General features: G+C 66.4%; 113 protein-coding genes and 1 pseudogene (2 of these 114 only partly in view). 59 read left to right on the forward strand and 55 right to left on the reverse strand.

The window, feature by feature from the left end; genetic code table 11:
- The 7 genes in view from A5650_RS06605 to fadD3 are tightly spaced (at most 52 nt apart) and all read right to left on the reverse strand, a layout consistent with a single transcriptional unit that may run on beyond the window.
- On the reverse strand, positions 1-851 hold the 5' portion of the coding sequence (locus tag A5650_RS06605) for an HNH endonuclease (protein WP_067288450.1). 430 nt of this gene lie to the left of the window's left edge; only the first 851 of its 1,281 coding nucleotides appear in the window; the start codon lies at positions 849-851; its stop codon lies off the left edge, out of view.
- Between the two features lie 46 nt (positions 852-897).
- Positions 898-2,064, reverse strand: coding sequence for an MFS transporter (locus tag A5650_RS06610; RefSeq protein ID WP_067287828.1), 1,167 nt, complete (start codon positions 2,062-2,064; stop codon positions 898-900).
- A 15-nt stretch (positions 2,065-2,079) separates the two neighbouring features.
- Entirely contained in the window at positions 2,080-3,192 is a 1,113-nt protein-coding gene (locus A5650_RS06615; protein ID WP_197501811.1) for a pyridoxal phosphate-dependent aminotransferase, read from the reverse strand.
- A gap of 52 nt (positions 3,193-3,244) precedes the next feature.
- Entirely contained in the window at positions 3,245-4,186 is a 942-nt protein-coding gene (gene ipdE2 / locus A5650_RS06620; protein WP_067287832.1) for an acyl-CoA dehydrogenase IpdE2, read from the reverse strand.
- Positions 4,183-5,139 (reverse strand): acyl-CoA dehydrogenase family protein, encoded by a 957-nt coding sequence (locus A5650_RS06625; protein ID WP_067287835.1) that lies wholly within the window; start codon positions 5,137-5,139, stop codon positions 4,183-4,185. Before A5650_RS06625 ends, ipdE2 begins: the two co-directional genes overlap by 4 nt.
- Positions 5,140-5,143: 4 nt before the next feature.
- Entirely contained in the window at positions 5,144-6,268 is a 1,125-nt protein-coding gene (locus A5650_RS06630; RefSeq protein ID WP_067287838.1) for an acyl-CoA dehydrogenase family protein, read from the reverse strand.
- Positions 6,268-7,848, reverse strand: a complete 1,581-nt coding sequence (gene fadD3 / locus A5650_RS06635; protein ID WP_067287840.1) for a 3-((3aS,4S,7aS)-7a-methyl-1,5-dioxo-octahydro-1H-inden-4-yl)propanoate--CoA ligase FadD3 — start codon at positions 7,846-7,848, stop codon at positions 6,268-6,270. The genes A5650_RS06630 and fadD3 overlap by 1 nt, the downstream gene beginning before the upstream one ends.
- Positions 7,849-7,896: 48 nt before the next feature.
- Here fadD3 and ipdE1 point away from each other — a divergent pair, with 48 nt between their 5' ends.
- Together ipdE1 and ipdF are read left to right on the forward strand one after the other, a co-directional pair.
- On the forward strand, positions 7,897-9,075 hold the full coding sequence (gene ipdE1 / locus A5650_RS06640; RefSeq protein ID WP_067287843.1) for an acyl-CoA dehydrogenase IpdE1: 1,179 nt from the start codon (positions 7,897-7,899) through the stop codon (positions 9,073-9,075).
- Complete coding sequence (gene ipdF / locus A5650_RS06645; protein WP_067287845.1) at positions 9,072-9,866, forward strand: (5R,7aS)-5-hydroxy-7a-methyl-1-oxo-2,3,5,6,7,7a-hexahydro-1H-indene-carboxyl-CoA reductase; 795 nt, start codon at positions 9,072-9,074, stop codon at positions 9,864-9,866. The genes ipdE1 and ipdF overlap by 4 nt, the downstream gene beginning before the upstream one ends.
- Here ipdF and A5650_RS06650 read toward each other — a convergent pair.
- Positions 9,863-10,081, reverse strand: a complete 219-nt coding sequence (locus A5650_RS06650; protein ID WP_067287848.1) for a hypothetical protein — start codon at positions 10,079-10,081, stop codon at positions 9,863-9,865. The two genes, ipdF and A5650_RS06650, sit on opposite strands and share 4 nt — an antisense overlap.
- Positions 10,082-10,189: 108 nt before the next feature.
- Between A5650_RS06650 and kstR2 the strand changes: the two genes are divergently transcribed.
- Together kstR2 and fadA6 are read left to right on the forward strand one after the other, a co-directional pair.
- A complete protein-coding gene (gene kstR2 / locus A5650_RS06655) occupies positions 10,190-10,780 on the forward strand; it encodes a TetR family transcriptional regulator KstR2 (protein ID WP_082950646.1) in 591 nt (196 codons plus the stop codon).
- 2 nt (positions 10,781-10,782) lie between these two features.
- The gene (gene fadA6 / locus A5650_RS06660; protein ID WP_067084427.1) at positions 10,783-11,940 is read left to right on the forward strand and encodes a steroid 3-ketoacyl-CoA thiolase FadA6; all 1,158 of its coding nucleotides are present in this window, start codon (positions 10,783-10,785) and stop codon (positions 11,938-11,940) included.
- On the opposite strand, the gene A5650_RS06665 is transcribed toward fadA6, so the two are convergent.
- The 8 genes from A5650_RS06665 to echA20 are packed head-to-tail and all read right to left on the reverse strand — an operon-like array spanning position 11,924 to position 18,897.
- The gene (locus A5650_RS06665) at positions 11,924-12,835 is read right to left on the reverse strand and encodes a hypothetical protein (protein ID WP_067287850.1); all 912 of its coding nucleotides are present in this window, start codon (positions 12,833-12,835) and stop codon (positions 11,924-11,926) included. The genes fadA6 and A5650_RS06665 overlap by 17 nt on opposite strands.
- Positions 12,832-13,950 carry an NDMA-dependent alcohol dehydrogenase gene (locus A5650_RS06670; protein ID WP_067287854.1) on the reverse strand — a complete coding sequence of 373 codons (1,119 nt, stop codon included), beginning with the start codon at positions 13,948-13,950 and terminating at the stop codon, positions 12,832-12,834. Before A5650_RS06670 ends, A5650_RS06665 begins: the two co-directional genes overlap by 4 nt.
- Positions 13,951-14,007: 57 nt before the next feature.
- Positions 14,008-14,733, reverse strand: coding sequence for a hypothetical protein (locus A5650_RS06675; RefSeq protein ID WP_067287856.1), 726 nt, complete (start codon positions 14,731-14,733; stop codon positions 14,008-14,010).
- On the reverse strand, positions 14,730-15,383 hold the full coding sequence (locus A5650_RS06680) for a SatD family protein (protein WP_067287859.1): 654 nt from the start codon (positions 15,381-15,383) through the stop codon (positions 14,730-14,732). Before A5650_RS06680 ends, A5650_RS06675 begins: the two co-directional genes overlap by 4 nt.
- 43 nt (positions 15,384-15,426) lie before the next feature.
- Positions 15,427-16,503 carry a (3aS,4S,5R,7aS)-5-hydroxy-7a-methyl-1-oxo-octahydro-1H-indene-4-carboxyl-CoA dehydrogenase gene (gene ipdC / locus A5650_RS06685; RefSeq protein WP_067287860.1) on the reverse strand — a complete coding sequence of 359 codons (1,077 nt, stop codon included), beginning with the start codon at positions 16,501-16,503 and terminating at the stop codon, positions 15,427-15,429.
- Complete coding sequence (gene ipdB / locus A5650_RS06690; RefSeq protein ID WP_197501803.1) at positions 16,500-17,243, reverse strand: cholesterol ring-cleaving hydrolase subunit IpdB; 744 nt, start codon at positions 17,241-17,243, stop codon at positions 16,500-16,502. Before ipdB ends, ipdC begins: the two co-directional genes overlap by 4 nt.
- Positions 17,243-18,145, reverse strand: coding sequence for a cholesterol ring-cleaving hydrolase subunit IpdA (ipdA, locus tag A5650_RS06695; protein ID WP_067287862.1), 903 nt, complete (start codon positions 18,143-18,145; stop codon positions 17,243-17,245). The genes ipdB and ipdA overlap by 1 nt, the downstream gene beginning before the upstream one ends.
- Positions 18,142-18,897, reverse strand: coding sequence for a (7aS)-7a-methyl-1,5-dioxo-2,3,5,6,7,7a-hexahydro-1H-indene-carboxyl-CoA hydrolase (echA20, locus tag A5650_RS06700; RefSeq protein WP_067287864.1), 756 nt, complete (start codon positions 18,895-18,897; stop codon positions 18,142-18,144). Before echA20 ends, ipdA begins: the two co-directional genes overlap by 4 nt.
- 64 nt (positions 18,898-18,961) lie before the next feature.
- Between echA20 and A5650_RS06705 the strand changes: the two genes are divergently transcribed.
- The 3 genes from A5650_RS06705 (at position 18,962) to A5650_RS06715 (ending at position 22,295) form a co-directional block, all read left to right on the forward strand.
- Positions 18,962-19,735, forward strand: a complete 774-nt coding sequence (locus A5650_RS06705) for an SDR family oxidoreductase (protein ID WP_082950636.1) — start codon at positions 18,962-18,964, stop codon at positions 19,733-19,735.
- 28 nt (positions 19,736-19,763) lie between these two features.
- On the forward strand, positions 19,764-20,669 hold the full coding sequence (locus tag A5650_RS06710; protein WP_067287869.1) for an SDR family oxidoreductase: 906 nt from the start codon (positions 19,764-19,766) through the stop codon (positions 20,667-20,669).
- Positions 20,670-21,002: 333 nt separating this feature from the next.
- On the forward strand, positions 21,003-22,295 hold the full coding sequence (locus tag A5650_RS06715; RefSeq protein ID WP_231992556.1) for a PE-PPE domain-containing protein: 1,293 nt from the start codon (positions 21,003-21,005) through the stop codon (positions 22,293-22,295).
- A 57-nt stretch (positions 22,296-22,352) separates the two neighbouring features.
- On the opposite strand, the gene A5650_RS06720 is transcribed toward A5650_RS06715, so the two are convergent.
- Positions 22,353-22,808 carry a nitroreductase family deazaflavin-dependent oxidoreductase gene (locus A5650_RS06720; protein WP_067288462.1) on the reverse strand — a complete coding sequence of 152 codons (456 nt, stop codon included), beginning with the start codon at positions 22,806-22,808 and terminating at the stop codon, positions 22,353-22,355.
- Between the two features lie 23 nt (positions 22,809-22,831).
- Here A5650_RS06720 and A5650_RS06725 point away from each other — a divergent pair, with 23 nt between their 5' ends.
- Complete coding sequence (locus A5650_RS06725) at positions 22,832-23,212, forward strand: DUF8021 domain-containing protein (protein ID WP_067287873.1); 381 nt, start codon at positions 22,832-22,834, stop codon at positions 23,210-23,212.
- Between the two features lie 48 nt (positions 23,213-23,260).
- Here the strand turns inward: A5650_RS06725 and A5650_RS06730 are convergent, their stop codons facing one another.
- Positions 23,261-24,424, reverse strand: a complete 1,164-nt coding sequence (locus tag A5650_RS06730) for a steroid 3-ketoacyl-CoA thiolase (RefSeq protein WP_067287875.1) — start codon at positions 24,422-24,424, stop codon at positions 23,261-23,263.
- A 129-nt stretch (positions 24,425-24,553) separates the two neighbouring features.
- On the opposite strand from A5650_RS06730, the gene A5650_RS06735 reads away from it, so the two are divergent.
- From A5650_RS06735 to A5650_RS06765, 7 genes are all read left to right on the forward strand, one after another.
- Positions 24,554-25,807, forward strand: a complete 1,254-nt coding sequence (locus tag A5650_RS06735; protein WP_067287876.1) for a cytochrome P450 — start codon at positions 24,554-24,556, stop codon at positions 25,805-25,807.
- Positions 25,808-25,858: 51 nt separating this feature from the next.
- Entirely contained in the window at positions 25,859-26,872 is a 1,014-nt protein-coding gene (locus A5650_RS06740; RefSeq protein WP_067287877.1) for an acyl-CoA dehydrogenase family protein, read from the forward strand.
- Positions 26,857-28,020: an acyl-CoA dehydrogenase FadE29 gene (gene fadE29 / locus A5650_RS06745; RefSeq protein WP_067287879.1), complete on the forward strand. Its 1,164-nt coding sequence runs from the start codon at positions 26,857-26,859 to the stop codon at positions 28,018-28,020. Before A5650_RS06740 ends, fadE29 begins: the two co-directional genes overlap by 16 nt.
- Positions 28,017-28,997 (forward strand): bifunctional MaoC family dehydratase N-terminal/OB-fold nucleic acid binding domain-containing protein, encoded by a 981-nt coding sequence (locus A5650_RS06750; protein ID WP_067287882.1) that lies wholly within the window; start codon positions 28,017-28,019, stop codon positions 28,995-28,997. The genes fadE29 and A5650_RS06750 overlap by 4 nt, the downstream gene beginning before the upstream one ends.
- Entirely contained in the window at positions 28,994-29,398 is a 405-nt protein-coding gene (locus tag A5650_RS06755) for a MaoC family dehydratase (protein ID WP_067287884.1), read from the forward strand. Before A5650_RS06750 ends, A5650_RS06755 begins: the two co-directional genes overlap by 4 nt.
- Positions 29,399-29,494: 96 nt before the next feature.
- On the forward strand, positions 29,495-30,664 hold the full coding sequence (gene ltp2 / locus A5650_RS06760; protein WP_067287886.1) for a 17-hydroxy-3-oxo-4-pregnene-20-carboxyl-CoA lyase: 1,170 nt from the start codon (positions 29,495-29,497) through the stop codon (positions 30,662-30,664).
- 42 nt (positions 30,665-30,706) lie between these two features.
- A complete protein-coding gene (locus A5650_RS06765) occupies positions 30,707-31,414 on the forward strand; it encodes a hypothetical protein (RefSeq protein WP_156744030.1) in 708 nt (235 codons plus the stop codon).
- 34 nt (positions 31,415-31,448) lie between these two features.
- On the opposite strand, the gene A5650_RS06770 is transcribed toward A5650_RS06765, so the two are convergent.
- From A5650_RS06770 to kstD, 3 genes are all read right to left on the reverse strand, one after another.
- A complete protein-coding gene (locus tag A5650_RS06770) occupies positions 31,449-32,345 on the reverse strand; it encodes an MPT63 family protein (RefSeq protein ID WP_067287891.1) in 897 nt (298 codons plus the stop codon).
- A 295-nt stretch (positions 32,346-32,640) separates the two neighbouring features.
- Positions 32,641-33,504, reverse strand: a complete 864-nt coding sequence (chsH3, locus tag A5650_RS06775) for an enoyl-CoA hydratase ChsH3 (protein ID WP_067287895.1) — start codon at positions 33,502-33,504, stop codon at positions 32,641-32,643.
- 3 nt (positions 33,505-33,507) lie between these two features.
- Positions 33,508-35,190, reverse strand: coding sequence for a 3-oxosteroid 1-dehydrogenase (gene kstD, locus A5650_RS06780; RefSeq protein WP_067288464.1), 1,683 nt, complete (start codon positions 35,188-35,190; stop codon positions 33,508-33,510).
- A 73-nt stretch (positions 35,191-35,263) separates the two neighbouring features.
- Between kstD and A5650_RS06785 the strand changes: the two genes are divergently transcribed.
- The 5 genes from A5650_RS06785 to A5650_RS06805 all read left to right on the forward strand — a co-directional run bounded on the left by A5650_RS06785 (position 35,264) and on the right by A5650_RS06805 (position 40,704).
- The gene (locus A5650_RS06785; RefSeq protein ID WP_067287898.1) at positions 35,264-36,049 is read left to right on the forward strand and encodes a 2-keto-4-pentenoate hydratase; all 786 of its coding nucleotides are present in this window, start codon (positions 35,264-35,266) and stop codon (positions 36,047-36,049) included.
- 7 nt (positions 36,050-36,056) lie between these two features.
- The gene (locus A5650_RS06790; protein WP_067287899.1) at positions 36,057-36,983 is read left to right on the forward strand and encodes an acetaldehyde dehydrogenase (acetylating); all 927 of its coding nucleotides are present in this window, start codon (positions 36,057-36,059) and stop codon (positions 36,981-36,983) included.
- A 77-nt stretch (positions 36,984-37,060) separates the two neighbouring features.
- Positions 37,061-38,071: a 4-hydroxy-2-oxovalerate aldolase gene (dmpG, locus tag A5650_RS06795; RefSeq protein ID WP_197501812.1), complete on the forward strand. Its 1,011-nt coding sequence runs from the start codon at positions 37,061-37,063 to the stop codon at positions 38,069-38,071.
- 21 nt (positions 38,072-38,092) lie between these two features.
- Positions 38,093-40,174, forward strand: coding sequence for a RecQ family ATP-dependent DNA helicase (locus A5650_RS06800; protein ID WP_067287903.1), 2,082 nt, complete (start codon positions 38,093-38,095; stop codon positions 40,172-40,174).
- 119 nt (positions 40,175-40,293) lie between these two features.
- Positions 40,294-40,704, forward strand: a complete 411-nt coding sequence (locus A5650_RS06805; RefSeq protein ID WP_067287906.1) for a hemophore-related protein — start codon at positions 40,294-40,296, stop codon at positions 40,702-40,704.
- 56 nt (positions 40,705-40,760) lie between these two features.
- Here the strand turns inward: A5650_RS06805 and A5650_RS06810 are convergent, their stop codons facing one another.
- The 4 genes from A5650_RS06810 to A5650_RS06825 form a co-directional block, all read right to left on the reverse strand.
- Positions 40,761-41,177: a hypothetical protein gene (locus A5650_RS06810; RefSeq protein WP_067287913.1), complete on the reverse strand. Its 417-nt coding sequence runs from the start codon at positions 41,175-41,177 to the stop codon at positions 40,761-40,763.
- A 127-nt stretch (positions 41,178-41,304) separates the two neighbouring features.
- Positions 41,305-44,379, reverse strand: a complete 3,075-nt coding sequence (locus tag A5650_RS06815) for an AfsR/SARP family transcriptional regulator (RefSeq protein ID WP_067287915.1) — start codon at positions 44,377-44,379, stop codon at positions 41,305-41,307.
- A gap of 135 nt (positions 44,380-44,514) precedes the next feature.
- Entirely contained in the window at positions 44,515-44,937 is a 423-nt protein-coding gene (locus A5650_RS06820) for a hypothetical protein (protein WP_067287917.1), read from the reverse strand.
- A gap of 175 nt (positions 44,938-45,112) precedes the next feature.
- Entirely contained in the window at positions 45,113-46,036 is a 924-nt protein-coding gene (locus A5650_RS06825) for an IclR family transcriptional regulator (RefSeq protein WP_067287920.1), read from the reverse strand.
- Between the two features lie 84 nt (positions 46,037-46,120).
- Between A5650_RS06825 and A5650_RS06830 the strand changes: the two genes are divergently transcribed.
- Genes A5650_RS06830 through A5650_RS06840 form a run of 3 tightly spaced genes read left to right on the forward strand, consistent with a single transcriptional unit; the run spans position 46,121 to position 49,172 of the window.
- On the forward strand, positions 46,121-47,248 hold the full coding sequence (locus tag A5650_RS06830) for a hypothetical protein (RefSeq protein ID WP_067287923.1): 1,128 nt from the start codon (positions 46,121-46,123) through the stop codon (positions 47,246-47,248).
- Positions 47,248-48,030, forward strand: a complete 783-nt coding sequence (locus A5650_RS06835; protein WP_067287925.1) for an SDR family oxidoreductase — start codon at positions 47,248-47,250, stop codon at positions 48,028-48,030. Before A5650_RS06830 ends, A5650_RS06835 begins: the two co-directional genes overlap by 1 nt.
- Positions 48,027-49,172 carry a sulfotransferase family protein gene (locus A5650_RS06840; protein ID WP_067287929.1) on the forward strand — a complete coding sequence of 382 codons (1,146 nt, stop codon included), beginning with the start codon at positions 48,027-48,029 and terminating at the stop codon, positions 49,170-49,172. The genes A5650_RS06835 and A5650_RS06840 overlap by 4 nt, the downstream gene beginning before the upstream one ends.
- Positions 49,173-49,181: 9 nt before the next feature.
- On the opposite strand, the gene A5650_RS06845 is transcribed toward A5650_RS06840, so the two are convergent.
- The 3 genes from A5650_RS06845 to A5650_RS06855 form a co-directional block, all read right to left on the reverse strand.
- Positions 49,182-49,826 (reverse strand): sensor domain-containing protein, encoded by a 645-nt coding sequence (locus A5650_RS06845; protein WP_067287938.1) that lies wholly within the window; start codon positions 49,824-49,826, stop codon positions 49,182-49,184.
- Between the two features lie 71 nt (positions 49,827-49,897).
- Positions 49,898-50,380 (reverse strand): hypothetical protein, encoded by a 483-nt coding sequence (locus A5650_RS06850; RefSeq protein ID WP_067287939.1) that lies wholly within the window; start codon positions 50,378-50,380, stop codon positions 49,898-49,900.
- Positions 50,377-51,534 carry a 3-ketosteroid-9-alpha-monooxygenase, oxygenase component gene (locus tag A5650_RS06855; RefSeq protein WP_067287941.1) on the reverse strand — a complete coding sequence of 386 codons (1,158 nt, stop codon included), beginning with the start codon at positions 51,532-51,534 and terminating at the stop codon, positions 50,377-50,379. The genes A5650_RS06850 and A5650_RS06855 overlap by 4 nt, the downstream gene beginning before the upstream one ends.
- Positions 51,535-51,665: 131 nt before the next feature.
- Here A5650_RS06855 and A5650_RS06860 point away from each other — a divergent pair, with 131 nt between their 5' ends.
- The gene (locus A5650_RS06860; RefSeq protein WP_067287944.1) at positions 51,666-52,196 is read left to right on the forward strand and encodes a gamma carbonic anhydrase family protein; all 531 of its coding nucleotides are present in this window, start codon (positions 51,666-51,668) and stop codon (positions 52,194-52,196) included.
- Positions 52,197-52,199: 3 nt separating this feature from the next.
- Here the strand turns inward: A5650_RS06860 and A5650_RS06865 are convergent, their stop codons facing one another.
- Entirely contained in the window at positions 52,200-52,859 is a 660-nt protein-coding gene (locus A5650_RS06865) for a hypothetical protein (protein WP_067084324.1), read from the reverse strand.
- A 111-nt stretch (positions 52,860-52,970) separates the two neighbouring features.
- On the opposite strand from A5650_RS06865, the gene A5650_RS06870 reads away from it, so the two are divergent.
- On the forward strand, positions 52,971-53,957 hold the full coding sequence (locus tag A5650_RS06870) for an MOSC domain-containing protein (RefSeq protein ID WP_197501804.1): 987 nt from the start codon (positions 52,971-52,973) through the stop codon (positions 53,955-53,957).
- Here A5650_RS06870 and A5650_RS06875 read toward each other — a convergent pair.
- Genes A5650_RS06875 through A5650_RS06895 form a run of 5 tightly spaced genes read right to left on the reverse strand, consistent with a single transcriptional unit; the run spans position 53,954 to position 58,534 of the window.
- Complete coding sequence (locus A5650_RS06875) at positions 53,954-54,370, reverse strand: nuclear transport factor 2 family protein (protein ID WP_067287947.1); 417 nt, start codon at positions 54,368-54,370, stop codon at positions 53,954-53,956. The genes A5650_RS06870 and A5650_RS06875 overlap by 4 nt on opposite strands.
- Positions 54,371-54,375: 5 nt before the next feature.
- Positions 54,376-55,254 carry a TIGR03619 family F420-dependent LLM class oxidoreductase gene (locus tag A5650_RS06880; protein WP_067288470.1) on the reverse strand — a complete coding sequence of 293 codons (879 nt, stop codon included), beginning with the start codon at positions 55,252-55,254 and terminating at the stop codon, positions 54,376-54,378.
- Positions 55,255-55,265: 11 nt separating this feature from the next.
- On the reverse strand, positions 55,266-56,447 hold the full coding sequence (locus tag A5650_RS06885) for a thiolase family protein (protein WP_067287954.1): 1,182 nt from the start codon (positions 56,445-56,447) through the stop codon (positions 55,266-55,268).
- Complete coding sequence (locus tag A5650_RS06890; protein ID WP_067287956.1) at positions 56,447-57,514, reverse strand: thiolase family protein; 1,068 nt, start codon at positions 57,512-57,514, stop codon at positions 56,447-56,449. Before A5650_RS06890 ends, A5650_RS06885 begins: the two co-directional genes overlap by 1 nt.
- Positions 57,515-57,529: 15 nt before the next feature.
- Positions 57,530-58,534, reverse strand: coding sequence for a Zn-ribbon domain-containing OB-fold protein (locus tag A5650_RS06895; protein WP_067287957.1), 1,005 nt, complete (start codon positions 58,532-58,534; stop codon positions 57,530-57,532).
- Positions 58,535-58,592: 58 nt separating this feature from the next.
- Here A5650_RS06895 and A5650_RS06900 point away from each other — a divergent pair, with 58 nt between their 5' ends.
- Genes A5650_RS06900 through A5650_RS06910 form a run of 3 tightly spaced genes read left to right on the forward strand, consistent with a single transcriptional unit; the run spans position 58,593 to position 61,610 of the window.
- On the forward strand, positions 58,593-59,633 hold the full coding sequence (locus A5650_RS06900) for an LLM class F420-dependent oxidoreductase (protein WP_067287960.1): 1,041 nt from the start codon (positions 58,593-58,595) through the stop codon (positions 59,631-59,633).
- A 52-nt stretch (positions 59,634-59,685) separates the two neighbouring features.
- On the forward strand, positions 59,686-60,405 hold the full coding sequence (locus tag A5650_RS06905; protein WP_067287963.1) for an acetoacetate decarboxylase family protein: 720 nt from the start codon (positions 59,686-59,688) through the stop codon (positions 60,403-60,405).
- Complete coding sequence (locus A5650_RS06910) at positions 60,402-61,610, forward strand: cytochrome P450 (protein WP_067287966.1); 1,209 nt, start codon at positions 60,402-60,404, stop codon at positions 61,608-61,610. Before A5650_RS06905 ends, A5650_RS06910 begins: the two co-directional genes overlap by 4 nt.
- Before the next feature lie 119 nt (positions 61,611-61,729).
- On the opposite strand, the gene A5650_RS06915 is transcribed toward A5650_RS06910, so the two are convergent.
- Positions 61,730-62,530: a crotonase/enoyl-CoA hydratase family protein gene (locus A5650_RS06915; RefSeq protein WP_067287970.1), complete on the reverse strand. Its 801-nt coding sequence runs from the start codon at positions 62,528-62,530 to the stop codon at positions 61,730-61,732.
- Between the two features lie 33 nt (positions 62,531-62,563).
- Between A5650_RS06915 and A5650_RS06920 the strand changes: the two genes are divergently transcribed.
- The gene (locus A5650_RS06920) at positions 62,564-64,252 is read left to right on the forward strand and encodes an acyl-CoA synthetase (protein ID WP_197500576.1); all 1,689 of its coding nucleotides are present in this window, start codon (positions 62,564-62,566) and stop codon (positions 64,250-64,252) included.
- Positions 64,253-64,257: 5 nt separating this feature from the next.
- Positions 64,258-65,379, forward strand: coding sequence for an NAD(P)H-dependent flavin oxidoreductase (locus A5650_RS06925; RefSeq protein WP_067288473.1), 1,122 nt, complete (start codon positions 64,258-64,260; stop codon positions 65,377-65,379).
- A 35-nt stretch (positions 65,380-65,414) separates the two neighbouring features.
- Here A5650_RS06925 and A5650_RS06930 read toward each other — a convergent pair whose 3' ends face one another.
- From A5650_RS06930 to A5650_RS06950, 5 genes are all read right to left on the reverse strand, one after another.
- A complete protein-coding gene (locus A5650_RS06930; RefSeq protein WP_067287975.1) occupies positions 65,415-66,557 on the reverse strand; it encodes a glycosyltransferase in 1,143 nt (380 codons plus the stop codon).
- Positions 66,532-67,131: a TetR/AcrR family transcriptional regulator gene (locus A5650_RS06935; RefSeq protein ID WP_197501805.1), complete on the reverse strand. Its 600-nt coding sequence runs from the start codon at positions 67,129-67,131 to the stop codon at positions 66,532-66,534. The genes A5650_RS06930 and A5650_RS06935 overlap by 26 nt, the downstream gene beginning before the upstream one ends.
- Positions 67,132-67,240: 109 nt before the next feature.
- A complete protein-coding gene (fadD17, locus tag A5650_RS06940; RefSeq protein WP_082950638.1) occupies positions 67,241-68,746 on the reverse strand; it encodes a long-chain-fatty-acid--CoA ligase FadD17 in 1,506 nt (501 codons plus the stop codon).
- A 1-nt stretch (position 68,747) separates the two neighbouring features.
- Positions 68,748-69,845 carry an acyl-CoA dehydrogenase family protein gene (locus tag A5650_RS06945; RefSeq protein WP_067288091.1) on the reverse strand — a complete coding sequence of 366 codons (1,098 nt, stop codon included), beginning with the start codon at positions 69,843-69,845 and terminating at the stop codon, positions 68,748-68,750.
- Positions 69,846-69,856: 11 nt separating this feature from the next.
- Complete coding sequence (locus A5650_RS06950; protein WP_067288094.1) at positions 69,857-71,038, reverse strand: acyl-CoA dehydrogenase family protein; 1,182 nt, start codon at positions 71,036-71,038, stop codon at positions 69,857-69,859.
- A 145-nt stretch (positions 71,039-71,183) separates the two neighbouring features.
- Between A5650_RS06950 and A5650_RS06955 the strand changes: the two genes are divergently transcribed.
- The 12 genes from A5650_RS06955 to A5650_RS07010 all read left to right on the forward strand — a co-directional run bounded on the left by A5650_RS06955 (position 71,184) and on the right by A5650_RS07010 (position 83,022).
- Positions 71,184-71,375, forward strand: coding sequence for a ferredoxin (locus A5650_RS06955; RefSeq protein ID WP_067288097.1), 192 nt, complete (start codon positions 71,184-71,186; stop codon positions 71,373-71,375).
- 45 nt (positions 71,376-71,420) lie between these two features.
- Positions 71,421-72,335, forward strand: coding sequence for a 3-oxoacyl-ACP reductase (locus tag A5650_RS06960; protein WP_067288100.1), 915 nt, complete (start codon positions 71,421-71,423; stop codon positions 72,333-72,335).
- Between the two features lie 263 nt (positions 72,336-72,598).
- Complete coding sequence (locus A5650_RS06965; protein WP_064399178.1) at positions 72,599-73,360, forward strand: MlaE family ABC transporter permease; 762 nt, start codon at positions 72,599-72,601, stop codon at positions 73,358-73,360.
- Positions 73,360-74,202 (forward strand): MlaE family ABC transporter permease, encoded by an 843-nt coding sequence (locus tag A5650_RS06970; RefSeq protein WP_064399177.1) that lies wholly within the window; start codon positions 73,360-73,362, stop codon positions 74,200-74,202. The genes A5650_RS06965 and A5650_RS06970 overlap by 1 nt, the downstream gene beginning before the upstream one ends.
- A 14-nt stretch (positions 74,203-74,216) precedes the next feature.
- A complete protein-coding gene (locus A5650_RS06975; RefSeq protein ID WP_067084288.1) occupies positions 74,217-75,407 on the forward strand; it encodes an MCE family protein in 1,191 nt (396 codons plus the stop codon).
- Positions 75,407-76,441, forward strand: coding sequence for an MCE family protein (locus A5650_RS06980; protein ID WP_067084286.1), 1,035 nt, complete (start codon positions 75,407-75,409; stop codon positions 76,439-76,441). The genes A5650_RS06975 and A5650_RS06980 overlap by 1 nt, the downstream gene beginning before the upstream one ends.
- Positions 76,434-77,480: an MCE family protein gene (locus A5650_RS06985; RefSeq protein WP_067084284.1), complete on the forward strand. Its 1,047-nt coding sequence runs from the start codon at positions 76,434-76,436 to the stop codon at positions 77,478-77,480. Before A5650_RS06980 ends, A5650_RS06985 begins: the two co-directional genes overlap by 8 nt.
- A gap of 8 nt (positions 77,481-77,488) precedes the next feature.
- Positions 77,489-78,904 (forward strand): virulence factor Mce family protein, encoded by a 1,416-nt coding sequence (locus tag A5650_RS06990; RefSeq protein ID WP_067084282.1) that lies wholly within the window; start codon positions 77,489-77,491, stop codon positions 78,902-78,904.
- Positions 78,901-80,097 carry an MCE family protein gene (locus tag A5650_RS06995; protein ID WP_067084280.1) on the forward strand — a complete coding sequence of 399 codons (1,197 nt, stop codon included), beginning with the start codon at positions 78,901-78,903 and terminating at the stop codon, positions 80,095-80,097. Before A5650_RS06990 ends, A5650_RS06995 begins: the two co-directional genes overlap by 4 nt.
- Positions 80,097-81,842: an MCE family protein gene (locus A5650_RS07000; RefSeq protein ID WP_064399171.1), complete on the forward strand. Its 1,746-nt coding sequence runs from the start codon at positions 80,097-80,099 to the stop codon at positions 81,840-81,842. The genes A5650_RS06995 and A5650_RS07000 overlap by 1 nt, the downstream gene beginning before the upstream one ends.
- A complete protein-coding gene (locus A5650_RS07005; RefSeq protein ID WP_082950639.1) occupies positions 81,842-82,534 on the forward strand; it encodes an Rv1363c family protein in 693 nt (230 codons plus the stop codon). The genes A5650_RS07000 and A5650_RS07005 overlap by 1 nt, the downstream gene beginning before the upstream one ends.
- The gene (locus tag A5650_RS07010) at positions 82,534-83,022 is read left to right on the forward strand and encodes a hypothetical protein (RefSeq protein ID WP_064399170.1); all 489 of its coding nucleotides are present in this window, start codon (positions 82,534-82,536) and stop codon (positions 83,020-83,022) included. Before A5650_RS07005 ends, A5650_RS07010 begins: the two co-directional genes overlap by 1 nt.
- Here the strand turns inward: A5650_RS07010 and A5650_RS07015 are convergent.
- The 5 genes from A5650_RS07015 to A5650_RS07030 form a co-directional block, all read right to left on the reverse strand.
- Entirely contained in the window at positions 83,009-84,490 is a 1,482-nt protein-coding gene (locus A5650_RS07015; protein WP_067288103.1) for an alpha,alpha-trehalose-phosphate synthase (UDP-forming), read from the reverse strand. The genes A5650_RS07010 and A5650_RS07015 overlap by 14 nt on opposite strands.
- The gene (locus tag A5650_RS26690) at positions 84,491-84,655 is read right to left on the reverse strand and encodes a hypothetical protein (RefSeq protein ID WP_090279904.1); all 165 of its coding nucleotides are present in this window, start codon (positions 84,653-84,655) and stop codon (positions 84,491-84,493) included.
- 50 nt (positions 84,656-84,705) lie between these two features.
- Positions 84,706-85,062: a hypothetical protein gene (locus A5650_RS07020; RefSeq protein WP_067084275.1), complete on the reverse strand. Its 357-nt coding sequence runs from the start codon at positions 85,060-85,062 to the stop codon at positions 84,706-84,708.
- A 100-nt stretch (positions 85,063-85,162) separates the two neighbouring features.
- Positions 85,163-85,516, reverse strand: coding sequence for a hypothetical protein (locus A5650_RS07025; RefSeq protein WP_067084273.1), 354 nt, complete (start codon positions 85,514-85,516; stop codon positions 85,163-85,165).
- Between the two features lie 59 nt (positions 85,517-85,575).
- Positions 85,576-85,917, reverse strand: a complete 342-nt coding sequence (locus A5650_RS07030) for a hypothetical protein (protein WP_067084271.1) — start codon at positions 85,915-85,917, stop codon at positions 85,576-85,578.
- A gap of 223 nt (positions 85,918-86,140) precedes the next feature.
- On the opposite strand from A5650_RS07030, the gene A5650_RS07035 reads away from it, so the two are divergent.
- From A5650_RS07035 to A5650_RS07075, 8 genes are all read left to right on the forward strand, one after another.
- Positions 86,141-87,073: an enoyl-CoA hydratase gene (locus A5650_RS07035; protein WP_067084269.1), complete on the forward strand. Its 933-nt coding sequence runs from the start codon at positions 86,141-86,143 to the stop codon at positions 87,071-87,073.
- 43 nt (positions 87,074-87,116) lie between these two features.
- Positions 87,117-87,953: an SDR family oxidoreductase gene (locus tag A5650_RS07040; RefSeq protein ID WP_067084267.1), complete on the forward strand. Its 837-nt coding sequence runs from the start codon at positions 87,117-87,119 to the stop codon at positions 87,951-87,953.
- A 38-nt stretch (positions 87,954-87,991) separates the two neighbouring features.
- A complete protein-coding gene (locus tag A5650_RS07045; RefSeq protein ID WP_067288106.1) occupies positions 87,992-89,515 on the forward strand; it encodes a PucR family transcriptional regulator in 1,524 nt (507 codons plus the stop codon).
- Positions 89,516-89,670: 155 nt separating this feature from the next.
- Positions 89,671-90,936, forward strand: a complete 1,266-nt coding sequence (locus A5650_RS07050) for an NAD(P)/FAD-dependent oxidoreductase (RefSeq protein ID WP_067288109.1) — start codon at positions 89,671-89,673, stop codon at positions 90,934-90,936.
- Positions 90,937-91,054: 118 nt separating this feature from the next.
- A complete protein-coding gene (locus tag A5650_RS07055) occupies positions 91,055-91,336 on the forward strand; it encodes a GreA/GreB family elongation factor (RefSeq protein WP_067288112.1) in 282 nt (93 codons plus the stop codon).
- Positions 91,333-91,818, forward strand: coding sequence for a GreA/GreB family elongation factor (locus A5650_RS07060; RefSeq protein WP_067288115.1), 486 nt, complete (start codon positions 91,333-91,335; stop codon positions 91,816-91,818). Before A5650_RS07055 ends, A5650_RS07060 begins: the two co-directional genes overlap by 4 nt.
- Positions 91,819-91,978: 160 nt before the next feature.
- The gene (gene ctaD / locus A5650_RS07065; RefSeq protein WP_156744038.1) at positions 91,979-93,667 is read left to right on the forward strand and encodes an aa3-type cytochrome oxidase subunit I; all 1,689 of its coding nucleotides are present in this window, start codon (positions 91,979-91,981) and stop codon (positions 93,665-93,667) included.
- Between the two features lie 443 nt (positions 93,668-94,110).
- On the forward strand, positions 94,111-94,896 hold the full coding sequence (locus tag A5650_RS07075; RefSeq protein WP_067288125.1) for a hypothetical protein: 786 nt from the start codon (positions 94,111-94,113) through the stop codon (positions 94,894-94,896).
- Positions 94,897-94,900: 4 nt separating this feature from the next.
- On the opposite strand, the gene A5650_RS27650 is transcribed toward A5650_RS07075, so the two are convergent.
- The 9 genes from A5650_RS27650 to A5650_RS07115 form a co-directional block, all read right to left on the reverse strand.
- Entirely contained in the window at positions 94,901-95,035 is a 135-nt protein-coding gene (locus A5650_RS27650; RefSeq protein WP_502687050.1) for a hypothetical protein, read from the reverse strand.
- A 67-nt stretch (positions 95,036-95,102) separates the two neighbouring features.
- Positions 95,103-95,270, reverse strand: coding sequence for a TRIC cation channel family protein (locus tag A5650_RS27655; protein ID WP_502687051.1), 168 nt, complete (start codon positions 95,268-95,270; stop codon positions 95,103-95,105).
- 28 nt (positions 95,271-95,298) lie between these two features.
- The gene (locus A5650_RS07085) at positions 95,299-96,285 is read right to left on the reverse strand and encodes an NAD-dependent epimerase/dehydratase family protein (RefSeq protein ID WP_067288128.1); all 987 of its coding nucleotides are present in this window, start codon (positions 96,283-96,285) and stop codon (positions 95,299-95,301) included.
- Positions 96,286-96,325: 40 nt separating this feature from the next.
- Positions 96,326-97,213 carry an NAD(P)-dependent oxidoreductase gene (locus A5650_RS07090; RefSeq protein ID WP_067288476.1) on the reverse strand — a complete coding sequence of 296 codons (888 nt, stop codon included), beginning with the start codon at positions 97,211-97,213 and terminating at the stop codon, positions 96,326-96,328.
- A 39-nt stretch (positions 97,214-97,252) separates the two neighbouring features.
- Positions 97,253-97,723: a (2Fe-2S)-binding protein gene (locus A5650_RS07095; RefSeq protein ID WP_067288131.1), complete on the reverse strand. Its 471-nt coding sequence runs from the start codon at positions 97,721-97,723 to the stop codon at positions 97,253-97,255.
- Entirely contained in the window at positions 97,716-98,591 is an 876-nt protein-coding gene (locus A5650_RS07100; protein ID WP_067288135.1) for an FAD binding domain-containing protein, read from the reverse strand. Before A5650_RS07100 ends, A5650_RS07095 begins: the two co-directional genes overlap by 8 nt.
- A complete protein-coding gene (locus tag A5650_RS07105) occupies positions 98,588-99,319 on the reverse strand; it encodes an SRPBCC family protein (RefSeq protein WP_067288137.1) in 732 nt (243 codons plus the stop codon). Before A5650_RS07105 ends, A5650_RS07100 begins: the two co-directional genes overlap by 4 nt.
- 7 nt (positions 99,320-99,326) lie before the next feature.
- On the reverse strand, positions 99,327-101,669 hold the full coding sequence (locus A5650_RS07110) for a xanthine dehydrogenase family protein molybdopterin-binding subunit (protein ID WP_067288139.1): 2,343 nt from the start codon (positions 101,667-101,669) through the stop codon (positions 99,327-99,329).
- A 73-nt stretch (positions 101,670-101,742) separates the two neighbouring features.
- The gene (locus A5650_RS07115) at positions 101,743-102,864 is read right to left on the reverse strand and encodes an XdhC family protein (protein WP_067288142.1); all 1,122 of its coding nucleotides are present in this window, start codon (positions 102,862-102,864) and stop codon (positions 101,743-101,745) included.
- Between the two features lie 72 nt (positions 102,865-102,936).
- Here A5650_RS07115 and A5650_RS07120 point away from each other — a divergent pair, with 72 nt between their 5' ends.
- Positions 102,937-103,869, forward strand: a complete 933-nt coding sequence (locus A5650_RS07120; RefSeq protein WP_231992557.1) for an alpha/beta fold hydrolase — start codon at positions 102,937-102,939, stop codon at positions 103,867-103,869.
- A gap of 4 nt (positions 103,870-103,873) precedes the next feature.
- The gene (locus tag A5650_RS07125; RefSeq protein ID WP_067288146.1) at positions 103,874-105,337 is read left to right on the forward strand and encodes a WS/DGAT/MGAT family O-acyltransferase; all 1,464 of its coding nucleotides are present in this window, start codon (positions 103,874-103,876) and stop codon (positions 105,335-105,337) included.
- Here A5650_RS07125 and A5650_RS07130 read toward each other — a convergent pair.
- Positions 105,294-106,553 (reverse strand): cytochrome P450, encoded by a 1,260-nt coding sequence (locus A5650_RS07130; protein WP_067288149.1) that lies wholly within the window; start codon positions 106,551-106,553, stop codon positions 105,294-105,296. The genes A5650_RS07125 and A5650_RS07130 overlap by 44 nt on opposite strands.
- A 94-nt stretch (positions 106,554-106,647) precedes the next feature.
- Here A5650_RS07130 and A5650_RS07135 point away from each other — a divergent pair, with 94 nt between their 5' ends.
- From A5650_RS07135 to A5650_RS07165, 7 genes and pseudogenes are all read left to right on the forward strand, one after another.
- Positions 106,648-107,316 (forward strand): M15 family metallopeptidase, encoded by a 669-nt coding sequence (locus tag A5650_RS07135; protein WP_067288152.1) that lies wholly within the window; start codon positions 106,648-106,650, stop codon positions 107,314-107,316.
- Positions 107,317-107,509: 193 nt separating this feature from the next.
- Positions 107,510-108,811 (forward strand): spinster family MFS transporter, encoded by a 1,302-nt coding sequence (locus tag A5650_RS07140; RefSeq protein ID WP_067288155.1) that lies wholly within the window; start codon positions 107,510-107,512, stop codon positions 108,809-108,811.
- Positions 108,812-108,820: 9 nt separating this feature from the next.
- The gene (locus tag A5650_RS07145; RefSeq protein WP_082950640.1) at positions 108,821-109,843 is read left to right on the forward strand and encodes an NADP-dependent oxidoreductase; all 1,023 of its coding nucleotides are present in this window, start codon (positions 108,821-108,823) and stop codon (positions 109,841-109,843) included.
- Between the two features lie 86 nt (positions 109,844-109,929).
- Positions 109,930-110,667: pseudogene (locus tag A5650_RS07150) on the forward strand (cutinase family protein); the annotation flags it as partial.
- 176 nt (positions 110,668-110,843) lie between these two features.
- Positions 110,844-111,224 (forward strand): carboxymuconolactone decarboxylase family protein, encoded by a 381-nt coding sequence (locus A5650_RS07155; protein ID WP_067288486.1) that lies wholly within the window; start codon positions 110,844-110,846, stop codon positions 111,222-111,224.
- Positions 111,225-111,230: 6 nt separating this feature from the next.
- Positions 111,231-112,106, forward strand: coding sequence for an NAD(P)-dependent oxidoreductase (locus A5650_RS07160; protein WP_067288158.1), 876 nt, complete (start codon positions 111,231-111,233; stop codon positions 112,104-112,106).
- 30 nt (positions 112,107-112,136) lie between these two features.
- Positions 112,137-112,293, forward strand: the start of a protein-coding gene (locus tag A5650_RS07165; RefSeq protein ID WP_067288161.1) for a hypothetical protein. The gene runs 392 nt beyond the window's last position; only the first 157 of its 549 coding nucleotides appear in the window; it begins with the start codon at positions 112,137-112,139; the stop codon falls past the right edge of the window.

Here is a 112,293-nt window from a genome sequence, read left to right on the forward strand (position 1 = left end):
GCTCCGTCGGCGACGGCATTAACGGTCAGCGATCTCGCGATCGAACTCGGTACGGGGCCATAGCCGTCCAGCCAGGCCGGTGAATGGTCGTCACCCGTCAGCGTCGTATCGGCCATCACCAGGTTCAGCGTCACGGACGCGGGCTGTTCGGCCGGCTGTCCGGTCACACGCTCCACCATGGTGTCCGCCATGATCTGACCGCGCGACCGTTCGTCGAATGTGGTGTCGGCAGCGCGTTTCAACGCGGCATAGACGCTCACCCCTTGTGCGACGGGTAGCAGGGCGGTGACCCAGGTCATCGTGTCGGGTGCCGGGCGGATGGTGACGCACCGGTCCGCGGCAGCCTTCGTGCTGCGGTCCACGACCGCTTCGACGTCGAGTGCACACGCGATCTTCTTGGCTTCCGCCGCGATCCGCTTGTCCCCCCACCCTTCGAGACGCGCGGTGTCTCGGCACATCTCGGCGTCCAGTCGGCGTCGATGCTCGACGCTCAAACACGCCGACTCGCGCACGATCAGGGTGGCGCGCCACTCCGAAAGCGCTCCGGACGCCAAGGCCGCCAGGGTGTAAGGCATCTCATCGACGAGTGCCGTGGCAAAACCGAGATGACGGCCGCCCTGCACCGGCGCGTCACGTCGTGCCAACGCGACCTCGGCGGCCAGACCACGGCCCCGACGGTTCGCCGACACCCCCGCCGCCTCCTCGGCAGCTTGGCGCTTCGCCTTCCACAACGCGGTCGCGCGGGCCTGTGCCGCGGCGGCGGACGACTTCAACCGTTCGAACCGCTCGACCGCGCTCCGCAGGTCCGCCTCCGAGGCGGCCGGGTCGATATCGAACAGACTTTCGAACATGTTCAAGACGCTACACGCGGGCACCGACAAGTCGACCGATCCCTGGTCAAGCGCGAATTCGGCGCCAGCGGCCCCGCTCTGAGCCCCCCGCCGCCAGTCCGGCCACACTGACGACGACGGCCAGGGCAACGAACCCGAGTGGCACGGTCCAGGCCGCCGCGATCGACGCGACGATGAGCGGGCCCGCGGCGTCACCGCTTTCACGCCCGATCTCCGCGGCGCCCATCGTCTGGCCGAGGTGCTCGGCGGGCGTCGTCTGAGCCAGCATCGTGAAGGCTAGGGGCGTGATGAGCCCACAACCCCCGCCGATCGCGATCGCGGCGCACAGTAGCCCCGTGAGCCCGGGTAGTGCCGCGGCGACCAACCCCGCGGCGGTGAGCACGAAGCCGGCGGCGATGCCAGCCCTGAGGGTGATTTTCCCTGCGTCGAACTTGCGACCGACGACGGGTTGCACGACGGCCGTGGTCAGGGCGAGGACGGAAACGACGGCGCCCGTTGCGACAGGCTTCAGGCCCATTTGCGTAGCGAGGACCGGTAGAAAGCCGACGCCTACCGCGAGGGCCGCAGTAGTTGCTGCTAGCGCGAGTGTGGGTGTGACGAAAGAGGATTCGGAGAACCTCCGTAGCACGTCGAGCAGGGTCTGACGTTGCCGCGGCTGCGGTGCCACCTTGGGTACCGCGACCGCGGCCCACAGCGCCACACCAGCGCCGAGTGCGGCAAGCACGGCGAAGAGCGCTCGCAGACCGCCGACGGTCACGATCAGCCCGCCCAGCAGCGGGCCCAGTGTGTAGCCGATGGACTTGTAGGAGCCGTATGTGCCGAATGCCCGGCCGTGAGCGCCCGCAGGGGTCAACAGGGCGACCAGTGCGGATGCGGCGGGGGAGAAGGCGGCCGCGCCGACGCCTTGGCCGAATCGGGCTGCCCAGAGCCATCCAGGGTCGTCAGCCACAACGTATGCCGTCGACGCCGCGGCGAAGATCACCAACCCGGCGATCAAGACGATGCGGGCACCGATACGGTCGGCCAGCGTCCCGAAAAGCGGCTTCAGCACCACCTCTGCACCGTCGTAGATGGCGAGCAGCGCGCCTAGCGTCAGAAGTGAGGCGGCGGTGTCGGTGGTGGTCGTCCCGAGCATCCCGGCCACAGCGTGCGCCCCGAAGGCAGTGGTGAACCCAGCGGCCAGCAAGGGCGCGCGCTGTGCGGCGCTTTTCATTCCTCGCGCACGATGTCAGCCCAGCCAGGCGCCGATACGATGCAACGCCTCCTCGATGTCCGACGACGGCCCCGCGAATGACAGCCTGACGAAAGAACCGCCACGTGCTGGGTCGAAGTCGATGCCGGGCGCGATCGCAACTCCGGTGTCGGCGAGCATTTTCGAACAGAAAGACAGCGATTCCGAGGTCAGGTGCGAGACGTCGGCATACACGTAGAAGGCACCATCGGTGGGAGCCAGTCGGTCGATTCCCAGGCCGCGCAAGCCGGCAAGCAGCATCGCGCGGTTGGCGGCGTAGTGGTGTAGCAGTGCGTCGGATTCGGCGATCGACTCCGGGCTGAACGCGGCGACCGCGGCGTACTGCGGCAACGTGGGTGGGCAGATCGTGAAGTTTCCGGTCAAACGGTCGACCGCGCGCCGGAGTTCGTCGGGAACCAGCAGCCAGCCGAGCCGCCACCCCGTCATCGCAAAGTACTTCGAAAAGCTGTTCACCACAATCGAATCCCGCGATGTCGCCCAGGCGCAGCTCGCGGTCGGCGCACCCTCGTAGACCAGCCCGTGATACACCTCATCACTGATCAGCCGCACATCCCGCGACGCGCACCAGGAAGCGATTGCGGACAACTCCTCGGGCGGAATCACCGTGCCGGTGGGGTTGGCGGGGCTGGCGACGATGACGCCGTTCACAGGTGGGTCGAGACTCTCGAGCATCTGCACCGTCGGTTGGAAGCGCGTCTCGGGACCGCACGGCATCTCGACGACCTCACAGCCCAGCGCGGAGAGGATGTTGCGATAGCAGGGGTAGCCCGGGCTCGCGATCGCGACCCGGTCACCGACGTCGAAACAGGCGAGAAACGCCAACAGGAATCCACCCGACGAACCGGTGGTGATCACCACATCGTCGGGATTCACCTGCAGCCCATGCCGATCCAAGTACGAACTTGCGATCGCCGCACGCAGCTCCGGGATTCCGAGCGCGACGGTGTAGCCCAGGACGTCGGTCTCCAGGGCCTCCTTGGCTGCGGCGCGAACGGCTTTTGGGGCGCCCGCGCTGGGCTGGCCCGCGGACAGGTTCACCAGATCGCCGTGGCTACGCTGCCGCTCGGCGGCGGCCAGCCACACGTCCATGACGTAGAACGGCGGTATTCCGGCACGCAGCGATGCGCTCACGGGTTCAACGCTAGAACACTTCGGATTCGAGCCGACGCAGATACTCGCGGGGAGGCCCGAGAAGCTGTGCGCTGCCGTGGGCGCGCTTGAAGTACAGCTGGATGTCGTGCTCCCAGGTGATCGCGATGCCGCCGTGCATCTGGACCGCTTCCGCGGCGACGTTGGTGAAGGCCTCGCTGGCCGTGAACCGGGCCAGTGCTGCCGACGTCGGTGACGGCGCAGCGATCGCCTCGTCGACGACGGCGCGTGCGCTCTGGACCGCGACGTAGAGGTCGGCCATTCGGTGCTTGAGCGCCTGGAAGCTGCCGATCGGCCTGCCGAACTGCACCCGGTCCTTCGTGTATTGCACGGTGAGATCGAGGCAGCGCGACGCGGCGCCGATCTGCTCGGCGGCCAGCAACAGCGCCGCGGTGTCGGCGAGGCCCGGGTCCGCGCCGATGTCCACGGTCTCGTCCGCTTCGACGCGAGCCAGCCGGCGCGTGGGGTCCATCGCGTCGAGGCGATGCGCTGTGAACCGTGTCCACCTGGACAGCCGGTCGCCGTCGGCGGCGATCACCACATCGGCGATGTCTCCGTTGACCACGTAGCCGGCGTCGAACACGACAGCACCCAACCGGGTGCCTTCTGCGAGTCCTTCGAGCGCCTCGCTGTCGGGTTCGTCCCCCGCGAGCAGGGCCAGCTCGGCGAGGGTGGTGCCCAGCAGCGGCGTCGGCACCAGGGCCTTGCCCAGCTCCTCGAGTACGACGGCGGCGTCGGCGAGCTCACCACCTGCGCCGCCGAGCTCTTCGGGCACTACCAGGGCCGCGGCGCCCACCTGTTCGCACAGGAGCGCCCACAGCGATTCGTCGTATCCGCGTTCGGATTCCATCGCCTGGCGCACCGCAGAGGGCGAGGCGTGCTTGTCCACCAGCGCGGCGACCGTCTCGCGCAGCAGTTGGCGTTCTTCGCTCACGAGAGGGCCTCCAAGACTCGGCGACGGTGCAAGGCGGGATCTCCCCATGCCGAGCGCAGCGCCTGAACGCGCAGCAGCCACAGCGACAAGTCGTGCTCCTGGGTGAAGCCGATTGCGCCGTGTGTCTGAAGCGCCGAGCGCGCAGCGAGCAGAGCAGCGTCACTGGCCGCGGCCTTGGCGGCGCTGACGTCGCGTGCGGTGTCGGCGGATCCCTCGGCGAGCGACAACGCCGCCCCGTACACCAGCGGGCGGGCCAGCTCGACTGCGATGTGCACATCGGCGAGTTTGTGCTTGATCGCCTGGTAGGTGCCGATCACCTTGCCGAATTGACTGCGCTGCTTGGCGTATTCCACGGACATGTCCAACATCGCCTGTCCGGCGCCCACCAGCTGGGCCGCCGTCGCCAGGACGCCGAACTCGTAGGCCCGCGCCACGTCGGCGGACTTGGCATCACCGGAGGCATTGACGTCGAACAGCTTTCGGCTCGGATCGACCGATTCATGCCGCGTGCCTGCGGCACCGTCGCGGACCTCGCTGTCGGTGGCGAGCAGGATCAGCCCCGCGGTGTCCGCGTCGACGGCCCTGGGGACTTGTGGGGGCAGGGCGACCGTCGCGATCAGCTCACCGGACGCGAGGGCGGCGCTGCGTTCGTCGTCGGCCAGCAGAATCGGTGCCACCGCGATGGATTCGGCAACCGGCCCGGGTACACACCAGCGGCCGAGCCGTTCGGCGGCGACCACCAGGTCGACCGGATGGGCTTCGATGCCGTCGTACTTCTCGGGTACCAGGAGCGCCGTGACGCCGAGTTCGGCCAGCTGCGTCCACACCTTGCGGCCCGGTGCGGTGTCTCCCGCGGCCCACGCCCGCACGGCGCCGGGTAGATCGGCGGCACCGAGTGCGGCGTCGATGCTGGCGGCGAAATCGCGCTGCTGTTCGTCCAATTCAAAGTTCATGTGGTTACTTTCGCGGCAGGCCCAGCAGGCGCTCGGCGATGATGTTGCGCTGAATCTCGTTGGTACCCGCGTAGATCGGTCCGCCGAGGGAGAAGAGCAACCCTTCGGTCCAGTTGTCGACCAGTTCGGCGTCGGGACCGCGCATGTCCAGGGCGGTCTGGTGAATGGCTACGTCGAGGTCGGACCAGAACACCTTGGTCACACTCGACTCGGCGCCCAGTTCGCCACCCGCAGCCACGCGGGTCACCGTGCCGAACGTGTGCAGCCGGTAGGCCTGTGCCTTGATCCAGGCGTCGGCGACCCGGTCGGCGATCGCGGGGTCGGGCTTTTGTTTCCACTGCGACACAAGACGTTCTGCAGGCGCGAGGAAACGGGCCGGGCTTCGCAGCGACATTCCGCGCTCGTTGCTCGACGTGCTCATCGCCGCGCGCCAGCCCTCGTGCACCTCGCCGATGACGTCGTTGTCGGGCACGAAGACGTCGTCGAGGAAGATCTCACCGAAGCCGGTGTCGCCTCCCAGCTGTGCGATCGGGCGGACCGTGACGCCGTCGGCCTTGAGGTCGAACATGAAGTAGGTCAGCCCGCGATGGCGTTCGGCTTCCGGGTCGGACCGGAACAACCCGAACGCACGCTCGCCGAACGGCGCGCGTGAGCTCCAGATCTTCTGCCCGTTGAGCAGCCAACCGCCGTCGGTCTTGGTCGCCGTCGACCGCAGCGAAGCCAGATCGCTGCCCGACTCGGGCTCCGACCAGGCCTGAGCCCAGATCTCCTCGCCGCTGGCCATTTTCGACAGGATTCGGTCGAGTTGTTCCTCGGTGCCGTGCGCGAACAGCGTGGGAGCCAGCATCGACGTGCCGTTGGCGCTGGCGCGGCCGGGGGCGCCGGCGCGGAAGTACTCCTCCTCGTAGACCACCCACTGCAGCAGGCTGGCGTCGCGGCCGCCGTACTTCTCCGGCCAGGTGATCACCGACAATCCGGCATCGTAGAGCACCTTGTCCCAGCGGCGGTGCTGCTCGAAACCTTCGGCGGTGTCGTAGGACTTCGTGGGGAACGAGTCTCGGTTCCGGGCGAGGAACTCGCGCACCTCGGCCTGGAACTCGAGTGTGGCGTCGTCGAAATTCAGGTCCATCAGGAAGATCCGGCCCTCTCGCGCAGCTGTGGTTTGAGTACCTTGCCCCCGGCGTTCCGTGGCAACGCATCCAGGAACTCCACCGATCGGGGAGCCTTGAAGTTCGCCAAATGTTGCCGGGTGTAGGCGATTACGGCTTCTTGGTCGAGTGCGGTGCCGGGTTTCAGAACGACGTAAGCCTTGCCGACCTCGCCGAGCCGATCGTCCGGCACGCCGATCACGGCAGCTTCGGCGACGCCGTCCAGCCGTGCCAGCACCTGCTCGATCTCGGCCGGATAGACGTTGAACCCGCCGCATATGTACATGTCCTTGAGACGGTCGGTGATGCGCAGGTTGCCGTTATCGTCGACGGTGCCGACATCGCCCGTGTGCAGCCAGCCCTCGGGGTCGATGGCCGCAGCGGTGGATTCGGGGTCGTCGAGGTAACCCAGCATCACGTTCGGACCGCGCAGCAGCACCTCGCCCGTGCTCGAATCTTCACCGTTCAGCCCGCCTCCGTCGATGCGCAGTTCGAAATCGGCAATGGGGCGTCCGGACGTGGTGGCCACGGTGACCGCGTCGTCGTCGGGACGGCACATCGTGCCGAAACCGCTCGCCTCGGTGAGGCCGTAGGCGGTCAGCACGATGTCGATGTCGAGTTCGGTCTGCATACGCTCGATCAACACGACCGGGATCGTGGCGGCACCGGTGACCGCGAACCGCAGCGAGCTCAGGTCGTAGTCGGCGCGCTTGGGATGGTCGAGCAGCGTCTGGTAGATCGTCGGCGGTCCCGGCAGCACGGTGATGCGGTGCTCCTGCACGGCGGCCATCGTCTTCTCGGGATCGAACGTCAGCTGGGGGATGAGCGTGGCGCCGGTCTGCAGGCAGGCGAGGATGCCCGCCTTGTATCCGAAGTTGTGGAAGAACGGGTTGATGCACAGATAGCGGTCGTCGCTGGTGAGCCGGCCGCACTCGGCCCAGGCCGCGGGGGCGTCGAGCGACTGCCGGTGCGCGCACAGCGCGCCCTTGCTGCGGCCGGTGGTGCCCGAGGTGAACAGGATGTCGGACACGTCGTCGGGTTGTACCGCGGCGGCGCGGGTGTCCACCGCATCCAGGTCGGTGCCGGCGGCGATGAAGTCGTCCCAGGTGCCGTCGTCCTTCTCGATCGGCACCCGGACCACGTGGCGTAGCTGCGGGAGGGCGGCGCGGTCGATGGAGGCGGCCTTATCGGCGCCGAGGAACTCACCCGATGCGAACAGCAACGGCGCCCCGGTGCGGGACAAGATGTCGGTGGCCTCGCTCGCGGTGTAGCGCGTATTGAGCGGGACGACGACCCCGCCCGCGTAGTGGGTGCCCAAACAGGCGACGACCCAGTGCCACGTATTCGGCGACCAGATGGCGACGCGATCACCGGCCGTGATACCGAGGGCGATCATGGCTGCGGCCGCCCTGCGGACCTCGTCGCGCAGCTGCGCGAAGGTGAAGGTGCGACCATCTGTGACCAGCGCATCGTGGTCGGAGAACCGGTCGGCGATCCGGTCGAGGACCCCGGGGATGGTCCGCCGATCGTCCCCTGGCCTTCGGCCGTGGCCCCACGTCATCGAATGCTCCTCTAACAAAGCAAGTGCTTGGTAGGTTAGCCTACAAGGGTGATTGAGGTCGAGGAGTTCCGGGCCGAGGTCCGTGACTGGCTTGCTGCCAACCTCGTCGGCGAGTACGCCGCGCTCAAGGGGCTCGGCGGGCCGGGGCGAGAGCACGAGGCATTCGAGGAGCGCCGAGCGTGGAACCAGCATCTGGCGGCGGCGGGGTTGACATGCCTGGGTTGGCCGGAAGAGCACGGCGGGCGCGGGCTGTCGGTTGCACACCGGGTCGCGTTCTACGAGGAATATGCGATCGCGAACGCCCCGGCGAAAGTCAACCACTTCGGTGAGGAGTTGCTCGGGCCGACGCTCATCGCGTACGGCACCCCCGAGCAGCAGCAGCGATTCCTGCCGAAGATCCTCGACGTCACCGAGTTGTGGTGTCAGGGCTACTCCGAACCGGGCGCCGGTAGCGACCTCGCCAATGTGTCGACCACCGCCGAACTCGACGGCGACCAGTGGGTGATCAACGGCCAGAAGGTGTGGACGTCGCTGGCGCACTGGGCGCAGTGGTGCTTCGTCGTGGCCCGCACCGAGAAGGGCTCCAGGCGGCACGCGGGCCTGTCGTACCTGCTGGTCCCGCTGGATCAGCCGGGCGTGGAGATCCGCCCGATCGTGCAGCTGACCGGCGATTCGGAGTTCAACGAGGTCTTCTTCGATGACGCCCGCACGGACGCGTCGTTGGTGGTGGGCGAGCCGGGCGACGGCTGGCGGGTGGCCATGGGCACGCTGACGTTCGAGCGCGGTGTGTCGACGCTGGGGCAACAGATCGAGTACGCACGCGAGCTGTCCGGGGTTGCCGAGTTGGCCAAACGCACGGGCGCCGCGGATGATCCGTTGATCCGCGAGCGGCTGGCCCGGTCGTGGGCGGGCCTGCGGACGATGCGGTCGTATGCGCTGGCGACGATGGACCTCGGGCAGCACCGGAGCCGTCCCGGCGGCGACATGGGCGGGGGCCAAGACAACGTGTCGAAGCTGTTGTGGGCCAACTGGCATCGTGAGCTCGGCGAGATCGCGATGGATGTGCTCAGCCGCGAAGGCTTGACGCTGACCGACGGGGACTTCAGCGAGTGGCAGCGGCTGTACCTGTTCTCGCGGGCGGACACCATCTACGGCGGATCAAACGAGGTGCAGCGCAACATCATCGCCGAGCGGGTGCTCGGCCTACCGAGGGAACCAAAAGGGTGACGAAGGATCTTTCTGCAGCTCCGAAAGAGATTGACGGACACGGCCTGCTGACCGGCAAGGTCGTCGTCGTGACGGCGGCGGCCGGCACAGGCATCGGCTCGGCGGTGGCACGTCGGGCGCTGGCCGAGGGGGCCGATGTGGTCGTGTCCGATCACCACGAACGGCGGCTGGGTGAGACCCGCGACCAGTTGCAGGAACTCGGCTTGGGCCGCGTCGAGAGTGTCGTGTGCGATGTCACCTCGACCGCGCAGGTGGACGCGCTGATCGCGTCGACGACGGCGCGGCTGGGCCGGCTCGACGTCTTGGTCAACAATGCGGGCCTGGGCGGACAGACACCGGTCATCGACATGACCGACGAGGAGTGGGACCGCGTCCTCAATGTCACGCTGACCTCGGTGATGCGTGCGACGCGGGCGGCGTTGCGATACTTCCGCGAAGCCGACCACGGCGGCGTGATCGTCAACAACGCCAGCGTATTGGGTTGGCGCGCACAGCATTCGCAGTCACATTACGCGGCGGCCAAGGCGGGCGTGATGGCGCTGACGAGATGCAGTGCGATCGAAGGCGTCGAGTACGGGGTGCGCGTCAACGCGGTGTCCCCGAGCATCGCGCGGCACAAGTTCCTGGAGAAAACCAGCAGCTCGGATCTGTTGGACCGGCTCTCCGAGGGCGAGGCGTTCGGTCGCGCGGCCGAGCCGTGGGAGGTCGCCGCGACGATCGCGTTCTTGGCCAGTGATTACTCCAGTTATCTGACTGGAGAGGTGATTTCGGTGTCGAGTCAGCGGGCTTAGCTGGTGACCCGTCTATCGGCGGTCCGCCGCGTGCCCGCTTTGTAGGCGATCAGATAAAGGATTGGGAAGGCACCGAGGGTCAGCACCGTCAAGAGCCCGAGTTGAATTTTCTGTTCAGCGGCGATGGGCCGGCGGGCATCGCGATACCCGAGAGAGATGGCGATGAACACGGCGATGGCACCCCAGCCAACCGGGATCCAGGCCGCGTCGGTCACCGCTCATGTGTACCGAACCTCGGATCGAGAACGCACACGGCAGTAGCCGAGCAAGCGCTTGGTTGATACCCTGTGTCAGTGGGTCAGGTGCCACAGAAGCAACCGTCGGTGAGCCAGCCGCCGACGCGTAGGGATGAGCTGCTCGAGCTCGCGGCGAAGATGTTCGCCGAACGCGGCCTGCGCGCGACGACGGTGCGCGACATCGCCGACTCCGCGGGCATCCTCTCCGGCAGCCTGTATCACCACTTCTCCTCGAAGGAGGAAATGGTGGACGAGGTCCTGCGGGGCTTCCTCGACTGGCTGTTCGCGCGGTACCAGGAGATCGTCGACACCGAGCCCAACCCGCTGGAACGCCTCAAGGGCCTGTTCATGACCTCGTTCGAGGCGATCGAACGCCGGCACGCGCAGGTGGTCATCTATCAGGACGAGGCGAAGCGGCTGTCCGGGCAGGAGCGGTTCTCCTACGTCGAGCAGCGCAACAAAGAGCAGCGCAAGATGTGGCTCGACCTGCTCAACCAGGGCGTCGAGGAGGGTTACTTTCGGCCCGACATCGACGTCGACCTGGTGTACCGGTTCATCCGTGACACGACATGGGTTTCGGTCCGCTGGTATCAGCCGGGCGGACCCCTCACGGCCGAGGAAGTCGGCCGTCAGTACCTCGCTATCGTTCTTGGTGGCATCACAAGAGAGAAGGACTGATCATGGCTGCAGCTTCACAGGCCTATGTCATCGACGCTGTTCGCACCGCAGTCGGTAAGCGCAACGGATCGCTGGCCGGGGTCCACCCGGTGGATCTGGGCGCGGCGGGATGGCGCGGGTTGTTCGACCGCGTCGACGTGGATCCCGGCGCCGTCGACGACGTGATCGGGGGCTGCGTGGACGCGATCGGACCGCAGGCCGGCAACATTGCCCGGCTCTCATGGCTAGCGGCCGGCTTCCCCGAGGAGGTCCCGGGCGTCACCGTCGATCGCCAGTGCGGGTCCAGCCAGCAGGCCATTTCCTTTGGCGCACAAGCGATCATGTCCGGAACGGCCGACCTGATCGTGGCCGGCGGAATGCAGAACATGAGCCAGATTCCGATCTCATCGGCGATGACCGTCGCCGAGCAATTCGGATTCACTTCTCCCACAAACGAATCGAAGAGCTGGCTGCACCGGTACGGGGACCAGGAGATCTCACAGTTCCGCGGCGCCGAGCTGATTGCAGAGAAGTGGAACATCTCCCGCGAGGAGATGGAGCAGTACTCGTTGACGAGCCACCAGCGTGCGCAGGAGGCGATTCGCTCCGGCTACTTCGAGAACGAGATCATTCCGGTCGACGGTTTCGTCACCGACGAAGGTCCCCGCGACACCTCACTGGAGAAGATGGCCGGTCTCAAGACCCTGGTGGACGGCGGCCGGCTGACCGCGGCGATGGCCAGCCAGATCTCCGACGGCGCCAGCGCGGTGCTGTTGGCCTCTGAGCAGGCCGTCAAGGAGCACGGGCTGAAGCCGCGTGCCCGCATTCACCACATCAGCGCCCGCGGCGCGGACCCGGTGTTCATGTTGACCGGGCCGATCCCCGCAACGGAGTACGCGTTGAAGAAGACCGGCCTGTCGATCGACGACATCGACACCGTCGAGATCAACGAAGCCTTTGCGCCCGTCGTGATGGCCTGGCTGAAAGAGACCGGCGCCGACCCCGCCAAGGTGAACCCCAGCGGCGGGGCGATCGCACTCGGCCATCCACTGGGCGCGACGGGCGCCAAGCTCTTCGCCACAATGCTGAACACGTTGGAGCGCACCGGCGGTCGCTACGGCCTGCAGACGATGTGTGAAGGCGGCGGAACCGCAAACGTGACGATCATCGAACGCCTCTGAGGTCATCGCGCTCACTTCGTATCAGCTCGCGTATCTCAACGAACCCGTTGTCTCGGCGCGCCTCCAAGATCCATATCAGGGCGATCACGGGCAGCGGAGCGACGGCCGCCCACCAGTTGGCGCTCGCGGGCAGGAGATCGGCGATGACGTCGGCCCTCGAGGTCCCGTTCACCGTGGCCGGGAGCCACTCGTTGAGCAGCACCTCCAACGTGCGGGTCGTTTCGAAGGGGCCGATGGTGGTCGCGACAACCCAACTGACACATGAGATCCCGAGCGACCATGGCCACGCCAACAGCAGCGACTGCCGATCCACCAGCTCGGCGGCGCACCGCACCGTTTCGGCGAGATAGGCGACGCCCAGCGCCGCCAACAGCACCCCGATCTGCGCGGTGAGAAGGTCGTCGATGACCGGATGCGCCAACTCGTCGTCGCGATGAGTAGGCAACCCGATGGCCAGCGCGACGAGCCCGGCAACCAGGGCGAGCGTGGCCAGCCGCGCCGCGGTGTCGCTGACGCGGTCGAACGAGTCGACGACCGTGCGGATCACCAGGCGCGACGACGTCGTAGGTGCGGTTCGGTAGAAGACCATCAGCACAAGACCGGAGACGACGATGGCGATGAGCCAAGTCATCACGGCCGTGCCCACCGCGGTCAGCGCCAGCGAACCGACCAGCGGAACCAACACGTCGTCGGTGCTGACACTGCTACGGATGACGACCAGCGGCACGGCGCCGAAGGCCAATACACCGGCAAGGCCCAACATCAACGGGAACGTGAATCTCGTGAGATCGGCGGGATTCAGGTCGAGCTTGCGATTACGGACGGCGTGGATCTCGGTACCCAGCACCGACCGCACATGCGACACCCAGCGCACCTGTGGTCCGCCGACCGTCACGAGTGGTCGTGGATGATCACACCGCGGATGTTGCGCCCCGCAAGCATGTCGTCGTAACCCTCGTTGATGTCGTTGAGTTTGTACTCCGCAGTGACGGTTTCGTCGAGCAAGAGCTTGCCGTCGCGATAGAGGTTGAGTAGCCGCGGTATATCGGCGCGCGGATTGGCCTCGCCGTAGAGGCTGCCCAACAGCCGCTTCTGGAACAGCGTCATCATCGCCATCGACAATGTCGGCGTGACGTCGGCCATCGAGGCGATCGCGGTCATGACGACCGCGCCGCCCTTGCGGATGATATTGAGCGTCTCGTCGATCATCCGGCCTTCGAGCACGCCCATGGTCAGCAGCGCGGAATCGGCCATCACGCCGCGGGTGAGCTCACCGACCAGTTCCATGGCCTCGGGCATGGACGTCACGAAGTGAGTGGCGCCGAACTCGAATGCCTTCTCCCGCTTGTCCTCCACGAGCTCGACCACGACGATGTGTTCCGCGCCGGCCAGTCGTGCGCCCTGGATTGCGCCGCTTCCGATGCCGCCGCACCCGATGATCACGACCGTGTCGCCGGGGCTGACGTCGGCGGTGTTCACGGCCGAACCCCAGCCCGTCATCACCCCGCAGCCCAGCAGGCAGGCCCGGGCCAGCGGAAAGTCGTCGTCGATCTTGACCACCGACGCCTCTGACAGCGTCCCGTACTGGGAGAAACTGCCCACGCCGGACAGGATTCCGACGTCCTTGCCCTGAACCTTGCGACGGTATGTGCCGTCGGCCTGCAGACCGACCAGAATCAGCGCGCCGAGGTCGCACAGGTTCTGATGCCCGCTGGCGCACCAGCGGCAGCGCCCGCACGCGGGCAGGAACGAGCTGACCACGTGGTCGCCGACCTTGAGGTCGCGCACGCCCGGCCCCAGTTCGACGACGACACCGGCCCCTTCGTGGCCGCCGATGATCGGCAGCGGCACACCGGCGAAATCACCCGTGACGACGTGGTGGTCCGAATGGCACAGCCCCGTCGCCTCGAACGAGACGAGCACCTCACCTTCCTTCGGGCCGTCGAGGTCGATCTCCTCGATGCTCCACGGCTCGTTGAGTCCCCACAGAACGGCGGCGTTCGTCTTCATGGGCGCGAGTGTAGGAAACCCGCGCCCGGATTACGGGCGAATCGAAAGGCTTACCGTTCAGTGTGCGAGGGCCAGCCCGCCCAGCGCGACGATCCAGCTCGCGAAGCTGCCGACGAGGAAGTATTCGGTGACCTCGTCGATCCCGATGCCCCCGTTCTCGCGTGCCTTCTGGGCGTTGATCTCGGGGAAGCGAATGATGCTCTTGGCGGCGACGACGGCCGTCGCGGCGGTGAGTTGGCCCGCCAGGCCCAGGCCGAGGATCAGCACCCGCTCCATCGGACCGAGCAGTCTGCCGCCCTTCAGCCGGTCCGAGGCCTGCGGCTCGCCCGCCGGCTTGACCGAACCGACGGAGCCAAGAACCAAGCGCACCAACTGATTTCCGGTCACGAGTTGCATCAGCATCACGCCGACGACCATCAACAGCCGGTCAGGGGACACCGCGATGCCGACCCAGGACGGCCACCTCGCCGCTACGCCGGCCACCTCCGAGCTCCAGCCCGCGAGCGATACCAGCAGTCCGAGGGCACCCCCGAACACGACCAGCGGCGCCAGTTGGCCGCGGCCGCTGCGCTCGGCCCGCTCGCACAGCAGCACCCAGCCGACGCCCGCGGCCGCGGCCACGATGAGCAGCACGATGTCACCCCACCGCCACAACCCGGCCAACGCTGCGCAACCGACCACGACAAGGGGCGCCGCTGCGACCGACAACCAGACGCGATCGACAAGCCGCCGAACGACATCGGCGACGCCTATCGCGATCAACAGAACGGCGACCGCACTCACGGCACGTCCCGCAGGTACTGCGCCGCGAGCAGGAGCAAGTCCAAGCCGTCGCGGCCCGCGCGTTGGGACACTGCCGACGCGCTGATGCCCTCAGCGGTCGCCATGTCCTTCTTCGTCTTGCCCGTCAACAATCCCTTCACAATCCTCAATGAGCGGTCATCGAGCGATCCAATCAGGTGGTCCCGACAAATCAGCGCCGCGTTGACCGCGTCCACATCGTGGCGGCTTCCGCCCTCGGCCCGAAACGACGTACGTACCAGTGCCAGCCCTGGTTGTCGCTGCGCGGAGGCGGTCCACTCGATCGCCTCGCGGGCCGTCCACCAGCCCGGCCCATCCTGAATGCCCGACTCCGAGTCCAGCACCGTGACGGCGCCCCAGCCGATGCCGAACCTCACATCGATCTCGGGGGCGACGGCCATGCGGACGATCAACGCCGCTTCGATCGCCGCGCCCACCGTCGGATAGCTGCCCTGGAACTCGTCACCGACCGTGAATGCGGCCGCGTCGATGGCTCCGCCGGCGGCCTCTGCCAGCGCATTGCTGAGCGCGCGGTGCGTGGCCGCGCGATCGGCGGCGCGGCGTGAACCGACCACATCCCCGATCAACGTGGCCCGAGGACCTGATGAAGCAGTGCCCTTAAGTCCAGCCATATGAAGATTATAGCTTCACTTGGCCAAATTTAAGTAATATGCTTCACTCGATGTAGGCGTTGGCGCTTTGCAGGTGCTCGATGGCGTCGGCCACGATCATGTCGATCAGCTCGCCGCACGACGGCAGATCGTCGAGGATGCCTGCGACCTGACCGGAGGCGAGCACGCCCGCGTCGGTATTGCCTTCGACCAGGCCGGCTTTGAGCAACATCGGCGTGTTGGCCGCCATCACCACCTGCGACCAGGTCAGCTCCTTGCCGTGCCGCATCTCCAGGCCGTCGCGGATCATCGATCGCCACGTCATTCCCGACATCTTTTTGAACTTCTGCGCGTTGCGGATGGCGGCGGAGAACCCGCGCAGCCGTGACCCGCTTTCCAGCTTCTCGACGAGCCCGGTGCGCAGCACCCGGTGCGGCATGCCGTCGACGCGGGTCGACACGACAGTGCCGTCCAGGCCCGATTCGAGGTACCGCCGCTTGACCGCATCGGGGACCGTGGAGTCCGACGTCAGCAGGAAGCGAGTGCCCATCGCGACGCCCGCTGCGCCGTAGGACAGCGCCGCCGCGAGCCCACGGCCGTCGAAGAAACCGCCCGCCGCCACGACTGGGATGTCCACCGCGTCGAGCACCGATGGCAACAGCAGCGTCGTCGCGATCGGCCCGGTGTGGCCGCCGCCCTCTCCGCCCTGCACGATGACCGCGTCGGCGCCCCAGCCCGCCACCTTCTTGGCATGCTTGGCGAGCCCGACCGACGGAATCACCACGACGCCGGCGTCTTTGAGCTTGGCGATCAGATCGGGTTTGGGCGCGAGCGCGAACGAGGCGACCTTAACGCCCTCGCGGATCAGCAGGTCGATGCGTTCTCCGGCATCGCCCGCATCGGCGCGGATGTTGATGCCGAACGGTTTGTCGGTTGCGCTCTTGACCTTGGTGACCGCGGTCTGCAGTTCCTCGAGGGTCATGGTCGCCGACGCCAGGATTCCGAGACCGCCGGCGTTGGAGGTCGCCGACACCAGCCGCGCACCGGCCACCCAGCCCATACCGGTCTGGACAACCGGATGTTGGATGCCGACGAGTTCGGTCAGCGGCGTGCGCAGCTTGGCCTTGCTCGGGTCGCTCACCGTATTTCCTTGTCCCGCAGTCCCTTGGGGTCGATGACCTCACGGATCAGCTTCTGCTCGTCCTCGGTGGGCAGCCGGGTCTGCTCGGCGGAGTCCAGGCCGTGCACCTCGAACGACGTGTTCTCCGCGACCTGTTCGGGCTCGATGCCGGGGTGCAGTGATACCGCCCGCATCTGATGGTCGGGGCCGTTGAAGTCGAATACGCCGAGGTTTGTCACCACGCGGTACACATTGACGAACCGATAAGCCGGATTATCGGGATCGACCTTGTCCCAACCGATCCCGGAGACGATGTCAACGGAGTCGCCAAAGACTCGCTTCGAGTGGTTGCCCACCCAGTAGCTCGTCGCGTGGTTGATGGTGTTACCCGGTGCGCCGCGGACACCGAACATCTGGCGGGTCGGATGCTGCAGCGATCCGAACGCCGACAGATTCTGGTTGCCGTATCGGTCGATCTGATTGGCGCCCATGACGACGTGACGCCGTCCCCAGGCCAGCGTCTCGAAGACCCGGCCGAACGGCATCCATCCCTCGATCGCGCCTGCGGCGCCGATCGCCGGGGTGTCGGCGAGCAGGCGGGCCTCGCCATCGGTCAGCAGGATGTCGGGGGAGAACGTCAGGCGGGCCAGTCGAGCGCCGATCGAGACCATCGTGGTCATCGGGCTGACCATGATCTCGCCTGCGTCACGGAACAATTCGGCGCATGCGACAGCGCACACCTCGGCGCGGGAAACCGACATCACTGAGCTCCTGCCTCTCCGCTCCTCGCGTCCACGGCCTGAAACTTTCGTACCGCCGCCTGGTAGTCGGCCTCCGTGCCGGACAGATATGTCCGGACGAACTCCTGCCAGTCATCGTCGGACTTGGCCGCCTCGGCATAGTGGCGCTGGAACTTCTCGTCTCGCCGGTAGTCGGGTTCTGCCGTCGTGAAGTGTGCGCCGTTGGGCGCCTCGACGACGGTGTCGACCATCATCCGGTTGATCAGAAGCGCCTGCGGGGGCACCGCCTTGACCAGTTCATCGGTCTGCACCACCCTCTCGACGGACAGGAAGCGACGTTCGGCGGCCATCAGGTAGAGGTCGTCGAAGTACGGGTCGATGCCCGTGTACGCCGCATTCCCTTGAGCGTCGCCGAGATTCATGTGCACGAAGGCGGCGTCCAGGGTCAGCGCGGGCATCGCGATGAGTTCCTCGTAACCCTCGCCGGTGGGGTAAGGGGAGCGCACGGTCTTCAGTTCGTCACCCCAGAACGCGCGGACGTCGCTGCCGAGCCCAGCCCGGATGGGGAGGAACGGCAGCCGTTGCGCGGCCGCCTGCAGCCCGCATCGGAGCATGCCCTCGTCCATCTCGCGGGCCTCGATCGCACCGGTGGTGCGCGCTTTGGCGAACCACGGGTCGTAGAACGGCGGCGAGTCGAGCGAGACGAATCCGTAGTAGACCCGTTTCACCTTGCCCGCCGAGCACAGCAGGCCGAGATCGGGTCCGCCGTAGGTGACGACGGTGAGGTCATCGACGTCGGTGCGCAGCAGTGCCCGCACGAATGCCATCGGCTTGCGGCGAGAGCCCCATCCGCCGATGCCGATGGTCATGCCGCTGCGGATCTGCGAGACGGCCTCGTCGAGCGTGGTTCTCTTGTCTGTCACTTCTCCCCCTTGGACGTGCCCGCGAAGGCATCGCGGTGCTCGTCGGAGACGCCTGCCAGGTTCAGCTCGAACGTAAAGCCCTGTTCCATGCGGTAACTCGAGTTGACTCGCTGCACGTCGATGAGGTTCAGCGCCTCCTTGGCCGCCCGGATCACCCGGGTGTCCTTGGCGGCGATGTCACGCGCGACGCGCAGCGCGGACTCGTCGAGTTCCTCGCGCGGAACAACCTCGTGCACCGACCCGAAGTGGTGCAGCGTCGCCGCATCGACAGTCGCGGCGGTGAAGAACAGCCTGCGCATCATGTGCTGTGGCACCAGTCGCGACAGGTGCGTCGCCGCGCCGAGCGCGCCGCGTTCGACCTCCGGCAGCCCGAATGTCGCGTCGTCTGAGGCGACGATGACGTCCGCGTTGCCGACCAGCCCGATGCCGCCGCCGACGCAGAAGCCGTTGACTGCGGCGACCACCGGGACCGCGCACTCGTAGACCGCCTTGAACGCCGCGAAGCAGCCGCGGTTGGCATCGATCAGCGCCGTGAAGCCTTCGGTGCGCTGCATCTCCTTGATGTCGACTCCGGCGTTGAAGCCCCGCCCGGTTGCGCGCAGGATCACCACGTGCGTCTCCGGGTCGGCCCCGGCCTTGGTGATCTCGTCGGCGAGGTCGAACCAGCCGCGCGACGGAATCGCGTTGACCGGCGGATAGTCGACGGTGACCGAGACGATGCCCGGTTCGGTGGCGGTACGAGTGATTGTCATCTGAGCTCCCGAGCACTTCCTGGGTCCGGTAGGAAAGCAAGCACTTGCTTGGTACGCTAGCACAGTGACCGACCTGCGAGACATAAACCTCGGCCTCGGAGGCAGGGTGGTGCTGGTGACCGGCGGCGTGCGCGGAGTCGGTGCCGGTATCAGCGCCGTCTTCGCCGATCAGGGCGCCACGGTCGTAACGTGCGCCCGACGGCCCGTCGAGGGGCTGCCGTATGAGTTTCTTCCGTGCGATGTCCGTGATGACGACGCCGTCGCGTCGATGGTCGAGACCATCGCCGAGCGCCACGGTCGCCTCGACATCGTGGTGAACAACGCGGGCGGGTCCCCCTACGTTCTGGCCGCCGAGTCGTCGGCGAAGTTCAGCCGCAAGATCGTGGAGCTCAATCTTTTTGGACCGCTTTCGGTTTCCACTCACGCCAACGCGTTCATGCAGAAGCAGGAGCAAGGCGGGTCGATAGTCAACATCGCGAGTGTGAGCGGACGCCGTCCCACGCCGGGCACCGCACCCTACGGTGCGGCCAAAGCCGGCGTGGAGAGCCTGACCTCTACCTTGGCGGTCGAGTGGGCGCCGAAGGTCAGGGTCAACTCGGTGGTGGTCGGGATGGTCGAGACCGAACAGTCCGAACTCTTCTACGGCGACGCGGATTCCATCGCGGCGATCTCTCGCAACGTGCCCCTCGGCCGGCTCGCCAAACCGGCCGACGTGGGGTGGGCCGCGGCGTTCCTCGCTTCCGACGCCGCGTGCTACATCAGCGGCGCATCGCTGGAGGTGCACGGAGGCGGCGAGCCGCCGCACTACCTGGCGACCACCACTGCAGACATCAAATAGCGCTCAAAAAGGCAAGGAGACAACAAATATGGGATTGCTCGACGGTCGCGTGGTGATCGTGACGGGGTCCGGCGGCGGCATCGGTCGCGCACACGCACTCGCGTTCGCCGCCGAGGGTGCCCGCGTGGTGGTCAACGACATCGGCGTGGGCCTCGACGGATCACCGGCGAGCGGCGGTAGTGCCGCGCAGAGCGTGGTCGACGAAATCACCGCTGCCGGTGGGGAAGCCGTCGCCAATGGCGCCAACGTCGCCGACTGGGCGCAAGCCGAGGGCCTGGTCCAGGCCGCGGTCGACACGTTCGGCGGACTCGACGTTCTGGTGAACAACGCAGGCATCGTCCGCGACCGGATGTTCGCCAACACCAGCGAAGACGAGTTCGACGCCGTCATCGCCGTGCACCTCAAGGGTCACTTCGCCACCATGCGGCACGCGGCGGCGTACTGGCGCGCTCAGTCCAAGGCAGGCAACCCGGTTGACGCCAGGATCATCAACACGAGCTCGGGCGCCGGCCTGCAAGGCAGTGTGGGACAGGCGAATTACAGCGCCGCCAAAGCGGGCATTGCGGCCCTGACCCTGGTGGCGTCCGCGGAGATGGGCCGCTACGGCGTCACGGTCAACGCGATCGCGCCCTCGGCTCGGACCCGCATGACCGAGACGGTGTTCGCCGACATGATGGCCACCCAGGATCAGGACTTCGACGCGATGGCGCCGGATAACATCTCGCCGCTTGTGGTCTGGTTGGGCAGCGCCGAGTCCAAGGACGTCACCGGGCGCATGTTCGAGGTCGAGGGAGGCATCGTCCGGGTGGCCGAAGGGTGGGCGCACGGACCTCAGGCCGACAAGGGTGCGCGGTGGGATCCCGCCGAACTGGGTCCGGTCGTCGCCGATCTGCTCGCCAAGGCGCGCCCGCCGGTGGCGGTCTACGGCGCCTGAGCGCTGCCGGTTCACACCGCTGGAGTAGAGCTGCAGTAGCGGCACGTTGCTGAGATGACAAGCGGCTGTCGATCCGCCCGGGGCGGATTTGACTCCAAACGGCCCAGTCGACCAGCGTGGTCGCGGTAGCCCCGCGAAGACGGGTGGTCTCGATCTTGAAGTGGTGTTAGATTTGCCCGTCTGGGGAATTTGGACATGCGCCCACCCGTGTGGGTCTGAGTGGGGGAGGTTCGCGTGGCCGCGAAACATCGCAGATCTTCACGCGCGTCGGCGGTCGTCGCGCGGGTGCTGGGACCCGGAGGTCTGGCGGCCGCCGCGGTAGGAGTGACCTCAGTGTCGACGGCGTTGATGACCGGTACTACGACGGCCGTCGCGCCCGCAGTCGAGCTGGTCGCGTTGGTCACGCCGGCCAACTCGACATCGCAGATCTTCGCCGGCACGACGTACTACGGCACTGACTGGACGACGAAGTACGGCGAGCAGCATGTCGTGCCCTTCTTCTTGGGCCCGCAGGGGATCAAGAACGCCATCATCGAACACAGAACCGACCCGACGAAAACGGGCGTTGTGTCGTCCGGATGGGGTGCGGGGCAGACTGGCACCGCGCTCAGCCAGATGACGAAGCCGGAGAAGTCAAACGTCGCCTTCGTCATCCTCGACAACAACGCCAACCGGGCCGGCGGCGGCTTCTGGACGACCTACGCTCCATTCGCTCCACTGTTGGCGACATCGGCGGAACCCACGCCAAAAGATCTCGAGGTTCCTGCGCTTGATGTCGCATACGAGTACAACATCAACTCAAGTGCTCCGGTCGACCCGCTGAATCCGTTCGCTGTCGGGAACAGCCTCGCCGCGTATCTGTATGGCTATGGCGCGCAATCGAACACCGTGATTCCGGACGAGGTGATGAAGGACGCACAGGAGAGCGATTCCAACCCCGGGGAGCACTACGCTTACGTCGTTGATTCACAAGGCAATATCCTCAACAAGACAAAGCTGCCGGGTAGTAGAACCACGTACGTCACCGTCGAGTCGGAGGACCTGCCGCTGACCCGTCCGCTGCGGCTGCTCCCAGGTGGGGACATCGTGGCCGACGCAATCGATCCGACGGTGACCCAACTGGTCAACGCCGGCTACAACGACGGCAAAGGCTTGCCCGACCATCCCGCCATACCGAAAGATCCGACGGTGACGCGGCCGATGCAGCCAGGCTCGTCGCTCACCGCGTTGAGTGGAGTGCAGGTATCCACCCTGGACGGGCGGGACGAGGGCACGCCCACAACGGTCGAAAGCGGCAGGAAGACAGGCAACTTGGCGACCAATACCCTAGATGAAGCCGACCAACTTCTGGTTGTCGCGTCGCAATCTCGGTCGACGCCAACCAGCCCGTCCGTGTCAGGAAGCACGGTTCAGCGCAGTGGCCCGAACAAGTTCTCGCCGAAGTTGCCGGGGGCGGATCGCGCGTCGTCGAACGGTTCGTCGGCAATCGGTCGCAACGGCCTGAACGACTTTGCCGACAGGGTCAACGACACGGTCAACAGAGTGACGAGCCGCTTGACCGGCGCGAAGCCGAGTGCGTCGAACGACGCGAAGTCGAACGACACGCATTCCGACAGCGCGAAGTAAACGGCCTATCGGAGACGAGCCTGTCGTCAACGGTCGGTCACACAGCCTGCCGTCTGGTCAGGGTTCGCAGACCACCAATGGGATTCGGCGGTCGGTCCAGGACTGGTAATCCTCGTAGGTCGGGTACATCTCGACCAGTCGCGGCCAGTACTTCGCGCGCTCCTCCTCGGTGGCATCGCGGGCGACCAAGTCGAGCACCTCGCTCTTGATCTGCACCTCGACCCGCGGATCGGCCTTGATGTTGAGGTACCACATCGGGTGCTTGTCGCTGCCTCCCTTCGACGCGGCGACGATCACCTTGTCGCCGTCGCGGTGGAAGTAGAGCGGGCTCACTCGCGGTTGGCCGGACTTGCGTCCGGTGGTCGTCAGCAGGGCCACCGGGATGCCCTGGAATTCGCCGCCGAAACCTTCACCGTTGTTGCGGCGGTACAAAAAGGTGTTGATCTTCGACATCCACTTGATGAAGTGGTCCGAAGCCTTGGTGTCCATGAACAGGGGTCGCGACTTTGGCATGGCGATCATCCTATGCTCGGTCAATGGGCACAGTCTCTGACACCGATCGCATCGCGGCTGCGGAATCCTATATCGACGCGCTGGTCAGCCATCGGGCCGACGACGTCCCCTTCGCACCGGACTGCGTCAGGATCGAAAACGGCCTCAAGACGGGCTTTTCCGGTGCGCATCTGCGGCGCAGCCTGAATCGCGGACCACAGTTCCGGATCATCTCGGCGATCGTCGATCGTGAATTCACCGTCGACGGCGACGAGGTGCACGCCACGTTCACAGTCGTCACCAAGCCGAGAATCGCCGGGCGCCGCGTCGGCGCCCGCACCGAGGAGACGTTCCTCATTCCGTCGCACGACGGAAAGATCCACCACATTCACGCGCGGGTGCGGCCGGCACTGTTGCGCGACTGATTGCGCACAACGTGCCTCTGCGCCCGACGATTTCGGGCAGACGCGCGACTAGATGCGTTCGATGATCGTGCCGGTGGACAGCGCACCGCCGGCGCACATCGTGATCAGCGCGGTGCTCTTGTCCGTGCGCTCCAGCTCGTGCAGGGCGGTCGTGATGAGGCGGCTGCCGGTGCTACCGACCGGGTGTCCGAGCGCGATCGCGCCGCCGTTGACGTTGACGCGGTCCATGTCGGGTTCGTGCACCCGCGCCCACGACAGCACGACCGACGCGAAGGCCTCGTTGATCTCGACGATGTCGATGTCGCCCATCTTCATGCCGGCCTTTTCCAGCACCTTCGCCGTCGACTGAACCGGCCCGTCGAGGTGGTAGTAGGGCTCGGCGCCGACCAGTGCCTGGCTCACGATGCGGGCCCGCGGCCGCAATCCGTGGGCCTTGGCCACATCGCTGTCCATCCACAGCACCGCGGCCGCGCCGTCCGAGATCTGCGACGAAGTGCCCGCGGTGTGGATGCCGTCCTCGAGCACCGGCTTGAGCGCCGCCAAACCCTCGAGGGTGGTGTCGCGCAGGCCCTGATCGCGCGTCACGACGTGGCGCTCACTGGTCGGCTGCTTCTGCTCATCGAGCACGGGCGCCTCGATGCCGCTGATCTCGCGGTCGAACCGGCCCTCGGCCCACGCCTGCTTGGCCTTGAGCTGTGACTCGAAGCCGAACCGGTCGATCTCCTCGCGGGTGATCCCGCGCCGCTTGGCTATCCGTTCCGCGGCGGTGAACTGGTCGGGCAGGTCGATGTCCCACGACGACGGCCGCAGGATGCCGCGATCGGGGCCGGCGTTCGCGCCCAGGCCGACGCGGCTCATGGCCTCGATACCGCAGGCGATGCCGATGTCGATGGCACCCGCCGCGATCAGGCCGGCGACCAGCCCATTGGCCTGCTGGCCGCTGCCGCACTGGCAGTCGACGGTCACCGCTCCGACATGCTCGGGCAGCCCGGCCACCAGCCAGCTCACCCGGGTGATGTTGTTCGACTGCTCGCCGTACTGTGTGACGCAGCCTCCGATGACCTGTTCGACGTCTCCCGCGTCGATCCCGGCCTTCTCGACGAGAGCCTTCTGGGTGGCGCCGAGCAGCTCGGTGGCATGCAGGCCGGACAGCCAGCCGTTGCGCTTTCCGATGGGGCTACGGGTGGCTTCAACGATGACAGGGTTACCCATTCCGTCAGGCTAGAACACGTTTCATTACTCTGACAAGCGGCGTTGATGACCTGCCTTTTATCTGCGCAGAAGGCATGTTTTACTGAGACTAGAACATGTTGCAATAACTGTTGCGGAGGAGCTTCCCCCATGCCTTGCCCGAATATCCCGGCCGACTTCGACTTCCTCGACGCGAGCCTGAACCTCGAGCGCCTGCCCGTCGAGGAACTCGCCGAGTTGCGCAAGTCCGAGCCGATCCACTGGGTCGACGTGCCAGGCGGCACGGGCGGCTTCGGCGACAAGGGTTACTGGTTGGTGACCAAGCACGCGGACGTCAAGGAGGTCTCGAAGCGCAACGAGGTCTTCGGCAGCTCACCCGACGGCGCAATCCCGGTTTGGCCCCAGGACATGACGCGTGACGCCATCGACGTGCAGAAGGCCGTGCTGCTGAACATGGACGCGCCGCAGCACACCCGACTGCGCAAGATCATCTCGCGTGGTTTCACCCCCCGCGCCGTCGGCCGACTCGAGGACGAACTGCGCTCCCGTGCCCAGAAGATCGCCGAAACCGCCGCGGCCGAAGGATCCGGCGACTTCGTCGAGCAGGTGTCATGCGAACTGCCGCTGCAGGCCATCGCGGAACTGCTCGGCGTCCCGCAGGACGACCGGGACAAGATCTTCCGCTGGTCGAACGAGATGACCGCCGGGGAGGATCCCGAGTACGCGCACATCGACCCCGCGCAATCCTCGGTCGAACTGATCACTTACGCGATGGCGATGGCGGCCGACCGCGCCAAGAACCCGACCGAGGACATCGTCACCAAGCTGATCGAAGCCGACATCGACGGGGAGAAGCTCTCCGATGACGAGTTCGGCTTCTTCGTGGTGATGCTCGCGGTGGCCGGCAATGAGACCACGCGTAACTCGATCACGCACGGCATGATCGCGTTCTCGCAGAACCCCGACCAGTGGGAGCTGTACAAGAAGGAGCGTCCCGAGACCGCCGCCGATGAGATCGTCCGCTGGGCCACGCCGGTGTCGGCGTTTCAGCGCACCGCTCTGGAGGACGTCGAACTGGGCGGCGTGAAGATCAAGAAGGGCCAGCGAGTGGTGATGTCCTACCGCTCAGCCAACTTCGACGAAGAGGTCTTCGAGAATCCGCACCAGTTCGACATCACGCGCAACCCGAATCCCCACGTCGGGTTCGGTGGTACCGGCGCCCACTACTGCATCGGTGCGAACCTCGCGAAGATGACGATCAACCTGATCTTCAACGCCGTCGCCGACCACATGCCCGAGCTCAAACCGATCGGCGAGCCCGAGCGGCTCAAGTCGGGCTGGCTCAACGGCATCAAGCACTGGCAGGTGGATTACACCGGAAAGTGCCCGGTGGCTCACAGCTGACGACGTAAGTTGTAGCGACTGCGAAAATTCCCGGTATCAAGGAGGATTCGGGTGGACTTCAGTCCAGACGAAGGGCAGCAGGCTGTCGCCGATGTGGTGACCTCGGTGCTGACCCGCGACAACAGCTGGGACGCACTGGTTTCCGGTGGTGTGACGGCGCTGGCCGTTCCAGAACGTCTCGGCGGTGACGGCGTCGGGCTCCCAGAGGTGGCGACGGCCCTCACCGAGATCGGCAGGCACGGGACGGTCAGCCCCGCGTTGGCCACCCTCGGTTTGGGGCTGCTGCCGCTGCTCGAGGCGGCTACTGACGAGCAGCAGGACCGTTATCTGGCTGGGGTCGCGAAGGGCACGGTCCTCTCGGCCGCGCTCAATGAGCCAGGGGCGCCACTGCCCGATCGGCCCGCGGTGACGTTCACCGACGGTCGGCTCAACGGAACAAAGGTCGCTGTTCCTTATGCGGAACAAGCGGATTGGCTCGTCGTCACGGCCGACAGCGCTGTCGCTGTGGTCTCACCGAAAGCGAGCGGCGTGGTGGTCACCAAGTCGCCGACCTCCAACCACGGTGACGAGTACTCGGTGACGTTCACCGACGTCGCCGTCGACGGCACGCTCGACGGTGTGCAGGCCCGCCGCGTCAACCAGCTGGCCCTTGCCGCCATCGGCGCCTTCGCGGCCGGCCTGGTCGCGGGAGCACTGCGGCTCACCGCCGACTACGTGGCCAACCGGGAGCAGTTCGGCAAGCCGCTTTCGACGTTCCAGACCGTCGCCGCACAGCTGGCCGAGGTCTACATCGCCTCGCGCACGCTGACATTGGCGTCGAACTCGGTGACCTGGCGACTCGCGGAGGGCCGGGACGCCGACGACGACATCGACATCCTCGGCTACTGGCTCGCCTCGCAGGCGCCCCCGGTGATGCAGCTCTGCCATCACATGCACGGCGGCATGGGTATGGACATCACCTATCCGATGGACCGCTACTACTCCTCGATCAAGGACCTCGCCCGCCTGGTCGGCGGTCCGTCACACCGGCTCGACTTGGTGGGAGCACAATGTTCATCGATCTGACGCCCGAACAGAAGCAGCTGCAGGCCGAACTGCGCGAGTACTTCTCCAATCTCATCTCGCCCGAAGAGGCCAAGGAGATGGAAAAAGACCGCCACGGCAAGGCGTATCGCGCGGTCATCAAGCGGATGGGCTCGGACGGGAAGCTTGGCGTCGGCTGGCCGAAGGAGTTCGGGGGCCTCGGTTTCGGGCCGATCGAGCAGTCGATCTTCGTCAACGAGGCACAGCGGGCGGATGTGCCGCTGCCCGCCGTCACGCTGCAGACGGTCGGTCCGACGCTGCAGCAGTACGGCACCGAGGAGCAGAAGAAGAAGTTCCTTCCTGCGATACTCGCCGGTGAGGTCCACTTCGCGATCGGCTATACCGAGCCAGAGGCAGGCACCGACCTGGCGTCGCTGCGCACCACCGCGGTTCGCCAGGGCGACGAGTACATCATCAACGGGCAGAAGGTGTTCACCACCGGCGGGCACGATGCGGATTACATCTGGCTGGCGTGCCGCACGGACCCGGAAGCGGTGAAGCACAAGGGCATTTCGATCCTCATCGTCGACACCAAGGATCCCGGATACTCGTGGACGCCGATGATCCTGTCCGATGGAGCCCACCACACCAACGCGACGTACTACAACGACGTCCGGGTTCCCGCGGACATGCTCGTCGGCGAAGAAAACGGTGGGTGGAAGCTGATCACCACTCAGTTGAACAACGAGCGCGTGATGTTGGGGCCCGCCGGCCGGTTCGCCAGCCTGTACGACCACGTGCACGCGTGGGCGTCGAAACCCGGTGGCAACGGCGATATTCCGCTTGACCACGACGACGTCAAGCGATCGCTCGGCGAATTGAAGGCGATGTGGCGGATCAACGAACTGCTCAACTGGCAGGTCGCCGCGGCGGGCGAGACCATCGACGTCGCCGACGCCGCCGCCACCAAGGTGTTCGGCACCGAGCGGATCCAGTATGCCGGGCGCCTCGCCGAGGAGATCGTGGGCAAGTACGGTGACCCGGCCGAACCCGAGACCGCCGAGTTGCTGGAATGGCTTGATTCGCAGACCAAACGAAATCTGGTGATCACGTTCGGTGGAGGTGTCAACGAGGTGATGCGGGAGATGATCGCGGCCGCGGGTCTGAAGGTTCCGAGAGTTCCGCGGTGAGCGCAGCCGAGGACATCAAGGCCGCCGCCGAACGGGTCAAAGCGGAGGGTAAGAGCAAGCCGCGGGTCGGCCGGCACCCTGTCAACCAGCCGATGATCGACCACTGGCTCGACGCGATGGGCGACAATAATCCCATCTACGTCGACGACGACGCCGCGCGCGCCGCAGGACATCCCGGCGCCGTCGCGCCACCGGCGATGATTCAGGTGTGGACGATGATGGGCCTCGGCGGGGTGCGCCCCGACGACGACCCGCTCGGCAAGATCATCGACCTGTTCGACGAGGCCGGCTACATCGGTGTGGTGGCGACCAACTGCGAGCAGACCTACCACCGGTATCTCCGTGCGGGCGAAGAAGTCAGCGTCACCGCGGAGCTGACCGACGTCGTGGGTCCGAAGAACACCGCGCTCGGCGAGGGTTTCTTCATCACGCAGAAGATCACGTGGACAGTCGGTGACGACGTAGAAGAGCCGGTCGCCGAGATGATGTGGCGCATCATGAAGTTCAAGCCTGCGGAGCAGGACGCCGGCGCTGCGGTTCCCGATGATCTGGACGCGAACATGATGATGCGGCCGGCATCCTCGCGCGACACCAAGTTCTTCTGGGACGGCGTCAACGCCCACGAGTTGCGCATTCAGAAGCGTGGCGACGGCACGCTGGTGCATCCTCCGGTACCGGCGCTCTGGCAGGACAAGGACCAGCCCACGGATTACGTCGTCGCCAGCGGTAAGGGCACCGTCTTCAGCTTTGTGGTGCACCACGCGCCGAAGGTGCCCGGCCGGACTCTGCCGTTCGTCATCGCGCTCGTCGAGCTCGAAGAAGGCGTACGTATGCTCGGACAGCTCCGCAACGTCGACCCGGCCGCGGTGAAGATCGGGATGCCGGTCCGCGCAACGTATATCGACTTTCCCGAGGGAGACTCCGGCCCGGCGTGGACGCTCTACGCGTGGGAACCCGCAGAGGAGGCCGCGGCATGAGCGCACCCGTCGTCCAGGTAGGAACTAAACTGCCCGAACTCGCCCTCTACGGCGACCCGACCTTCATCGTGTCGACGGCCATCGCCACCCGCGACTATCAGGACGTCCATCACGACAGGGACAAGGCGCAGGCCAAGGGCTCGAAGGACATCTTCGTCAACATCCTCACCGACACCGGCCTGGTGCAGCGCTATATCACCGACTGGGCCGGACCGACCGCGATCATCAAGTCGATCTCGCTGCGCTTGGGCGTGCCCTGGTACGCCTACGACACGGTGACGTTCTCCGGTGAGGTCACCGCCGTGGATGACGGGCTGATCACGCTGAAGATCGTGGGCAGCAACAGCCTCGGCGACCACGTGATCGCCTCTGCCACACTCGTTATCGGAGGGAATGCCTGATGCCGCGAAGGCGACCGGGAGTGAGGATCGCAGTGAGGAACGTGGGGCCACGCCCGAAGGGCAGGGGACGAGGACCGGAACGACGGGCAGCCGAGCATGAGTAGGGGTGCACTGTCCGGAAAGGCGGCGATCGTCGGCATCGGCGCCACCGACTTCTCGAAGAACTCCGGCCGCAGCGAACTTCGGCTCGCGTCCGAAGCGGTGCTGGATGCGCTCGACGATGCGGGTCTGACGCCCGCAGATGTCGACGGCATGGTCACCTTCACGATGGACTCCAACACCGAGGTCGCAATTGCGCGGGCTACGGGCATCGGAGAGTTGAAGTTCTTCTCGAAAATCCACCATGGAGGCGGCGCGGCCTGCGCGACCATTCAGCAGGCGGCGATCGCCGTAGCGACCGGTGTCGCGGATTGCGTTGTGGCATACCGGGCGTTCAACGAGAGATCTGGTGTGCGGTTCGGCCAGGTGCAGATGCGGCTGGTCGAGAACGCCGACTCGACCGGCGTCGACAACTCCTTCTCCTATCCGCACGGTTTGTCCACTCCCGCCGCTCAGGTTGCGATGATCGCCCGGCGGTATATGCACCAATCCGGCGCGACCAGCCGAGATTTCGGCATGATCTCAGTCGCGGACCGCAAACACGCCGCGAAGAACCCCAAGGCCTACTTCTACGAGAAGCCCATCACCATCGAGGATCACCAGAATTCGCGGTGGATCGCCGAGCCGTTGCGGCTACTGGACTGCTGCCAGGAGACCGATGGCGGCGTGGCGTTGGTCGTCACTTCCGCCGAGCGAGCCAAGGACCTCAAGCACCGCCCGGCGATCATCGAGGCGGCCTCGCAGGGCTCCAGCCCGGACCAGTACTCGATGACGAGCTACTACCGACCGGAGCTGGGACTGCCCGAGATGGGTCTCGTCGGGCGGCAGTTGTGGGAACAGTCAGGATTGAAGCCCGAAGACATCCAGACCGCGATCCTCTACGACCACTTCACGCCGTTCACGCTGATCCAATTGGAAGAACTCGGATTCTGCGACAAGGGTGACGCCAAGGACTTCATCAAGGACGGCGCCATCGAGGTCGGCGGCCGGTTGCCTGTCAACACCCACGGTGGGCAGCTGGGCGAGGCGTACATCCACGGCATGAACGGAATCGCCGAGGGTGTACGCCAACTGCGCGGGACGTCGGTCAATCCGGTGCCGGACGTCGAGCACGTTCTGGTCACCGCGGGCACGGGTGTTCCCACGTCCGGGCTGATCCTCGGCTGACGACCCCCGTCCGGGTCAATTCCGCCTACTACGCTTCAGTGGATGAGTTCATCGACCCCACCTGAGTCGGAGGACCCTTACCCCGCCGAGGCCGAATGGCAACGTCGGTTCGATGCACCGCTGACGGTGACTCCGCGCCAGGTACAGCCGAGATCACCGGTGAAGACGGTGGCCATCGTCGCCGCGGTCATCGGCATCGTCGCCGTCCTCGCGGGTCTGATCCTCTGGTTGGCGCGGCCGTCCCGGGACGATGCCCAACGGGCGACTTCCACGGAACCAACGACGGCCAGCGCACCTGTGGCCACAGCGACGACGACAACCAGTGCCGAAGACGACGAGCGGCTGCTGCGACAGCTGCCGAAGGGCTACCCCAACGGTGTGTGCGAAACGACGCCGGCGCCTGAAGGCGTTCTGTCACAGGTGAATTGCGGCAAGAACGTCGATCCCGACGGCCCGGGATCGGCGACGTTTCGTCTCGTCGCCGACCGGGCGTCACTGGAGAAGGCATTCAACGACACGATCGGGGCTTCGGTGCGTGTCGACTGCCCGGGCAAGATCCAGTCACCGGGGCCATGGCGGCGCAACGCTACTCCGGACAGGGTCAGCGGACAGCTCTACTGCGGATTTCTGAACGGTCAACCGACCGTGGTCTGGACCGATGAGGAAAAGAAGACGGTCAGCGCCGTCCGAGCTGGGCCGACAGGCCCGACCTTTCCACAGCTTTACGCGTGGTGGTCATCGCACTCGTGACGACGCTGACCGTGTGACTTCTTAGAAAATCCGGTTACGGGGTCGGCACCGGGGTGTAGGTGGTCGGGGTCTGCACCTGATCACCGGCGGGCAACGGGGTGCCCTGGCTGCCGGCAGGTTGTGGCGCACCCTCGCTGGTGCCGGCCGGGGCAGGCGCGCCCTGCGCGGGCTGCTGCGCCGGGGTGCCCTGCGCGGGCTGCTGCGCCGGGGTGCCTTCAGCCGGCTCGACCGGGGTGCCCTGGCTTCCCTCCGGAAGTGGTGTGCCCTGGCTGCCCTCGGCGAGCGGCGTGGCCTGGGTGCCCTCCGGCGCCTCGGTGCTCGTTGCGGCGGGAGCGGCGGTCGTGCCCTCAGGGGCCTCGGTGACCGCGGCTTCGGCAGCGGCCGGCGTGTTGTCCGTGCCGTATGAGGTCGACGGCGAGGACGTGCTGGAGTTGGATGCCGACTGGGTCCACACCAGCAGGTCCTGTCCGCCGGCGTTGTAGACCACGCTGTCGGGGGAGGCGCCGGTCACGTCGAAGTACACCTTGCCCGACGTCTCCTGGCCCTGGGCCAAGGTCGAGGGGTTCACGCCCTGCGCAGTGGCCACCTCGAACAACGCGCGGTACGCCTGACCGTCGGCGGTCCGGGCGTTCAGGTTCGACACGATCGGCGTCGCCGACCCCTGGAGGGCTTGATCCGTTGCGGTGGCTTCCCACAGCGTGCCGCGCACGGGGTAGGGGATGACGTCACTGCTGGGCTTGAGGTTGGTGATAGTCCAACCCTGGACCACGGCGCCGTCCACCAGCTTGCCCTGGCTGCCGAGCGCCTGGGTCTGCACAGTCGGCCCTGTGGGCGTCGCCTCGGGCTCGGGCTGGGCGGAAACAATTGGTGCTGCAATGAATCCCGCCGTCGCGGTTGCTGCTAACATGCTGCTGATCTTGGTGATCTTCATGATGTGCTCCTGACTCGTCCGACAATTGGGATGGTCACCGCAGAAAACTATCAGGCTGTGAATTGTTTGTGTAATCCGCTTCGGTTGGAGCAGTTGGTAATACGACTCAAACTAATCGACGGCAGCAATACTGCTTTCGTCCACGAAAGGGCAATAGCACCGTATTTAGCCCCGTTTCCACCATGCCGGCAAACGTCTTAATTACGCATCGGCACCACGGCAACCTAATCGGAAAAATTGTCTCCACCCTGGTGCAAAAGGTGCTGCACCTGGGGCACACGCGTGAATGCGGCGGCTAGGCGGGTATCAACTCCACGCCGGCGAGCGCCACCGCGTCATCACGCTCGGGTGCGGTCACGGTGGCGACGAAGCCGTCGCCTTCCTTCCATACGCTGGCCTTGAGCGTCTCTCCGGGGAACACCACGCCGGCGAAGCGGGCACCGTAGCTGCCCACCCGCGCGGTATCGCCGTCGAGCAGGGTGTCGACCATCGCCTTGCACGTCATGCCGTATGTGCACAACCCGTGCAGGATCGGACGCGGAAATCCCGCCGCCGCAGCGAAGTCGGGGTCGGAGTGCAGCGGATTTCGGTCGCCGCACATCCGGTACAGCAGCGCCTGCTGGGGCGACGTGGGAATCGCGATCTCGAAGTCCGGCGCGCGCCGTGTGTGGTCCGAGGCGGAGGAAGACGGCCCCCGCTCACCACCGAAACCGCCTTCACCGCGCGCGAATATCGAGCGCTTCTGGGTCCACAACGGCGTGCCGTCGGGCGACGTCACCGTGGTCTCCGACCAGATGACCGCGGCCTTGCCCTTGTCCCAGATATCGGTGAACCGCGTGACGGCGATTCCGGTGCCCGCCGGCGGGATCGGTCCCGGTACCGACACCGCTTCGCTGGCGTGCAGCACCTTCGAGAGCTCAATGTCGATGCCGGGGAACTTCACCGTCGGCGGCTCGGTCATGTGGAAGCTCTGCGCGACGTTGCCGAATGTCGGTAGCACCTGCGGGGTTTCGTCGGTCAGGTACCGCAGCTCGCGCTTGTCCATCGGGTCGGCACCAGCGCCCAGCCCGAGGTGGTAGAGCTGGATATCGCTGCTGGTCCAGGAGAACTCGGCGGCGGGGAGTTCGGCGCCGAGCGCCTCGTCGAGGTTGATGGGCATGCGTTAACTCTTTCCGGCGATGTGTCGTGCTGCAAGATAACCGAAGGTCATCGCCGGGCCGATGGTCCCGCCCGGCCCGGGGTAGGTGTGCCCCATGACCGGCGCACTGACATTTCCCGCGGCATAAAGGCCCTCGATCACCGAACCATCGTCGCGCAGGGCGCGACCGTACACGTCGGTGACGACGCCGCCCTTGGTGCCCAGATCGCCGGGCACCATCTTGGCCGCGTAGTACGGCGGGTGGCTGATCTCGCCGAGGTTGGGATTGGGCTTGTTGGTCGGATCGCCGTAGTACCGGTCGTAGGCGCTCTCACCACGCTTGAAGTCTTCGTCGACGCCGGAGCGCGCGAAGCCGTTGAAGCGCTCGACCGTGGCCTTGAACGCATCCACCGGCAGGCCGGTCTTCTCGGCCAGTTCCTCCAGCGTGGCGGCCGTGACGATCACGCCCGACTCCAGCCACTTCTTCGGAATCCGCTGTCCGGGTTGCAATCCGGCGAAGATGTAGCGGTCGCGGTACTGCTGATCGAACACCAGCCAGGCGGGAATGTTCTCGCCGGGACCCGGGCCCTGCCCGTATTGGCCGCCGTACATGTGATGGCAGGCCTCGACGTAGGGCATGGACTCGTTCATGAACCGCTTGCCCGCCATGTTGACGATGATCGAACCCGGCGAGTTGCGCTCCGACAGTGCGAACCACGGCGCACCGACCAGCGGTACGGTCGGACCCCACCAGGCGTCCTCCATGACATCGAGTGTGGCGCCGAGCTTCTCGGCGGCGATGATGCCGTCGCCGGTGTTGGCCTTGGCACCCACCGTCCACTCGGTGGTGATCGGCGCGCGCTGGTACTTCACCCGCATCTGCTCGTTGTGCTCGAACCCGCCCGAGCCGAGGATCACGCCGCGCCGGGCCCGGATCAGCTCCGGCTCACCGGATTCCGGTGCGCTGGTGTCGCGTACGTATATCCCGCGGACGACACCGTCTTCGACGTAGAGATCGGTCAGCGCCGTGTTCAGCCGCACAGGAACTCCCGCATCGCGGAGCCCGATGCGCAACGGCGCGATCAGCGCGCGGCCCATGCCGACCAGGTTCTTGCCGGTCGCCTTGGCCCACATCGTGCGCGCGCCCACCTTCAGGCTGCGCAGCACGCCGCGTGGGTGGCGTTTGAGCTGGTTGAGTCGCACGTAATCCTGCTGCATGACAACGACGTTCAATGGGACCTTGCCGTAGGGCGGCTCCAGGCCCGGGAGATCGGCCCCGAGCTTCTTCGCGTCGAACGGCTTGGGCTCCACCGAGCGTCCCGTCGGCTTGCCGCCCGGCGTCTCGGGGTAGTAATCGGAATAACCCGGCACCCAGCACAGCTTGAGCGGTGAATGCTCGAGCACGAAGGACAGCATCTCGGGCCCGCGGTCGAGATAGGTGTCGATCTTCTCGGCGGGCACAACGTCGCCGATGATGTTGTGCAGGTAGGTACGGGCGGCTTCGGGAGTGTCTTTGACGCCGGCGCGCTCGAGGACCTCGTTGTTCGGGATCCACACGCCACCGCCTGACCGCGCAGTGGAACCACCGTAGTGCGGAGCCTTCTCGACGACTACTGTGGAAAGTCCCTGGTGGGCCGCGGTCAGCGCGGCGACCATACCGGCTGCGCCGCTGCCCACCACCACGACGTCGTACTCCTGACCAGTCATGTAGAACACGTTATAGAATTGCCCGGCCGACCCACAACCGCGCCGGTCAACAGGACAAGGGGACTTCATAAGGATGCTCAGTGATCAGTTGCGGCAGAAGCTCGCCGCCGATCTCGCCCAGGCCGAGCGCAGTAAGGTTCCCATCCCGCCGCTCACCGATGGGCATCCCGACATCGACGTGGTCGATGCCTACGAGATCCAGCTGATCAACATCCGGCAGCGCGTCGCGGAAGGCGCCAAGGTCATCGGCCACAAGGTCGGGCTCTCGTCGAAAGCCATGCAGCAGATGATGAACGTCGACGAACCCGATTACGGGCACCTGCTCGACGACATGGGCGTCCACGAGGACACCCCGGTCAAGTCCGCCGACTACCTCTATCCCCGCGTCGAGGTGGAGGTTGGATTCATCCTCGCCGATGATCTGCCCGGCGCCGGATGCACGGAGGACGACGTTCTGGCGGCGACGGCCGCGTTCGCGCCCGCGATCGAGTTGATCGACACCCGAATCACGGATTGGAAGATCAAACTCTGCGACACCATCGCCGACAACGCATCCTCGGCGGGCTGGGTGCTCGGCGAGAACCGGGTGTCGCCGAAGGACATCGACATCACCGCGATCGACGCCGTGCTGACGCGCAATGGCGAGGTGGTGGCGAAGGGCCGCAGCGACGCGGTGCTGGGTAATCCGGTGACCGCGGTGGCGTGGCTGGCGCGCAAGGTCGACAGTTTCGGTGTCCGACTCAAAGCGGGTGACATCGTGTTGCCCGGCTCGTGCACCAAGGCGTTCGACGCCACCCCCGGCGCCGATTACGTCGCAGACTTCGCCGGGCTGGGCTCGGTACACCTGAGTTTCGAATAGGAGCGTTATGCCTAAGACAAGCGTCGCAATCGTCGGATCGGGCAACATCAGCACCGATCTGCTGTACAAACTGCTGCGCTCGGAGTGGTTGGAGCCGCGGTGGATGATCGGCATCGACCCCGAGAGCGAGGGGCTGGCCCGCGCCCGCAAGCTCGGGTTGGAGACCTCGCACGAAGGTGTCGACTGGCTGCTGGCGCAGAGCGAGAAGCCAGACATGGTCTTCGAGGCCACCAGCGCCTACGTGCACCGTGACGCGGCGCCGAAGTACGCCGAGGCCGGCATCCGCGCGATCGACCTGACGCCCGCGGCCGTCGGTCCCGGCGTGATCCCGCCGGCCAACCTGCGTGAGCACCTCGACGCGCCCAACGTCAACATGGTCACCTGCGGCGGGCAGGCGACCATCCCGATCGTGTACGCGGTCAGCCGCGCGGTGGAGGTGCCCTACGCCGAGATCGTCGCATCGGTGTCGTCGGCCTCGGCGGGTCCGGGGACCCGCGCCAACATCGACGAGTTCACCAAGACCACGAGCAATGGCGTCGAGGTGATCGGCGGCGCCCAGCGGGGCAAGGCGATCATCATCCTCAATCCCGCCGAGCCGCCGATGATCATGCGCGACACCATCTTCTGCGCGATCCCCGAAGACGCAGACCACGAAGCCATCACCCAGTCCATCCGTGACGTCGTCGCCGAGGTGCAGACCTACGTGCCCGGTTACCGGCTGCTCAACGACCCGCAGTTCGACGAACCGTCGGTGGTCAACGGCGGCAACCACGTCGTCACCACGTTCATCGAAGTGGAGGGTGCGGGCGACTACCTGCCGCCCTACGCTGGAAATCTGGACATCATGACCGCGGCGGCGGCCAAGGTGGGCGAGGAGATTGCCAAGGAAAAGGCTGGGGCATCCCTCGCCTCATCAAAGGGAGGCCAAGCATGAGCGTCAGTGAGAAGCGCAGCGGATCGCGCATCAGCGCAGCCGACGAGATCTACTTCAATCCCATCTGGGACGTCCGGATGACGGACACCTCGCTGCGCGACGGCAGTCACCACAAACGTCACCAGTTCACCAAGGAGGAAGTGCACGCGATCGTCGCTGCACTCGACGCCGCCGGCGTTCCGGTCATCGAGGTCACCCACGGCGACGGTCTCGGCGGGTCGAGCTTCAACTACGGCTTCTCCAAGACTCCGGAACAGGAACTGATCAAGCTGGCCGCCGAGACGGCCAAGGAGTCCAAGATCGCCTTCCTGATGCTGCCCGGCGTCGGCACCAAGGAGGACATCAAGGAGGCGCAGAACAACGGCGGGTCGATCTGCCGCGTCGCGACGCACTGCACCGAGGCCGACGTGTCGATCCAGCACTTCGGGCTGGCCCGCGAGCTCGGGCTGGAAACCGTCGGCTTCCTAATGATGAGCCACACGATTCCGCCGGAGAAGCTGGCGAAGCAGGCGCGGATCATGGCCGATGCCGGCTGTCAGTGCGTCTACGTCGTCGACTCCGCGGGTGCGCTGGTACTCGAGGGCGTCCGTGACCGCGTTGCGGCGCTGGTGGCCGAGCTGGGTGACGACGCGCAGGTCGGCTTCCACGGACACGAGAACCTCGGGCTCGGCGTCGCGAACTCGATCGAGGCCGTGCGTGCGGGCGCCAAGCAGATCGACGGCTCATGCCGGCGGTTCGGCGCGGGCGCCGGCAACGCGCCGGTGGAGGCGCTGATCGGCGTGTTCGACAAGATCGGCGTCAAGACCGGCATCGACTTCTTCGACATCGCCGACGCGGCCGAAGAGGTCGTGGCACCGGCGATGCCCGCCGAGTGCCTGCTGGACCGCAACGCGTTGATCATGGGCTACTCGGGCGTGTACTCGAGCTTCCTCAAGCACGCGATCCGCCAGTCCGAGCGCTACGGCGTGCCCGCGCACCAGCTATTGCACCGCGCGGGCCAGCGCAAGCTCATCGGCGGCCAGGAGGATCAGCTGATCGACATCGCGCTGGAGATCAAGCGCGAACAAGAGGCGGCCGCCGCCAAATAGCCCACGTTCGGCGTTGATTGGATGACGACTCGCGACGACGCCCAGTCGATACTCGAACAGTTGGCCGGACCGCAGGCCGTACTGCGCGACGACCAGTGGTCCGCGATCGAGGAGTTGGTGGTACACCGTCGGCGCGCACTGGTCGTGCAGCGCACCGGGTGGGGTAAGTCCGCGGTCTACTTCATCGCCGCCAAACTGCTGCGCACCGTCGGGCACGGCCCGACGGTGATCGTCTCACCGCTCTTGGCACTCATGCGAAATCAGGTGGTCGCCGCGGACCGGGCCGGTGTGCACGCCGCGACCATCAACTCCAGCAATGTCGCCGAGTGGGATGACATCCACGCACGCGTGCGTAGCGGCGAACTCGACGTGCTGCTTGTGAGCCCGGAACGCTTGAACAATCCTGACTTTCGCGATGCGGTGCTGCCCGCGCTGGCGCACGACGCCGGATTGGTGGTGGTGGACGAGGCGCACTGCGTATCCGATTGGGGGCACGACTTTCGGCCCGATTACCGCCGAATCCGCACGCTGATCGCCGAACTGGGCGCCGACATCCCGGTGCTCGCGACGACCGCGACCGCCAACGACCGTGTGGTCGACGACGTCGCTGCGCAGCTGGGCGTCGGCGGCGGCGACACCCTGGTGCTGCGCGGCGGACTGGACCGCGAATCGCTGAGGCTGTCGGTGGTTAAGGCCGGCAACCCGGCGCAACGCGCGGCTTGGCTTGCGGCACATCTGGATTCGCTACCCGGCTCCGGGATCGTGTACACGCTGACCGTCGCGCAGGCCCACGACATCGCCGCGTTGCTGCGTGAGCGGGACCATCCGGTCGCGGCCTACACGGGTTCGACCGAGGCCGCCGAACGCGAACAACTCGAGGCCGACCTGCTGGCCAACCGGGTGAAGGCCCTGATCGCCACGTCAGCACTCGGCATGGGTTTCGACAAGCCCGACCTGGGTTTCGTCGTACATCTCGGCGCACCCTCATCGCCGATCGCCTACTACCAGCAGGTCGGCCGCGCGGGCCGGTCGACGGCCAGCGCAGAGGTGATCCTGCTGCCCGGCCGCGAGGACCAAGACGTCTGGCGCTACTTCTCTTCGGTGGCGTTCCCATCGGAAGCGATGGTGCGCAACGTGATTCGAGCGCTGGACCCGGACCGCCCGCAATCGACGGCCGCTTTGGAGCCGCTCGTCGATCTGAATCGCACGCGGCTGGAGATGGTGCTCAAGGTGCTCGACGTCGACGGTGCGGTGCGCCGGGTCAAGGGCGGCTGGGTCGGAACGGGTCAGGAGTGGCTTTACGACGAGGTGCGCTATCGCAAGCTCGACGAAGCGCGTAGGCGTGAGCAGCAGGCGATGCTCGATTATCAGGAGACCGACCGCTGCCGCATGGCGTTTCTGCGCGCCCAGCTGGACGACCCCGAGCTCACGGAGGGCGAACGCTGCGGTCGCTGCGACAACTGCGCGGGGGCGCGCTACGAGCCCGTCGTCGACGCCGCTGCCGTTGAGGACACCCGAACCCGGCTGATGCGGCCCGGCGTCGAAATCACGCCGCGTAAGCAGTGGCCGACCGGGCTGGGTGCCCTCGGGATGGATCTCAAGGGCAAGATCGCCGACGGTCCGGAACCCGGCCGGGCCATCGGCCGGCTGACCGATCTCGGTTGGGGTGCCCGGCTGCGCCGGCTGCTGGACGAACCGGACGCGGAGGTGCCCGACGACGTCGTGCAGGCGGCCGTGCGGGTGCTGGCGGCGTGGGATTGGGACAGCCGCCCGACCGCCGTGATGGCGCTGGACTCTGACAGACATCCGCTGTTGATCACCTCGCTGGCCCGCGAGCTCGCCCGTCTCGGCCGTCTCGCCGATCTCGGTGTTTTGCGGTACACGCCGGAGCGCAGGCCGGTGACCGCGGCGAACTCGGCGTATCGCGTCGCCGCACTACAGCGCGCGTGGGACGCCCCCGACCCAGCCGGTCTGACCGGTGGTCCCGTGTTGCTGGTCGATGACGTGACCGACACCGGATGGACACTGACCATCGCGTCCCGGCTGCTCAGAGCGGTGGGCGCACCGGCCGTGCTCCCGTTTGCCCTGGCCAGCGCAAGCTAAACACCCCGGCGCCGCCCTAGCCCCAAAACGCCGTCTGTACAGCGGTTGTTTAGCTCGCCCCCGACGCCGGTTACGCAACGGGGAGCGGCCAACGGGTCGCAGACCGAAGGAGTGATTCGATGAAGATGTCCGCAACGACCGTTCGACGCGGCCTGTACGGCATGTTTGCAGGCGGTCTGCTCGCATTCGGGTCCGCCGCGATCGTCACACCGGTCGTGAACGCCCAGCCTGGCCCCGCGCCGACGCAGGACACCACCTGCAGCGTGAGCGCGATCGCCAACACCTCGAGCACGGTGTCGGCCTCGACCAGCACTTACCTCGCCTCGAACCCCGAGGCGAATGAGGCGCTGACCGAGATCGCAGCAAAGCCGCAGGACCAGGCCAAGCAGGACTTCCGCGCGTATTTCGAGAAGAACCCGCGGGTTGAGTCCGAGCTGAAGGCGATCAACCAGCCGGTCACCGAGATCTCGAGCCAATGCGGTGTCGAGGTGACACCGACGCCGATCTCCCAGGCTCTGACTGACGCATAACCAAGAGCGACTTGTGGCGCCGGCGATTGCCGGCGCCACAAGCGTGTTCGGGTCCGCTACGGCGTGTAAAGGACGGGACCGCCGGGGCCGATCGGTACCACCTCGAATGTGCCACCGCCGGTGCGCTCGGGATTCTGGCCGGGATCAGCCGTTCCCACGCTCGGCGCCTGGACCACTTCACCCGGGCTCTTCGGCGCGGTCTGGGCCGTGGCGGGCGGCGCCTCGCAGTGGGCTCCGTTCGCATCGCTCGACCAGACCCCGCCGGACATGTCGCAGCAGAATCTCAATTCCTCGCTAGCTTGCTTATCGTCGATCTGCTTGCTCTTGATCCTGTCCTGTATGGCCTTCGTGCACGTGTCGTACGCACCGATGTCCCACTCGTCCTTGGCTTGGGACACCGCGGTGGGGACTAGCGCGCCGATCGCGACGGCGATCGCGGCGGGGCCGAACACCCACAACGAATACTTCTTCATTTCGGTTCTCCTTCAGTCGATCACTTGCTCATCGGCTGATTCCCCCGCGAATGCAGTGATGAGATGACGGGATCACCGTCGCGAATCGCTGTTGCAGTCGCGTTGCAGCGCCGTTGTGGGACCCGGCTCACGCCGGGTCGGGTGCGGCGGGGAGCTGCCCGGCTCCAGCGGATCTGTTCGCCACGGCCATCGCTTCGGCCAGCACGCGCTTGGCGCGCAGGAATGCGCGCGGGCGTCCCTGGGGAGCGAGCCGCTCCACCCATTCAAGGGCCCGCTGACAGGCAACATCGGGGTGTTCGGCGAGCAAGCCCCGGATCAAGGTCTCGTCGCGGATCTGGGCCGTCGCCTCGCCCAGTCCACCATGGGGCAACGCATCGTCCTGTTCGGCTCGTCGCCCGCCGACGATCGGCAGCCCCAGGCGCGTGAGTTCGTTATCGACGTGGGCGCGCAACCGCGGCAGCGCCAGCGCCGCCGCGACCCGCGCGCCTTCATTCAGGCGCACCGCGGCCGTCTCGAGGTCACCGCGTGCGGCCTTGACTCGCGCGCTCACGACGTGCCGCAGAATCAGGAATTCGACCGTCCCGCCCGATGACCCGAACTCGTAGCTGTCATCGAGCAGTCGTTCGGCCTCACCGACTTCGCCCCGTTCAAACAGCAATTCGCCGAGAAGCGCACCTGCGAGCAGTTCCGCATCCGAATGGCTTATCCCCCCGTAGCTTTCGGCCAGCGCAAGCGCCTCGCGAAAACAGCGTTCCGCACCGACGTCGTCGAGCTGTTCGCGCGCCGCCATACCGGCCAGGCAGTGCCCATAGATCCGGCTAAACGGATTTTCGTTGTCCTGGTAGGGCATCGCCCACTGCTGCCAGCCACGCGCGGCGTCGAAATCGAACCGCCAGAGCGCCATGAACGCGGCCACATTCGCGGCGACACTGACGAGAAACGGCGGTGCGGCCTCAGGTTCCGAAAGGCATTCGGACAGCAGGTCTTCCACTCCTGCGATGCGATCGGCCCAACTATCGAGCATTGCGCGCAGCACGTCGGCCTCGAGACGCGCTGCACGAAGATCGGCGTCCGGCAAGCCGTCGGCCGACACGGCGTTGTCGAAAGCCTCCAGTGCCGCCCGGGCTGCTACGGGCTGCTGCAGCATCGCGCTGGCCCAGCCTACGGCGAGCTGCAGTCGCGGCCGGTGCGCGATGATGTGAGCCGGCAGCTTGGACACCAGCCCGCGGAACGTCGACACTTTGGCCTGGCGAATCAGGTCCACTCCGAAGAGTTCGATCAGCTCGACTGCACGCTCGGCGTCGTCGGCCGCGATCGCGTGGTCCACCGCTTCTCGCAACAGCCCGTGCTCGGCAAACCAGCGGGACGCGGTGGCGTGCAAGGGTGCAACCCGGTCTGGGCGGTCGCGCTCGAGCCGGCGATGCAGATACTCGGCGAACAATTGGTGGTAGCGGAACCATTCCCCTTGGGGGTCGAGACGACGCAGGAACAGGTCGCGGTTCTCGGCGTCCTCGAGCAGCGCCTGTCCTTGAGCGGTGCCGGTGAGCGTCGATGCCAGATCACCACTGACGCGTTCGGTGATCGATGTGGCCATGAGGAAATCGCGTAACTCGGGTTCGAGGGAGTCGAGCACGTTCTCGGCCAAGTACTCGCCAATGGTGTGATCACGCCCGGACATTCGTCTGATCACCGTGCCGGGGTCTTGACAATCGCGCAAGGACAGCGATGCGAGCTGGAGGCCGACCACCCAACCGTCGGTAGTTCGTTCCAAGCTCGCCACATGCGTGTCGTTCAGGGCTAGTTCGCAGACCTCCAGCAGGAAGGTGCGCGATTCCGAGGGATCGAAACGCATGGCCTGTGAGTCGATTTCGATCAATTCGTCGCGGGCCCGCATCCGGCTGACCGGAAGATTCGACCGGGTCCGGCTGGTAACTATCACCTGCAGGTGCGGACCGCAGTGGTCGAGTAGGTAAGTCAGGGCGTCGATCGTGGCCGCCTCGGTGATGCGATGCCAGTCGTCGATCACGATGACGACGGAGGCGCCGCCGGCGTCGATCTCGTCAATGAACGAGGTCAGCACCCGGCGAATCACCGTCGGGCCACGCTCCTCCAGCACTTGCCGCAGTCGTTGGGCGAGTGTGGGCCGTACCGTGCGCACGGCCTCGATGAGATCGGTGACGAACCAGACGACGTTGTTGTCGTCCTCATCGATCGTGAGCCAGGCGACGGCTGTGCCGTCATCGGCAAGAATAGTGCGCCACTGCGCGGCCAGCGTTGTCTTACCGAAGCCGGCGGGGCCGTGGACGACGATCAACCGGCGTCCACCGCTGCCGCGCAACTTCTCGATCAGTCGTTCGCGCGCGACTAGTCGGCGCGCTGGCGTGGGCGGTCGGTATTTGGTCGACACCGTGACGTGGTTCCGGTCGCCGTCTGCCAGCTGAAGCTTGGAATCGTGTTGCAGGATAGCCGTTTCGAGGTCACGCAGGTCAGGGCTCGGGTCGACGCCGAGTTCCGCGTCGAGTCGCCGGCGCAATTCCGCGCCCACCCGCAGCGCCTCGGCCTGACGGCCCGACCGATACAGCGCCAACATGAGCTGGGCGTGCAACCTTTCTCTGAATGGATTTGCTGCAGAGAGAGTTTCAAGCTCCGCGATCAGCGCATGGTGTCGGCCCAACGCCAGATCGGCGTCGATTCGGTGACCAAGTGCTACCAACCGGAGCTCCTCAAGGCGCGCCGTCTCGGCTGCGGCGAACTCCGGTTGACCCAAATCCTCGAGCACTCCGCCGCGCCACAGGCTCAGCGCTTCGCGCAGCACTCCAGCGGCCCGTTCGGGGTTTCCGGTTCGCAGCGCCTCCTGCCCTTCTTCCAGCAGGTCCTCGAACCGGGCGCTGTCGATCTGGCCCCGACTCAAGAAGACCCCATAACCGGCCTTCTGAGTGACGGGGACGTCGTGGACGCCCACGCCCGCCAGACGAGACCGGAGCCGCGACACGTGAGCCCGCAGTGTGACGTCCGCGCTCGCAGGCGGTGCGCCACGCCAGATCGCGTCTGCGATGCGGTCCGCTGAAAGACACCGGTTCGGATGGAGCAACAGCAAGGCGAGCAGTTCGCGCTGCTTAGGGCCGCCCAGATCTATCGGCCGGTTGCCATCCCGGCTGACCGTGAGCGGACCCAGGACGCCGAATTCCGGCACCCCGGTCACGGCGTCGCTCCGCCGACTTTCACCAGGTCAGCGTAGCGTTTTCGGGCATCAACGCGGCAACGAAGCGCCAAGGCCTCCGAAACGAACAGCCGCCCTGCCGTTTGGCAGGGCGGCTGCTGTGCGGAGGCTGTGACGTCACCGGTAAGCGACGAAGACGCCGTTCTCCAGGAACACACCGAACGCATTCGCCTCGGCGTTCCACTCGACCTTCAACGGGGTGTCGAGGTCGGGGAGATCCGGCCGCAGCTCGAGCGGCGGCAGCCAGACATCCGGAATGCCGAGGCGCACCCGATCGTCCCAGTGGCCCGGAGGGACGTTCTCCAGCGGGTTCGGAACACCCGCGATGGTGGGCTGCTGCTTCACCTGTCCCGGCGGACCGAACGGGTTGTGCCCGGGCGGATCCCCAGGTGCCCAATTCGAGATGACCGGTCCCGGCGGGTTCGGCCCCGGAACTTTCGGGCCCGGATCCGCCTGCGCGAGGCCGCTACCCAGGGCGAATGCCGACAAACCGAGCGCTCCGGCCATTGCTGTTGTGGCCGCAAACTTCTTGATCTCCACGGTGAACTCCTTGTTCGGTGATGGCGCCGACGGTCGCGGCGCTACATCGACTTGTTGTTCGTCACCGCCCCGACCACGTAGCGATCGGTGCGTCTTGAAGACCCCCAGACAAAAGTTCAGGTACCCGCGACACGACGGGGCAAAACGCTCGAATCCAAAATCTTTGTTTGCTGGTCTAACCGTCCCCGTGGGGTTTCGTTCCGCCCAGCTGTGCAGTCACCGAGTCCGCGGTGGCCACCAGTGCCCGCGCGCGCTCGTGTATTTCATTGTCGGTCAGCGCTTTCCCGATGTGCATCGAAGCCACCATGATTTGTCGCTGGTAGTGGTCATACACCGGTGCCGAGATGACGCTGATATCGAATCTGGCGGAGCGGCGTTTGCCTTCTAACCCGTTCTCGCCACGCAGGTAAACGCGCTCACCGATGTCGGACACCAGCTCGCCGAGCAGCGCGCGCAACTCGTCGGGCAGCTGTGTCGACATGCCCGCCATCAACGCGTAGAGCCGCCGGCCACCTGGTGTGAGTCGTTCGACCAGATATCCGTCCGCGCGGCACTCGGCGATCACTCGGTTCAGCCGTTCGGTGTCGGTGCGCAACGGAAGCGTCGGCTCCTTCGTCAACCAGTTGCGCTCCGCCTCGTCGTCCCACAGCACGAACATCAGCCCGACCGGGGGTGCGAACGGATAGCTCTGCCCGACCTCGACCCCCGGCCTCACGCCCGGCGGAGAGACGATGTCCAGCAGCGTGATCCGGTCATCCACGACGGCCGACAGCGCCGCGGTGACTCCGAAGCGCGACGACAGCCTGCGAAGCGCCTCACGAGCGGCCGGGCTCACCCGCAGCGATTCCTGGGCCCGATGACCGAGCGTGATAAGCGAGGGGCCCAGCCGGTACGTCTTGTCGGTCGGGTCGCGCACCAGATAACCCGCGTCCGAAAGCGTGGTCACGATGCCGAGACACGTCGGCTTGCTCAGTCCGAGGCGGCGAGCGAGTTCCGACACCCCGAACCGCTGGCCGGTGTTCTCGGCCAGAAAGTCGAGGACGCGCACGACCCGTTCGGTCGGCGGCGATGCACGACCGGACGACTCTGGAGAGCTCACGGTCGAAGGCTACCGGGCGTTCCATATTTGAACCAGATCGGTCCGTATATTGACTACAGTTAGAACGCGTTCTAGTTTCGCAGTGTGTACTCACAGCCGTTCATCGACGCGATCGCCGAAGCCGAGCACCTGGTGTCCACTGCGCCGTTCATCGAGTCGGAGGCGGACCTGCTCGAGGGTCTGCAGTATCTGGCCGGATGTATAGCCGCCTGCGCTCACCTGGCGTTCGACTACGACCGCGACCATCCCTTAATGCAGTCCGGAACCGGACCGTTCACGAAGATGGGCCTAGACAATCCGGACGCCCTCTATTTCGGGACCCGGGTGCAGCCCGGCCATGAGTACGTCGTCACCGGTAAACGTGGCACCACCACCGACCTGGCCTTTCAGCTGCTGGGCGGGGAGTACACCGACGACAACGTGCCACCGAGCCAGGCGGCATTCGACGACCGCGAACTCGACATCGCCGAGGACGGGACGTACGAGTGGCGGTTCACGCCGACCAGCCCGTCGCAGTTGGTCGTCCGCGAGGTGTACAACGACTGGTCCGCGCAGCGGGGTTACATCGCCATCGCGCGCACCGACACCGCGGGCACCGCACCTGCGCCGCTGACCAAGGAGCTCATCGAGAAGCGCTACGCGGTGGCGGGGAAGCAACTGGTCCAGCGCGTGAAGACCTGGCTGCAGTTCCCCCAGTGGTTCTACGACACGCTGCCGGTCAACACCATGGTCGCGCCGCGGCTCACTCCCGGGGGCCTGGCCACCCAGTACTCGTCGGTCGGTCACTTCGACCTGACACCGGACCAGGCGATGATCATCACGCTGCCCGTGCCCGACGCCCCGTATCTCGGCTTCCAGCTCGGCAGCCTGTGGTACATCTCGCTGGACTACATCAACCACCAGACATCGTTGAACGGCACTCAGGCACAGGCTGATCCGGATGAGAAGATCCGTATCGTCGTCTCCGACGCCAACCCCGGCGTCACGAACTGGTGCGAGACGCTCGGCCATCGCAAGGGATATCTCCAGTTCCGGTGGCAGCGCCTGTCGCGCGCTCTGACCGAGGCCGACGGCCCGACCGTCGAGATCGTCGACGTGGACAGGGTCGCCGACGCGCTGCCGTACTACGACAGCAACAAGATCTCCGAAGATGACTGGCGCGCGAGGATCGCACTGCGGCAGCAGCAGATTCAGAACAGGATGGTGGGCTGATGACGGGTCTCCTCCAAGACAAGGTCGTCGTCATCAGCGGCGTCGGCCCGGCCTTGGGCACGACGCTCGCGCGCCGGTGCGCGCAGGAGGGTGCGGACGTCGTGCTCGCCGCCCGCACCGTCGAGCGGCTGGAGGATGTCGCCAAGCAGATCACCGATCTGGGTCGGCGGGCGCTGTCGGTCGGGACGGACATCACCGACGATGCGCAGGTGAACAACCTCGTCGACGAAACGATGAAGGCTTACGGCAAGGTCGACGTGCTGATCAACAACGCGTTCCGCGTGCCGTCGATGAAGCCGTTGGCCAACACCACGTTCGAGCACATGCGCGACGCAATCGAGTTGACCGTTTTCGGTGCGCTTCGCCTGATCCAGGGGTTCACGCCGGCGTTGGCGGAGGCCAACGGCTCGGTCGTCAACGTGAACTCGATGGTGGTGCGTCATTCACAGGCGAAGTACGGTGCCTACAAAATGGCGAAGTCGGCGCTGCTGGCGATGTCGCAGTCGCTGGCAACCGAACTCGGTGAGCAGGGAATTCGGGTCAATTCCATTCTGCCGGGCTATATCTGGGGCGGAACGTTGGAAAGCTACTTCAACCATCAGGCGGGCAAGTACGGCACCACGGTCGACGAGATCTACAAGGCGACCGCCGCCGCGTCCGACCTCAAGAGGCTGCCCACCGAGGACGAGGTCGCATCGGCGATTCTGTTCATGGCCAGCGACCTGTCCAGCGGAATCACCGGCCAGGCACTGGATGTCAACTGTGGGGAGTACAAGGCGTGAGCCCCCGCACCGACGTCGGCACCGTCGAGGATCTGCACGCATCGGCCACCAAGGCCTGCGGTCTCGACGATTTCGGCAGCGACGACGACAATTATCGCGAAGCTCTCGCTGTGCTGCTCGAGTCGTACCGCCGCGACGCGGATCTCACCGAGTTCGGCAGCAAAATGCAGCGGTTCTTCGTGCGTAACGCGCTCGTCGCGCGGCTGGTGTCCGAAGCGGCGTGGAAGCAGTACCCGCAGCACGCCGACGTCGAGATCTCCAAGCCGATCTTCGTGACGGGCCTGCCGCGCACCGGCACCACCGCCATCCACCGGCTACTGGCCGCTGACCCCCGACACCAAGGGCTGGAGTTATGGCTCGCCGAGTTCCCGCAGCCCCGGCCGCCTCGCGAAACCTGGTCGGAGAACCCGGTTTTCGCGCAACTCGACGCCCAGTTCAGCAAGGCGCACGCGGAGAATCCGGATTACACCGGCCTGCACTACATGACCGCCGACGAGGTCGAGGAATGCTGGCAGTTGCTGCGCCAGTCCCTGCATTCGGTGTCATACGAGACGTTGGCCCATATCCCGACGTACTCGCGATGGTTGGCAGAACAGGACTGGACGAAGCCGTATCAGCGCCACCGCAGAAACCTTCAGCTGATCGGGCTCAACGAACCGGAGAAGCGGTGGGTCCTGAAGAATCCGAGCCACCTGTTCGCGCTCGACGCCCTCTTCAAGACGTATCCCGATGCGCTGGTCATCCAATGCCACCGCCCACCGGAGACGATCATGGCGTCGATGTGCTCGCTGGCCCAACACACCACCGAGGGATGGTCCACCACCTTCATCGGCGAGACGATCGGGCGCGACTCGTTGGAGACCTGGTCGCGAGGGCTGGAGCTGTTCAATGCCGAACGGGCGAAACACGATCCGGCACAGTTCTACGACCTCGACTACTTCGCGTTGATCAAAGATCCAGTCGGCGCAGTGGCCGACATCTACCGCGCGTTCGGGATCGAGTTCACCGACGAGGCACGAGACGCGATGACCGCGACGCATGAGGAGAGCAAGAAAGGGCCGCGGGCACCCAAACACTCGTACTCGCTGGCCGATTACGGCCTGACCGACGACGAGGTCAAGGAGCGGTTCAAGGGACTCTGACCGTTCGGCTCAGGCGGTGGTGTTCGCCAGCTTGTTGATGCGCTCGAGTGCGTCCTCGGCCAGTGATCTCACGTCATAGCCGTTCGCAGGGCCGCACGTGGAGATCTCGACGGCGGCGTTGTGTGCGGCGATCAACGCGCTGTCGCATGCCCAGTCGTCACCCTTGAACGACCACAGCACGATCTCGCGTGAACCGGAATCGACCGGTGCCAAGAGCTCGAAGACATAGTCGCGGCCGGCCATGCTGGTGACCCGGAACGGTGTTCCGTGGCAGGACTCGATCGTCCGCTTCGCTTGTGCGAGGGCCTCACCGGCGTCGAAATCTGCTCGATAGACGCCGATCATCTCTTCGACGTACACGTCGAGACCGCTGTTCGTGGTCATCCAGTGCCCACCGTCGTACGCGGCGGGATCGTGGTCGACGATGAACGGCGGGTCGACCTCGCGCGTCACTCCCGCGCACTCGGCCGGCTCGACGGAGACGAACAGGTTGCCGTCGCTCTTCAACACTTTCGGGCTCAGCAGGTCGCCGATCTGTCCGGCCGTGATCGGCGCGACCGGCGGTTCCGAAGTCGGCGGCGGGCCGTCGACGACCCGTGTGCAGGCGGCAGCGCTCATCGCGAACAGACAGAAAGTCGCCCAGAATCGCCGCATTTCGGGCGACTTTACGTTCCCCAGCTCGCGCGTGGGCCCATCTTGCCGGGATAGGGCGGGTGATGGACGATCTAGCCGTCGCCGGGCGGGGGCGCGGAGGACTTCTCCTCCAGGCAGCCTTCGGCCACAGCGTGTTTGATGCTGTCGGCCAGCCGGGGGCAGGCTTTCTCGCGGGCGGGATCGCCGCCGGACGCCCGGATCTCGGAGAAGTACGCGCAGCGTCGCGACGCCTCGGTGTTCCACTGCACCGAGGTGTGTGCAGGTCCCAACTTCTTGACGTCGACCGACACGTGGCAGAACCGGCAGTCGACGGATACCAGGCCCGAGCTCAGATACCGCTCACGATCGCGTTGGGTGGCCTCACGCAGCGCCGCTGTGCGCTCGGCATCGAAAATCGGTGCCTTCGTGGAGGTTCCGGCTGTCGAGCCACCGCCATGGCCGTGGTCGTCGTCGTCATGCCCACCGTGCAGCAGCAACATCGCCCGCGCCAGCCGGTCGACATCGGCGGGGCCGACAATCCGACTAGAGTCGGGGGCTTCGTCGCGCGGGCTCATGACTGCGTTTGTTCAGCCTTCTCTTTCTCTTCGGCCTGGCGCTTGAGGTTCTCCTCGACCTCGACATGCCACTTCTCGTTCGCCGCCGTGGTGTCGACCTCGATCTCGAAGCGGTCCGTCATATCGGGGGTGATGTCCGCGACGTCGACGTAGAACTGCTGATACCACCGGCGCATCTGGTAAACCGCGCCGTCCTCCTCGACGAGCAGCGGATTGTCGATGCGGGTCTTGTGCTTCCAGATCTCCACATCCTGCAGGAAGCCCTTGCTGACTCCCTCGGTGAACGTGTTGGCCAGCTTCTCGGTCATCTCCTCGTCCAGCCCCTTGGGCTTTTCGACGATGACGCCCCACTGCAGCATGAACGAGTTCTGGGTGACCGGGTAGTGGCAGTTGATCAGGATCGACTCGGCCTTGTAGCCGCCGTAGTTGTTGTGCAGCCAGTTGATCATGAAGGACGGGCCGAAATAGGACGCCTCCGAATCGAGGTGCGCCTCACCGTAGGTGGTGCCCATGTCGCTGATGTCGGGCCGACCGACGTTGTGCAGATACTGCGACGCGATGTGGCCCTCGAAGACGTTCTTGAAGTACGTCGGCAAGCCGTAGTGGATGTAGAAGAAGTGCGCCATGTCGGTGACGTTGTCGATGATCTCCCGGCAGTTGGCGTTCTCGATCAGGATCGAGTTCCACTTCCAATCGGTCCACTCGTCGCTCTCGACCTCCGGGATCTCGGGAATCCGGACCTCGGGCTGTGGCGGATTGCCTTCGTGGTCGTGCCAGACGAACAACAGCCCGCCGCGAACGTCGGTCTCCCAGGCGCGGGTGCGGGCCAGCCGCGGCGTGCGTTTGGCGTAGGGCACCAGCTTGCACTTGCCGTCGCCGCCCCAGCGCCAGTCATGGAACGGGCACGCCACTTCGTCGCCCTTGATCGTGCCCTGGGCGAGGTTGCCACCCATGTGGCGGCAGTAGCCGTCGAGGACCTTCACGTCGCCGTGCGAGTCGGCGAAGACCACGAGCATGGTGCCGAAGATCTCGATGCCGTGCGGCTTGCCGTCCAGGTAGTTCTTCACCGGGCCCAGGCAGTGCCATCCCCGGGCATACCGGTCGGGCAGGGCGCCGGTGTCGATCTCACGAATTCCCGCGCTGTCGGTAGTCACGGTGGGCCTCCCGGTTCTGTGTCTCTAACTAGAACACGTTACAGTTTTGTCCGCTCCACACGCAATCTGTGCAGGTAATCCGCCTCCTCATGAAGCGCTCATCGCGCGCCAACTAGGGGTATAACCAAACGATGCCGTTGTACTCCTTCGAGGGGCGCGCACCGACGATCGATCCGGACGCGTTCATCGCGCCGACGGCCACGCTGGTGGGTGACGTACACGTCGAGGCGGGTGCGTCGGTGTGGTTCAACGCCGTGCTGCGGGCCGACTTCGCCCCGATCGTGGTGCGTGAGGGCGCCAATGTGCAGGACGGCTGCGTTCTGCACGCCCCGCCGGGCATCCCCGTCGACGTGGGACCCGGCGCGACGGTCGCGCACGCCTGCGTCGTGCACGGCGCGCACATCGGCGCGGAGGCGGTGCTCGCCAATCACTGCACGGTGCTCGACGGGGCGGTCATCGGCGCTCGCACCCTGATCGCGGCGCACTCGCTCGTCATCGGTGGCACGAAGATCCCCGACGAAGTTCTGGTGACCGGAGCACCAGCCAGGGTGCGCGGTCCGATCGCCGGAACCGGCGCGGAGATGTGGGTGAACACCAACCCCGGCGCGTACCAGGAGCTGGCGCGTCGTTACTCGACGGGTCTGCAACGCGTCGAGGAGTGATCGCTACCGCTTCGTGAGGCCGGCGCGAAGGGCGACATCCTGCATCTTGCCGATCTTGACCACGAACTCGTCGGTGGTGGCGTCGCCGAGCGCGCTTTGGAATTCGAGCCGCACCAGCGCCGGGCCCTGGGTGAACAGCAGCATCGTGACCGCCTTGCTGTGGTCGATCGATTGACCGACGGCGATGGTGCCGTCAGTGCCGACCGGGACCGGTCGGGGTGTCGCGTCGGCGACCACCTGGTCGAGCCTGGGAATGGCCTCGCGCAGCGTCTTGGTCGCGGTCTCGGCGTCCGGGTAGACCACGATCGTGTTGGAGATCGCGCGGGTGTCGTCCTGATTGACGAACAGGGCGCTCGCCCCGGGCAGACCTCCGGGCGCGGGGTTCGTCGACTGGACGGTGAAGGTGTCTTCGTCGTCGCTGAGATCGGACGCCTCGAGCAGCAGGTGGCTGTAGTCCACGGGCTCAGCCGGATCGCCGCTGCGGCTTGTCGTGGGCGCGGCCGGCGCCGACGTCGTGGACGAGGTCGCGGAAGGGCCTCCGAGGCCTCCGCTCGGGTTGGGCCCGGACGCGTCGTCGCAGCCGGCGGTGACGGCGCAGATGACGGCCGCCACCGCCGCCGCGGACAGCGGTTTCGACAGTGTGAGACGGCGGTGTTCAAACATGGGATTCGGACTCCGTGTGTGTGCGTAGAGCTCGTCTTCCGAAGGTACTGAACCGGACGAATGCACTGGACACAGCGCTGTGGCCGATCAGGTGAGCGGTAGCGTGGCGCCATGACCATCGGTCGGGTCGCCGAACTGTGGCGCTATCCAGTGAAGTCGTTGGGCGGCGAACGCGTCGAGCACGTCGATATCGGACCGCGCGGAGTCACCGGCGACCGATTGTGGGCGGTGCGCGATCTCGAGCGCGACGTGACCGCGTCGGCGCGCCGCCTCCCGGCGCTGCTCAACGCCACCGCGCGGTACGTCGCCCCGCTGCCCGCGGACGCCGGTCCCGGAAACGTGCCCGAGGTCGCGATCACCTTTCCGGACGGAAGCGAGTTGTCCAGCGGTGACGACGCTGTGCACGCCAAGCTGTCGGAATTGGCGGGACGTGAGGTGCGCCTGACCGCGCTGCCGCCCGCCGAGGACACCAGCCTGCACCGGCTAAGCAAGCACGAACGCGACAACGCGTCGATCGCCTCGCTGCGCACCGACTTCGGCGTCGATCAGGGTGAGAAGCTGCCTGATGTCTCGATGTTCCGGATCGCCGACCTCGCGATGTTCGCTCGCTTCTCGACGCCGCCGGGGATGTTCGTCGACCTCGCGCCGGTGCACGTGCTGAGTATGACGAGTCTTGCGACGGTCGGCGCCGACGTGGGCGGTGATCCTCTCGACGTACGGCGCTTCCGGCCGAATGTGCTTCTCGCGCTCGATGATCCGTCCGACGGGCTGCCTGAAGCGCAGTGGACCGGTGGGCATCTCACCCTGGGGGGCGCGGTGCTGGAGGTGACGATGCCGACGATCCGCTGTGTGGTCCCGAGCCGCGGACAGCCGGGCCTCGAGGTCGACCGCCGCATCACCAAGGCCGTCGCCGCGCGGGCACAGCGCTGCCTGGGCAGCTACTGCTGGGTGGACACCGCGGGGGCGGTGCGCGTGGGCGACGCGGTCGATCTGCGCGGGGCGGCTGTTCCCAAACGCGTGTTCGGTGATGCGGTCAGGCGGGCAAAACGGTTCACGTTGAGCCTCGCCGCCTCGGCCGCGGACCGGCTCGGCCGCTAGATCTTTCGTGCGCTCGCGGTGGCGCGGTCCAGTTCCCAGAAGGCCCTCAGCGCAACGATCTTGCCCTCGTCGTTGACGCGGTAGGTGAACACGCCCTCGGCCGTCACCTCGTAACCGGCGGACCGGATGACGATATGGCCGACGTTGGCCTCCTCGTTACCGCACTGGTACGTGGTCTCGAAGTTGAACTGCAACTCGCTGGGCGCGATCGCCATGTCGTAGAACTTCGCGATGGCTTCCTTGCCGCGATGACCTTTGCCCTCGGGGTCGAAGTGCGACGGCCCGATGGGGTCCTCCACGATCGCGTCGTCGGCGAAGTTGTCCAGCCAGGCCTGCTTGTCGTGGGCGATCGCCGCCTCGCGGGATCGCTTGCCCGCCAGGTGCACCGGAGCCTCCGGATTGGTGACGGTCATCGGGATCAGTCCTGCCAGCCCGAGTGGATGTAAGTTTCGGCGAAGCGCTTCATCGCGTCGAGCTTGGGTTGCAGCGGTGCGTCGAAGCCCAGTCCCTCGAACACCCATGGCATCACGATGTTGTCGGTGACGCCGGATTCGGCGAGTTCACGGTGGCCGTCGACGCCGAACTTGTCGATGCATACGGCCTGGAACTCGAACGGGTCGTCGGCCCGGCCGTATTCGGCGAGCAGCGCCTTCAGCTTGGCGATCGTTTCGGCCAGCTGCTCGCCGGTCATCATCGCGCTGGTCCATCCATCGCCGACGCGTGCCGCGCGCTTGAGAGCGACGTCGGTGTGGCCGCCGACGTAGAACGGGACCGGTTCGGTGGGCGCCGGGCTCATCTGAAGCTTGTCGAAGTCGTAGAACTCGCCGTGGAACTCCACCATGCCGCCGGCCAGCACGAGTTTGATCACCTCGATCATCTCGTCGACCCTCTTGCCGCGGCGCGCGTACGGCTGGCCACACCACTCGAACTCCTCGGGGGCCCAACCGATCCCGACACCGAAACCGAACCGGTTGTTGGTCAGGTTGGCCACCGAGCCGACCTGGCGCGCGAGCAGCAGTGGATTGCGCGAACCCAGCTTCATCACGTTGGTGTAGAAGCGCAGCGTCGACGTCACCGCACCCATCGCCCCTGCGGCGATCAGCGGATCGACCCAGGGGGTGTTCTCGTCCCACATCCGCGAGCCGTCCGGCGTGTACGGGTAGTCCGCCGCTTGCTTCTCCATGTAGAAGATGGAGTCCGGCAACGCGATCGAGGTGAAGCCGACCTCCTCGGCCGTCTTCGCGATCGCGGTCAGCTGGTCGATCTGACACATCGGCACCGCGCAGGTGTACTGCATACGGGACATGGTCAGGCCGTCGGCTTGTCGCTGGAGACCACCCACATCGAGTAGTACTGCGAGCCGCCGCCGTACGCGTGGCCGAGCGCCTTGCGGGCGCCCTCGACCTGGTGGTCGCCGGCCTTGCCCATCACCTGGATCGCTGCTTCGGCGAAGCGGATCATGCCGGAGGCACCGATCGGATTCGACGACAGCACGCCGCCGGAAGCGTTGAGCGGAATGCGTCCGCCGATCGCCGTCTCGCCCGCCTCGGTCAGCTTCCAGCCTTCTCCTTCCGTCGCGAAACCGAGGTTCTCCAGCCACATCGGCTCGAACCACGAGAACGGCACGTAGACCTCGGCGACGTCGATCTCGTCGATCGGGCTCTTGATCCCGGCCGCCTTCCACAACGCCGCTGCGGCATCACGGCCCGCCTGCGGATTGACCTGGTCACGCCCCGAGTACGCCAGTGGTTCGGTCCGCAGCGCCGTCGCATGAATCCAGGCGACCGGATTGCCTTCGGCGAGACGCTGATCGGCGATCTCCTCGTTGCCGATCACCAGGGCACAGGCACCGTCCGACGACGGGCACGTCTCGTCGAATCGGATGGGGTCCCACAGCATCTGGGATGACATCACCTTCTCCAGGGTGATGTCGGGCTGATGCAGATGCGCCAGCGGGTTCTTGGCGCCGTTGAGCCGGTCCTTGACCGCCACCATCGCACCGATGTGGTTGGGCGCCCCGGAGCGGCGGATGTAGGCGCGCACGTGCGGGGCGAAGTACCCACCGGCGCCGGCGCCGACGGGTTTGGTGAACGGCACCGGAATGCTCAAGGCCCACATGGCGTTCGACTCGGACTGCTTCTCCCATGCCATCGCCAGCACGCGCCGGTACTTACCGGACTGCACCAGGCTGGCGGCCACGACCGCTGTCGACCCGCCGACCGAACCGGCGGTGTGCACACGGATCAACGGCTTGTTCGTCGCGCCGACGGCGTCGGCCATGAACAGCTCGGGCATCATCACGCCCTCGAAGAAGTCAGGTGCCTTGCCGACCACCACCGCGTCGATGTCGTCCATCGTCGCGCCCGCGTCCGCCAGCGCCTTGTCGATGGCCTCGCGCACCAGACCGTTCATCGACACGTCCTGGCGCTTGGCGACGTACTTCGTCTGACCGGTGCCCAGTACCGCGGCCAGTTGCTTGTTGGATGCCATCAGTCGCGTCCCTCCAGAACGGCCACCAGATTCTGTTGCAGCGCAGGCCCGCTCGTCGCGTGGGCAAGGACCCGCTGCGCCGACCGGTCGAAGATGTGTTGTGCAGCGAAGCCGATGCGCTCGAGACCCGCGGAGAACATCGGGTTGGCGGACAGCGCCCCGCCCGAGGGGTTCACGTTGGTCTTGTCGCCCAGGCCGATTGCCTCGGTGAGGATCAGCTGCTGGTGGCTGAACGGGGCATGGATCTCGGCGAGGTCGATCGATCCGGTGTCACCGCCGGTCGCCGCTTGAGCGGACGCCGCGGTGGACGGCGACGTCGTCAGATCGCGGGCGCCCAGGATCGGCGTCTCGATGCGATGCTCGATACCAGTGATCCACGCGGGGTTCTCGCGAAGTTCGCGTGCCCGGTCCCCGGCGGCCAGGACGATCGCCGAAGCGCCGTCGGTGATCGGCGCGATGTCGTGGCGGCGCAACGGATCGGCGAAGTACGGCCGCTCGAGCAGCTCGTCGATTGACTTGGCCGGTTTCTCGCTGTCGGTGCGGCCCGCGGCCGTCATCGAGTTCAGCGCCACCTCGGCCATCTGCTCGGCGGTCCACTTACCGCCGTCGAGTCCGAACCGAGCCTGCAGGCCGGCGATCGACACCGAGTCCGGCCACAGCGGCGCGACACTGTACGGGTCGGTCTGCAGCGCCAACACGCGGCGCAGCACCCCTGCGCTCGACTTGCCGAAGCCGTAAACCAGCGCGGTGTCCACCTCGCCGGTGAGAATCTTGATGTACGCCTCGTAGAGCGCCCACGCCGCGTCCATCTCGACGTGCGACTCGTTGATCGGCGGCACCGCGCCGATCGAGTCGATCGCGGAGATGAACGAGAACGCGCGTCCCGCAAGGTAATCCGACGAACCCGAGCACCAGAAGCCGATATCGGTCTGCTTCAGCCCGAGCTCGTCGTAGAGCCGGTGGAAACACGGCATCAGCATCTCGACGCCGTTGGTGGTCCCGTCGGTGCGCCGCACGTGCGGCGCGTGCGCGAAGCCGACGACCGCTACCCCGTTTTCCGAAGTCATGAAGAATGAGCCCCTTTACAGGTGGTGCTTGTAGGAGTCGTAATCGGCGTCGGGCTCACCCGTCGGCCGGAAGTGGTCGATGTTGTCGATGCCCAGACCCCACTCCTCGCGCGGTTTCCAGATCGCTTCGACGCGCATTCCCATCCGCACCTCGGACGCCTCGATCTCGGTCACCAGGTGCAGGAAGGGGATGTCGGCGCCGTCGAGCAACACGTAGGCGGCGACGTACGGCGGTTTGATTCGCTGCCCGGCAAACGGGATGTTGATCACCGCGAACGTGGTGACGGTGCCCTTGTCCGGCAGCTCGATGAACTCGTCGAGCTCGAGGCCCGTGGCGGGGTCGGCCTCCTTCGGAGGGAAGTACACCTTGCCGGGCTTGCCGTCACGGCCGCGCTTGGTCCGGGCACCGAGAAGCTTGCCCTCCTCGAGCGCCCGCAGGAACGTGCTTTCGGGAAGCGATGCGGTGTGCTGGATCTCGATCGACGACGGTGCCACCTGAACGGTGACCGGATCGCGGTCGTCGGGCCGGCCCTCCGGTTCGGCGTCCTCCCCCAGCGCGAAGTAGGCGATGTCGGTGATGGCCCCGACCGGTTCGTCGACCCAGTGCGCGTGCACCCGTGCGCCGGTGCTGATCTTCTCCGGGGAGTCGGCGTCGACGGCGTGCAGCAGCGGGGTGTCGGCGCCGTCGAGTTTGATCAGCGCCCACGCGAACGGCCGGTCCAGCGGCTGTCCTTCCAACGGGGCCGGCTGCCAGGTCCACGAAACCACGGTCCCGACCGGGGCCACCGGTACGATTTCCGTCAATCGCTCGTAGGTCACGGGATCGAACTCGGCCGGCGGCACGTGCACCCGCCCGTCCGAACCGCGCACTCCGACGATGCGTCGCTCGCGCAGGGCGGTAAAGAACTGGGACAGGAGTGGTCCGACTGAACGGGTGTAGTCGAATGAGAGCTTCAGCGGCGCTGAGAGCGGCGGCTCATGCGGATCGATCTGCACCGGGCTGCTTTGGCTGGTGGTCACGGCATCGAGTAGAACAGGTTCTAAGAATGGTTTCAAGACACCGTTATGAGGTCTGCGAATGAAGCTCGGACTGCAGTTGGGTTATTGGGGCGCGCAGCCGCCCGAGAACCACGCGGAACTGGTCGCCGCCGCCGAAGAGGCCGGCTTTGACACGGTGTTCACCGCGGAGGCCTGGGGCTCGGACGCCTACACGCCGCTGGCCTGGTGGGGCCGCGAGACCAAGCGCATGCGGCTTGGCACCTCGGTGATCCAGTTGTCGGCGCGCACCCCGACCGCGTGCGCGATGGCAGCGCTGACGCTCGACCACCTCTCCGGCGGTCGGCACATCCTCGGGTTGGGCGTGTCCGGACCGCAGGTCGTCGAGGGTTGGTACGGGCAGCGGTTCCCGAAGCCGCTGACGCGCACCCGTGAGTACATCGACATCCTGCGTCAGGTGTGGGCGCGCGAGGCGCCCGTGCGCAGCGACGGCCCGCACTACCCGCTGCCGTTGACAGGCGAGGGGACGACAGGTCTGGGCAAGAACCTCAAGCCGATCACGCACCCGCTACGGGCCGACATCCCGGTCATGCTCGGCGCGGAAGGGCCGAAGAACGTCGCGCTGGCCGCCGAGATCTGCGACGGCTGGCTGCCGATCTTCTACTCGCCGCGCATCGCCGACATGTACAACGAGTGGCTCGACGAGGGGTTTGCCCGGCCCGGCGCCCGCCGCAGCCGCGAGGATTTCGAGATCTGCGCGACGGCCCAGGTGGTCGTCACCGACGACCGCGCCGAGATGATGGAGCTGATGAAGCCGCACCTGGCGCTGTACATCGGCGGAATGGGCGCCGAGGACACCAACTTCCACGCCGACGTGTACCGCCGCATGGGTTATGCGGAAGTGGTCGACGACGTGACGAAGCTGTTCCGCTCTGGACAAAAGGACGGCAAAGAGCGAGCGGCCAAGATCATCCCCGACGAGTTGGTCGACGACTCGGCCATCGTCGGCGACCTCGGTTACGTGCAGGAACAGATCAAGGCGTGGGAAGCCGCTGGCGTGACGATGATGGTCGTCGGCGCGCGTTCACCCGAGCAGATCCGGGATCTCGCCGCGCTTGTCTGATCGGGTAGACACTTCCTTGCTTGTTGTCTACCCGGCGTTCTAGATTGACGCGATGACCCAGCACACCATCGCGGGCACGGTGCTCACCATGCCGGTGAAAATCCGCAAAGCGCACCAGCACATGGCGATGTTCTCGGTGAACGCCGACGCCACCCAACGCATGATCGACTACAGCGGACTGAAGGTCTGCCGGTTCCTGCCGGGACGCGCGATCGTGGTGCTGATGCTGATGCGCTACGAGGACGGCGACCTCGGCCAGTACTACGAGTACGGCACGAACGTGATGGTGAACCCGCCGGGATCGGATGCGTCCGGGCCGCGAGCCCTGCAGTCGGCGGGCGCGTTCATCCACCACCTGCCGGTCGATCAGGCCTTCACTCTGGAGGCCGGCACCAAGATCTGGGGTTATCCGAAGGTCATGTCGGAGTTCACGATTCGTGACGGGCACACCTACTCTTTCGACGTCAGCATCGACGGCCAGTTCGCGGTCGGCATGGATTTCCGGCCCGGCTTCGCTGCTCCGTCGGCGTTCACGTCGAAGCCGCAGGCGCACCCCACCTACTCGTGCCGCGACGGGGTCCTGCGCCGGACCGTCGGCGAGATGAGGCTGAGCGACGTGCGCTACCGGCCGGGCGGCGCCCGGGTCCGGCTCGGCGAACATCCCTATGCGAAGGAACTGGCCTCGCTAGGCTTTCCCAAACGCGCGTTGCTCTCCAGTTCGGCTGGGAACGTGGAGATGTCGTTCGCGGATGCAGAGGAGCTTCGGTCGTGACTGTTACGGCACCGCAGACCAAACCGGACGTCGACCTCACCGACGGCGCCTTCTACGCCGGCGACTCGCGGTCGGTCTACAAGTGGATGCGCGATAACGAGCCGGTCTTCCGCGACCGCAACGGATTGGCCGCCGCCGCAACCTATGCCGCGGTGATCGAGGCCGAACGCAATCCCGAGTTGTTCTCCAACGCCGGGGGCATCCGACCCGACCAGCCGGGCGTCGAGATGATGATCGAGATGGACGACCCGCAACACCTGTTGCGGCGCAAGCTCGTCAACGCCGGCTTCACCCGCAAGCGGGTCAAGGACCTTGAGGGCTCGATCGCAAACCTGTGCGACACGCTGATCGACAACGTGTGTGAGCGCGGCGAGTGCGACTTCGTCTGGGACATCGCGGCGCCGCTGCCGATGGCCGTCATCGGCGACATGCTCGGGGTACGTCCCGAAGAACGCGAGATGTTCCTCAAATGGTCCGACGACCTGGTCAGCTTTCTGAGCAGCACCGCGGACCCGGAGCAGTTCCAACTGACGATGGACGCGTTCGCCGCCTACAGCGAGTACATGATGGGCATGATCGCGGCCCGCAAAGAAGAGCCGACCGACGATCTGGTCAGTGTGCTGGTGCACTCCGAGGTCGAGGGCAGCAAGCTCGAGGACCATCAAATCGTCACCGAGGTTCTGCTGCTGTTGATCGGCGGCGACGAGACCACCCGGCACACGCTGTCCGGCGGCACGCGGCAGTTGGTGCTGCACCCCGATCAGCACCGGCGGCTCGCGGCCGATCTGTCGTTGCTGCCCAACGCGATCGAGGAGATGCTGCGGTGGACGGCGCCGGTGAAGAACATGGCGCGGACCGTCACCGCCGACACCGACTTCCATGGGACCGCCCTCAAGGAGGGCGAGAAGATGATCCTGCTGTTCGAGTCGGCCAACTTCGACGAGGCGGTTTTCGAGAATCCCGAGTCGTTCGACATCGAGCGCTATCCGAACAACCACCTGGCGTTCGGCTTCGGCACGCACTTCTGCCTGGGCAACCAGCTCGCGCGACTCGAGCTGTCGATCATGCAGACCAAGCTGCTGCAGCGGCTTCCGGACCTGCGCCTGGCGTCCGACGGTGAATTGCCGTTGCGTCCAGCCAATTTCGTGAGCGGTCTGGAACAGATGCCGGTGGTGTTCACGCCGTCGGCGAAAGTCCTCAGCTGACACCTGCCGCTGGCGGCGCTCAGGGCGCCGTCTGTGAAACCACCGACGGAAGCCGGCCTGAACCGTCGTACGTTGCACAAACGGGCGAGGGCGCGGCCCGGCCCGACCGGCCCGCTGCGCTACTTCATCTGGAAGTTCGGGGCCCGCTTTTCCTTGAACGCCCGCGGGCCCTCCTTGGCGTCATCGCTGAGGAACACCGGGATGCCGTTGGCGGTATCGGGCTTGAACGCCTCGTTCTCGTGCATGCCCTCGGTCTCGCGGATGGTCTTCAGGATCGCCTGCACGGCCAGCGGGCCGTTGTTGTTGATCACCTCGGCGATCTCCAGCGCCTTGTCCAGCGCGGTTCCGTCCTGCACCACGTAGCCGATCAGCCCGTACTCCTTGGCCTCGGCGGCGGTGATGTGCCGCCCGGTCAACAGCAGATCGCACGCGATGGTGTACGGAATCTGGCGCACCAGCCGCACCGCTGAGCCACCCATCGGGTACAGGCTCCACTTGGCCTCGGAGATGCCGAACTTGGCGCTCTCGCCCGCGATGCGGATGTCGGTGCCCTGCAGGATCTCGGTGCCACCGGCGATCGCCGGGCCCTCGACCGCGGCGATCAGCGGCTTCGTCAGCCGTCGCCCCTTCAGCAGCGCGTCGATGCGCGACGGGTCGTAGCTGCCGTCCTTGAACGAGTCGCCCGGTGGTTTGGCCGTCGCAGCCTTGAGGTCCATGCCCGCACAGAAGTAGCCGCCGGCGCCGGTGAGGATGCAGGTGCGGATCTCGGGATCGTTGTCCACGCGGTCCCAGGCCTCGACCATGATCGAGAGCATCTCGGTCGAGAGCGCGTTGCGCGCCTCCGGCCGGTTCAGCGTCACGATCAGGGTGTGTCCGCGCTGCTCAATGAGGGCGTCGGGGCCCTTCTGGGGATCACTCACAGGGGTTCGCCTTCCAGCGTCGATGCCACAGACTTGTCTGGAAATGTAACACGTTCTAGTTTAGGTTCCGTGGCCCTGAACATCGCTGATCTAGCCGAGCACGCCATCGACGCTGTGCCAGACCGTGTCGCCCTCATCTGCGGCGACGACCAGCTGACGTATGCCCAACTGGAGGAGCAGGCCAACCGGTTGGCCCACTACCTGCTGGACCAGGGCGTCAAGAAGGACGACAAAGTCGGCCTTTACTGCCGCAACCGCAACGAGATCGTCGTTGCGATGCTGGGCATCGTCAAGGCCGGGGCCATCCTGGTCAACGTCAACTTCCGCTACGTCGAGGGCGAGCTGAAGTACCTGTTCGAAAACTCCGACATGGTCGCGGTCGTGCACGAGCGCCGCTACGCCGACCGCGTCGCGAACGTGCTTCCCGAGACCCCCGCGGTCAAGACCGTCCTGGTGATCGAGGACGGCAGCGACGACGACTTCGAGCGCTACGGCGGCGTCGAGTTCTACTCCGCCCTCGAACAGGGTTCACCGGAACGTGATTTCGGACCGCGCAGCGAGGACGACATCTACCTGCTGTACACAGGCGGCACCACCGGCTTCCCCAAGGGCGTGATGTGGCGCCACGAGGACATCTACCGGGTGTTGTTCGGCGGCACCGACTTTGCCACCGGTGAGTTCGTCAAGGACGAGTACGACCTGAGCAAGGCGGCAGCGGAGAACCCGCCGATGATCCGATACCCGATCCCGCCGATGATCCACGGCGCCACCCAGTCGGCGACCTGGATGTCGCTGTTCTCGGGTCAAACCACCGTGCTGGCACCGGAATTCGACGCCGACGAGGTGTGGCAGACCATCGAGAAGCACAAGGTGAACCTGCTGTTCTTCACCGGTGACGCGATGGCACGTCCGCTGCTCGACGCGCTGACCAAACTGCACGATGCCGGTCACGAGCCCGACCTGTCTTCGCTGTTCCTGCTCGCGAGCACGGCCGCGTTGTTCTCGACCAGTATCAAGGAGAAGTTCCTCGAACTGCTGCCCAACCGGGTGATCACCGACTCGATCGGATCCTCGGAGACCGGTTTCGGCGGCACCAGCATCGTCGCAAAGGGGCAGTCGCACACCGGCGGTCCGCGGGTGACGATCGACCACCGCACCGTCGTCCTCGACGAGAACGGCAACGAGGTCAAACCCGGCTCGGGTGTGCGCGGGTTGATCGCGAAGAAGGGCAACATCCCGGTCGGCTACTACAAGGACGAGAAGAAGACGGCGGAGACGTTCAAGACGTTCAACGGAATTCGCTACGCCATCCCCGGCGACTACGCGGAGGTCGAGCCCGACGGCACCGTCACCATGCTCGGCCGCGGCTCGCAGTCGATCAACAGCGGCGGTGAGAAGATCTACCCCGAAGAGGTCGAGGCCGCGCTCAAGGGGCACCCCGACGTGTTCGACGCCCTGGTGGTCGGCGTTCCCGACGAGCGCTACGGCCAGTGCGTCGCGGCGGTAGTGCACCGCCGCCCGGGCACCAACCCGACGCTGGCCGAACTCGACACGTTCGTGCGCCGTGAGATCGCCGGATACAAAGTGCCGCGCAAGATCTGGTGGGTCGACGACATCCACCGCACGCCGGCCGGCAAGCCGGACTACCGGTGGGCCAAGGACATCACCGAAGAGCGCGCCGCCGATGAGGTGCATGCCAACCACGTGGGGTCGGCGTCGTGACCGGGATGCGCACCGAACTCTGCGATCGGTTCGGCATCGAGTACCCGATCTTCGTCTTCACGCCGTCGGAGAAGGTCGCCGCTGCGGTCAGCAAGGCCGGCGGGCTCGGCGTGCTGGGCTGCGTGCGGTTCAACTCGGCCGACGATCTCGAAGACGTGTTGTGCTGGATGGATGAGAACACCGACGGCAAGCCGTACGGCGTCGACGTGGTGATGCCCGCCAAGGTGCCGCAGGAGGGCACAGTGGTCGACATCAACAAGCTGATCCCGCAGAGCCACCGCGACTTCGTCGACAAGACCCTTGCCGACCTTGGTGTTCCGCCGCTTCCCGAGGATGAGGCGCGCAACGAGGGCGTGCTCGGATGGCTGCACTCGGTGGCACGCTCACACGTCGAGGTCGCGCTCAAGCACCCGATCAAGCTGATCGCGAACGCTCTCGGCTCGCCGCCGAAGGACGTCATCGACCAGGTCCACGCCGCTGGAGTTCCCGTCGCGGCGCTGGCCGGCAGCGCCAAACACGCACAGCGGCACGTGGACAACGGCGTCGACATCGTTGTCGCCCAAGGGCATGAGGCCGGTGGGCACACCGGCGAGATCGGCTCGATGGTGCTGTGGCCGGAAATCGTTGACGCGCTTGATGGTAAGGCCCCCGTACTGGCCGCCGGCGGCATCGGCACCGGCAGGCAGGTGGCCGCTGCGCTCGCGCTCGGCGCCTCGGGTGTGTGGATGGGTTCGGCGTTCCTGACGTCGGCCGAGTACGACCTCGGGCATCGCAAGCCCGGCGGCATCTCGACGATCCAGGAGGGGCTGCTGCGGGCGACCTCGGCCGACACCGTGCGCCGCCGGATCTACACCGGTAAGCCCGCTCGCCTGCTCAAGACGAAGTGGACCGATGCGTGGGACGCCCCAGACGCGCCCGAGCCGTTGCCGATGCCGCTGCAGAACATCCTCGTCAGCGAGGCGCACCAGCGCATGAACGAGTCGGACAACCCCGACACCGTGGCGATGCCCGTGGGGCAGATCGTCGGCCGGATGAACGAGATCCGCCCGGTCGCCGACATCATCGCCGAGTTGGTGCAGGGCTTCGAGGAGGCCACCCGGCGCCTCGACGGCATCCGCGGCGACTAGGCCTCATCTCCGCGACGGGGCGGTCAGAAGCTCGCCTAGCTCTGGCGAGTGGGAATGCCGCGATCGTCAGTATTGGCAAGTCCCGTGCGCCGGCCGACGAACTCCTCGACGGCGTCGGCGGCAACGACCGCGCCGTCGCGGCGGCGGATCCGATCACCGATCTCGGCGGCGGCCTGCCGGTAGCGGGACTCGGCGAGCACCGACGTCACCGCGGCTCGAATGCGTTTGGGCCGCGCGTGTTTGCCGAGCAGCCGGCCCGCACCCGCGCGTGCCACCGCTTTCCCGACGCGTTTCTGGTCGATGAAGGGATTGGCCGGCATCACCACCACTGGGACCCCGAACGACAACGCCCGCATGGTGGTGCTGTGCCCGCCGTGGCCCACGACCGCCGATGCGTCGGCGAGCACCTCGTCATGGTCGAGCCAACCGTGGACGCTGGCGTTCGGCGGAATCCGCAGGCGTGAGGCGTCGATGCCGGGGCCGGTGGTGACGATTGCCTCGACCGGGAGCGGCGCCAGCGCATCGACGATGCGCTGGAGCATGCGTCGCTGTCCGGCGAACGCGCATGTGCTGAGGCTCACCAGGATTCGTGGTACCTCGGCCGGTCGCGACTTCTTCGGCGTGCCTTGCCACACAACGCCGACGTGACGGACCGACGGGTGACCATGCGCGGGATCGAGATGCGCGTCGGCGCTGACGATCTGCAACACGCTGTCATCCTCGGTGGGATGCGGTGCGACACCACGCAGCTTCAGTATCCGTCCGGCGGGGCTGGCCATGAAGTCTTGGACGGCCCTGTAGAAGCAGTGCACGAACACGACTGTCGGCAGTCCCGACTTCACGATTACCGCGATTCCGGCTCCGAAGAGCATGTCGATGACCACCGCATCGCTGCCGTGTCGGCGCGCCGCGTCGACGACGGCTTCGCCGATCCGGGGATCTCCCATCACCCGAACGAAGTCGATCATCATCGAGGCGAGCGGACGCTGGGTCGTGGAGTTCATGTCAGGTCCACGATCGAACTGCTCGAATGAGAGGCCTTCCTGCTCAGCGTATTTCCGTACGCCGGGATGGCCGACCACGAGGATTTGCGCGCCCCGCGCGCGAAGGGCGCATGCGACCCGCAGCTGGGGCGCGACGTTACCGCCGCCGTCAGCGATGGCGAAGAGAAGTTTCATGGGCCAGCACCGCCTCGGTCAGGAGCAGAATGCGATCGCGCACCTCGGGTACGGACAACTTGCGATCGCGCCGAAGGATCTTCCAGCAGTACACGTCGGTGGCGACCACCAACGCGTCGACGACCCTTGAACGCGTGTCGTGATCGGAGGGGAGGTGCTCGCCGAAAACCTCTTCCACCCACGCCCGGTGTGTCAGGCGGCCCGTGGCGTTCATCCGCCGGGCTCGCGCGTCACTGTCCTCCTGGGCGAGCATGGCGAGCACCACGTCGCCGAGCCGCTCGTAATGAGCGATGAGGGCGTCGAGTGCGGAATCGATGTCCCCCGGGGGCGACGTACGTTCGGCAATCGCTTCGTCGTACGCGCGCTGAAACGCCGCGTCGAGCAGGTCGTCACGACTACCGAAGTGTCGCAACACCGTCTTGACCGTGACCCCGGCCCGTTCGGCCACGGCGGCGAGCGTGACCCCGAACGAGCGTTGCGCCATACACGCCTGCACGCAAGCGTCGATGATCGCGTCGCGGGTGCCGAGTTTGGCCGCCTCGCGGGTGCTCATGTCGTACTTGCGCGTTTTCATGTCCATCCCAATGTACATCGAATGGGCATTCGTGTCCATAGCCAAGGACATCAATTACTGCAGTGTTATGCGCCGGCGGTCGCGGTCTTCGATCGAAGGCCGAACAGCATCAGCGCGGGATCGGATACACCGCGTCCGCGCAGTCGGTGCCTTCGGCCGACAGCCGCCGCTTGATCACCTTGAACGTCTCGGTGCGGGGTAGCGCCGCGCTCACACGCACGTACGACGGCCACTGCTTCGGGCCGAGATCGGGCTGCGACGCGAGGAATTCGCGGAACGTGTCGACGTCGAAATCTGCCCCCTCGGTGAGCGTCAACGCCGCCATGACCTGGTCGCCGACATCGGGCGCGGGTATCCCGTAGACCGCGACCTCGACCACGTCCGGATGTCGCAGCAGTACACGCTCGATGGGCGCCGAGCCGAGGTTCTCGCCGTCCACCCGCATCCAGTCGCCGAGCCTGCCCGCGAAGTACGCGTAGCCGTTCTCGTCGCGGTAGGCCAGGTCCCCGCTGTGGTACACGCCGCCGCGCATCCGCTCGGCGTCGGCCTCCGGGTCGTTGTAGTACCCCTCGAAACGCCCCGCATCCGAGGTATTCACGAGCTCACCGGTCACACCGGGCGGACACGGTTCACCGGTGTCGACGTCGATGATCTCGGTGCCCGGCGGCAGCGGCCCTAGTGAGCCCGGGGGAGTGTCGGGTGTGCGGGCGATCGCGATCCCGCCCTCGGTCGAGCCGAAGCCGTCCGTCACCACGGTGCCGAAACGCTTGGCGAACCGTTCGACGTCGGCCGGTGCGCCTTCGTTGCCGTACACCGCTCGCAGCGGGTTGTCGGCATCGTCCGCAAGCTCAGGTGTCGCAAGGACATACGACAACGGCTTACCCACATAATTCGCATACGTCGCCCCGAAGCGACGGACATCGGGCAGGAACTGCGAGGCCGAGAACTTGCGGCGCAACGCAAGCGAACTCTGCGAGGCCAGCGCCACGGCCCACCCGACCAGCACCGCGTTGGAGTGAAACAGCGGCATCGACACGTAGCAGACATCGCTGGGACCGAGGTCGAACCGTTGCGTCATGGTCACGCCGGCCACCGCCACCTTGCCATGGCTGCACTTGACGGCCTTCGGGTCCCCACTGGTGCCCGACGTGTAGATGAGCATGAACAGGTCGGCCGGGTTGGCCTCGCGCACCACGACGGGCTCGTCGGCGAACGCCGCCACCTCGTCGTCCCACTCCGGCGAATCGACGTCGATGTGATCGATCCCCTCGATCACCTCTCGCGCACCCGAATCGGCAAGCACGAGTTGGCAATCGGCATGGGCGATGTCCCGCTGTAGCGCGGGTCCACGCCGCACTGGGTTGAGGCCTACCGGCACGATTCCCGTCAAACCCGCGGCCGCCAGCACCGCCGAGAAGAACGGCGTGTTCTGCAGCAGCACCCCGACGTGCGGAGGGCGTCCGGGATCGAGGCGGGCGCGCAGCGCGGCGGCGATCGCCGCGGCATTGCGCAGGTGGTCGCGCCAGGGGGTGAACGTCTCCTCGAAGAGCACCCCGCGATCGTCGACGTCAACCAGCGGCGCCAGTAACTCGGCGACCGTCGGCAGCTTGGTCACATCACGCGGGCGTATCGGCCAACTCCCGGCCGATACGCAGCAGTTGCCCCGTCGCGCCGCCGACCGCGAACTCGGTCTGCTTGGCCGCCAGGAAATACCGGTGCACGGGGTGGTCGATGTCTATACCGACACCGCCGTGAACGTGCACCGTGGTGTGCGCGACGCGGTGCCCCGCTTCGGCGGCCCAGAACGCCGCGGTGTTGACGTCGACGTCCGCTGGAAGATCCTCGGACAACCGCCAGGCCGCCTGCGTCAGCGTGAGTCGAAGCGCCTTGACGTCGATGTAGCCGTCGGCCAGCCGTGACGACACGGCCTGGAAACTGCCGATCGGCCGGTCGAACTGCTCGCGTTCACGGGCATATGCCGCGGTGAGCTCGAGTGCGCGGTCGAGCACCCCGAGCTGAAAAGCGCTGCGGCCCAGCGTCGCCCGGGTGATCAGCCATGCGACCGCATCATCATCGCCGACCGCGCGGCCTGCGTCGACCTGAGTGCCCCGCAGTTCCACGTGTCCTGTGCTGCCGTGGCCGGTGGTGTCCAACGGCTCGACCGTCACGCCAGGGTCGCTCGCGGAGACGAGGAAAAGTGTGGGGCCCGAGTCTGTTTCGGCCGGGATCAGGAACGCGTCGGCGACCGGCCCGAAGGGCACTTGAGTACGAGATCCGGTGAGCCGGTAACCGCCCTCCGAAGATTGCGCCTGCACGGGCCCCTGACCCATTTCGCCGTCGAGCGCGACGGTGAGGATCTTGTCGCCCTTGATAGCGGGCACCGCCCACTCCTGTTGCAGCGCCTCGGGTCCGAACTCGGTCAGCGTGCCGGCGCCCAAAACGACCGACTCCAGATACGGCACCGCGGACAGCTGCCGACCGAGTGCGACCAGGATGGCGACCTGTTCGAGCACCCCGAACCCGCCGCCGCCCACCGACTCGGGAGCGGCAGCCGAGAGCACGTCGGCCTCGATCAGCTTTCCCCACAGCGTTTTGTCGAACCGTTGGTCAAGGCCGTCCAGTTCCCGCTGGCGTTCTGAGGTCACGACCGAATCGACGATGGTGCGCACCAGGCCGCCGAGGTCTTCGGACGCTTCGGTTGTCTTGAAGTCCATGGTGAGTCTTCCTATCGATTCACTCGGGGCAGGCCCAACGCGACCATGCCGATGATGTCGCGCTGAATCTCGTTGGTGCCGCCGCCGAAGGTGAGGATCAGGCAGCTGCGGTGCATCCGTTCGATCCGTCCGCGCAGCAGCGCGCCCGGCGAACCGGGACGCAGCGTGGCCGCCGTGCCGAGCACCTCCATCAGCAGGCGATAGGCCTCGGTCGCCAGTTCGGTGCCGTACACCTTGGCCGCCGATGCGTCGGCGGGGGAGGGCGCGGCCTCGTCGGAGGACGCCAGTTCCCAGTTGATCAGCTTGAGCACTTCGGCCTTGGCGTGCACCCGGGCCAGGTTGAGCTGTACCCACTCTGAGTCGATCAACCGTTTGCCGTGCACATCCTTGGTGTTCTGGGCCCACTCGCGAACCCCATTGAGCGCCAAAAAGATCGGCTGGGCCGATACGAGTGCCACGCGCTCGTGGTTGAGCTGGTTGGTCACCAGCTTCCACCCGGCGTTCTCCTCGCCGACAAGGTTGGTGACCGGCACCCGCACGTCCTGGTAATAGGTGGCGCTGGTGTCGACGCCCGCCATCGTATGCACCGGCGTCCAGGAGAACCCCTCCGCGGTGGTGGGCACGATCAGCATCGAGATCCCGCGGTGCTTCTTGGCCTCGGGATTGGTGCGCGCCGCCAGCCACACGTAGTCGGCGTAGGCGATCAGGCTGGTCCACATCTTCTGACCGTTGATCACGTAGTCGTCGCCATCGCGAACCGCGGTGGTGCGCAGCGAGGCCAGGTCGGTACCGGCGCCGGGCTCGGAGTAGCCGATCGAGAAGTGCAGTTCGCCGGCGGCGATCTTGGGCAGGAAGAATTTCTTCTGCTCGTCGCTGCCGAAGTGCATGATCGTCGGCGCGACGCTGTTGATCGTCAGGAACGGCACCGGCACGTTCGCGATCGCGGCCTCGTCGTTGAAGATCAACCCGTCGATGGGCGGGCGCTCCTGGCCGCCGAACTCCGTGGGCCACGACAGCGTCAGCCAGCCGTCCTTACCCATCTGCGCGACGGTCTCGCGGTACACATTGCCGCGGCCCATCTCACCGTCGTTGGATGCCAGAGCCTCGGCACGCTCGGGCGTCATGAGCTTGGTGAAGTAGGAGCGCAGCTCGCGACGCAGCTCTTCCTGCTCTGGGGTGTAGCCGATCCGCATCGCCTTGTCCTAACTTCTCTAGAGGCACGAAGTGGCATACCGGGAGTCAGCCCCGATTCCCTCCCGGTTGTAACACGTTCTAGTCTTGGGGTCCAGGCCGGTGCCACACTGGGCTCGGAGCAGCTTTGACCGCGAGGAGGTTGTGATGAGGGTGGAAGTGGATCGGGACCGGTGCGAGGGCAACGCCGTTTGCGTGGGAATCGCGCCCGACCTGTTCGATCTCGACGATGACGACTATGCGGTGGTCAAACTCGACCCGGTACCAGCCGACCAGGAGGAACTGGCCGAGCAGTCCATCGCCGAGTGCCCGAGGGCTGCGCTGCTTCGCCGAGACTAGAGGTATTCATAAATTGACGATGCACACGGGCATACGAGGAGCGGCATGACTACAGACCCCAACGACCTGTCCGGCCGCGTAGCGGTGGTGACCGGAGCGGCCGCAGGCCTGGGGCGCGCGGAGGCGATCGGCCTGGCCCGGGCCGGGGCCACCGTCGTCGTCAACGACATCGCCGCCGCGCTCGACAAGTCCGACGTGCTGGACGAGATCTCGGCCGCCGGCTCGAAGGGCGTCGCGGTGGCGGGCGACATCAGCGCACGCTCGACCGCCGACGAACTGGTCGAAACGGCCGACGGACTCGGAGGCCTCGGCATCGTCGTCAACAACGCCGGCATCACCCGCGACCGCATGCTGTTCAACATGTCCGACGAGGACTGGGATGCGGTGATCGCCGTGCACCTTCGCGGGCACTTCCTGCTGACCCGCAACGCCGCCACGTACTGGCGCGCGAAAGCGAAGGACAACAACGGCCAGGTCTACGGCCGCGTCATCAACACCTCGTCGGAAGCCGGGCTGGTGGGGCCGGTCGGGCAGGCCAACTACGGCGCCGCCAAGGCCGGCATCACCGCGTTGACGCTGTCGATGGCCCGGGCCCTGGAACGCTACGGTGTGCGGGCCAACGCCATCGCGCCCCGTGCCCGCACCGCGATGACCGCGGACGTGTTCGGCGAAGCACCGGAATTGAGCGAAGGCCAGATCGACCCGTTGTCACCCGACCACGTCGTGAACCTGGTGCGCTTCCTGGCCTCCCCGGCAGCCGAAGCGGTCAACGGTCAGCTCTTCATCGTCTACGGTCCTACCGTGACACTGGTGGCAGCGCCGACGGTCGAGGCGCAATTCAGCGCCGAAGCCGATGCCTGGGACCCTTCGAAGCTGTCCGCGACCCTCCAGGAGTACTTTGCTGGACGCGATCCGCAGAAGTGTTTCTCGGCCACCGCGCTGATGAATCAGCAAGACTGACGGTCTCGTTCGTTACGGCCGAGCTCGACTAGAACACGTTCTAGAATGAGCTGCGTCACACTTGCCCTGACCAGCACAAAAATCACATTTGTGACTCCATTTTCGGAGCTTTGACACTCCGAACGTGTTCTAGTTAGTATGATCCGGCTCACTGAGAGCAACGCTGAGCCAAGGGGTGGGAAGTCCGCCGTGACAACGTATTTCACCTCTTCGCCACGAAGACGACGCGCCGAACATCCCTTCCCCCGAGAACGGAGCAAAGGTTGATCAAACAGCTCACGGTCCCGACGCGGGCCGTGGGCGGCTTCTTCGAGATGTCCTTGGAAACGTTCCTCAAGATCTTTCGACGCCCCTTTCAATTCCGTGAGTTCCTCGAGCAAACATGGATGATCGCGAAGGTTTCGCTCGTTCCGACCCTGCTGATTTCGATTCCATTCACAGTGCTGGTCGCGTTCACCCTCAACATCCTGTTGCGAGAGATCGGTGCCGCGGACCTGTCCGGGTCCGGCACCGCGTTCGGCACGGTGACGCAGCTCGGCCCAATCTCGACCGTGCTCGTCATCGCCGGCGCCGGTGCGACGGCAATCTGCGCGGACCTGGGCGCCCGCACCATCCGTGAAGAGATCGACGCGATGCGGGTGCTCGGCATCGATCCCATTCAACGGCTGGTGGTGCCGCGCGTGCTGGCGTCGACCACGGTGGCGCTGCTGCTCAACGGTCTGGTGATCGCGATCGGCCTGGTCGGCGGCTATGTGTTCTCCGTACTACTGCAGGGTGTGAACCCCGGGGCCTTCATCAACGGCCTGACCATCCTCACCGGGCTCGGCGAGTTGGTGATCTCCGAAGTCAAGGCCCTGCTGTTCGGCGTAATGGCGGGACTCGTCGGTTGCTATCGCGGACTCACCGTCAAGGGTGGACCCAAGGGGGTCGGAGAGGCCGTCAACGAGACCGTCATCTATGCCTTCATCTGTCTGTTCGTGATCAACGTACTTATGACCGCAATCGGCGTTCGGGTGCTGGGCTGATGAGCTACGACGTGTCGCTGAGAATGCGGCGGGCGCTCGAACGGGTGCCCAAGGCCGTGGATACCTTTGGCGAGCAGGCGTTGTTCTACGCCGAGTCGGTGCGGTACATGCCGAACGCGGTGCGTCGCTACGGCAAGGAAACGACCCGGTTGATAGCCGAGATGACCCTGGGCACCGGTGCGCTGATCCTGATCGGTGGCACGGTCGGTGTCGCTGCCTTCCTCACGCTGGCGTCCGGCGGCGTCATCGCCGTGCAGGGCTACGAGTCACTGGGCAACATTGGCATCGAGGCGCTCACCGGGTTCCTGTCCGCCTATCTCAACGTGCGCATCGTTGCGCCGATCATCGCCGGTATCGCGCTCGCGGCCACCATAGGCGCAGGTACCACCGCGCAACTGGGCGCAATGCGCATCTCCGAAGAGATCGATGCGGTCGAATCAATGGCCGTGCACTCGGTGTCCTACCTGGTGTCCACCCGCATCGTCGCCGGCCTGATTGCGATAATCCCGCTGTATTCGTTGGCCGTGCTGGCCGCGTTCTTCTCGGCTCGCACCATCACCGTCTACGTCAACGGACAGTCGGGCGGTCTCTACGACCACTACTTCAATACGTTCCTGATACCGAACGATCTGTTGTGGTCTTTCGCTCAGGCGATCGTGATGGCGGTCGCCGTGATGCTCGTCCACACCTACTACGGCTACAACGCTTCGGGCGGACCTGTCGGCGTTGGCGTCGCGGTGGGTAAGGCGGTTCGGACTTCGCTGATCGTCGTCGTCATCATCACCTTGTTCATCTCCTTGGCCGTGTACGGTGCCACCGGCAACTTCAACCTGTCGGGTTAGAGGAGAGAGAAACCATGTCGAGAAAGTCCGCGATCAGGATCGCCGCCGCAGTGCTGGCGGCGATCCTCGTGGCCTTCTCGGTGTTCACCTATCTCTTTTACACCGCGGCGTTCACACCGACCGAGTCTGTGGTGGTCACCTCTCCGCGGGCCGGTTTGGTGATGGATCCCGACGCCAAGGTCAAGTACCGGGGTGTTCAAATCGGCAAGGTCGAAGACATCTCGTACACCGGCGATCAAGCGAAGTTGACGCTCGCGATCAACACGCGCGAGCTGCGCTTTGTCCCCTCGAATGCGCCAGTGCGTATCGCCAGTACCACGGTATTCGGCGCGAAGTCGGTGGAATTCCTTGCCCCCGATCAGCCGTCGGGAACGCCGCTGCGCGCCGGCGCCGTGGTTCAGGCCGAAGCAGTGCAGCTGGAAGCCAACACGCTGTTCCAGACCCTGATAGATGTCCTGAACAAGATCAACCCCATACACCTGAACGCGTCTATGTCGGCGATCGCGGAAGGCCTGCGTGGTCACGGTGACGATTTCGGCTCTACCATAGCGGGTTTGAATCAGTACCTCACCGAACTGAATCCGAAGCTGCCGCAAGTGGAGTCGGTTATCGGGCAGACGGCCACGGTGGCCAACATCTATGGCGATGCCGGCCCCGACCTGGTGACTGTGATCGACAACGTGCCGACCATCAGCGCGACGGTCGTCGATCAGCAGGAGAACCTGAACGCGACGTTGCTTGCGACGATCGGCCTGGCGAACCAGGGCGCCGATACTTTGGAGCCGGGGGCAGACGATTACATCGCTGCGATCCAGCGGCTACGAGCGCCATTGAAGGTGTTGGGAGACTATTCGCCGGAATTCGGCTGCATAATACAAGGAGTTGCGATCGGCAACGAGCGGGGACAGGCCGTCGTCGGTGGCCTCAAACCCGGCGCAATGGTCAGTTCCAGCTTCGTACTGGGCGTGCCGTCGTATACGTATCCGGAGAGCCTGCCGATTGTGAATGCAACGGGTGGTCCGAACTGCCGCGGCCTCCCGAACATCCCCAGCAAGATGTTTGGCGGCTCGTGGTTCAGGTCGCCGTTCTTGGTTACCGACAACGCCTACATCCCGTACGAGCCGTTCACCGAAGTGCAGGTCGACGCTCCGTCCACTTTCCAGTTCCTCTTCAATGGCGCGTTCGCAGAACGGGACGACTTCTGATGGGCCACCGCGGAACCCTGGCCAAGGTCAGCATCTTCGTCGTGGTCATGCTGATGGTTGCCGCAGGTTTGGTCGTGATCTTCGGAGAGTTCCGGTTCGCTTCGACCAACAGCTACCACGCCACGTTCAGCGACGCCTCGCGACTCGAGAGCGGCAGCGACGTGCGGATCTCGGGGGTGCCGGTGGGCACGGTCGAAGGTGTGAAGCTGAATCCCGACAACACCGTCGATGTGGCGTTCACCCTCGACAAGAAGTACCAGATGTATACGTCGACGCGGGCCGTGATCCGCTACGAGAACCTGGTCGGCGACCGCTTCATGGAGATCACCTCGGGCCCGGGCGAACTGCGAAAGTTACCACCGGGCGGTATGGTCTCCATCAACCAGACCCAGCCGGCGTTGGATCTCGACGCCCTGCTCGGTGGCCTGCGCCCGGTAGTCAAGGGCCTCAATGGCGAGCAGGTCAATCAGATCAGCAATGCGATTCTCGAGTTGCTTCAGGGCCAGGGCGGTGCGTTGTCTCAATTGCTCTCGGAGACAGGATCCTTCAGCAAGACCTTGGGTGATCGCTACCAGGTGATCTCTGAGGTCATCCGCAATCTCAACGAGGTGCTCGGCACCGTTGACGAGAAGAGCGTGGAGTTCGATGCCAGCGTGGACGAACTCCAGAAACTCGTCAGCGGACTGGCGGAGGGTCGAGACCCGATCGCCGGAGCGATTCCGCCGCTGGCGTCAGCGGAAACGGACCTCACCGACATGTTGGTCAAGTCGAGACGGCCGCTACAGGGCGTACTCGAGAACCTTCGCCCGCTGGCGACCGAGCTCGACGACCGTAAGGCCGAGGTGAATTCGGTCATCGAACCGCTGGCAGAAAACTACCTGCGACTCAATTCCCTTGGCGCGTACGGCTCGTACTTCAACTACTACATCTGCACGGTGAGGCTTAAATTCAACGGTCCTGCGGGCAGCGACATCTTCCTGCCGATCGGCGGCGTGCCGGATCCATCGAAGGGCAGGTGTTCAGACAATGGATAAGACGTTACGGGCGGGAATCTTCGGAATCGCGGTCGTGGTGTGTGTCTTGCTCGTCGCGTTCGGCTACAGCAACTTGCCGTTCTATCCGCAAGGCAAGTCCTACGAGGCGTTCTTCGCTGACGCCGGTGGAATCTCGCCGGGTAACGACGTCAACGTCTCCGGCATCACGGTGGGCAAGGTGACCGGCGTCGGCCTGGCCGGCGACGTCGCGAAAGTGACGTTCACCGTGGATCGAGACGTCAGGCTGGGGGATCAGACTATGGTGTCGATCCGGACCGACACTGTTCTGGGGGAGCGATCGCTCGGGGTCACTCCGCAAGGCAGCGGATCGGTGACGTCGATTCCGCTGGCCCGCACGACGGTTCCGTACACATTGAATATGGCATTGCAGGATCTCGGCCAGAACTCCGCTTCCCTCGACAAGAACCAGTTGACCCAGGCGCTGCGGGTCCTGACCGACTCATTTCGCGACGCGACACCTGAGCTTCGCCGCACGCTCGACGGGGTGGCGGAGTTGTCGCGCAGCATCAACGCCAACGATGAAGCGCTGGGCCAGCTGTTGGCACGCGCGAAGTCGGTGACCGCGGTGCTTGCCGACCGGGCCGGTCAAGTCAATCAACTCGTCACCGATGGCAATCAGCTCTTCGCCGCGCTCGATGAGCGGCGGGCGGCGCTGAGTAATTTGATCGCCGGCATCGACGACGTGTCCGAGCAGATTTCGGGGTTTGTGGCCGATAACCGCCGCGAGTTCGGTCCGGCGCTGAAGAAGCTGAATTTGGTTCTGGACAACCTACTTGAACGCCGTGAGCACATCAGTGAAGCGATCAAGCGGTTGCCGCCGTACGCCACCGCGCTCGGCGAGTCGGTCGGGTCGGCTTCCGGATTCATGGTCAATCTGCCCAATGCGGTACCGAACAATACGCAGACGGCCCTGCTGCTGGATCTTTACTTTCAGCCGGGCAAGATTCCCGACAGCCTGTCCGACATGCTGAAGGGGTTCATCAACGAGCGCCTGATCATAAGGCCGAAGTCACCGTGACCCGTTGGATGCGTTTCGCCGTCATCAGCGCACTGCTCGTGGCGCTGATCGGTGGCGTGTACGTGCTTTTGCCACGAGTCAGCACCTACACGGTGGACGGCTACTTCGCCTCGGCTGCAGGCGTGTATCCGGGCGACGAGGTCCGCATCGTCGGTGTTCCGATCGGCTCGATCGAATCGATCACGCCGCAGGCCGATGCCGTGAAGATCACCATGCGGGTGAAGGACGGCATCCAACTGCCCGCCGACGCGCGCGCGGTGATCATGGCGCCAAACCTCGTGGCAGCCCGCTTCATTCAACTCACCCCTGTCTACAAGCAGGGCCCGGCAATGGAGGATGGCGGCAGCATCGAGTTGGACCGCACTGCCGTGCCGGTGGAGTGGGATGACGTCAAAACAGAGCTGACCAGGCTCAGCCAGCAGCTCGGACCATCGGCGGGCCAAACTCACGGTCCGTTGAGTGAGTTTGTCAATCAGGCCGCCGACACCTTCGATGGCAATGGCGGCTCGTTCCGACAAGCCTTGCGCGAACTGTCTCAGACTGCAGGACGGCTGGGTGACTCGAGCCCGGACCTGTTCGGCACGGTGAAGAATCTGCAGATTCTGGTTGACGCACTTTCGAACAGCAACGAGCAAATCGTCCAATTCAGTGGCCATTTGGCCTCGGTCTCTCAGGTGTTGGCTGACAGCTCAGTGGGCCTGGACGACACGCTCGGCAGTCTCAACCAGGCCCTTTCGGACGTCCGCGGCTTCCTCAATGAGAACAACGAAGTGCTTATTGGCAGCATCAACAGGCTGGCTGACTTCACCACCATCCTCACAAACCAGACCGACGACGTCGAGCAGATCCTGCACGTCCTTCCGAATGCGATGGCGAATTTCTACAACATCTACAACCCGGCGCAGGGCACCGCGAACGGCCTCCTGGGGCTGCCGGAATTCGCCAACCCGGTGCAGTTCATCTGCGGGAACTTGGACGGCGCCGGAACGCCTGACTACGACAAGCGAGCCGAGATCTGTCGCCAGCGGATGGCTCCGGTGCTGAAGCGCCTGGCGGTCAGCTACCCGCCCTTCATGGCGCATGGAATCAATACGATCACCGCGTACAAGGGGCAGGTCATTTATGACACCCCTGCTACCGAGGCCAAGGCCAAGACCTACATCCCGTATCTGGAGTGGATACCGGCCGACGGGCGATTTCCGCCTCGTGCCGGGAACGAAGGCGACCCCAGTGCGTTGCTCCTGCCCCAGAACCCAGTTCCGGGCCCGCCGCCGCCGGCGCAGCCGTACACGCTTGGTCCGGTGGTACCGCCGCAGGGTCCGGCGCCTGGTCCTCCGCCTCTCGGTCCGGTTCCGGGGGCGCCGGCACCGGCCGCGCCCGGTCCGCTTCCGGCCGAAGCCGCTGTCTCGGGAGGTGGGGGATGACACGCCAGTCACGGGGAATGAAAGCCGGGCGCGCCGCCCGCCGGAGCCTGGCCATCAGTTCGGGTGCGGTACTGCTTGCCGGTTGCTCGTTCGGCGGCTTGAACTCGCTGAACATGCCAGGCACCGCGGGTCACGGTAAAGGCGCATTCTCGATCACTGTGGAAGTTCCCGACGTCGCCACGCTGCCACAGAATTCGCCCGTGATGGTCGACAACGTCACGGTCGGCAGCGTGTCGGGTATCGAAGCCGTTCAGCGGCCGGATGGCACTTTCTACGCGGCGGTGGAACTTTCGCTCGATCAAAACGTCAAGTTGCCGGCCAACTCAACTGTGAAGGTCGCGCAGACATCGCTGTTGGGATCGCAGCACATCGAACTAGCGCCTCCGGTTGGCCAGCCGCCGGTTGGCGAGTTGCGTGACGGGATTGAGATTCCACTGAGCCGGGGCAGCCGTTATCCGACTACAGAGGAAGTGCTGTCGGCGTTGGGTGTGGTGGTCAACAAAGGCAATCTCGGTGCGTTACAGGACATCACACAGGAGGTCTACAACGCGGTCGCCGGCCGTGAAGGCCAGTTCGCCGGTCTGATCCCGCGGCTCGCCGAGCTCGCCGCGTCGTTGAATCGGCAGACCGATGACATCATCGCGGCGGCCGAAGGCCTGAACCGATTCGCCGGAGTCCTCGCGCGTAGCAAAGACAGTCTGGGCCGCGCGCTGGACACCCTCCCAGGAGCGTTGCGGGTGCTCAACGAGAACCGTGCGACCATCGTCGATGCTTTCGCGGCCCTGCAGAGCTTCGGCACCGTCGCGTCGCGCATTCTGGCCGAAACCAAAGAGGATTTCGCCGAGGACATCGTCGATTTGTACGCGGTGATCAAACCGATCAACGACACTCGTGCGGACCTTGTGACCGCTTTGGACAGCTTGGCGACGTTCCCGTTCCCGGGCAAGAACTTGCATAGGGTGGCCAGAGGTGACTACTTCAACATCTACTCAACGTTCGACCTGACAATCCGTCGGCTCGGCGAGACCATGTTCACGACGTCATTTTTCGACCCGAACATGAAGCGCCTCGCGGAAGTCGTCAATCCACCGGAATTCCTTACCGGGGAAATGGCGAACCTGTCAGGCCAGGCCGCAGATCCGTTCAAGATCCCGCCGGGCACCGCGTCGGGTCAGGAGGTGCCGCCGGAGTAATGAGTCGAACTGCGCGAATTCAACTGTGGGTGTTCGCCGTCGTGACCGTGATCTCGGTCGGCGCAATCGCTCTGCTGTATGTACGTATTCCCGCCCGCCTGGGTTTGGGCACATATGACGTCACTGCGAATTTCGTCGCGGGCGGTGGACTGTACGAGAACGCCAACGTCACCTTCCGCGGAGTCCAAGCTGGGCGCGTCGAAGCCGTGCAGCTGACCGACGATGGTGTGTCCGCGCACATGCGGCTCAACAGCGATATCAAGATCCCGGAGAACTCCACGGCCACCGTCAAAAGCGTGTCTGCGGTCGGCGAGCAGTACGTGGATTTCGTTCCGCCCGCAGATCCTTCGACGGAGGTGCTGCGCAATGGTGCGACCATTCCGGAGGAGCGGACGGCGATACCGCAAGATGTGGCCGAGTTGTTGCGTGAGGCCGATCGATTGGTGAGCAGCCTTGACAACACCCGGCTCCAGGACCTCTTGCACGAGACCTTCGAGGCGTTCAACGGCGCCGGGCCCGAACTCGCGCGGTTGATTCAGTCCGCACGGGTGCTGATCGATGACGCCAACGCAGCCTGGCCGCAGACCTCGGCGCTGATCGACCAGGCTGGACCGTTCTTGGAGGCGCAGATACGGAGCGGCGAGGACATCCGGTCCCTGGCCGATGGCCTTGCCCGCCTGACCAACGAAGTCGCCGGAGCCGATACTCAGCTGCGTTCGCTGCTCGCGACTGCGCCCGGAGCGGCCGCAGAAGCCAGCGAAACGTTCTCGGGCATTCGCCCGTCGTTCCCGGTCCTTGCGGCCAACTTGGCCAACTTCGGCCGCGTCGGCGTCATTTACCGCAAGTCGATCGAACAGGCGCTCGTCATTTTTCCCGCGCTGCAGGCGTCCCTGCTGACGATCGGCGGCCAACTTCCCGCTGACGAGGGCGGCAAGCAGGACTTCAAGATCTCGATCAACGATCCGCCGCCTTGCAACACGGGGTTTTTGCCACCGTCGGAGATCCGCACGCCTGGCGACACGACATTGCGCGACCTCCCGACCGACTTGTATTGCAAAGTCGCGCAAAATGATCCGATGGTGGTGCGCGGGGCGCGGAACTACCCGTGCCAGGAGTTCCCCGGCAAGCGCGCGCCGACAATTGAGTTGTGCCGCGATCCGCGCGGCTACGTCCCGATCGGGAACAGCCCATGGCGCGGTCCGCCGGTACCGATCGGCACACCGATGGATGTCATGGAGGACGACACGCCCGAGGACGGACGAAATATCCTGCCGCCCAACAAGTTCCCGTACATACCGCCGGAGAACGATCCGGATCCGGGATATCCCGTCGCGCCGGGTTCGGTGCCGCCCGGGGTACAGACCGGCCCGGGACCGGCGCCGCATCAGCCTTGGCCGTATATCCCCCCACCGAACCAGGGGCCCCCGCCGCCACCGCTTACGGCCTGGATACCGCCGGCGCCCTACCCGAATGCGTGGCCTCCACCAGCCGTCCCGCCGGGGTGGGCGACTAACCCGCCGAACGTGTTTGCGGGGCCCTACGGTACGGTACCGCCGGCCCCCGCACCGCCTCCTGCACCACCGAACCCGCCGCAGGCCAGCGGAGCCGCTTACGGGACCTACGACCAGAACACGGGCGTCTTTGTGGACCCGGCCGGCGGCACCGGGGTCTACGCGCCCGGTGTCGCTGATATGCGGCCACAAGAGAATTGGGTGGATTTGATGCTGTATCCGGAGCACGTGTGATGACGTCCGCACCGACGTCCCCGGGGAAGCCCGTGCGCCGACGCGCTTCTCGACCTGCCGGTCCCGCCAACGGCACGGTGGCTGGGCCCACCGCCGTGCGCGTTCCAACAGCGGATTCCGTCGCTGAGACACATGTTCGCAAGGTCCGTAAAGCTGCGCCCCCGCCACGCCGGCCGCCGCACCGACGCTTGGTCGCAATCGTTGCACTGGTCGGCGCGTTCGTCGCGACCGGTGTACTTGGCGCCGCGGTGGCGGTACTGATCGTCCAGAGACAAGACGCAGAAGAAGCGCAAGCGCGCAACCAGCGGTTCGTCGACACCGCGACGCAGACCGTGGTGAACATGTTCAGCTTCAAGCAGGACACCATCGACGAGAGCGTGGACCGGTTCTACGAGAGCACCAGCGGGCCGTTACGCGACATGTTCAGCCAGAACAACAATGTCGAGAACCTCAAGGCGATTTTCCGGGACACCGGCGGCAGTTCGGAGACTGTGATCAACGGTGCCGCGCTGGAAAGCATTGACGACATCAGCAACACTGCAGCGGTGCTGGTGTCGGCGAGGGTCACTGCCAGTGACATGAACGGGAACAACAGGCCATCGCAACCCTACCGACTTCGCATCATCGTGCAGGAGGCCGATGACGGGCAGATGACAGCCTATGACCTCAACTACCCCAACGGTGGCAACTGATGCGTTTGATTGTGAGCGGCATTGCCGGTCTGGTGGCTGCTGCGTTCGTCAGCCTAGCCGCGCTGGGCGGCGGACTGTACTGGCAGCGGGTGGAGACGCGTGGTGAGCAAGCAGCGCGTAGCGAGCTGGGACCGCTTGCGCAGGAACAAATCCCGACTGTATTCACCTACGACTACAAGACCGTCGAGCGCAACCTCATCGATGCGTACGACCTGCTGACGCCCGGCTACCGCAAGGAGTTCGAAGACAGGGCGAAGTCCGACATAATTCCCCAGGCTCGGGCGCGCGAACTTGTAAGTCAAGCCAACGTGGTCGGCGTCGGCGTGATGGAAGCGCAGCGCGATTCGGCAGCGGTGATGGTTTACATCAACCGGACGGTCTCCGAGAAATCGAACCGTGACGAGCCAATTTATGACGGTGCGCGGCTGCGCGTGGATTATCGGCGCATCGACGGCAAATGGCTCATCGACTACATCACTCCGATTTAGCGTAGGCGGACTGCTTGTCAGGAGATCGCGTCGAGGCCAGCGCGTCGAGGAACGCCCGCGCCCACCGGTCGACGTCGTGTGCGAGCACCTGTCTGCGTAGCGCCCGCATGCGGCGCCTGCCCTCTTCCGGCGCTTGGGTCAGCGCGGCCTCGATGGCATCCTTGACGCCCTCGAGGTGGTGGGGATTGGCGAGGTAGGCCTGGCGTAATTCCGCTGCGGCCCCGGTGAACTCGCTGAGCACCAACGCACCGCCCAGATCGCTGCGACACGCCACGTACTCCTTGGCCACCAGGTTCATGCCGTCGCGCAAGGGGGTGACCAGCATGACGTCGGCGGCGACGAAGAACGCGATCAGCTCTTCACGCGGCACCGGACGGTGCAGGTAGTGCACGATGGGATGGCCGACCTCGCCGTACTCTCCGTTGATATGGCCGACCTGCCGCTCGATGTCCTCGCGCATCTCGATGTAGCTCTCGACGCGCTCCCGGCTGGGTGTCGCGAGCTGGACGAGCACGGTGTCCTCGCGGTTGGCCCGGTCCTCCTCGAGCAGTTCGGAGAACGCCTTGAGCCGCACGTCGATGCCCTTGGTGTAGTCCAGCCGGTCGACGCCCAACAGGATCTTTCGGGGGTTGCCCAGCTCGTGACGAATCTCCCTGGCGCGCTGGCGGATCGAGCGCGACTTCGCCTGTTGGTCGAGGGCCGTCGAGTCGATAGAGATAGGGAAGGCGCCAACCTTGACCGTGCGGAAGCCGACGCTCACCTCACCGAACCGCGACCGCACACCGATGGTGGCACGGGAGGTGTTGGCGCCCACCAACCTTCGGGCCAGGATGAGGAAGTTCTGCGCACCGCCGGGCAGGTGGAAGCCGACGAGGTCTGCACCGAGCAAGCCTTCGATGATCTCGGTGCGCCACGGCATCTGCATGAACAACTCGACCGGCGGGAACGGGATGTGCAGAAAGAATCCGATGGTCAAGTCGGGGCGCAGCATGCGCAACATCTTGGGGACCAACTGCAGTTGGTAATCCTGGACCCAGACCGTGGCGCCCTTGGCCGCGTGCTTGGCGGTGGCCTCCGCGAAGCGCCGGTTCACTTCGACGTAGGTATCCCACCACTCGCGGTGATAGATCGGCTTGACGATCACGTCGTGGTAGAGCGGCCACAGCGTCGCGTTGGAGAAGCCTTCGTAGTACCTGGCCACGTCGTCGGCGGACAGCTTGACCGGGCACAGGGTCATGTCGTCCTGCTCGATGGGCTGATCGTCGGCGTCCGGTACACCGGGCCAGCCGATCCACGCACCGCGCCGGCGACGCAGCAACGGCTCAAGGGCCGTGACCAGCCCGCCGGGGCTCCTCTTCCACGTGGTGCTGCCGTCGGGCAGCCGCTCCATGTCGATCGGCAGCCGGTTGGCCACCACCACGAAATCGGCGTTGCCGGAGCCGGCCCGCGGACCGTCCCCTGAACTCACTTACGCCTCGAGTTTCGAGGGCCCAATGCCGAGCATCGAGAGGAACACCCGGCACTCGTCGGCGTCTTTCGCGTACGCGGCGACGACGCGCCGCGCCTGGCGGGCAGTGCTGTCGGCGAGCGGTTCGACGTCGCCGAGCTCGGCGGGATCAGATTTCGCAGGCATACGACAACTGTATGCGAAAGGGCTGCCTCGCCGGTCGGCTAACCCCCTGACTAAGGGCTGTGGCTGAAGACGGGCGGCGGGGGAGCCGTCACCGTCTGCGCCTGGGCCTCTTCGGCCAGGCCGATGCAGCCGCCCTGGTTGTGGCCGATACACGGCACGCCCATGACCTCAGGGACGTCGGGGTTGCCGGCCGGCGTGCTGAACACCGAACCGGAGTTGGGCACCGTGTGGGGCACGCAGTTGCCGGTGAACTGGTCCGGCTCCTCCCCGCCGCTGCAGCCCTGAGCCTGCGGCGCCACCGGGGCGGTCGGTGCTGCGAAGACGGTGACCACCGGAGCCGCGGCGATCGCAACCGCAAAGCCACCGGCAAGGATCAGCCGTTGTACTGGGGACTTCAAGCTCGCCATGGTCACGCTTTCTGTGAGTGATCAACCGTGCCGTCGGCAAGAATTCTATGGAAGCTGCCAGCTTTCTGCACAGCTTCGCAGAGTTCCCTGCCGATTCCGGCTACGGGCTTGCGCTGATGGTCGAGCGCGGTTGCGCGGCCGGTCCGGCCGCTGCTTCGTTCTCGGCCAACCCGATACAGGCTCCGGCATTGTGGCCGATGCAGGGGATGCCCTGAATCTCCGGAACATCGGGATTCGCCGCGGTGACTTGGAAGAGGGGCGGCGAGGTCGGGACCATGAAGGGGACACAGGTCATGGTGAACTGGTCGGGCTCCTCGCCCCCCTGACAGCCCTGCGCCACCGCAGCGCTCGGTTCCGACGCCAAGTGCAGGCCGGCAAACGGTGCGGCCGCCGCTGCGGCAACGAAAACGCCGGTGAGAACCAGTCGCCGGAGCGGAGCCGAATATTTCGCCATTCCGCGATTCTAGGAGCCGACCGTCGATTCGTGCACTCGATACGCCGATGGCGCCGCGCTTACGGGCTCGAGCTGACCGAGGTATGCGGCTGCACGAGGGGTGTCTGGGCCTGCTGCTCTTCGGCCAGACCGATGCACTGTCCTGATTGTCGGCCGCCGCAGGGAATTCCGTCGATCGCGGGCAGGTCGGGATTTCCGGGAATCGTCGAGAACGGCGAGGACGAATTCGGTACGCACGCGGTGGTGTAGAGGTCTTCGGATTCTCCGGCGGCGCAGGCGACATGGGAGGTGTCGGGGGCGGCGGGCGCGGTGATCGTGGCGACGAGCGGCGCGGCCAGGGCCACCGCGGCGAATCCGCCGGCTGTCGCGAGCCGGATGGCAGTGGGCAGTTCGATCGCCATTTGTCTCTCCTTTTTGTTAGCTATACGCCGCAGTGAGGCGATCCGGAGCGGTGCGCCGATTGGCGCCAATCGTAGTACCGGTAACGGGATTACGCTCGGTCTATTGCGGCGGGGAGCCATATCTGTGAGTCCACTGTCCGATAGCTGTGGCACCGCTGAGTGAGCGTTGCGACGGGCACCGTAATGTGCAGGTGGTCGAACAACGCAAGCGAGGTGATCCGTGATGGCGAGCCCTGATCTGACGAGCGCCGGCGCCGGAGGCGGTGCGGCGCAACAGGTGACCTATGAAACCCTCGACGACGGTCAGATCGCGCGCATCTGGCTCAACCGCCCGGATGCGCAGAATGCGCAGTCCCGCACGCTGTTGGTGCAGTTGGACGAGGCGTTCGGCCGCGCCGAAGCCGACGACCGTGTGCGGGTGGTGATCCTCGCAGCGCGCGGCAAGAACTTCTCGGCCGGACACGATCTGGGATCAGAGGAGGCGATGCTGGAGCGTGCGCCCGGCGCGGCGCAGCATCCGACGTTCCAATCGCACGGCGCCACCGTGCCGGCCATCGCCGAGCGGACGTACCTTCAGGAGTGGCACTTCTTCTTCGAGAACACCCGCCGATGGCGAGACCTGCGCAAGATCACGATCGCGCAGGTGCAGGGCAACGCGATCTCGGCCGGCCTCATGCTCGTCTGGGCGTGCGATCTGATCGTCGCGGCCGACGATGCGAAGTTCTCCGACGTAGTCGGTGTCAGGATGGGAATGCCGGGTGTGGAGTATTACGCGCACCCATGGGAATTCGGCGCCCGCAAGGCGAAAGAGCTTCTGCTGACCGGTGATTCGATCGACGCCGACGAAGCGTACCGGCTCGGCATGGTGTCGAAGATCTTTCCGCGCAACGAACTCGAGGACAAGACGCTCGAGTTCGCCCGCCGTATCGCCGAGCGGCCGACGATGGCAGCGCTGCTCATCAAGGATTCGGTCAACGCCGCCTCGGACGCGATGGGCTTCACCGAGGCGTTACGCCATGCGTTCCACATCCACGAACTCGGGCATGCGCATTGGGCGGCGCACAACGAGAATCGCTATCCGGTCGGGCTTCCGCCGAACGTGCCGGACTGGCGCACCCTCGGCGCGCCGAAGCCCGCCCGCCGCGACGAGCCGTGACGTATAACTGGAACCTGTTCTAGCTACGGCGAAGGGGTCTGCGGTGGAGTTGTCCTTGACGGGTCGCACGGTTTTGGTCACAGGCGGCGGCAGTGGCATCGGCAAGGGTGTGGCGGCCGCGGTGGTCGCCGCGGGCGGTAACGCGATGCTCGTCGGCCGCAACGCCGACAAGTTGTCCGCAGCGGCCGACGAGATCAAGGCGCAGGGAGGCCCCGGCTCGGTGCTCTACGAGCCGGCCGATGTGACGAACGAGGACGAGGTGGTCCGCGTCGTGGAGGCCACGACGGCATGGACCGGTCGGCTCTACGGCGTCGTGCACTGTGCGGGCGGGAGCGAGACGATCGGACCGATCACGCAGATCGACTCCGAGCTGTGGCGGCGCACCGTCGATCTCAACATCAACGGCACCATGTACGTGCTCAAGCATTCGGCGCGCGAGATGGTGCGCGGCGGCGGCGGATCCTTCATCGGCATCTCGTCGATCGCAGCGAGCAACACCCACCGCTGGTTCGGCGCGTACGGCGTGTCCAAGGCGGGCATCGACCATCTGATGCAGCTCGCCGCCGACGAGCTCGGCCCCTCCTGGGTCCGGGTGAACTGCATCCGGCCCGGCCTGATCCGCACCGAACTCGTCGCCCCGGTACTCGAATCTCCGGAGTTGAGCGGCGACTACGCGGCGTGCACGCCGTTGCCGCGGGCGGGTGAGGTCGAGGACATCGCCAACGCCTCGCTCTTCCTGCTCAGCGACGCGGCGAGTTTCATCACCGGCCAGGTCATCAACGTCGACGGCGGCCAGCTGGTGCGTCGCGGCCCGGACTACTCGTCGATGCTCGAGCCGCTGTTCGGCGCCGAGGGTCTGCGGGGGGTTGTCGCCAACTAAGCACCCGCGCTCTGTAGGGCGCGCGGTAACGTCGGCCCGTGGTCACCTTGGACCGGCTGGTCAACGTGCTCGGCAGTTACGGCGTGCGCCTGCGCTTCTGCCCGGTGCCCCGCTCCACGGAGTTGGGCAGCGTGGTGATGCACGAGGTCATCGACGGCCGCACGGTCACCGGCGACGTCTTGCTGGCGATCGGCGCGCGAACGGTCAACGAGGCGCTGCGGTGGGCGGTTTCGGCGCGCGCCGTGGTCGTACTTCTTCGCGACGGCGACCATGACACCACGTTCGCGGGGATGGTCGAAGGCGTCGCGGTGATGGTCGTCGATCCGGCGGTGCCGTGGAGTGAACTCGCCGCGATCGTCTACGGGTTGGTGCTGGAGGGCCGCGAAACCGAATCCGGCCGGGGCCCAACGGATTTGTTCGCGCTCGCCGACAGTCTGGCCGAATCGGTGGGTGGTGCGGTGACCATCGAGGACCCGTTGTCGCGCGTGTTGGCGTATTCGACGATGCAGGAGAACGCCGACCGGGCCCGCGTTGCGACGATCATGAACCGGCAGGCGCCGGAATGGTTGCGCGAGTTCTTCGATTCCCGAGGCGTGTCCACGCATCTCGCATCGTCCGACGAGCCGATGTTCGTCGAGGCGGACGGCGACCACGGCGTGTCCGGCCGCATGGTCGTCGCCGTGCGCTCCGGCCGCGAACTGATGGGGTCGGTGTGGGTTTCGACCCCGAAGCCGTTGGTGGAGCCCGTACGCACGGCGCTGGCCGACGGCGCGAGGACCGTGGCGCTGCATTTGTTGCGGTCGCGTGCCAGTGCCGATCTCGAGCGTCAGGTCGAATCCGACCTGGTGCTGCGGCTACTCGACGGCAGCGCGGACGCCGCGGCGTCGGCGAGCAGGCTGGGGTTGTCGCAAGGTCCGGTGCGGGTCATCGCCGTGCAGGCGTCGATCGGCGCCGAACGTGACGCGGCGCTGTTGTTGGCCTTCGAGCGGGCGACCGCCGGCTTCGGCTGGTCGCGACCGGGCCGAAGCGCGCTGGCGGGCAACACGGTCTACACCCTGCTTCCCGGCGAGCAGGTTGCCGCCGCCCGCAAGTGGGTCGCCGGTTTACGGGCGGCCCTGCCCGACCGGGTCACAGTGGTGGCCGGTATCAGCAAGCCGGCCGTCGCCGTCGATCTGCCCGCGGCGCGGCAGGAGGCCGACGAGTGTCTGGCGCTGCACGAGGTCGGCCCGCTGGATGCCGTCCCGCCCGCCTACGACGAGTCGTGGCACGAGATCCTGCTGCAGCGCCTGCGCACCGCCGCCCGCTCGGGACGCACCCCGGACCGCGGGCCCGTCGCCGAATTGCGACGTCACGACCAGAGCCATGACACGGAGTACGTCTCGACGTTGAGGGCCTACCTGGAGGCGCTGGGTGATCCCGCCGGGGCGGGACACCGCCTGGGCGTACACGAGAACACCGTGCGGTACCGCCTACGCAAGATGGGCGAGATCACCGAGCTGCCGCTGGACGACGCCCGCAAGCGCCTGGCCATGATGATCGAACTTGCCGCGACCGACGCCTAGGCCGCTCCATCGGCGTTCGGGCCTTTGTCGGATCGCGACAACGGCGCAGCGAGGGATTGTCCCGCCGCGGCAACCCGGATCGAGCTCACTCCTCCCACCATGGGGACAACGAACTTTTCGAGGAATTTCCGAACTCAGCGATGGAGGTATTCCCCATGGTCGGCGGCGAGCGGATTGACGGTGGGCCGCGGTCTGCGATCGTGGTCGGCGCCGGCATCGTCGGCCTGTCAACGGCGTGGTTCCTGCAGGAGCGCGGTGTCGACGTCACCGTCGTCGACCGAAGTGGCGTGGCCTCCGGGGCGTCCTGGGGCAACGCCGGCTGGGTGTCGCCGGCACTGACGATTCCGCTGAACTCGCCGAAGACGCTGCGCTATGGCCTGCGCTCGTTGCGCGACCAGAACGCTCCCCTGCACATCCCGTGGAGCGTCGACGGCGCGCTGTGGCTGTTTCTGGCCCAGTTCGCCGCCAACTGCCGCGCGACGGCGTGGAATCGCGCGGTGGAGGCCAATGTGCCGCTGAACCAGGAGTGCATCGAGGCCTTCGACGTCCTCATCGCGAACGGCGTCGACGCCCCGGTAACGGACGCCCCGATCACCGCGCTGTTCCTCAGCACCGAAGACGCCGAGCAGATGATGCGCGAACTGCGTGTCCTCGAGCGGGCCGGTCAGGATCTGTTCGTGACGGGGCTGTCCGGAGAGGCGCTGCGGGAACAGGTGCCGCTGGCGTCGCATGCGGTCACCGCCGGCATCAACATCAACAACCAGCGCTTCGTCGACCCGGGTCGTTTCGTGCAGGCACTGGGCCGCGCGGTCGAGGAGCGCGGGGCGACGATCCTGACGCTCGATGTCCGCGGCGTGTTCAGCACCGGCAACGGCGTGGTGGTCCAGCCTCACAGCGGCAAGCATCTGAGCGCGGACACCGCCGTGATTGCCACCGGCGCATGGATGTCGCGGCTGACCGGCCACCGATTGCGCGTCCCGGTGGAGTCGGGCCGCGGGTACTCCTTCACCGTTCCCGTGGACCGCCCCATCCCCGGGCCTATCTACCTGCCGGACATCCGCGTCGCGTGCACGCCCTACCGCGGCGCATTGCGCGTGGCGGGCACGATGGAATTCCGCGACCCCCACGAACCCGTGATCCCCGAACGGGTGGGCGCGATCGTCGCGTCGGCGAGCAAGCTTCTCGACGGCGTCCGGTGGGCCGAGCGCAGCGACATCTGGGTCGGCCCCCGGCCGATGACTCCCGACGGCCGCCCCCTCATCGGCGAGATGTCGCGAAACGTCTACGTCGCCGGCGGCCACGGCATGTGGGGCCTGGCGCACGGACCGGTGACGGGCCGGCTACTCGCCGAACAGATCAGCACGGGCAAGCAGCCCGAGGCGTTGCGGCCGTTCGATCCGCTTCGCCGTGCGATCGCCTAGCCCCAGACCGACGGCGTCTCACTCCTGCCCTTCGCGGGGCACTGCGAGTCGTCAGGGGCGGCGCTACCCACAGCCCACGGCCCGCCCCTGACGGCAACCCTTTCGAGAAAGGACGAACATGACCAGCGCCGACCGCATCTGGATGACGCGACGTGCCTATATCCGACTGCAGGCCGAGCTGGCGGCCCTCCAGGCCCGACCCCGGTTGGAGGTACCCGACGACGCGGTGGCCGAGCCGGGCATGGTCGTGACAGTCCGCTACGACGACATCGGTGAGACACACGGCCCCCACCGGCAAGGAGCTGCGAGTGACGCTCCTGGCGGCCAAACCCTACGGGGCCGCCATCGATTCGGCGGCCGGCCGACTCCCAGCCTGACCACACGGAAGGACCGAACATGACCAGTGCGCAACGGATTTGGATTTCACGGGTCGCCTACGAGCGGCTGCAAACCGAACTGGCCACCCTGCGTGAACTCTGCGCGAACGCCGCCAGCGACGAAGAGACGGACGAGAACGCGATCGCGATAAAGCGAGCGCGGCAGGCGCGAATCCAGCAGATCCACGAGATGCTGATCAACGCCGTCGTGGGGGAGGACCCACCGGACGACGGGATCGCCGAGCCGGGCATGGTCGTCACCGTCCGCTATGACGACACCGGGGAGATCGAGACGTTTCTCCTCGGCGTGCGCAGCGCCGAGCACGGCGACATGGAGGTCTATTCGACGCAGTCGCCGCTGGGTGCGGCCATTCTCGGCGCCAAACCGGGTGAGCGGCGGGCCTTCAAGCTCCCTAGCGGCGGTGACCTCTCGGTCACGATGCTGACCGCGGTGCCGTACGGCATGCACAGCGGTGACGAGGAGCCGGTGAACGCGGCCGGCTGATCCGGCCGGCCGCGCGGCTTCGTCCAATGGCTTTCGGCGTGCGCGCAGGCTACCTACTATTGACGTCACGACGACCCCTCGCCGAAGGGAGGGTTCCGAAGTGACCGCCGAAGTGACCTCGGTCCCGAAGCTGCAGGCACGCCGCCCGTTCCCCGCGAGGATGGGCCCGCGAGGCAACCTGGTCTACAAGCTCATCACCACGACCGATCACAAGATTATCGGCATCATGTACTGCGTCGCCTGCTTCACCTTCTTCTTCATCGGCGGGCTGATGGCGCTGTTCATGCGCGCCGAGCTGGCGATGCCGGGGTTGCAGTTCCTGTCCAACGAGCAGTTCAACCAGCTGTTCACCATGCACGGCACGGCGATGCTGCTGTTCTACGCGACGCCGATCGTGTTCGGGTTCGCCAACCTGGTGCTGCCGCTGCAGATCGGCGCGCCCGACGTGGCCTTTCCACGTCTGAACGCCCTGTCGTTCTGGCTGTTCGTATTCGGCGCCATGATCGCCCTCGCCGGCTTCATCACCCCGGGCGGGGCCGCCGACTTCGGCTGGACCGCCTATGCGCCGCTGAGCAACGCCATTCACTCGCCGGGGGCCGGCGGTGACTTGTGGATCCTGGGCCTGGCCGTCGGTGGTCTGGGCACGATCCTCGGCGGTGTCAACATGATCACCACCGTGGTGTGCATGCGCGCACCCGGTATGACGATGTTCCGGATGCCGATCTTCACGTGGAACATCACGGTGACGTCGATCCTGGTGCTGATGGTCTTCCCGATCCTGACCGCCGCGCTTTTCGGCCTGGCCGCAGATCGTCATCTCGGGGCGCACATCTACGACCCGGCGAACGGCGGGCCAATCCTCTACCAGCACCTGTTCTGGTACTTCGGCCACCCCGAGGTGTACATCATCGCGTTGCCGTTCTTCGGCATCGTCACCGAAGTGTTCCCGGTGTTCAGCCGCAAGCCGATCTTCGGCTACACCACGCTGGTGTACGCGACGCTGGCGATCGCGGCGCTCTCGGTGGCGGTGTGGGCGCACCACATGTTCGCCACCGGTGCGGTCCTGCTGCCGTTCTTCTCGTTCATGACTTATCTGATCGCGGTCCCGACCGGTATCAAGTTCTTCAACTGGATCGGCACGATGTGGAAAGGCCAGTTGACGTTCGAGACACCCATGTTGTTTTCCATCGGGTTTCTCGTCACCTTCCTGCTCGGTGGCCTCACAGGTGTGATGCTGGCCAGCCCGCCGCTCGACTTCCACGTCACGGACTCCTACTTCGTGGTCGCCCATTTCCATTACGTGCTGTTCGGCACGATCGTGTTCGCGACGTATGCCGGTATCTACTTCTGGTTCCCGAAGATGACGGGCCGACTGCTCGACGAGCGGCTGGGCAAGTTGCACTTCTGGCTGACGTTCATCGGCTTCCACACCACGTTCTTGGTGCAGCACTGGCTGGGTGACGAGGGCATGCCGCGCCGCTACGCCGACTATCTGCCGACCGACGGCTTCACCGTTCTCAACGTCGTGTCGTCGATCGGCGCGTTCATTCTCGGACTCTCGGTGCTGCCCTTCGCGTGGAATGTGTTCAAGAGCTGGCGCTACGGCGAGCCGGTGACGGTCGACGATCCGTGGGGTTACGGCAACTCGCTGGAGTGGGCGACGTCGTGCCCGCCGCCGCGGCACAACTTCACCGAGCTGCCCCGAATCCGTTCCGAGCGGCCCGCGTTCGAGCTGCACTACCCGCACATGGTCGACCGCATGCGCGCCGAGGCCCATGTCGGAAGGCATGCGACAGCGGGTGAGTCGCAGTCCGGCTTCGGGCCGCGCACCGAGCCAGACCGTAGCTAGCGACCCAGCCCATCTGAATCAAATCGCCTATGCGCGAGCTTTGTTGCGCGCGAACAACGCCTGACTCGACGGTTGTCGGCGCGAGGCAATGCTTTGCCCCTTGTCTGCCCGCAGCATGGAAGGTGTTGCCCGGACCCCCGACGAAGTGGGTCCGGGCTCCATAGCGACGAGACCGAGTGAGGGCAAACAGACATGACCGCGTCGATCGAAAAAATCGGCGGCACGGCGGTGTTCACGCGATCACCGCAACGACCACCGACACGGCGTGAGACGCCGGGCAGTTCACCGAAACATGGCCTGTGGCGTGACGACGACCAGTGGCTTACCCAGGTGGCCATCCCACGTTGGGAGGCCGAGGGTGGAGCGCTTCCCAAAACCTAGCGGCGGCTGAGCGCGGTGAGTGCGCCGCGGCCCACCCACCGAGACCGACAGGAGTGAAAGACATGAACAGGCAACCCCGACATTGGACGAGTTGGGCGTCCCTGCTGATAGGCATCGCCGCCGTCATCGCCGCCGTCACCGCCACCTCGACCCCGGCCGGACGCGGGCTCACACTCGCATTCGGCGCCTTCGTCGTGTTCTTCGCCGCGCTCTCGCTTCTCGCGCGGGTCCGCACGCCCGGCAGCTGGGGCCTTGTCGCGATCGGGCTGGGTATGGCCATGTTGCCGTTCCTCGGGGCGGCTTTCTTCCCGGACCCCGGCGCGACGTGGACCGGTCTGGTGGCCGGCCCGCTGGTGATGACGCTCGGCGCGATCGGATGGGTGACCGGGCGGCCGCCCACGGTCACGGGCATCAGCCACTGGGGTCACCGCGACTCGAAACGCGATGCGACGGCGGCCCTGATCACCGGTGCCGCGTTGGTGATCGGCCTGGGCACCGTGCTGCTCGGTTCCCTCGTGGTCCGGTCGTCGGCGGCCGCGGTGGCGAGCACGGTCGGGTTGGGGGTCTTCTTGATCATCGTTGCACTGTGGTCGTGGACCGCGATCGACCCGACCCGCGACTACTTCATGCTGGCCGCTGTCGGTTTCGCGTTGTTCCTCGCACCGACCGCCGCGGGGTTCTGGAGCGATCCCGCCGCATGGGCGGCCTGGATTCCCGGCGCGGCCGCCACTGCGCTGGGCGTGACGGGCTACCTGATCGGGGATCACCGCGACCTCACCAGCAAGCTGCGCGAGAGCGCCGCCGAGCGATACCACAGGGCGTTCCGCGCGCAGCGATCGGGCGCGTGACGCCTCAGTCCGGTCCGTCCGGCACCCGCGGGGCGTGGAGGTCGAAGCGGACGCCGACCAGGCGGATGGTGAAGCAGACCAGCGCCCCGAACACCGCGGCCAGTGTGCCGCGGTAGCCGTAGGCGTCGGCGGCACCCACACAGGCTCCGCCGATCAGTGCGGGTATCGCGTTCAGCTCCTGCGTAGCACCGTCGGGATTCGGCCGATCAACACTCGCGGATCGTGCCGCCGCCCAATCCGGTGAACATGCCGAGCGTGATGACCCCGAAGATGTCGAGGCGTTCGGCGCGCACCGCCGTCAGCGCCCCGTTGAGCGCGAACGCGAAAGTGCCGAGCAGGTCGAGCACCAACCACAGCGGCGACGGACCCAGCATGACCGCAGGTATACCCGGCCGCCGGTGGTTACGGGACCGACTGCTGCGGTTCGAACGATGCGACGATCGCGTCGATCGGGGAGCGCCAGGTGATGCCGAGGTCCCCGGTGGTCGCGGAGTCGTCGGTCGGCGTCGCCGCGGTCAGCAGCAGCGCGGCCTCGTACGTCAGGCCGTCACCCAGGTCGACGACGCCGGACAACGCCTCCCCGACGATGCTGATACCGCGAAACATGCCCTGGCTGACGGGAATCCGCCGGAACCGGCGGTTCGCACCCCGCTCGAGCGCCGAAATCATCTCCTCGAACGTGAGCAATTCGCCGCCGCACACGTAGCGGCGCGGCCCGCGGCCGGGGGTGAACAGCGCCGCGTGGACGTCGGCGACGTCGCGGACGTCGATCATCTGCATGCCGCCGCGCAATCGAGGCGCGACGCCCCATCGCACCATCGGCGCCCATCCGCGCTCGGTGACGCCCGCCGCGGTGTGGAACGCCGGACCCACCACGCTGGACGGGTAGGTGATGACCACCGGCGCGCCCTCGTCCTGCAATCGCCGCGCCACCCGGTCGGCGTAGGCCTTGGTCTGCGCGTACGGACTGCGCCCTGGCGCGGTCGGCGTGTCGGGACCGATCACCCCGTTCGGCGGCGGGAACAGCGCGCTGTAGCTGCTGACCAGCACGACCGGATCCAGCCCGCCGGACGCCGCTCGGGTCAGCACCGCCTCGGTGGCGTTGGCGTTCACCTCCCACATCAGCTTGCTGCGCCGCTTGTCCGTGCCGACCACGCCGGCGCCGTGCAGCACCGCATCGCAGCCGTCAAGCAGCGCGTCCACCGTGGCGGTCTGGCGGATGTCGCCGCTCATCGTTTCGACCTCGCCGATCTCGGCGAGGCGGGCGAGAACCGGGGCGCCCTCGGCGTCCGGCGCAACAAGTAAACGCACGCGGTGGCCGGCTTCGAGCAGGGCGCGCACGCAGTGGGCGCCGACGTAACCGGTGCCTCCGGTGACCGCGATCAGCATGGTGCTCCTCGGATTTCGAAGAAGCGCCGATCGTATCGTCTCAGCGGGTGGGCTCGGCGCCGGACTCCCAATCCGCGACGGTGCTCAGCGCCGACCAGTCGAGCTCACCGCCGCCCCTGGCGATCAAGGTCAGGAACTTGTCGCGCACCAAACTGGCGATCGGCAACGGAACGCGCAGCTCTTCGCCCGCGGCCAGCGCCAGCCGGACATCTTTGAGCCCGAGTGTGGCGGCGAAGCCGGCGGGTTCGAACTCGCCTCGCGCCATCAGCCCGCCGTAGGTCCGGTACACCGGTGCGTCGAACAGCGTCGACGTCAGGATCTCCAGATAGTCGGGTTTGGTCACCGCACCCTTGACGACCAGGGCCATGGCTTCGCTGAGCGCCTCGATGACCGATGCGATCAGGAAGTTGCCGCTGAGTTTGATCAGGGTCGCGGCCCTCGGGGTCTCGGACACGACGAACGTACGCTGACCGATCGCGTCGAACACCGGTCCGGCGTCCGTCACGGCCGCCGCGTCGCCCGCTGCGATCACGAACAACTTCGCCGCGGCCGCCGCCTCCGGCCGGCCGAAAACAGGTGCCGATACGAAACGCTGGCCGGCGGCGGCGTGCACGTCGGCCAGCCGGTCGGTGAGTGCGGCGCTGATCGTGCTGCACGAGATGTGCACGGCGCCGGGAGACAGCGCGGACACGATGCCGTCGTCGGACAACGAAACCGCCTCGACCGCACCGTCGTCGGCCAGCATCGTGACCACGCACTCGCCGCGGCACGCGTCGGCGATAGAGGCCGCGGCCGTGGCGCCACGTTCAGCGAGTGTCGAGACCTTTTCCGCGGAGCGGTTGTAGGCCGTCACCCGGTGCCCCGCCCCGAGGAGATTGACCGCCATCGGAGCGCCCATGTTGCCCAGACCGATGAACCCGATATCCATGGCGTCCACGATGCCGGGTCGCGGCCGTCGCGGCAGGACTTAGGTCATCTCGGCCGCGCGATGCACGGCGTTGACGATCCCCTGATAGCCGGTGCACCGGCAGAAGTTGCCCGACAAACCCTCACGGATCTCTTCGTCGGTCGGATTGGGGTTGTCGCGAAGCAATGCGGTTATCGAGGTGACGAACCCCGGCGTGCAGAAACCGCACTGCAGGCCATGGCATTCGCGCAGCGCGGCCTGCACGGGCGACAGTTCGCCGTCCGCGCCGCCGATGCCCTCTACGGTGGTGACCTCCATACCCTCGGCCTGAACGGCGAAGAGCAGGCACGCGCGCACCGCGTCGCCGTTGAGCAGCACGGTGCATGCACCGCAGGCGCCGTGCTCACAACCGAGGTGCGTCCCCGTCAGGCCACACTTCTCCCGCAGGAAGTCCGCGAGCGTGATTCGCGGTTCCACGGTCGCTGAGAATGTGCGCCCGTTGACCGTCATCTCGACCGGCAGTTCATGCATCGATTGCCTCCGTTGTGGCGCGGGACCAGGCGCGGGCGACCATCGTCGCGCCGACCTTGGCCCGGTAGGTGGCCGACCCCTGCAAGTCGGACGGGATGTCCTCGAGGCCGGTCAGTGCGAGCCTGCCGACCTCCTCGGCGCTGAGCTCACCGACGGGGCGACCGGTGACGGCCTCCTCGGCGGCGGTGCCGCGCAGCGGCGTCGATCCCAGGCCCAACAAGCCTATGCCGCAACGGGTTACCCGGTCGTCGGTGCCGAGTTCGACCGCCACCGCAGCACCCGCGATCGCGAAGTCGCCGTGACGGCGGGCGAATTCCTCCAGCGCGAAACCGGATCGCTCACCCCACACGGGGAAGTGCACCGCGGTCAACATCTCCCCGGGCTGCAGCGAGGTTTCCCAGAGGCCGGTGAAGAAGTCCTTCGCCGCAATCTGCCGAGACCCCGTCGAGGACACCGCATCCATCTGCGCGTCGAGCGCCAACGCCACCGCCGCATACTCTGCCGCGGGGTCGGCGTGTGCGATGGCGCCACCGAGCGTGCCCCTGGTCCGGATCTGGAAGTGCCCGATGTGTGGCGTGGCCAGCGTCAGCAGCGGAACCGATTCCGCCACTTCGTCATCCATGCCGACGAACGAGTGCGGGGTGCCCGCTGCCACGCGCACCGCGCCGTCCACCAAGTCGATGCTGCGAAGCTCGTCGATGCGGGAGATGTCGATGAGGTTGTCGAAGTGCGTCAGCCGCATCGCCAGCATCGGCACCAGACTCTGCCCGCCCGCAAGGATTTTCGCATCCTCGCCGAACTCGGCGAGCATGTCGACCGCCTCCTTGACCGAGTCCGGGCGATGGTAGGTGAACGGAGCGGCTTTCATGACCGCAGCCGCTCCGTCGGCGAGCTGAGCAGCCTGGCCAATGCGGCCTGCAGGTCGTCTGCTAGCACCGCGGCCGGTGCCTTCTTGCGACGCCGGCCGATGAGGAAGCCGACCGCCAAGCCGCCGGCGACGGCGGCCGCGACCGGGGCGGCCCGCTTGGCCATCGGCAGCGCAACGACTTTGAGCATGTCGATGGAATCCCCGGCGTCGGCCTGGGCCGTCGCCGCGGCCGCCTCCGCCGTCGGGGCGGTGGTCGGCGCGGAGGCTCCGTTCGTCGCGCCGTCGCCGAGCACGCTGGCCTCCAGCGACTTGGCGAACTGGCCGATCAGGTTGGATGCCACGTCGGCGAGCACGCCGCGTCCGAATTGAGCGGCCTTACCGGAGATCGTCAGATCGGTGTTGATGTAGACGACGGTGCCCGCGGCCCCCTCGTCCTTGAGCTGCGCGGTGACGATGGCCGCGGCGTTGCCGCTGCCGCGGGTCTCCTTGCCCTCGGCCTTGAGCACGACGCGCTGGGCGGCGGCGTCCTTCTCCTGAAACGAGGCAACACCCTTGTAGGACACCGTGATCGGGCCGACCTTGACCTTCACCGCGCCAGTGAAGTCATCGCCGTCAACCGACAGCAGCGTGGCCCCGGGCAGGCACGGAGCGACACGCTCGACGTCGGTCAGCACCTCCCACGTCTTGTCGGCAGGCACCGCGACCCGAAACTCGTTGTTCAGTTCCACTTGATCCTCACTTCTGGGCTTTCTCGATAGCCTCGACGATCGCGGCCGGGCTGGCGGGCAGGCGGGTCAGGGTGACGCCGAGAGGTGCCAGGGCGTCGTTGATCGCGTTGATGACGGCGGGTGTCGAGCCGATGGCGCCGCCCTCGCCGACACCCTTGTATCCGCCGACACCGGGTCCGGGGATCTCGACGTGGCCGTATTCGATCGCGGGCACCTCGGTGGCTGTCGGCAGCAGGTAGTCGACGAAGGTGCTCGACAGCGGGTTGCCGTCGTCGTCGTAGGCCATGTCCTCGAGCAACGCCCCGCCGATGCCCTGCACCGTGCCGCCGGCGATCTGCCCCTCGACGACGTTGGGGTTGATCATCGGGCCGACGTCCTCGCTGACGATGTAGCGGGTCAGCGTGACTCGCCCCGTCTCGACGTCGACCTCACACGTGCACGCGTGCGTGGCGTTCGCCCAGTGGATCGGCGCCTGCGACGTGAACCGCGCGGTGGCCTCCAGCGAGGCCGACACGCCCGGTGGCAGCTGCCCGGGTTCGTAGTACGCGCGGTACGCCAGGTCGGCGAAAGTGACGCTCTTGTCCGGGTTTTCGCGCACCACCGCGCGCGAACCCGCCAGCTCGATATCGGACTCCTCTACCTCGAGGTGCGGGGCCGCCATCGCGATGATCTGCTTGCGCAGCATCGCGCCGGCCTCGGCCACCGCACCTGCGGTCATCGGACCGCTGCGGCTGCCCTGCGTGCCCGCGCCGTACGGCGTGACCGCGGTGTCGCCCTGGATCGTCGACACATCGGCGATGTCGGCGCCCAGCGCGTCGGCGGTCAGTTGAACCACGGTGGTCTCGATGCTGTTCCCGGTCGAGCCGCCGTTGACGTAGACGTTGATCTTGCCCGTCGGTTCCATCCGGATCGTCGCACCCTCGGATGCGAGGTGACCCGTCGCGGCACCCGTCGGCTCGATGTACGCCGAGAACCCGAGCCCGATGTAGCGACCGTCGGCCAGCGCCTCGGCCTGCTCCTTGCGGAAGCCTTCGTGGTCGAGGATCTTCACGGCCTGCTCGAAGGTGTCGGCGGGGGCGACGTGGTCGTAGGGCATGCCGTTGGGGTTGAAGTACGGCATTTCGTCGCCGCGCAGGATGTTGCGCCGGCGCAGTTCGACCGGATCCATACCGATCTTGCGCGCGGCGATGTCGAAAAGTACTTCGCGGGCAAGCGTTTCGTACTGCCAGGGCCCGCGGTAGGCGGCCAGCCCGGCGGTGTTGGAGAACACCGTCTTGTAGTTGAAGCTGGCCTTCGGCACCCGGTACGGGCCGGGGAAGAACATGCCCACCGCGGCGGTGGTCAGGACCGGGTACGGCGTGGGGTACGCGCCGACGTCGTAGGCGAAGTCGATGTCGACGGCCAGGATGGTGCCCTCCTCGTCGAGCGCCACCCGGGCGGTGCCGTCGACGTGGCGGGCCTGTCCGGCCGACATCAGATTCTCGCGGCGGTCCTCGATCCACTTCAGGGGTGCGGGAACCTTGCGCGCGGCCAGCATGATGCACATGTCCTCGCGCATCGGCACGACCTTCTGCCCGAAGCCGCCGCCGGTGTCGCGCATGATGACCCGCACGTTGTGCGCCGGGATGCCGAGCAGGCGGGCACAGAACGCGCGCAACTCGTGCGGCGTCTGCGTCGACGCCCACAGCGTCAGTTCGCCGGTCGCGGGTGTCCATTCCACGACCATGCCGCGGCATTCGATCGGCACCGGCGCGTAGATCTGCTGGTAGACGTTCGCCGATGCAACGCAGGCGGCGTTGGAGAAGGTCTCCTCGTCTGGCGGCGCGCCGCCCATGCCGCCGGCGACGTTGTCCGGATAGGCCTCGTGGACGACGGGCACACCGGCCTCGGCACCGCCGATCGCCTTGGTGAAATCGGCGACGGCAGGCAGGGGTTCGTAGTCGACGTCGACGGCATCGACGGCATCCTCGGCGAGGTAGCGGCTGTCGGCGACGACGAGCGCGATCGGATCGCCGACGAACTTGACCTCACCCTCGGCCAGCGGCGGCCGCGGGGTGTCCGGGATGTCCTTGCCGGCGACCGCGTGCCACGCCTCCTTGACGTCGGGATTGAGGTCGTCGGCGGTGAACACTGCATGGACGCCGGGCATGGCCAGCGCGGCTGACGCGTCGATGCCCTTGATACTGGCCCTCGCGAATGGGCTTCGCACGAAGCAGGCGTGCAGCATGCCGGGGCGTACGACATCGTCGACGAACGTTCCGCGACCGGTGAGAAGCCGGTTGTCCTCGACGCGCGCGACCCGGGTTCCTGCATAACGGGTCGCGACCTTCTCCGCTGAAGCAGAAGTCACGGTTCACCCTTCTCTTCGCCGTGTAAAGAGTGACGTTATCGCATTCGAGAACGACATTTCCATACGCGCTGTCTCATCGTTCGTGATGGATGCGCCCGTCGGTATCGCTGAGCGGTGCGCCGCCGCCACCCCACCTGCGGGCGATGATCTCCGCGGCGATCGAAACCGCGGTCTCCTCCGGGGTGCGGGCCCCGAGATCGAGTCCGATCGGGCTGGCCAACCGCGTCAGTTCCGCGTCGGTGAGCCCGGCCTCGCGCAAACGGCCCATCCGGTCGTCGTGGGTCCGGCGCGAGCCCATCACCCCGATGTAGCCGACCTCGGGCAGGCGCAGCGCGACCTGCAGCACTGGCACGTCGAACTTCGGGTCGTGGGTGAGCACGCAGATCGCGGTGCGGGCGTCGATTGCGCCCAGCTCGGCCTGTTCTACCAGGTAGCGGTCGGGCCAGTTGACGACGACCTCATGCGCGCCGGGGAAGCGGGCCGGCGTGGCGAACACCGGGCGGGCGTCGCACACGGTGACGCGGTATCCGAGCAGCGCCCCCTGCTGCGCGAGCGCGCCCGCGAAGTCGATCGCGCCGAAGATCAGCATTCGCGGCGGCGGCGCGTGGCTGGCGACGAACACCTCCATGCCGGTCTCCTGGCGCTGACCGTCGGGTCCGTACGACAGCACGCCGGTACGGCCGGCGGCGAGCAGCCCGCGCGCATCGTCGGTGACGGCGGCGTCCAGGCGCGCCGAGCCCAGCGAGCCGTCGACCGAATCCGTCCCGATCACCAGGCGGCGCCCGACCCGGTCGGGGTCGGGATGGGCGATGACGGTGGCGACCGCGATCGGCCGGTGGGCGGCGATGTCGTCGGCGATGGCCTGCAGCTGGGGGAAGGTGCCCTGCGACATCGGCTCGGCGAAGACGTCGATGATGCCGCCGCACGTGAGACCGACGGCGAAGGCGTCGTCGTCGCTGATGCCGTAGCGCTGCAGTTCGGGGCGGCCGGAGGAGACCACGTCGTTGGCCAATTCGTACACGGCGGCCTCGACGCAGCCACCCGACACGGAACCGGCGACTGAGCCGTCGGGGCAGACCACCATGGTCGCGCCGGGTTGGCGCGGCGCCGAGTGAATCGTGCGCACGACCGTGGCCACACCGGCGGTGCCCCCGTCCCGCCACACGGTCAGCAACTCGTCGAGCACCTCGCGCACGCTCGCAGTCTAAGCCCGCGACGCTGTGCGAGTGCTCAGCGGTGCGCGGCGCGATCGGCGGACGGCTCGCTGTTGTGGCTCTATCGTTGGGGAATCGCTTGGAAACTGCCCAAACAGCTCTCGATTCCGCGGCTGCCGTCGTTGCCCGCGTTGGCCTCGGCCGCGAACGTCCCGGAGGGCCGGATGGTGGAGCTCCCGGGTCGTGGCGCGACCTACGTCGTCGACTCGGGGCACCGGGACGGCCCCGTCTTCATCTTGTTGCACTCGGTGGCGTGCACGGGTGTCATGACGTGGTACCCCGCGTTGGACGCATTGCAGAACCTCGGGAGGGTCGTCGTCTTCGACCAACGCGGTCACGGTCAGGGCATCACATCGCATCGGTTCCTGCTCGAGGACTGCGCCGACGACGTCGCCGCCCTCGCTGATGCCCTGCACATCGACACGTTCGTGCCGGTCGGGTACTCGATGGGCTCACTTGTAGCCCAACTGGTTTGGAGGCGGCATCCAACGCGGGTCGACGGGTTGGTGCTGTGTGCCGCAGCTGCTGCCGTCAACCGCGCCAGCTACGAGCGGGTCGCGACCGGTCTCTTCGCCGCGCTGCTCGAATCGCTGAGCCCGCCCGCACGGCGACTCACGCCCGCCGCGATGGCGGCCGCCGGCGCTTTCCAGAACCATCAGTGGCTTCTCAACCAGGTGCGGAGCACGTCACCCGGCGCGATCACCCGGGCCCTGGCGGAGGTCATCCGGTTCGACTCGACGACATGGATTCACCAGGTCGATGTCCCGACGGCGGTGGTGGTGACGACACGCGACCGGGCCTTCGGGGTGCGCCGGCAGCGGTGGTTGGCGAGCCGGATACCCGACGCCGAAACCTTCGACGTGGACGCCGGACACGCCGGATGCACCTTCGCCTCCGACAAGTTCGTCGCCGCGCTCCTCGCCGCGGCTGAGTCGGTGAGCGGCCGCCTACCGCCGACCGGGCGTTACGAGACCGCTGAAGGTTAACGATATGAAGCGCCTCAGTGGTTGGGACTCACTGCTGCTGTCCAGCGAGACGCCGAACGTGCATCAGCATACGCTCAAGATCGCAGTGATCGACACATCGTTGTTCGAGGGGGAGCCGACGTTCGACGCGTTCCTCAAGACGTTCCGCGAGCGCCTGCCTGCCCTGGATCCGTTGCGGTATGAACTCGTCGACGTTCCTCTGCGCCTGCATCGGCCGGTGTGGCGCGAAGGTGCCGACATCGACCTCGGCTATCACGTCCGAAAAGTCGTCGTGCCGGACCCGCGCGGGCGTGCGGGGCTCGAGGCGCTGATCGGGCGGATCGCGAGCACGCCCCTGGACCGCAACCGGCCGCTGTGGGAGCTGTATTACGCCGAAGGGCTGGCCGAAAACCGCGTCGCGGTGATCGGCAAGGTGCACCACGCGTTGGCCGACGGCGTCGCGTCGGCGAACCTGATGGCCCGTGCGATGGAATGGCCAGGCGCCGAGACGCGGGACTACCGTCCTGGCCGCGACGCCGAATCGCCTTCAGCCGCACGTCTGCTCGCGTTCGCGGGACGGGACCACCTCCGCCAGCTCGCGGGCCTGCCCGGCGTCCTCAAGGAAGTCGCCGTAGGCGCCTACCGACTCCAGCGGCGAGCGCGTCAACGTCGTCATCATCCGGAACTCGCAGAACGATTCAGGCCTCCGCCGACCTTCCTCAACCGCAAGCTCTCGGCAGGACGTGCCTTCGCGACGGCGACGCTGTCGCTCGACGAGGTGAAAGCGACCAGCAAACATCTCGAGGCGACCATCAACGACGTGGTGCTGGCGATCGCCGCCGGCGGGCTGCGCACCCTGCTCATCGAGCATGACAGGAGCGCCGACGAGGCGCTCATCGCCTCCGTTCCAGCCTCGACCGACACCTCACCGGACCGGATCTCCGGCAACGAGTTGAGCACCATGCTGGTGTCCCTGCCGGTGCAGATTGCCGACCCCCTGGATCGGGTCCGCGTGATCCAAACAGCCACACGGATGGCCAAAGAGGACAACGAGCTGCTCGGCCCGGCCACCGTCGGCAAGGGTCTGCGATACGTTCCGCCCGCGGCGGCCCGCGCAATCTTCCGGTGGACGTCGCAACGCGAGGCGCCGAACCAGTTGTTCAACCTGATCGTGTCGAACGTTCCGGGACCCCGCCAACGCGGCCGAATCGCCGGAGCGGTGGTCACCGAGATCTACTCGGTCGGGCCGCTGGCCGCCGGTTCGGCGATGAACATGACGGTCTGGAGCTACGCCGATCAGCTCAACATCTCGGTGCTCTGCGACGATCTGGTGTTTCCCGACGCCCACACCGCGACGGACGCGTTCATCACCGCCTTCGCCGATCTACGCCGAGCCGGCGGCCTAGGGGACACGACCACCGACGTGTCGGGCGCCTTGCCGCGCGTCAGCGCGCGTCGAACGCGATGGGAAGCGTCGCCGGGCCGGTGATCCCGACCAACGGCTTCCACGTCGCGGGCCCGGCGCGCCGCAGATCGCGCATACGGTTGGACATCACGACGAGCGCCTCGGCCAGTTCGCGCCGGGCCAGATTGGCGCCGAGGCAGTAGTGCGCACCCGCCCCGAACGTCTGCATCGGCGCGGCGCCCTGCCTGGTGATGTCCAGACGCTCTGGGTCGTCGTAGGCGTTCGGATCCCGGTTTGCACTGGCCGTATTGACCAGCACGAAGGTGCCTGCCGGAATGGTCACGCCGTCGTAGGAGACGTCCTCGATCGTCATCCGCATCGCACCGAAGACCACAGGGTAGAACCGCATCACCTCCTCGACGGCGTTCATCGCGAGCTCGGGACGTTCGGCGAGCAACTCCCATTGGTCGGGGTGGTCGCAGAACACGTCCACCGCCGCGGCGAGCTGGTTGCGGGTGGTGTCGGTGCCGGCCATCAGGATGCCCGCCGCCAGCATCCGCAATTCCTCGATGCTCAACCGGTCGCCGTCGTCCTCGGCGCGGATCAACTCGGAGATGAGATCGTCGGTGAGAGAATCGCGACGTTCGGCGACCATCCCGTCGACGTAGTCGTCGAGCTCGGCCCAGGCTTGCAGAATCACCGGCTCGTGTTCGGCCGCGTTCCACTCGAACAGCTTGAAGAAGTCGTCGGCCCACTCGGAGAACAATTTCCAGTCTTCGCTCGGGGCGCCGAGCAGCTCGGCGATGACCGGCACCGGATACGGGCGCGCGATGTCCTCCACGACCTCGCAGCGCCCCGTGTCCGCCAGCGGGTCGACAAGACCGGAGATGATCTCGGTGATCGTCGTCTCGAGCCGCCCCACCGAGCGCGGCGTGAACGCCTTGCACACCAGGCGGCGAAGCCGGGAGTGGGTCTCGCCATTGACGCTGAGCAGTGTGCTGACCGCGCGGTCCCACAGCGGCCCCGAGGTGATGCCCTGAGCCTCGAGTCCAAGTCCCGGCGGCACGCACATGCGGTGGTCGCGCAGCGCCGCCCGGACCGTTTCGTAGCTCAACAGCTCGGGTCCGTGAGCGCCCATCACGACCGGTCCCGCGCTCCGTGCCTCGGCGATCCGCCGGTGCGCCTCGTGTGCGCTGGGGGCGTCCTCGTAGGAAACAGTAGGCAGGTCGGCCTCGAAAACGCTCGGACTGCGCCGATCGACCGAGGCGATGTCCGTGTCGAAGTTGGTGGTGACGCTCATGGGGGCCTCCTCGGCGTGACGACACTTCGATGCTCGGTTCCGCCGACGAAGCGGACTAGCGTAGGCGACTACTCCACTCCGGAAACGAGGCGCAATGCGTAGAGCCTGGGCGGGCCCGGCGGCGGCCGCTCTCGTGCTGACGTCGCCTGTGATCGGGACGGCCTCCGCGACGCCGGATGCGTCGGTGCCGCCGGTGTCCGATGCGGCTCGGGCGGCCGGGCTCATCGACGTACGCAGCGTCGTGCCCGACGCGGTGATCGACCTTCGGTATGCGACGGCAGACAACTTCGTCGGCGAGCAGCTGTATCCGGCCGACGCGCGTTGCCTGGTCCACGAATCGATGGCGCCCGGGTTGGCGGCCGCCGCCGACACCTTGCGCGCAGCCGGCGAGGTGTTGGTGTTCTGGGACTGCTACCGCCCGCACGACGTGCAGGTGCGGATGTTCGAGGCGGTGCCCGACCCGAGCTGGGTGGCGAGGCCGGGGACCGACGCCCGCAGCCACGAGGCCGCACTGTCGGTCGATGTGACGTTGGCCCGCGACGGTTCCCTCATCGACATGGGCACCGGATTCGACGACTTCACTTCACGCGCCCGCGCGTACGCCTCCGAAGGAGTCACACCGGCCGCGAGGGCCAACCGCGCGCGTTTACGGAAGGCGATGGCGGCGGGGGATCTCACGGTGTACGACGGCGAGTGGTGGCACTTCGACGCAGCGAGCGCAAACGGACCGCACCCGATACTCGACGTCCCTGTGAACTATTAGCCCGTCAGGCTGCGGCCGGATCCGCTGTCATGGCTTGGCAGTAGGAGCACAGGTTGGGCCCGAGTGTCGGGTAACCACATCCGCCGCAGATCGCGACCGCGGTGACTTCATCGGCTTCGGGCATGCCGGTTATTTACCCCCTTGCAATCCAATTAATCCCCGGATTGAGACAAGTCTGAAAAGCTGCCCCGTCATGGCTACTGCACAGCTCGCCCCGGTTAGCGACACCCACGGCACGCGGCGAGCCTGGGTGGCCGTCGCCCTCCTCGCGATCGTCGGCACGCTGAACTACGCGGACCGGTTCCTGCCCGCGGTTCTCGCCGAACCGATCGGGGCCGATCTGGACCTGTCCGACACCGCGCTCGGCGTGATCAACGGGTTCGGCTTCCTGGCCGTCTACGCGGTGCTCGGACTCCTGATCGCCCGCATCGCCGACCGCGGCGCCTTCGGACTGGTGGTGTCGACGTGCCTGACGCTGTGGGGCGCAATGACGATGCTGGCCGGGGCCGTGCAATCGGGCTTCCAGCTGGCGCTCACCCGGGTGGGCGTGGCGATCGGCGAGGCGGGCAGCACACCGGCGGCGCATGCGTACGTCGCGCGCAATTTTGCTCCGGAACGCCGCGCGGCGCCGCTGGCGGTGATAACGCTGGCGATTCCGCTCGCGAGCGCGGCCAGCCTCATCGGCGGCGGCCTACTCGCCCAATCACTGGGCTGGCGAATGGCTTTCGTGGTCATGGGTGCGATCAGCGTGGCCTTCGCGCCGCTGATCCTCATCGCGCTCGGGCGCAGGCAGTCGATGCCCGCCCCTGTCGCCGTCGACACCGGCGTCCCTGCCCGGGCGTGGGATCTGATGCGCAAAGGCAGCTTCGTCGGCGTCGTCGTCGGCGCGTCGTGCATCTCGGTGGCGGGCTACTCGCTGACGGCGTTCGCCCCCGCATATCTGGTCCGCACCCGCGGTATGGAGCTGGATGAGGTCGGTGTGCAATACGGCGTCGCCAGCGGGCTGACGGGAATCGTCGGCCTCCTGATCGTCGGTCGGGTCGCCGACCGGTTGTCCGCCCGCGATCCCCGGTGGCTGTTGTGGCTCGTCGCCGTGATGACCGCGGCGTTGCTCCCGTTCTCGGCACTGGCATTCACGGTGGACAACCGGACGTTGTGCATCTGGTTCATCTCGCTGAGTTACGTCGTCGGCACGGCGCACATGGCGCCTTCGATCGCGGCCATCCAACGCCTCGCCCGGGTCGAACAGCGCGCGACGGCCTCGGCGATCTTCCTGTTCTTCGGCGCAATCCTCGGTTCGGCCGGCCCGTTCTTCACGGGCGTGCTCAGCGATGCGCTGAAGGACGACCTCGGCGCGCTGTCGCTCGGGCGCGCCCTGCTGATAGTTCCGCTGTTCCAAGTGATCGCGCTTGTCTGCTATCTCCTCGCGAGTCGAAGGTTCACCCGCGAGATCGTCGAGGCGACAGACGCCCACAGCGGGGCGCCCATTGGGTAGGTTCGCGTCGTGGCCGAGCTGATGAATCGCCAAATCGTGTTGCGCCGCAGACCCGTCGGGCTGGTGCAGCCCGACGACACGGAGTTGATCAGCACGCCGGCACCGGAGCCCGCCGACGGTGAGGCGCTGGTGCGGACGACTTACATCGGCATCGACGCGGCGGCCCGCACCTGGTTGAACGACCAGCCGGGCTACCTGCCTCCGGTGCAACTCGGCGAGGTCATCCGTGCGGCGGGAATCGGCGAGGTGGTGGCGTCGCGCTGCGATGCGTACGCCGTCGGGGACGTCGTGACGACGCTGACCGGATTCCAGGAGTACGTCATCAGCCGCGACGACATCTTCACCACGCCGGTGCCCGGTCCGGACGTCGACCAACTCGCGGTGATGTCGGTGTACGGCCCGACCGGTGCGACGGCGTACTTCGGGATGGTCGGTATCGGCAAGCCGCAGCCCGGCGAGACGGTGGTGGTCTCGGCAGCGGCGGGCGCCACCGGTTCGGTCGCGGGCCAGATCGCGAAGATCGCCGGTGCCCGCGTGGTGGGCATCGCGGGCGGACCGGAGAAGTGCCGGGCCGTCGTGGAGGACTTCGGGTTCGACGCGTGCATCGACTATCGCGAGGTCAACCTGCCCGCGGCGTTGAAGGAGCACTGCCCCAGAGGTGTCGACGTGTACTTCGACAACGTCGGCGGCCCGATCCTCGACGCGGTGCTCGGCCGTCTGGCGCACAAGGCGAGAGTTGTGCTCTGCGGGGTCATCTCGAGCTATCTGACCGGTGAGCATCCCGGGCCAGCCAACTACGTCAACCTGCTGTCGAAAACCGCGTTGATGCAGGGGTTCAACGCGCTGGACGAATGGGGGCGCTTCGATGAGGCGTTCGGGCCGCTGCGACAGTGGGCGGCCGAGGGCCGACTGGTGCACCGCCAGACGATCTACGAGGGCATCGAGTCCTGTGTTGACGCGATGAACGGCTTGTTCACCGGCGCGAACATCGGCAAGATGCTGGTGAGGGTCAACCAACCTACGAACGGCTGATGTTCCTGATTGCGTGCGGGTCAAAGCGGGTATGACGAACGTCGCAATTTGGTGGCAGACGTATCGCAACACATAGGAGTGGTCGAATGGGCGCTCGTCGAATCGCTCGGATGCTTGGTCTGGTCGTGCCGGTAGCGGCACTCCTCGCCGCACCCGTCCCGCTCGCGGCGGCACAACCCCCTCCGCCCGCACCTGCGCCGGCCCCGCCGCCGGGTTGTCCCGACGTCCAGGTGGTGTTCGCTCGCGGGACACTCGAGCCGATCGGCGTCGGCGGCGTCGGACAGGCGTTCGTCGACGCGCTACGCGCTCAGGCGGGAGGTCGCACCGTCGACGTCTACCCGGTGAACTACCCGGCCAGCAACGACTTCGGCGACCGCATCCAGTTCGCCCGCACGGTCGTCGACGGCATCCGCGACGCGGGAACCAAGGTGGAGTCGACCGCCGCTAACTGCCCCGACACCCGGGTCGTGCTCGGCGGCTTCTCGCAGGGCGCGACCGTGGCCGGCTACGTGACGGCGGCCGAGATACCCGAGGAGATTCCGGCCGAGTACCGCGAGTACATCCCGAACCCGATGCCGTCGAGCGTGGCAGACCACGTCGCCGCGGTGGTGCTGTTCGGAAAGCCGTCCGAGCAGTTCATGCAGGACATCGGTGCTCCGCCGATCGTGATCGGCCCGTCGTACACCGGCAAGACCCTCGACCTTTGCGCCCAGGGCGACACGATCTGCAACGGTGCTCCCCCCGGGCTGCCGCCCATCGCGCACAACTCGTACGCCTTCAACGGGATGACGAACGAGGGTGCGGCGTATGCCGTGGCGCGGTTGAATCCCGACGCGACACCGCCGCCGGCGCCGGTCCCCGCGGCACCTCCGGCGCCCCGCGGGCCCGAGGTCTTCGCGGCTCCTGCGCCCGGGCCGCCACCCGCACCCGCACCCGCTCCTGCGCCGGCGCCTGCTCCGGCCGGCTGACGCCGCGAGTCTGGGTCTGCCACTCTCGTGTGGTGGACCGAGACGTGTATGACAAGGGCCGAGAGATCCGCACCGCGGTGCTCGGTGAGGCATATGTGCAGAATGCGACGGCTGGCGCGGACGACTTCACGGGGCCGTTCCAGGATCTGGTGACCGAGTACTGCTGGGGGGCGGTGTGGGGCCGCGACGCCCTGCCCCGCAAGACCCGCAGCATGCTTAATCTCGCGATGCTCGCGGTGTTGAACCGCCCCAACGAATTACGGACGCATGTCAGGGGCGCACTCACCAACGGCGTGTCCCGCGAGGAGATCCGCGAGATCTTCATGCAGGTCGCGGTGTACGCGGGTGTTCCCGCCGCGGTGGACGCCTTCCGTATCGCCCGCGCGACATTCGACGAGATCGAAGAGCGGTAGTACGGCATGGACGTCGGCTTCATCGGCCTGGGCAACATGGGATTCCCGATGGCGGCTCGACTTCGGGACGCCGGGTACGGGGTCGTGGTGTTCGACACCCGCCGGGAGGTGGTCGACAGGGCGGTCGAAGCCGGGGCTTCGCCTGCGGCCTCCGTCCGCGAGGTCGCCGATCGCGTGCCGACCCTGCTGGCCAGCCTTCCGACACCGCAAGCGTCAAAGTCGGTGGTCGCCGATGTCGCAGGTGGGACCGCCGTCGAACGATTCATCGACCTCTCGACGGTGGGAAGCCACGCGGCACAGCGCAATAGCACACTGCTGGCCGAGCGGGGGATCGCGACGCTCGATAGCCCCGTCAGCGGCGGCGTGCACGGGGCCGAGGCGGGCACGCTGGCCATCATGGTGTCGGGGCCGCAGGCACACTACGAGCTGTGTGTGCCCATCTTCGAAACTATCGGGCGGGCAACGTTCGTCAGCGAGAAGCCCGGTGCGGCGCAGACGATGAAACTCGTCAACAACGTGATCGCCGCGACGACGTTGGCCGTCACCGCCGAAGCGATGGTGGCCGGTGTGAAAGCGGGCCTCGACGCACAGGTGATGATCGACGTCCTCAACGCCGGTTCCGGCGGCACGCACGCCAGTCGGGACAAGTTCCCAAGGGCGGTGCTGTCGCGCACGTTCGATTACGGCTTCGCGACGGGGCTGATGGTCAAGGACGTCAGGCTCTACCTCGACGAGGCCAAGGCGCTGGGCCTGCCGACCGAGGTGGCCGATGCCGTCGCGCAGGTATGGGAGGCGACGATGGCGGCTGAGGGAGCCGAGTCCGACTTCACCGTGGTGGTGAAACCGATGGAGGACGCCGCCGGTGTGGTGGTCGAAGGGTGACCCGGTCGGGCCGCCGGTAGAGTTCGGCGGGTGAACACGCCCGGGTCGCGCGCACGTTGGGTGCGCGGGGGTCTGATCGGTGCGTGTTCGGCCGTGTTGACCGCGACCGCGCACACGTTCGCGGGTGGGCAGCTGCCGCGGGGTTCGGCGCTGATCGTTGCGATGCTCGTCTGTGCCACGGTCGGGG

The organism is Mycobacterium sp. 1164985.4 (genome assembly GCF_001668575.1).
Lineage (GTDB): Bacteria > Actinomycetota > Actinomycetes > Mycobacteriales > Mycobacteriaceae > Mycobacterium.

What these genes read in the sequence shown, in the direction of transcription:
- A5650_RS06925 (WP_067288473.1), top strand. Translation starts at nt 64,258, where the DNA reads ATGCGCACCGAACTCTGCGATCGGTTCGGCATCGAGTACCCGATCTTC.
- A5650_RS06860 (WP_067287944.1), top strand. Translation starts at nt 51,666, where the DNA reads ATGCCGTTGTACTCCTTCGAGGGGCGCGCACCGACGATCGATCCGGAC.
- A5650_RS06730 (WP_067287875.1), bottom strand. Translation starts at nt 24,424, where the DNA reads ATGGGTAACCCTGTCATCGTTGAAGCCACCCGTAGCCCCATCGGAAAG.
- A5650_RS06875 (WP_067287947.1), bottom strand. Translation starts at nt 54,370, where the DNA reads ATGACCGTCACCAATCCGGAGGCTCCGGTGCACCTGGCGGGCAAGCGA.
- A5650_RS06835 (WP_067287925.1), top strand. Translation starts at nt 47,248, where the DNA reads ATGACGGGTCTCCTCCAAGACAAGGTCGTCGTCATCAGCGGCGTCGGC.
- A5650_RS06785 (WP_067287898.1), top strand. Translation starts at nt 35,264, where the DNA reads ATGCTCAGTGATCAGTTGCGGCAGAAGCTCGCCGCCGATCTCGCCCAG.
- A5650_RS06990 (WP_067084282.1), top strand. Translation starts at nt 77,489, where the DNA reads ATGCGTTTCGCCGTCATCAGCGCACTGCTCGTGGCGCTGATCGGTGGC.
- A5650_RS06770 (WP_067287891.1), bottom strand. Translation starts at nt 32,345, where the DNA reads ATGAAGATCACCAAGATCAGCAGCATGTTAGCAGCAACCGCGACGGCG.
- A5650_RS26690 (WP_090279904.1), bottom strand. Translation starts at nt 84,655, where the DNA reads ATGCCTGCGAAATCTGATCCCGCCGAGCTCGGCGACGTCGAACCGCTC.
- A5650_RS06980 (WP_067084286.1), top strand. Translation starts at nt 75,407, where the DNA reads ATGGGCCACCGCGGAACCCTGGCCAAGGTCAGCATCTTCGTCGTGGTC.
- A5650_RS06870 (WP_197501804.1), top strand. Translation starts at nt 52,971, where the DNA reads ATGACCATCGGTCGGGTCGCCGAACTGTGGCGCTATCCAGTGAAGTCG.
- A5650_RS06905 (WP_067287963.1), top strand. Translation starts at nt 59,686, where the DNA reads ATGACCCAGCACACCATCGCGGGCACGGTGCTCACCATGCCGGTGAAA.
- A5650_RS06955 (WP_067288097.1), top strand. Translation starts at nt 71,184, where the DNA reads ATGAGGGTGGAAGTGGATCGGGACCGGTGCGAGGGCAACGCCGTTTGC.
- A5650_RS07025 (WP_067084273.1), bottom strand. Translation starts at nt 85,516, where the DNA reads ATGGCGAAATATTCGGCTCCGCTCCGGCGACTGGTTCTCACCGGCGTT.
- A5650_RS07055 (WP_067288112.1), top strand. Translation starts at nt 91,055, where the DNA reads ATGACCAGCGCCGACCGCATCTGGATGACGCGACGTGCCTATATCCGA.
- A5650_RS07125 (WP_067288146.1), top strand. Translation starts at nt 103,874, where the DNA reads ATGAAGCGCCTCAGTGGTTGGGACTCACTGCTGCTGTCCAGCGAGACG.
- A5650_RS06845 (WP_067287938.1), bottom strand. Translation starts at nt 49,826, where the DNA reads ATGCGGCGATTCTGGGCGACTTTCTGTCTGTTCGCGATGAGCGCTGCC.
- A5650_RS06755 (WP_067287884.1), top strand. Translation starts at nt 28,994, where the DNA reads ATGAGCGCACCCGTCGTCCAGGTAGGAACTAAACTGCCCGAACTCGCC.
- fadE29 (WP_067287879.1), top strand. Translation starts at nt 26,857, where the DNA reads ATGTTCATCGATCTGACGCCCGAACAGAAGCAGCTGCAGGCCGAACTG.
- A5650_RS07030 (WP_067084271.1), bottom strand. Translation starts at nt 85,917, where the DNA reads ATGGCGATCGAACTGCCCACTGCCATCCGGCTCGCGACAGCCGGCGGA.
- A5650_RS06945 (WP_067288091.1), bottom strand. Translation starts at nt 69,845, where the DNA reads ATGGACTTCAAGACAACCGAAGCGTCCGAAGACCTCGGCGGCCTGGTG.
- A5650_RS06790 (WP_067287899.1), top strand. Translation starts at nt 36,057, where the DNA reads ATGCCTAAGACAAGCGTCGCAATCGTCGGATCGGGCAACATCAGCACC.
- A5650_RS06935 (WP_197501805.1), bottom strand. Translation starts at nt 67,131, where the DNA reads ATGAAAACGCGCAAGTACGACATGAGCACCCGCGAGGCGGCCAAACTC.
- A5650_RS06885 (WP_067287954.1), bottom strand. Translation starts at nt 56,447, where the DNA reads ATGGCATCCAACAAGCAACTGGCCGCGGTACTGGGCACCGGTCAGACG.
- A5650_RS07140 (WP_067288155.1), top strand. Translation starts at nt 107,510, where the DNA reads ATGGCTACTGCACAGCTCGCCCCGGTTAGCGACACCCACGGCACGCGG.
- A5650_RS06900 (WP_067287960.1), top strand. Translation starts at nt 58,593, where the DNA reads ATGAAGCTCGGACTGCAGTTGGGTTATTGGGGCGCGCAGCCGCCCGAG.
- A5650_RS06930 (WP_067287975.1), bottom strand. Translation starts at nt 66,557, where the DNA reads ATGAAACTTCTCTTCGCCATCGCTGACGGCGGCGGTAACGTCGCGCCC.
- A5650_RS06850 (WP_067287939.1), bottom strand. Translation starts at nt 50,380, where the DNA reads ATGAGCCCGCGCGACGAAGCCCCCGACTCTAGTCGGATTGTCGGCCCC.
- A5650_RS07000 (WP_064399171.1), top strand. Translation starts at nt 80,097, where the DNA reads ATGAGTCGAACTGCGCGAATTCAACTGTGGGTGTTCGCCGTCGTGACC.
- A5650_RS06680 (WP_067287859.1), bottom strand. Translation starts at nt 15,383, where the DNA reads ATGGCTGGACTTAAGGGCACTGCTTCATCAGGTCCTCGGGCCACGTTG.
- A5650_RS07085 (WP_067288128.1), bottom strand. Translation starts at nt 96,285, where the DNA reads ATGCTGATCGCGGTCACCGGAGGCACCGGTTACGTCGGCGCCCACTGC.
- A5650_RS06765 (WP_156744030.1), top strand. Translation starts at nt 30,707, where the DNA reads ATGAGTTCATCGACCCCACCTGAGTCGGAGGACCCTTACCCCGCCGAG.
- A5650_RS06625 (WP_067287835.1), bottom strand. Translation starts at nt 5,139, where the DNA reads ATGAACTTTGAATTGGACGAACAGCAGCGCGATTTCGCCGCCAGCATC.
- ltp2 (WP_067287886.1), top strand. Translation starts at nt 29,495, where the DNA reads ATGAGTAGGGGTGCACTGTCCGGAAAGGCGGCGATCGTCGGCATCGGC.
- A5650_RS07130 (WP_067288149.1), bottom strand. Translation starts at nt 106,553, where the DNA reads ATGAGCGTCACCACCAACTTCGACACGGACATCGCCTCGGTCGATCGG.
- A5650_RS07100 (WP_067288135.1), bottom strand. Translation starts at nt 98,591, where the DNA reads ATGAAAGCCGCTCCGTTCACCTACCATCGCCCGGACTCGGTCAAGGAG.
- A5650_RS06950 (WP_067288094.1), bottom strand. Translation starts at nt 71,038, where the DNA reads ATGCGGATCGGCTACACCCCAGAGCAGGAAGAGCTGCGTCGCGAGCTG.
- A5650_RS06880 (WP_067288470.1), bottom strand. Translation starts at nt 55,254, where the DNA reads ATGCAGTACACCTGCGCGGTGCCGATGTGTCAGATCGACCAGCTGACC.
- chsH3 (WP_067287895.1), bottom strand. Translation starts at nt 33,504, where the DNA reads ATGCCCATCAACCTCGACGAGGCGCTCGGCGCCGAACTCCCCGCCGCC.
- A5650_RS07135 (WP_067288152.1), top strand. Translation starts at nt 106,648, where the DNA reads ATGCGTAGAGCCTGGGCGGGCCCGGCGGCGGCCGCTCTCGTGCTGACG.
- A5650_RS07050 (WP_067288109.1), top strand. Translation starts at nt 89,671, where the DNA reads ATGGTCGGCGGCGAGCGGATTGACGGTGGGCCGCGGTCTGCGATCGTG.
- A5650_RS06615 (WP_197501811.1), bottom strand. Translation starts at nt 3,192, where the DNA reads ATGGACGTGTGGCTGGCCGCCGCCGAGCGGCAGCGTAGCCACGGCGAT.
- A5650_RS07010 (WP_064399170.1), top strand. Translation starts at nt 82,534, where the DNA reads ATGCGTTTGATTGTGAGCGGCATTGCCGGTCTGGTGGCTGCTGCGTTC.
- A5650_RS06800 (WP_067287903.1), top strand. Translation starts at nt 38,093, where the DNA reads ATGACGACTCGCGACGACGCCCAGTCGATACTCGAACAGTTGGCCGGA.
- A5650_RS07035 (WP_067084269.1), top strand. Translation starts at nt 86,141, where the DNA reads ATGGCGAGCCCTGATCTGACGAGCGCCGGCGCCGGAGGCGGTGCGGCG.
- A5650_RS07075 (WP_067288125.1), top strand. Translation starts at nt 94,111, where the DNA reads ATGAACAGGCAACCCCGACATTGGACGAGTTGGGCGTCCCTGCTGATA.
- A5650_RS06630 (WP_067287838.1), bottom strand. Translation starts at nt 6,268, where the DNA reads ATGGACCTGAATTTCGACGACGCCACACTCGAGTTCCAGGCCGAGGTG.
- A5650_RS06865 (WP_067084324.1), bottom strand. Translation starts at nt 52,859, where the DNA reads ATGTTTGAACACCGCCGTCTCACACTGTCGAAACCGCTGTCCGCGGCG.
- A5650_RS07005 (WP_082950639.1), top strand. Translation starts at nt 81,842, where the DNA reads ATGACGTCCGCACCGACGTCCCCGGGGAAGCCCGTGCGCCGACGCGCT.
- A5650_RS27655 (WP_502687051.1), bottom strand. Translation starts at nt 95,270, where the DNA reads ATGCTGGGTCCGTCGCCGCTGTGGTTGGTGCTCGACCTGCTCGGCACT.
- fadA6 (WP_067084427.1), top strand. Translation starts at nt 10,783, where the DNA reads ATGGCTGCAGCTTCACAGGCCTATGTCATCGACGCTGTTCGCACCGCA.
- ctaD (WP_156744038.1), top strand. Translation starts at nt 91,979, where the DNA reads ATGGGCCCGCGAGGCAACCTGGTCTACAAGCTCATCACCACGACCGAT.
- echA20 (WP_067287864.1), bottom strand. Translation starts at nt 18,897, where the DNA reads ATGACAATCACTCGTACCGCCACCGAACCGGGCATCGTCTCGGTCACC.
- A5650_RS06890 (WP_067287956.1), bottom strand. Translation starts at nt 57,514, where the DNA reads ATGACTTCGGAAAACGGGGTAGCGGTCGTCGGCTTCGCGCACGCGCCG.
- fadD3 (WP_067287840.1), bottom strand. Translation starts at nt 7,848, where the DNA reads ATGACGTGGGGCCACGGCCGAAGGCCAGGGGACGATCGGCGGACCATC.
- ipdB (WP_197501803.1), bottom strand. Translation starts at nt 17,243, where the DNA reads ATGTCGGTTTCCCGCGCCGAGGTGTGCGCTGTCGCATGCGCCGAATTG.
- A5650_RS06670 (WP_067287854.1), bottom strand. Translation starts at nt 13,950, where the DNA reads ATGAAGACGAACGCCGCCGTTCTGTGGGGACTCAACGAGCCGTGGAGC.
- A5650_RS06735 (WP_067287876.1), top strand. Translation starts at nt 24,554, where the DNA reads ATGCCTTGCCCGAATATCCCGGCCGACTTCGACTTCCTCGACGCGAGC.
- A5650_RS06970 (WP_064399177.1), top strand. Translation starts at nt 73,360, where the DNA reads ATGAGCTACGACGTGTCGCTGAGAATGCGGCGGGCGCTCGAACGGGTG.
- A5650_RS07020 (WP_067084275.1), bottom strand. Translation starts at nt 85,062, where the DNA reads ATGGCGAGCTTGAAGTCCCCAGTACAACGGCTGATCCTTGCCGGTGGC.
- A5650_RS07160 (WP_067288158.1), top strand. Translation starts at nt 111,231, where the DNA reads ATGGACGTCGGCTTCATCGGCCTGGGCAACATGGGATTCCCGATGGCG.
- A5650_RS07060 (WP_067288115.1), top strand. Translation starts at nt 91,333, where the DNA reads ATGACCAGTGCGCAACGGATTTGGATTTCACGGGTCGCCTACGAGCGG.
- A5650_RS06710 (WP_067287869.1), top strand. Translation starts at nt 19,764, where the DNA reads ATGGGATTGCTCGACGGTCGCGTGGTGATCGTGACGGGGTCCGGCGGC.
- A5650_RS06975 (WP_067084288.1), top strand. Translation starts at nt 74,217, where the DNA reads ATGTCGAGAAAGTCCGCGATCAGGATCGCCGCCGCAGTGCTGGCGGCG.
- kstD (WP_067288464.1), bottom strand. Translation starts at nt 35,190, where the DNA reads ATGACTGGTCAGGAGTACGACGTCGTGGTGGTGGGCAGCGGCGCAGCC.
- A5650_RS06810 (WP_067287913.1), bottom strand. Translation starts at nt 41,177, where the DNA reads ATGAAGAAGTATTCGTTGTGGGTGTTCGGCCCCGCCGCGATCGCCGTC.
- A5650_RS07090 (WP_067288476.1), bottom strand. Translation starts at nt 97,213, where the DNA reads ATGGATATCGGGTTCATCGGTCTGGGCAACATGGGCGCTCCGATGGCG.
- A5650_RS06725 (WP_067287873.1), top strand. Translation starts at nt 22,832, where the DNA reads ATGGGCACAGTCTCTGACACCGATCGCATCGCGGCTGCGGAATCCTAT.
- A5650_RS06805 (WP_067287906.1), top strand. Translation starts at nt 40,294, where the DNA reads ATGAAGATGTCCGCAACGACCGTTCGACGCGGCCTGTACGGCATGTTT.
- A5650_RS06960 (WP_067288100.1), top strand. Translation starts at nt 71,421, where the DNA reads ATGACTACAGACCCCAACGACCTGTCCGGCCGCGTAGCGGTGGTGACC.
- A5650_RS06610 (WP_067287828.1), bottom strand. Translation starts at nt 2,064, where the DNA reads ATGAAAAGCGCCGCACAGCGCGCGCCCTTGCTGGCCGCTGGGTTCACC.
- A5650_RS07095 (WP_067288131.1), bottom strand. Translation starts at nt 97,723, where the DNA reads ATGCATGAACTGCCGGTCGAGATGACGGTCAACGGGCGCACATTCTCA.
- dmpG (WP_197501812.1), top strand. Translation starts at nt 37,061, where the DNA reads ATGACGGACACCTCGCTGCGCGACGGCAGTCACCACAAACGTCACCAG.
- A5650_RS06985 (WP_067084284.1), top strand. Translation starts at nt 76,434, where the DNA reads ATGGATAAGACGTTACGGGCGGGAATCTTCGGAATCGCGGTCGTGGTG.
- A5650_RS06720 (WP_067288462.1), bottom strand. Translation starts at nt 22,808, where the DNA reads ATGCCAAAGTCGCGACCCCTGTTCATGGACACCAAGGCTTCGGACCAC.
- A5650_RS06995 (WP_067084280.1), top strand. Translation starts at nt 78,901, where the DNA reads ATGACACGCCAGTCACGGGGAATGAAAGCCGGGCGCGCCGCCCGCCGG.